General features: G+C 41.2%; 83 protein-coding genes and 3 tRNA genes (2 of these 86 cut by a window edge). 45 read left to right on the top strand and 41 right to left on the bottom strand.

Annotated elements, in window-relative coordinates:
• From FFF34_006800 to FFF34_006745, 12 genes are all read right to left on the bottom strand, one after another.
• Positions 1-360, bottom strand: the beginning of a protein-coding gene (locus tag FFF34_006800) for a polysaccharide deacetylase family protein (GenBank protein ID TSD67096.1). 543 nt of this gene lie to the left of the window's left edge; 360 of the gene's 903 nt are visible here — the first part of the coding sequence; the start codon lies at positions 358-360; the stop codon falls past the left edge of the window.
• A 93-nt stretch (positions 361-453) separates the two neighbouring features.
• Positions 454-1,602, bottom strand: a complete 1,149-nt coding sequence (locus FFF34_006795) for a Gfo/Idh/MocA family oxidoreductase (protein TSD67095.1) — start codon at positions 1,600-1,602, stop codon at positions 454-456.
• 7 nt (positions 1,603-1,609) lie between these two features.
• Positions 1,610-3,889 carry a glycoside hydrolase family 92 protein gene (locus FFF34_006790; GenBank protein ID TSD67094.1) on the bottom strand — a complete coding sequence of 760 codons (2,280 nt, stop codon included), beginning with the start codon at positions 3,887-3,889 and terminating at the stop codon, positions 1,610-1,612.
• A 25-nt stretch (positions 3,890-3,914) separates the two neighbouring features.
• The gene (gene ruvB, locus FFF34_006785) at positions 3,915-4,937 is read right to left on the bottom strand and encodes a Holliday junction branch migration DNA helicase RuvB (protein ID TSD67093.1); all 1,023 of its coding nucleotides are present in this window, start codon (positions 4,935-4,937) and stop codon (positions 3,915-3,917) included.
• A gap of 83 nt (positions 4,938-5,020) precedes the next feature.
• Positions 5,021-5,752 (bottom strand): polyprenol monophosphomannose synthase, encoded by a 732-nt coding sequence (locus tag FFF34_006780; GenBank protein ID TSD67092.1) that lies wholly within the window; start codon positions 5,750-5,752, stop codon positions 5,021-5,023.
• A 118-nt stretch (positions 5,753-5,870) separates the two neighbouring features.
• Positions 5,871-7,364, bottom strand: coding sequence for a POT family MFS transporter (locus tag FFF34_006775; GenBank protein TSD67091.1), 1,494 nt, complete (start codon positions 7,362-7,364; stop codon positions 5,871-5,873).
• A gap of 117 nt (positions 7,365-7,481) precedes the next feature.
• The gene (locus FFF34_006770) at positions 7,482-8,390 is read right to left on the bottom strand and encodes a hypothetical protein (protein ID TSD67090.1); all 909 of its coding nucleotides are present in this window, start codon (positions 8,388-8,390) and stop codon (positions 7,482-7,484) included.
• A 65-nt stretch (positions 8,391-8,455) separates the two neighbouring features.
• Entirely contained in the window at positions 8,456-9,634 is a 1,179-nt protein-coding gene (locus FFF34_006765) for an acetyl-CoA C-acyltransferase (GenBank protein ID TSD67089.1), read from the bottom strand.
• Between the two features lie 98 nt (positions 9,635-9,732).
• Positions 9,733-10,233 carry a hypothetical protein gene (locus FFF34_006760; protein TSD67088.1) on the bottom strand — a complete coding sequence of 167 codons (501 nt, stop codon included), beginning with the start codon at positions 10,231-10,233 and terminating at the stop codon, positions 9,733-9,735.
• Positions 10,234-10,242: 9 nt separating this feature from the next.
• Complete coding sequence (locus FFF34_006755; GenBank protein ID TSD67087.1) at positions 10,243-10,410, bottom strand: Arc family DNA binding domain-containing protein; 168 nt, start codon at positions 10,408-10,410, stop codon at positions 10,243-10,245.
• A 4-nt stretch (positions 10,411-10,414) separates the two neighbouring features.
• Complete coding sequence (locus tag FFF34_006750; GenBank protein TSD67086.1) at positions 10,415-10,948, bottom strand: hypothetical protein; 534 nt, start codon at positions 10,946-10,948, stop codon at positions 10,415-10,417.
• Between the two features lies 1 nt (position 10,949).
• Positions 10,950-11,807: an SPFH domain-containing protein gene (locus tag FFF34_006745; GenBank protein TSD67085.1), complete on the bottom strand. Its 858-nt coding sequence runs from the start codon at positions 11,805-11,807 to the stop codon at positions 10,950-10,952.
• A gap of 113 nt (positions 11,808-11,920) precedes the next feature.
• On the opposite strand from FFF34_006745, the gene FFF34_006740 reads away from it, so the two are divergent.
• The 4 genes from FFF34_006740 (at position 11,921) to FFF34_006725 (ending at position 15,325) form a co-directional block, all read left to right on the top strand.
• Positions 11,921-13,987 (top strand): HDIG domain-containing protein, encoded by a 2,067-nt coding sequence (locus tag FFF34_006740; protein ID TSD67084.1) that lies wholly within the window; start codon positions 11,921-11,923, stop codon positions 13,985-13,987.
• A 77-nt stretch (positions 13,988-14,064) separates the two neighbouring features.
• Positions 14,065-14,151: transfer RNA gene (locus tag FFF34_006735), tRNA-Ser, on the top strand.
• Between the two features lie 258 nt (positions 14,152-14,409).
• Entirely contained in the window at positions 14,410-14,841 is a 432-nt protein-coding gene (locus FFF34_006730; protein TSD67083.1) for a hypothetical protein, read from the top strand.
• A 109-nt stretch (positions 14,842-14,950) separates the two neighbouring features.
• Positions 14,951-15,325, top strand: coding sequence for a hypothetical protein (locus FFF34_006725; GenBank protein ID TSD67082.1), 375 nt, complete (start codon positions 14,951-14,953; stop codon positions 15,323-15,325).
• A gap of 24 nt (positions 15,326-15,349) precedes the next feature.
• Here the strand turns inward: FFF34_006725 and FFF34_006720 are convergent, their stop codons facing one another.
• Together FFF34_006720 and FFF34_006715 are read right to left on the bottom strand one after the other, a co-directional pair.
• On the bottom strand, positions 15,350-15,808 hold the full coding sequence (locus FFF34_006720) for a molybdopterin oxidoreductase (GenBank protein TSD67081.1): 459 nt from the start codon (positions 15,806-15,808) through the stop codon (positions 15,350-15,352).
• A gap of 1 nt (position 15,809) precedes the next feature.
• Positions 15,810-18,188, bottom strand: a complete 2,379-nt coding sequence (locus tag FFF34_006715) for a nitrate reductase (GenBank protein ID TSD67982.1) — start codon at positions 18,186-18,188, stop codon at positions 15,810-15,812.
• Positions 18,189-18,284: 96 nt separating this feature from the next.
• Here FFF34_006715 and FFF34_006710 point away from each other — a divergent pair, with 96 nt between their 5' ends.
• The 3 genes from FFF34_006710 to FFF34_006700 all read left to right on the top strand — a co-directional run bounded on the left by FFF34_006710 (position 18,285) and on the right by FFF34_006700 (position 23,127).
• Complete coding sequence (locus FFF34_006710) at positions 18,285-19,325, top strand: C4-dicarboxylate ABC transporter (GenBank protein TSD67080.1); 1,041 nt, start codon at positions 18,285-18,287, stop codon at positions 19,323-19,325.
• A gap of 141 nt (positions 19,326-19,466) precedes the next feature.
• Positions 19,467-22,388 (top strand): PAS domain S-box protein, encoded by a 2,922-nt coding sequence (locus FFF34_006705; GenBank protein ID TSD67079.1) that lies wholly within the window; start codon positions 19,467-19,469, stop codon positions 22,386-22,388.
• A gap of 121 nt (positions 22,389-22,509) precedes the next feature.
• Positions 22,510-23,127, top strand: a complete 618-nt coding sequence (locus FFF34_006700) for a hypothetical protein (protein ID TSD67981.1) — start codon at positions 22,510-22,512, stop codon at positions 23,125-23,127.
• Here the strand turns inward: FFF34_006700 and FFF34_006695 are convergent.
• Entirely contained in the window at positions 23,068-24,198 is a 1,131-nt protein-coding gene (locus tag FFF34_006695) for a pyridoxal phosphate-dependent aminotransferase family protein (GenBank protein ID TSD67078.1), read from the bottom strand. The two genes, FFF34_006700 and FFF34_006695, sit on opposite strands and share 60 nt — an antisense overlap.
• Before the next feature lie 187 nt (positions 24,199-24,385).
• On the opposite strand from FFF34_006695, the gene FFF34_006690 reads away from it, so the two are divergent.
• The 4 genes from FFF34_006690 (at position 24,386) to FFF34_006675 (ending at position 29,823) form a co-directional block, all read left to right on the top strand.
• A complete protein-coding gene (locus FFF34_006690; protein TSD67980.1) occupies positions 24,386-26,548 on the top strand; it encodes a PQQ-binding-like beta-propeller repeat protein in 2,163 nt (720 codons plus the stop codon).
• A gap of 77 nt (positions 26,549-26,625) precedes the next feature.
• The gene (locus tag FFF34_006685) at positions 26,626-27,687 is read left to right on the top strand and encodes a GHKL domain-containing protein (protein ID TSD67077.1); all 1,062 of its coding nucleotides are present in this window, start codon (positions 26,626-26,628) and stop codon (positions 27,685-27,687) included.
• 5 nt (positions 27,688-27,692) lie between these two features.
• Complete coding sequence (locus tag FFF34_006680) at positions 27,693-28,133, top strand: response regulator (GenBank protein TSD67076.1); 441 nt, start codon at positions 27,693-27,695, stop codon at positions 28,131-28,133.
• Position 28,134: 1 nt separating this feature from the next.
• On the top strand, positions 28,135-29,823 hold the full coding sequence (locus FFF34_006675) for a PAS domain S-box protein (protein ID TSD67075.1): 1,689 nt from the start codon (positions 28,135-28,137) through the stop codon (positions 29,821-29,823).
• 50 nt (positions 29,824-29,873) lie between these two features.
• Here the strand turns inward: FFF34_006675 and FFF34_006670 are convergent, their stop codons facing one another.
• From FFF34_006670 to FFF34_006655, 4 genes are all read right to left on the bottom strand, one after another.
• Positions 29,874-30,020 carry a hypothetical protein gene (locus FFF34_006670; GenBank protein ID TSD67074.1) on the bottom strand — a complete coding sequence of 49 codons (147 nt, stop codon included), beginning with the start codon at positions 30,018-30,020 and terminating at the stop codon, positions 29,874-29,876.
• An 840-nt stretch (positions 30,021-30,860) separates the two neighbouring features.
• Complete coding sequence (locus FFF34_006665; protein ID TSD67073.1) at positions 30,861-31,265, bottom strand: hypothetical protein; 405 nt, start codon at positions 31,263-31,265, stop codon at positions 30,861-30,863.
• Between the two features lie 283 nt (positions 31,266-31,548).
• Positions 31,549-31,911 (bottom strand): response regulator, encoded by a 363-nt coding sequence (locus FFF34_006660; protein ID TSD67072.1) that lies wholly within the window; start codon positions 31,909-31,911, stop codon positions 31,549-31,551.
• A gap of 216 nt (positions 31,912-32,127) precedes the next feature.
• The gene (locus tag FFF34_006655) at positions 32,128-33,450 is read right to left on the bottom strand and encodes a TIGR00341 family protein (protein ID TSD67071.1); all 1,323 of its coding nucleotides are present in this window, start codon (positions 33,448-33,450) and stop codon (positions 32,128-32,130) included.
• A 284-nt stretch (positions 33,451-33,734) separates the two neighbouring features.
• Between FFF34_006655 and FFF34_006650 the strand changes: the two genes are divergently transcribed.
• Complete coding sequence (locus FFF34_006650) at positions 33,735-33,917, top strand: hypothetical protein (GenBank protein ID TSD67070.1); 183 nt, start codon at positions 33,735-33,737, stop codon at positions 33,915-33,917.
• 88 nt (positions 33,918-34,005) lie between these two features.
• Here FFF34_006650 and FFF34_006645 read toward each other — a convergent pair.
• From FFF34_006645 to FFF34_006635, 3 genes are all read right to left on the bottom strand, one after another.
• Positions 34,006-34,082: transfer RNA gene (locus FFF34_006645), tRNA-Pro, on the bottom strand.
• Positions 34,083-34,233: 151 nt separating this feature from the next.
• A complete protein-coding gene (locus tag FFF34_006640; protein TSD67069.1) occupies positions 34,234-34,488 on the bottom strand; it encodes a hypothetical protein in 255 nt (84 codons plus the stop codon).
• A gap of 118 nt (positions 34,489-34,606) precedes the next feature.
• Positions 34,607-37,519 carry a PAS domain S-box protein gene (locus FFF34_006635; protein ID TSD67068.1) on the bottom strand — a complete coding sequence of 971 codons (2,913 nt, stop codon included), beginning with the start codon at positions 37,517-37,519 and terminating at the stop codon, positions 34,607-34,609.
• Positions 37,520-37,880: 361 nt separating this feature from the next.
• Between FFF34_006635 and FFF34_006630 the strand changes: the two genes are divergently transcribed.
• The 10 genes from FFF34_006630 to FFF34_006585 all read left to right on the top strand — a co-directional run bounded on the left by FFF34_006630 (position 37,881) and on the right by FFF34_006585 (position 58,883).
• A complete protein-coding gene (locus tag FFF34_006630) occupies positions 37,881-38,189 on the top strand; it encodes a phosphoribosylpyrophosphate synthetase (protein TSD67067.1) in 309 nt (102 codons plus the stop codon).
• A 176-nt stretch (positions 38,190-38,365) separates the two neighbouring features.
• The gene (locus FFF34_006625) at positions 38,366-39,238 is read left to right on the top strand and encodes a helix-turn-helix transcriptional regulator (GenBank protein ID TSD67979.1); all 873 of its coding nucleotides are present in this window, start codon (positions 38,366-38,368) and stop codon (positions 39,236-39,238) included.
• Positions 39,239-39,454: 216 nt separating this feature from the next.
• Positions 39,455-43,624 carry a response regulator gene (locus tag FFF34_006620; protein ID TSD67066.1) on the top strand — a complete coding sequence of 1,390 codons (4,170 nt, stop codon included), beginning with the start codon at positions 39,455-39,457 and terminating at the stop codon, positions 43,622-43,624.
• Between the two features lie 259 nt (positions 43,625-43,883).
• Positions 43,884-45,257: a glycoside hydrolase family 27 protein gene (locus FFF34_006615; GenBank protein TSD67065.1), complete on the top strand. Its 1,374-nt coding sequence runs from the start codon at positions 43,884-43,886 to the stop codon at positions 45,255-45,257.
• A gap of 303 nt (positions 45,258-45,560) precedes the next feature.
• Positions 45,561-48,740: a TonB-dependent receptor gene (locus tag FFF34_006610; protein TSD67064.1), complete on the top strand. Its 3,180-nt coding sequence runs from the start codon at positions 45,561-45,563 to the stop codon at positions 48,738-48,740.
• Positions 48,741-48,759: 19 nt separating this feature from the next.
• Positions 48,760-50,490, top strand: coding sequence for a RagB/SusD family nutrient uptake outer membrane protein (locus FFF34_006605; protein TSD67063.1), 1,731 nt, complete (start codon positions 48,760-48,762; stop codon positions 50,488-50,490).
• 136 nt (positions 50,491-50,626) lie between these two features.
• The gene (locus tag FFF34_006600; protein ID TSD67062.1) at positions 50,627-54,199 is read left to right on the top strand and encodes an RNA-binding protein; all 3,573 of its coding nucleotides are present in this window, start codon (positions 50,627-50,629) and stop codon (positions 54,197-54,199) included.
• An 84-nt stretch (positions 54,200-54,283) separates the two neighbouring features.
• A complete protein-coding gene (locus FFF34_006595) occupies positions 54,284-56,125 on the top strand; it encodes a DUF1080 domain-containing protein (GenBank protein ID TSD67061.1) in 1,842 nt (613 codons plus the stop codon).
• A 48-nt stretch (positions 56,126-56,173) separates the two neighbouring features.
• Complete coding sequence (locus FFF34_006590; protein TSD67978.1) at positions 56,174-58,090, top strand: hypothetical protein; 1,917 nt, start codon at positions 56,174-56,176, stop codon at positions 58,088-58,090.
• Between the two features lie 19 nt (positions 58,091-58,109).
• Positions 58,110-58,883: a DUF1080 domain-containing protein gene (locus FFF34_006585; protein ID TSD67060.1), complete on the top strand. Its 774-nt coding sequence runs from the start codon at positions 58,110-58,112 to the stop codon at positions 58,881-58,883.
• Between the two features lie 120 nt (positions 58,884-59,003).
• On the opposite strand, the gene FFF34_006580 is transcribed toward FFF34_006585, so the two are convergent.
• Complete coding sequence (locus tag FFF34_006580) at positions 59,004-59,762, bottom strand: SGNH/GDSL hydrolase family protein (GenBank protein ID TSD67059.1); 759 nt, start codon at positions 59,760-59,762, stop codon at positions 59,004-59,006.
• Positions 59,763-59,933: 171 nt separating this feature from the next.
• Between FFF34_006580 and FFF34_006575 the strand changes: the two genes are divergently transcribed.
• From FFF34_006575 to FFF34_006565, 3 genes are all read left to right on the top strand, one after another.
• Positions 59,934-62,393, top strand: a complete 2,460-nt coding sequence (locus FFF34_006575; GenBank protein ID TSD67058.1) for a glycoside hydrolase family 95 protein — start codon at positions 59,934-59,936, stop codon at positions 62,391-62,393.
• Positions 62,394-62,399: 6 nt separating this feature from the next.
• Positions 62,400-63,416, top strand: a complete 1,017-nt coding sequence (locus FFF34_006570) for a zinc-binding alcohol dehydrogenase family protein (GenBank protein ID TSD67057.1) — start codon at positions 62,400-62,402, stop codon at positions 63,414-63,416.
• 64 nt (positions 63,417-63,480) lie between these two features.
• Positions 63,481-64,329, top strand: coding sequence for an esterase family protein (locus FFF34_006565; protein TSD67977.1), 849 nt, complete (start codon positions 63,481-63,483; stop codon positions 64,327-64,329).
• A gap of 25 nt (positions 64,330-64,354) precedes the next feature.
• On the opposite strand, the gene FFF34_006560 is transcribed toward FFF34_006565, so the two are convergent.
• Positions 64,355-66,016, bottom strand: coding sequence for an alpha-L-fucosidase (locus tag FFF34_006560; GenBank protein ID TSD67056.1), 1,662 nt, complete (start codon positions 66,014-66,016; stop codon positions 64,355-64,357).
• Positions 66,017-66,172: 156 nt separating this feature from the next.
• On the opposite strand from FFF34_006560, the gene FFF34_006555 reads away from it, so the two are divergent.
• The 3 genes from FFF34_006555 to FFF34_006545 all read left to right on the top strand — a co-directional run bounded on the left by FFF34_006555 (position 66,173) and on the right by FFF34_006545 (position 71,531).
• On the top strand, positions 66,173-68,926 hold the full coding sequence (locus FFF34_006555; protein ID TSD67055.1) for a glycoside hydrolase family 2: 2,754 nt from the start codon (positions 66,173-66,175) through the stop codon (positions 68,924-68,926).
• 192 nt (positions 68,927-69,118) lie between these two features.
• The gene (locus FFF34_006550) at positions 69,119-70,468 is read left to right on the top strand and encodes a hypothetical protein (protein ID TSD67054.1); all 1,350 of its coding nucleotides are present in this window, start codon (positions 69,119-69,121) and stop codon (positions 70,466-70,468) included.
• A 100-nt stretch (positions 70,469-70,568) separates the two neighbouring features.
• Positions 70,569-71,531, top strand: a complete 963-nt coding sequence (locus FFF34_006545; protein TSD67053.1) for a type IX secretion system membrane protein PorP/SprF — start codon at positions 70,569-70,571, stop codon at positions 71,529-71,531.
• On the opposite strand, the gene FFF34_006540 is transcribed toward FFF34_006545, so the two are convergent.
• Positions 71,526-72,710 (bottom strand): MFS transporter, encoded by a 1,185-nt coding sequence (locus tag FFF34_006540; GenBank protein TSD67052.1) that lies wholly within the window; start codon positions 72,708-72,710, stop codon positions 71,526-71,528. The two genes, FFF34_006545 and FFF34_006540, sit on opposite strands and share 6 nt — an antisense overlap.
• Before the next feature lie 175 nt (positions 72,711-72,885).
• Here FFF34_006540 and FFF34_006535 point away from each other — a divergent pair, with 175 nt between their 5' ends.
• The 5 genes from FFF34_006535 to FFF34_006515 are packed head-to-tail and all read left to right on the top strand — an operon-like array spanning position 72,886 to position 84,098.
• On the top strand, positions 72,886-74,457 hold the full coding sequence (locus tag FFF34_006535; GenBank protein TSD67051.1) for a hypothetical protein: 1,572 nt from the start codon (positions 72,886-72,888) through the stop codon (positions 74,455-74,457).
• Positions 74,458-74,490: 33 nt separating this feature from the next.
• The gene (locus FFF34_006530; protein ID TSD67050.1) at positions 74,491-76,938 is read left to right on the top strand and encodes a TonB-dependent receptor; all 2,448 of its coding nucleotides are present in this window, start codon (positions 74,491-74,493) and stop codon (positions 76,936-76,938) included.
• Positions 76,939-76,957: 19 nt separating this feature from the next.
• Complete coding sequence (locus tag FFF34_006525) at positions 76,958-80,584, top strand: hypothetical protein (protein TSD67049.1); 3,627 nt, start codon at positions 76,958-76,960, stop codon at positions 80,582-80,584.
• A gap of 23 nt (positions 80,585-80,607) precedes the next feature.
• On the top strand, positions 80,608-82,785 hold the full coding sequence (locus FFF34_006520) for a peptidase domain-containing ABC transporter (GenBank protein ID TSD67048.1): 2,178 nt from the start codon (positions 80,608-80,610) through the stop codon (positions 82,783-82,785).
• A 17-nt stretch (positions 82,786-82,802) separates the two neighbouring features.
• Entirely contained in the window at positions 82,803-84,098 is a 1,296-nt protein-coding gene (locus FFF34_006515) for an HlyD family efflux transporter periplasmic adaptor subunit (protein ID TSD67047.1), read from the top strand.
• Between the two features lie 26 nt (positions 84,099-84,124).
• Here the strand turns inward: FFF34_006515 and FFF34_006510 are convergent, their stop codons facing one another.
• Both FFF34_006510 and FFF34_006505 read right to left on the bottom strand, forming a co-directional pair.
• A complete protein-coding gene (locus tag FFF34_006510; protein TSD67046.1) occupies positions 84,125-86,521 on the bottom strand; it encodes a CBS domain-containing protein in 2,397 nt (798 codons plus the stop codon).
• A 24-nt stretch (positions 86,522-86,545) separates the two neighbouring features.
• Complete coding sequence (locus tag FFF34_006505; GenBank protein TSD67045.1) at positions 86,546-87,688, bottom strand: hypothetical protein; 1,143 nt, start codon at positions 87,686-87,688, stop codon at positions 86,546-86,548.
• Between the two features lie 351 nt (positions 87,689-88,039).
• Here FFF34_006505 and FFF34_006500 point away from each other — a divergent pair, with 351 nt between their 5' ends.
• Genes FFF34_006500 through FFF34_006480 form a run of 5 tightly spaced genes read left to right on the top strand, consistent with a single transcriptional unit; the run spans position 88,040 to position 95,078 of the window.
• Positions 88,040-89,260, top strand: a complete 1,221-nt coding sequence (locus FFF34_006500) for an HD domain-containing protein (protein ID TSD67044.1) — start codon at positions 88,040-88,042, stop codon at positions 89,258-89,260.
• 5 nt (positions 89,261-89,265) lie between these two features.
• Positions 89,266-91,314 (top strand): polyphosphate kinase 1, encoded by a 2,049-nt coding sequence (gene ppk1, locus FFF34_006495; protein TSD67043.1) that lies wholly within the window; start codon positions 89,266-89,268, stop codon positions 91,312-91,314.
• A gap of 10 nt (positions 91,315-91,324) precedes the next feature.
• Positions 91,325-92,182, top strand: coding sequence for an SdiA-regulated family protein (locus FFF34_006490; GenBank protein ID TSD67042.1), 858 nt, complete (start codon positions 91,325-91,327; stop codon positions 92,180-92,182).
• A gap of 29 nt (positions 92,183-92,211) precedes the next feature.
• Positions 92,212-94,779, top strand: coding sequence for a BamA/TamA family outer membrane protein (locus FFF34_006485; protein ID TSD67041.1), 2,568 nt, complete (start codon positions 92,212-92,214; stop codon positions 94,777-94,779).
• A gap of 8 nt (positions 94,780-94,787) precedes the next feature.
• On the top strand, positions 94,788-95,078 hold the full coding sequence (locus FFF34_006480; protein ID TSD67040.1) for an N-acetyltransferase: 291 nt from the start codon (positions 94,788-94,790) through the stop codon (positions 95,076-95,078).
• A 58-nt stretch (positions 95,079-95,136) separates the two neighbouring features.
• Here FFF34_006480 and FFF34_006475 read toward each other — a convergent pair whose 3' ends face one another.
• The 3 genes from FFF34_006475 to FFF34_006465 form a co-directional block, all read right to left on the bottom strand.
• A complete protein-coding gene (locus tag FFF34_006475) occupies positions 95,137-96,135 on the bottom strand; it encodes a hypothetical protein (protein ID TSD67039.1) in 999 nt (332 codons plus the stop codon).
• Between the two features lie 18 nt (positions 96,136-96,153).
• Positions 96,154-97,323, bottom strand: a complete 1,170-nt coding sequence (locus FFF34_006470) for a histidinol-phosphate aminotransferase family protein (GenBank protein TSD67038.1) — start codon at positions 97,321-97,323, stop codon at positions 96,154-96,156.
• Positions 97,324-97,418: 95 nt separating this feature from the next.
• Positions 97,419-98,921, bottom strand: coding sequence for a flavin monoamine oxidase family protein (locus tag FFF34_006465; GenBank protein TSD67976.1), 1,503 nt, complete (start codon positions 98,919-98,921; stop codon positions 97,419-97,421).
• Between the two features lie 316 nt (positions 98,922-99,237).
• On the opposite strand from FFF34_006465, the gene FFF34_006460 reads away from it, so the two are divergent.
• Positions 99,238-100,638 (top strand): hypothetical protein, encoded by a 1,401-nt coding sequence (locus FFF34_006460; GenBank protein ID TSD67037.1) that lies wholly within the window; start codon positions 99,238-99,240, stop codon positions 100,636-100,638.
• Here the strand turns inward: FFF34_006460 and FFF34_006455 are convergent, their stop codons facing one another.
• Positions 100,639-102,891: a hypothetical protein gene (locus FFF34_006455; protein TSD67036.1), complete on the bottom strand. Its 2,253-nt coding sequence runs from the start codon at positions 102,889-102,891 to the stop codon at positions 100,639-100,641.
• On the opposite strand from FFF34_006455, the gene FFF34_006450 reads away from it, so the two are divergent.
• From FFF34_006450 to FFF34_006430, 5 genes are all read left to right on the top strand, one after another.
• Positions 102,870-103,349 carry a GyrI-like domain-containing protein gene (locus tag FFF34_006450; GenBank protein TSD67035.1) on the top strand — a complete coding sequence of 160 codons (480 nt, stop codon included), beginning with the start codon at positions 102,870-102,872 and terminating at the stop codon, positions 103,347-103,349. The genes FFF34_006455 and FFF34_006450 overlap by 22 nt on opposite strands.
• 81 nt (positions 103,350-103,430) lie before the next feature.
• Positions 103,431-104,129, top strand: a complete 699-nt coding sequence (locus FFF34_006445; protein ID TSD67034.1) for a response regulator transcription factor — start codon at positions 103,431-103,433, stop codon at positions 104,127-104,129.
• Positions 104,113-105,471, top strand: coding sequence for a HAMP domain-containing histidine kinase (locus FFF34_006440; GenBank protein ID TSD67033.1), 1,359 nt, complete (start codon positions 104,113-104,115; stop codon positions 105,469-105,471). The genes FFF34_006445 and FFF34_006440 overlap by 17 nt, the downstream gene beginning before the upstream one ends.
• 234 nt (positions 105,472-105,705) lie before the next feature.
• Positions 105,706-106,194 (top strand): hypothetical protein, encoded by a 489-nt coding sequence (locus FFF34_006435; GenBank protein TSD67032.1) that lies wholly within the window; start codon positions 105,706-105,708, stop codon positions 106,192-106,194.
• A 19-nt stretch (positions 106,195-106,213) separates the two neighbouring features.
• Entirely contained in the window at positions 106,214-107,143 is a 930-nt protein-coding gene (locus FFF34_006430) for a hypothetical protein (GenBank protein ID TSD67031.1), read from the top strand.
• A 101-nt stretch (positions 107,144-107,244) separates the two neighbouring features.
• Here the strand turns inward: FFF34_006430 and FFF34_006425 are convergent, their stop codons facing one another.
• From FFF34_006425 to FFF34_006400, 6 genes are all read right to left on the bottom strand, one after another.
• Positions 107,245-107,868 (bottom strand): carbonic anhydrase, encoded by a 624-nt coding sequence (locus FFF34_006425; GenBank protein TSD67030.1) that lies wholly within the window; start codon positions 107,866-107,868, stop codon positions 107,245-107,247.
• A gap of 67 nt (positions 107,869-107,935) precedes the next feature.
• Entirely contained in the window at positions 107,936-109,030 is a 1,095-nt protein-coding gene (locus FFF34_006420) for a hypothetical protein (GenBank protein TSD67029.1), read from the bottom strand.
• A gap of 209 nt (positions 109,031-109,239) precedes the next feature.
• Positions 109,240-109,315, bottom strand: a tRNA-Lys gene (locus tag FFF34_006415).
• Between the two features lie 108 nt (positions 109,316-109,423).
• Positions 109,424-111,052: an ATP-binding cassette domain-containing protein gene (locus FFF34_006410; protein ID TSD67028.1), complete on the bottom strand. Its 1,629-nt coding sequence runs from the start codon at positions 111,050-111,052 to the stop codon at positions 109,424-109,426.
• A 340-nt stretch (positions 111,053-111,392) separates the two neighbouring features.
• Positions 111,393-111,791: an SRPBCC family protein gene (locus tag FFF34_006405; GenBank protein TSD67027.1), complete on the bottom strand. Its 399-nt coding sequence runs from the start codon at positions 111,789-111,791 to the stop codon at positions 111,393-111,395.
• A gap of 8 nt (positions 111,792-111,799) precedes the next feature.
• A complete protein-coding gene (locus FFF34_006400; protein TSD67026.1) occupies positions 111,800-112,444 on the bottom strand; it encodes an orotate phosphoribosyltransferase in 645 nt (214 codons plus the stop codon).
• Here FFF34_006400 and FFF34_006395 point away from each other — a divergent pair.
• Entirely contained in the window at positions 112,443-113,078 is a 636-nt protein-coding gene (locus FFF34_006395) for an NUDIX domain-containing protein (protein TSD67025.1), read from the top strand. The genes FFF34_006400 and FFF34_006395 overlap by 2 nt on opposite strands.
• Here the strand turns inward: FFF34_006395 and coaD are convergent.
• From coaD to rsmD, 4 genes are all read right to left on the bottom strand, one after another.
• Positions 113,047-113,508 (bottom strand): pantetheine-phosphate adenylyltransferase, encoded by a 462-nt coding sequence (gene coaD, locus FFF34_006390; protein TSD67024.1) that lies wholly within the window; start codon positions 113,506-113,508, stop codon positions 113,047-113,049. The two genes, FFF34_006395 and coaD, sit on opposite strands and share 32 nt — an antisense overlap.
• Positions 113,509-113,889: 381 nt before the next feature.
• A complete protein-coding gene (locus tag FFF34_006385; GenBank protein ID TSD67975.1) occupies positions 113,890-114,243 on the bottom strand; it encodes a DUF4406 domain-containing protein in 354 nt (117 codons plus the stop codon).
• A gap of 14 nt (positions 114,244-114,257) precedes the next feature.
• Positions 114,258-114,836, bottom strand: coding sequence for a GDP-mannose pyrophosphatase NudK (gene nudK, locus FFF34_006380; GenBank protein TSD67023.1), 579 nt, complete (start codon positions 114,834-114,836; stop codon positions 114,258-114,260).
• Positions 114,829-115,343, bottom strand: partial view of a 16S rRNA (guanine(966)-N(2))-methyltransferase RsmD gene (gene rsmD / locus FFF34_006375; GenBank protein ID TSD67022.1) — the 3' portion only. The gene runs 37 nt beyond the window's last position; 515 of the gene's 552 nt are visible here — the last part of the coding sequence; its start codon lies beyond the right edge, outside the window — the gene reads right to left on this strand; its stop codon occupies positions 114,829-114,831. Before rsmD ends, nudK begins: the two co-directional genes overlap by 8 nt.

Here is a 115,343-nt window from a genome sequence, read left to right as displayed (position 1 = left end):
CAATGGCGCGCCAGTTGTAAGGTAATTGTACAATTGGTCGGGCAGTATGGTGTGGTAACCGCTATCGGCAAGCATTTTTATATGCTCTTTAAAAGCGGCAATTTGTACAATATAATCTTTAGCGTTTTTAGAGTCGGTGGCCTTCCAGTCGCGTATTTGGTGATAGCAAACAATAGGCACCTGTTTACGCGCCATTACAGCTGCCTTATCAATAGGTCCGGTGGATAATTTAGCAACAGGCGAATCGGACGTAGTAGCAACCGAATCGCCCTTTTTTTCCTGGTTAGCGGCTGGTTTTGATTGGCAAGAAACGATGCCCAGGGTGCAAAAGGATAATACTGTAATAAATTGTTTTAACATATTGTGTTTGGATGGATGTATGTATTTAAGGAGGGCTAAAATAGGATTAATTATAGTATATATTAATTAGCGGATAAATTATTGTTGCTGTAATTACAATACAATGCGTTTGCCTTCGGCAACTGATCTTTTAGCGGCATCTAATATCGCCATTACTATCATATTATACTTTAACGACGACCTATCGGTAATACCTAAAAGCCTGTTTTGCATAACAGCTTGCAGGTAGGTTGACGGGTTATCTGATGGTTGTGTTAGCGGTGCCGCTTTAACGGTGGTTGAGCTATCTTTAAGCCTGAACACAACGTTGTCTTTATCCAAAGCATGCAAATAACCTTCATCACCAAAAACTTCCAGATCCTTAATGGAGAATGGCCAGTTCCACGATGCTTCAATAATACCCGTAGCCGTTGGGTATTCAATAATTATGGTTGCGTCATCGTCTACCTTAGGGTAGGTTTGTAGTTTATAATGCCGGGTAACAGCAGTAACGGCAATTGGCTTTTGCCCTTCCATTAACCAGGTCATCAAATCGGCGCCGTAGCAGCCAAAATCCATTATGGCACCACCACCATTCAGGTCGGGGTCGGTTAGCCAGCTAACAAACTCTTTACTGCAGCCTATCTCTTTTGGCCCCTGGTGCCCGTCGTGCACCACCATCTTCCTTATCTGGCCTATGCTATCCTTAGCAGCCACGTTGTATACATGTTCGTATGATGGGTACCAGGTGGTTTCGTAATTGGTAAGCAGTTTTATGTAGTATTTAAGTGCTAAAAACTCCATCCTTTTAGCTTGTGCAAGGGTGGCCGCCAATGGTTTTTCTACCATTACCGATATACCTAAAGGGGCGCAAATTTCTACAATATCAATATGTTTGGCAACCGCGTTGTAACCCAAAACCGCTTGCGGCTTTTTTGCGGTTACCATCTTTTTCAGATCATCAAACAGGATAGAATCGGGCAGGTTATATTGTTTTTGATACCTGTCGCGCAGTTGCTTATCAGGCTCGGCAATACCCACAATAATAACTTTCCCTTCTTTGTAATCGTTAAGGATATTGTGCACATGGTCATGCGATAAACCTGCTACACCCAGCTTTAAAGTGCTTAATTGTACAACGGGCGCTACAGCAACGGTAGCAGCAGCCGGAGCCGCTGTAGCCGGTTTTGCAACAGGTGTAGTTTGCGCAACTAATTTGCCCGAAATCAATAACAGGCATACAATAGCCTTTATATATCTCATTGGTGTGCTATTTCTCGGTTGATAATGAATAAGGAACATCCTGCGGTTTTGTGCCACGTAATTTATTAGGCTGTGCCGACATGTTAAAATTAAGCACGCTACCCTGCAACAGCGCGGTATGGCTTAACCAGTTATAATCGTATGGTTTGCCATTTACTGTTAAAGTATTAACGTATTTATTTGCGGCGCTATTGTTTGGCGCGTTAATTACAACCTGCTTTCCGTTCTCAAGGGTTACGGTAACTTTGCTGAACAGCGGCGCACCTATTACATACTGGTTACTGCCGGGACATACCGGGTAAAAACCCATTGCCGAAAATATATACCAGGCTGATGTTTGGCCGTTATCCTCGTCGCCGCAATAGCCATCAGGTGTAGCTTTGTACAATTTGTTCATTACATCGCGCACATGTAGTTGTGTTTTCCATGGCTGGCCGGCGTAATTATACAGATAGATCATGTGCTGTATAGGCTGGTTGCCATGCGCATACTGGCCCATGCCCGCTATTTGCATTTCTCTAATCTCATGTATCACTTCGCCATAATAGCTATCGTCAAATATTGGCGGTAAGGTCCATATCGAATCCAGTTTGGCTACAAATTTTGGTTTGCCGCCCATCAGATCAATTAAACCCTGTATATCATGAAAAACGCTCCAGGTATAGTGCAGGCTGTTACCCTCGGTAAAGGCATCGCCCCATTTATACGGACTAAAAGGACTTTGAAATTTGCCGTCTTTATTTTTACCACGCATCCAGCCTGTTGATGGGTCGAACAGGTTTTTATAGTTCATGCTGCGTTTTTTATACACATCGGTTTCTGATGCCGGTTTGCCCAAGGCTTTACCTAATTTATATATGCTAAAATCATCAAAGGCATACTCCAGCGTACGTGCGGCGTTCTCGTTTATTTTAACATCGTATGGTACGTAGCCTAAATCGTTATAGTATTGCACACCATCGCGGCCGGTAGCTGCAGGCCCATCGTTATTGGCGCCATGTACCAGTGCTTCGTAAAGCTTATTGATATCATAACCGCGGCCGCCTTTTAGGTAAGCATCGGCCACTACGGATGCGGAGTTGTTACCCACCATTACGTCAGAATAGCCGGGGCTGCTCCACTCGGGCAACCAGCCGCCTTCTTTATAATCGTTTATAAGGCCTTCCTGCATTTCTTTGTTTATAGATGGATAAACCAGGTTAAGGAAGGGGTATAAGGCCCTAAAGGTATCCCAAAATCCTGTGCCGGCAAATTTATAGCCCGGCAGTATCTGTCCGTTTTGGGCACTGTAGTGCATTATTTTACCTTTAGCATCTACCTCGTACATTTTGTTTGGAAAAAACAGCATGCGGTATAAGCATGAGTAAAATGTACGTGTCTGATCTACCGAACCACCCTCAACGGCTAAGCGGCTGAGCGTTTTGTTCCATACCGCTTTGGCTTTTGTTTCGGTGGCATCAAAGCTATCATTGCCTACCTCGCGCTGTAAGCTTACCTCGGCCTGCTCAATACTGATGAAAGATGAGGCTACGCGCAAATGTACACGCTCGCCTTGTTGTGTTTTAAAACCAATAACGGCACTGGCATGCTTAGCCGATAGTTCAAGGCCATCATTTAAAGTGCTGTCGCTGTAAACCTGGGCCAGGGTAATTGGCTTATCTACATAAATAACAAAGTAGTTTTTAAAGTTTTTTAACGGACCTCGCGCGTATTTAGTAGAGTAACCCACTATCTTTTTTTCGCCGGGTATTACCTTAATATACGATCCGCGATCGAACGCATCAATTACAATGTACGAGCTATCTGTTTTTGGATACGTGAATCTAAACTGGGCACTGCGCTCGGTAGGGGTAATCTCGGTTGTAATATCATGGTCGGCCAGGTAAACGCTGTAATAATAAGGTTTAGCCACCTCAGCCTTGTGCGAAAACCAGCTGGCGCGGCCATATTGCGATACCTTTAATTTGCCGGTTATCGGCATTATGGCAAACTGCCCGTAATCGTTCATCCATGGCGATGGCTGGTGGGTTTGTTTAAAGCCGTTTATTTTATAAGCATCGTAGGTGTATTGCCACCCGTCGCCCATTTTACCGGTTTGCGGTGTCCAAAAGTTCATTCCCCAGGGCAGTGCAATGGCCGGGTAGGTATTACCATTACTTAGGTCGTATTTAGATTGCGTGCCCATTAAAGGGTTTATCCATTCCACCGGGTCGGCTATTTTGCCAACCTTTTGTGCAAACGAGTTTAAAGAAAAAGCAAGGGTAATTAATAATAAGAGTTTTTTCATTGGTGTATTTGTAGTAGTGTAGTTTTTAAAACAATGATGGATTGCCGCCTAATTTTATTTTGCCCAAGTGCCTGTAAGCACTTTCGGTAGCTTCGCGGCCGCGGGCGGTACGCATTAAAAAACCTTCCTGTATCAAAAAAGGTTCGTAAACTTCTTCAATTGTACCTTCATCTTCGCCTACGGCAGTAGCAATGGTTTTTAGGCCTACAGGGCCGCCTTTAAACTTATCAATAATGGTAGTGAGTATTTTATTGTCCATCTCGTCCAGGCCGTGTTCATCAACGTTTAATGCGTTAAGGGCATATTGGGCTATAGCGGTATCAATACGGCCATCGCCTTTTATCTGGGCAAAATCGCGTGTGCGGCGCAGCAGTGCGTTGGCTATGCGAGGGGTGCCACGGCTGCGGCGTGCAATTTCATAAGCGCCCTCGTCGCTTATAGGCGTTTTTAATATAGATGCCGAGCGCAGTACAATTGTGGTTAGCAGTTTGGCATCATAATACTCCAGGCGGCTGTTTATACCAAACCTTGCCCTTAAGGGCGCGGTAAGCAGGCCAGACCGTGTGGTAGCGCCTACCAGGGTAAAAGGGTTAAGTGATATTTGCACCGAACGGGCATTTGGGCCGCTCTCCAGCATTATATCTATTTTAAAATCCTCCATTGCCGAGTATAAATACTCTTCAACCAGGGGGCTTAAACGGTGTATTTCATCAATAAAAAGTATGTCGCCTGTTTCCAGGTTGGTTAACAGGCCGGCAAGGTCGCCGGGTTTATCCAAAACAGGGCCCGATGTTATTTTTATGCCAACGCCCATTTCGTTGGCGATGATGTGCGATAGGGTTGTTTTCCCTAAGCCGGGAGGGCCGTGCAGTAGCACATGATCCAGTGCTTCGGCGCGTTGGCGGGCCGCCTGCACAAATACGCGCAGGTTAGCTAAAATTTTATGCTGACCTGTAAAATCTTCAAATGCCTGCGGGCGTAAAACTTTTTCGATGTCCCGTTCGGCAGGAGAGAGGCTTTCGCGTTCCGGATCAAGATTTTCATTCATCAACAGCGAAATTAGTGTTATTTTTTTAAGTGCGGAAGTTTGGCGAAACGAAAGTGCGGGCTACAAATGCAATTAATTTGTTACTATCCTTCGGGGTACTTTCTAAAAATGCTGTTGATCTTCATTTGTATAACCCCAATAAACGCTTCCTTAAAAATACCCGATGACATTTTTGAGGTGCCGGCCGTGCGGTCGGTAAATATAATGGGTATCTCTACCACATTAAAGCCATGCTTAATGGTGGTGTATTTCATCTCTATCTGAAAGGCGTAGCCAACAAATTTTATTTTATTAAGCCGTATAGTCTCCAGCACTTTGCGCTTGTAACACATAAAACCGGCTGTAGAATCCTGTATGTTTATACCCGTTATAAAACGCACGTACACCGATGCAAAGTAGCTCATTAGCACCCTGCTCATAGGCCAGTTAACCACATTAACACCCTTTATATAGCGGGAGCCTACCGCCGCGTCGGCACCGTCGATACAAGCCTGCCTAAGCCTTAAAAGGTCGTCGGGGTTGTGCGAGAAATCGGCATCCATCTCGAAGATGTAGTCGTATTTATGGTCGATAGCCCATTTAAAACCATGTATGTAAGCTGTGCCTAAGCCCTGTTTGCCGCCGCGTTCAACAATAAATAATTTTTCGGAATAATCTTTTTGCAGCGGTTTTACAATGTTTGCTGTGCCATCAGGCGATCCGTCATCTATTACAAGCAGATGAAAATCGTGATTTAAAGAAAATATCTTATGGATCATCCGTTCGATATTCTCTTTTTCGTTATAGGTAGGAATAATAACAATACTATCAGGCACTTATATGCAGTTTGGTTTTTTTAAAGAACGCAGCTAAAATAATTTAATTTTATATGGCTTAAAAATAAAAAGCAGGAAAGTGGTGTGCTTCCCTGCTTATCATATGAATTAGTTTAGCTTAAAGCCTGTTTGTGTCAGAAATAACCTCGTTTTCTATATAAGGGTCGGTAATGTAGTTCCGCTCTTTTAATCGCGGAGAAATAATCATGAACGCAATTATAAACACACCTATAAAGGCTACAAAGAACCATTCGTAATTGGCACCTTTTAAGTTTGTGGCCCACCAGCCGCCACCTTCAATAAGCCCGTTAACAGAGGCTGTTATCAGGTTGCCAAACGATACCACCAGGAACCATATACCGGTCATGGTGCTTTTCATTGATTTTGGCGAATGGGTATAAGCATACTCTAAACCGGTAATAGATACCAAAACTTCGGCTGCTGATAATATCATAAACGCCAGTACCTGCCACCAAATGGATGGCGAACCGCCATGATCAAGACTGGTGTGTATAACGCCAATTACCACAAATGATAAAGCGGTTAACACTAACCCCGTACCAAGCCTGCGCAAGGGTGTTGTTTTTAGTCCCCGTTTATCGAGCCACGGATATATTACATAGTTAAACAGCGGGATAAACAGGAGCAGGAATACGGTGTTAAAGGTTGACAACTGACCAGGATATATGGTGAATTTGGTAAAACCAAGGTTGATGACACGATCCATTTTTTCGGCATACAGCGTCCATTCAGATAAACATTGATCCCAAACAGCCCAAAATGCCAGCGCGAAAAAGAATACCGACATAACCCGGTACACGGCTTTAACACCTTCAACACGCTCAGGGTCGTAACTTTCTTTAGCAACATCAAGTAACGACTGGCCCGGTTGCTTTTTGCCTGAATGGGTTATGGCATACCAGGTTATAAAAACCAGGTTATTACGATTTACGCCCTGCGGAGGCACCTTTACATATTTTTTACGGCCCGAGAAGAAGATGATGGTAGCCAGCGCCATCAATAAGCCGGGGATACCGAACGCCCATTTAGGCCCAAAGTGCTCATAAGTCCATGGGATAGCTACGGTTGAAATCATAGAGCCGGCATTGATACTGAAATAGAACCAGCCGTAAACTTTTGAAAGCAGGTCCTGATTGGTAGCATCAAACTGATCGCCAACGTTAGCAGATACACATGATTTGATACCGCCGGCGCCAATTGCAACCACAAGCAAACCTAATTCAAAACCAGTTAGGCCACCATCAAACGTTGCCAGCATTAAATGCCCGATGCAGTAAATTATAGATACATATAAAATAAGCTTGTATTTGCCGGTAAACCAGTCGGCTATCATGCCGCCTACAAATGGCAAAGCATAGGCCACCATCACAAACAGATGGTGCAGCTTATTAGCATGCGCATTAGCCTGGTCGGTTAACGCAGCATTATCAGTAGGATTAAAAAATTGGTTCACTAAAAACAGCGTGAGTACAGAACGCATTCCATAAAAACTAAAGCGCTCTGCGGCTTCGTTCCCGATAATAAACGGGACACTCTTGGGGAATCTTGATTTTGGCTTTGCCGGAGCGGCTGATGGTATGGTTTCTGACATATAAGTGTGAACTGTTTTTTTGTCTAAAGTACTATAATTAAATTAATCCGAATTTTTATACTGAAATTATTACAATAACTTATAGTAATGCTGGCTTAGGCGGGCATTACCACTTGTTTAATTTTGTGAACTGCCTTTATCAATAAGTGACTGTTTCTTAGGGTCGATATAGGTTGCGTCCCGGTCTTCGGGGATGTTGCGCATATCTAAATTTTCTACATATACCCATTTGCCGTTTTTTAACTGGTAACCATCATAAGTTAAGTCGGGCCCATATGTTTCGGGCTGGTCTTTCATCTTTTTATCGGGCGGTGACAGGTGGTCGAACACAATCAAATGCTGATCCGGCACGTATCTTAACAGCATTGATGCCTGGCGGGTGTACTGGAAAATTACCCTGTTACGGGTTTTGCTGTTCCCGGCAAATACGGGCATGCCTAACACCGGCTTATCATCACGGTTAAAGGATAATGCTTCGATCACTTTTTTGGTAGATTTTACGTTGTTGCCTTTCCAGCCCAGTAATACGTAGTAGGGCTTTGGCGCGTCAACCCTTAATATTTTATAGTACTGTGCACCATACCATTTACGGTTATCGGTTACCGAGTCTTCGGGGTTTTGTAATAGGGGAGAATAATCTTCCAATGGGTACATTAACAGCTTGCCGCCGGTATTCATTTGTATGGTGCCGTAAAAGCGGTAGCTGCCATCCATGTTCATGATGTGCCAGCTAAATACACGAAAACGGTTATCTGGTGCATTAATAATGCTTACGCTTTTTACCGAATCGAAGGGGTAATTAAAGGAGTTAGGCATGCGTAGCGCGCCAACTAATAGCTTTATGAATTTGTAGTTAGCGTTTTTACGCTCCAGGTCGTCGGGGTCGTTAATGAATTTTTTACCTAATGATGCAAGGCTATCCTGGTAGGCGCCAAGGGTTTTTAAATTGTATTCGTCGGCATGCTGTGCAAACGAGGGCACACTATAAACCAACAGACAGAAAAATGCTAAAAGTAAACCCTTCATTAAACGTTTTTGAAAATGTTACGCGGTATCAACGTATTATTTAAGCAGAAATTATAGCCAATTATTTAACCTAAGTTTTCAATAACCATTGCGCTGGCACCACCGCCACCGTTACAGATGCCAGCTGCACCTAATTTACCACTATTTTGCTGTAAAACGTGTATTAGGGTTACAATGATACGGGCACCCGATGCACCCAGCGGATGCCCGATAGCCACTGCGCCACCATTAACATTCACTTTGTTTGCATCCAGTTGCAATAGCTTGTTATTGGCAAGTGCAACTACCGAAAACGCTTCGTTGATCTCGAAGAAATCGATATCTGCTGCTGATAAGCCTGCTTTATGCAAAGCCAGCGGGATAGCCTTAGCGGGTGCTGTAGTAAAATACTCGGGGGCTTGCTGTGCATCAGCAAAGGAAACTATTTTGGCTAAAGGTTTTATGCCCATCGCTTCCGCTTTTTCTTTACTCATTAATATTAAGGCGGCAGCACCATCATTCAGGGTTGATGCATTGGCTGCAGTTACCATTCCATCTTTTTTAAATACCGGTTTAAGCGTAGGTATCTTGTCGAATTTTACGGTGTTGGGTTCCTCGTCATCGGCAAATAAGGTAACCTCACCTTTTTTATCCTTTAATTCAACAGGGGTAATTTCTGCTTTAAATTTGCCATCGGCCTGTGCTTTTTGCGCTCGTTGGTACGATTCTACTGCAAATGCATCCTGTTCTTCACGGGTTACGTTGCAATCTACCGCGCATAGTTCGGCGGCCGATCCCATGTGATAGTCGTTATAAACGTCCCAAAGGCCATCTTTTACAAGGCCATCGGTTATTTGTCCGTTACCTAAGCGGTAACCGTTGCGTGCTTTATCTAAATAATAAGGTACGTTGCTCATGCTTTCCATACCGCCGGCCAATACAATATCGTTATCGCAATTGGCAATGCTTTGTGCAGCCAACATAATGGCTTTCATACCCGATGCGCATACTTTGTTTATGGTAGTTGCAGGTAAGTAGGGTAGGCCGGCAAAAACGGCGGCTTGTGTAGCAGGTGCCTGGCCTAAATTGGCCGATAGCACATTGCCCATATATACTTCCTGTATATCGGTTGTTTTTAGCCCGGCTTTTTCAATAGCCGATTTTATAACAACCGCGCCTAATTGCGTAGCCGATTGTGATGCCAAACTGCCGCCGAAGCTACCGATTGGGGTGCGCGTTGCCGATACAATATATACTTCTTTCATGATGTATGGTGTACTTTATAATGGTGGGGCAAATTTATAAAATTTGCTTAAAGGATAACGCTTTTACAGTAATTTATTATGCATGCATAATAAATTACCTATTCTAACATGCGCTGCCTGTTTATTACACAACGTATCCCTGCAAAAATAATCGCGTCAAAAGCCGGTACATCGGCAGGTTTCCTGTAAATATTTATACTGATCAATGATTGCCCGTTACCATCAAAATCAATTAACTGGTAATTATTACTATCAACTATCACGTAGTACATGGTATTGAATGACGGGTTGTAAAAATCGCCCTCAAAACTATCGTTTAATTTAAAACGGGTTTTATTGCTAAATAATTTCGAATCTGCGTAGCCAAGTATTTTTTCGTCCGTTGTTTTTATAGTAAAATCGCTAAAAGTGGAGCCTGTTGTAATGATACTAACGTTATATGCCTCATAGTTTAACGCTGTGGAGAATATGCCATCCTGATACACCCTGGCATAGCAGTTTTTGTTATCGGTTAATTCGTATTCTTCTTTCCACCAATCTTTTTTAACCAGCCATAACTGATGCCCTTCAAACTGTTCAAAGCTTGTGTAAGTACTCATGCGTTGTAGTTAAACGTCCTTTTTCTTCCTAACCGATTTTTTTCGTGCTCGCAATGCTTCCTGCAGTAAGTATTCTATCTGCCCGTTGGTGCTGCGGAATTCATCGGCACCCCATGCCTCAATCTCTTTAAGCACATCAGGATTTATCCTTAATACAAAAGCTTTTTTTTCTGCCATATATTTAGCTTGCTGCTGCTGCTTGTTCCTGCCGTATTAACATTGCATTTACACCTATCAGCATTAATAAGGGCAGGGGTGGCCTGTCGCTTATCTGCAAAGTTTGATCGAATGTGATGACGTAGGGCTTTTTTATACCGAACGCCTTTTGTTTTATCTGTAGTATGTCGCCATACATCTCGTGCGTTAATACATAAGCCATCGAAAAAAGCTTTTTATAGTTAAAAAACGCCCTAAAGCCATTGTCCATTTGCAGGTCAATATTTCTTTTCCAGGTGGCGGGTATTAAAGTGCCAATGGTTTCATCCTCGCCTTTAACAATCAACGACGATCGTTTGAACAGGCCTTTGCATTTTATAGTCCAGGTGCCTTCAGCAGTTTCAATGGTTGCCCTTCGGCTAAACAAACTTTTACGGTATAGTTTGCCATAGATAAACTGCTCATCCGTAAGTTCGTAATACGGTTTAAACCATTTATGCCTGGTAATAAACAGTTCGTTGGTTTTTAACTGATCGAAATTTCTGAAATCGTTCGTCATCTTAGTGATATAATGTACCTGTGTTTACAATAGGCTGTACGCTATGGTCGCCGCAAAGCACCACCAACAGGTTACTCACCATTGCAGCTTTGCGTTCTTCATCCAATTCGATAATATTCTTTTCTTCCATTTTATTCAGGGCCATTTCTACCATCCCTACCGCACCTTCAACAATAAGCCTGCGGGCTGCTATTATAGCCGATGCTTGCTGGCGTTGTAACATGGCATGCGCAATTTCGGGCGCGTAGGCCAGATGCGATATACGGGCTTCTAATACCTCTATCCCGGCACGGTCTAAACGGTCGTTAAGTTCCTGCTCCAGCATTTGGCTTACCTGCTCGGCACCGCCGCGCAGGGTTATGCTGGCGGTTTCATCCTCAATATGGTCATAAGGGAACGAGTTAGCCAGGTGCCTAACAGCGGCCTCGCTTTGAATGTTCACATATTGCAGGTAGTTTTCTACCGAGAACACGGCTTTGGCGGTATCTTTTATCTGCCAAACAATAACCGCGGCAATTTCAATAGGGTTACCCACACTATCGTTAACTTTTAGTTGCTGGCCGTTAAGGTTAAACGCCTTTAATGATACTTTCTTTTTTACAGTAAAAGGGTTCACCCAGAAAAAGCCGTCCTGCTTAACCGTGCCGGTGTATTTACCAAACAAGGTTAACACTTTACTCTCGTTGGGGTTTACTATGGCCAGCCCCGGTAGTATAAAAACAAAGTTGATAACGCATATTATTGCGCCTATAATGGGCTCTTTGGCCCAAAAACAAAAGGCAGATACGCCGGTAAGCACAAGTACTAAAACAAAGGCCAGGTAGCCTGATGGTGCTGTGATAACTTTTTCGGTATTCATGGTTTTGATTGATTTAAAATGATATCATAAAGATATCAACTTTTTTTTGATAAAAACAAGAAAAAAGTGTTATAACATAAAATGTATTATTTTTGAGTGGATAAACACCGTACATGGCACAACTATCATCCTCCCGGCAAAAGGCATTACTGCGTAAATACGCGCTAAATGTGAAGTATTTTATGATGCTGGCGAGTATCTCGTTAATTGTTTATACACTGCCTAAACAAGCCAAGTTTGGTTACGAGTACGAGAAAGGGCGCATATGGAACCAAAAGGACCTGGTATCGCCGTATAACTTTGCCATACTTAAAACAGATGGCGAGATACTGGCCGATCAAAAGGCAGCACTATCTACCGTAACACCTATTTACCAGTTAAATGATGTTATGGGTAACCAGCAGGTAGATGGCTTTAAAAGCGACCTGGAGATAAAGTGGCATACCGCGGGTATTAACGATAGGTTTAAAAATAAGTATTTGCAAACCGGGGCCGACCTGCTTACTCAGGTATACAACCGAGGTATTTTAAACCCTAACCCTAAATACCAGCAAAACCGGGCCGATTATACCGTAACCATATTAAATAACAATATTGCAAAAGATGTAAACACGGCCGATTTGTTTACCCGCGAGCGCGCAATTGCCTATTGCGATGCGAATATTGCCAAAGTGCCGGGTGTTGATAAAGCTTTTTTACTTGACCTGTTGCAAGACCGCATACAGCCTAATTTAAGCTATGATGCCAAGCTAACCGCAAGGCTGGAGAAAGAGGTGCTCGAAAACCTTTCTATCACACGTGGCATGGTGCAAAAAGGTGAAACCATTGTAGCCAAGGGTTCGGTAATAAACGATGAGGCTTATCAAAAGCTGGCATCTTACAAGAAAGCCTTTGAAGATAACGCCCGTACAAATGGTAACCGTACACTGGTTTTATTAGGGCAATTTTTACTGGTAGGTATCACCATTACCCTATTAATGGTATTCCTGTACCTTTTCCGCAGAGATATTTTTGACGATAACCGCCTGGTAAGTTTAATATTACTGGTAATTACGGCTATGCTGGCCACCCTGTCGCTGGCTATTAAAATACAGTTACCCAACCTATACTATATACCTTATTGTATAGTGCCTATCATTATCCGTATTTTATTTGATACCCGCCTTGCATTAAACATCCACTTGTTGGTAGTATTAATAGCAGGTTTTTTTGTACCCAACAGCTTCGAATTCGCCTTTTTCGAAATCACCGCCGGTATGGTGTCCATTTATAGTATTAAAAATTTAATACGGCGCGAGCAATTTTTAATATCGGCGCTTATCATCACCTTTACTTATTTTGTATCGTTCCTGGGGATATTCCTGATACGCGAAGGGACCTTTACTACCATTGATTGGGTTGATTTTGTACCTTTTGCTGTTAGCGTACTTCTTACCTTATTGGCTTATCCGCTGATATACTTATTTGAAAAGGTTTTTGCCATTACATCAGATATTACCCTTATCGAGCTGACCAATACCAACGCGCCATTATTGCGCGAAATGGCCTTTAGTGCGCCGGGTACTTTCCAGCACTCGTTACAGGTGGCCAACTTGGCCGAAAACGCTATTTATGCCATAGGGGGTAATTCGCTGTTGGTTAGGGCAGGGGCTTTATATCACGATATTGGTAAAATGGAGAACCCCTTGTTCTTTATCGAAAACCAAATCTCGGGCTTTAATCCGCACGATAAGCTCTCATATGAAGAGAGTGCCCAGATCATCATTCGCCACGTAAGCAAGGGTATCGAAATGGCCCGCAAAGCCAACCTGCCCGAGATCGTGATCAACTTTATACGTACCCACCACGGCAATACACGGGTAGATTATTTTTACCAGTCGTTTTTAAAGAATTTCCCCGAAAAGTTCATTAACGAGAACATTTTTAGGTATCCGGGGCCAATTCCTTTCACCAAAGAAACCGGTGTTTTGATGCTTGCCGACTCTATTGAAGCTGCTTCGCGGTCGTTAAAAGAGCCGGATGAAGAGTCGATAGGGATACTGGTTGACAGGATAGTAAAGTACAAGTTAGATCAAAACCAGTTGAATGACAGTAACATAACCTTGAAGGACCTGGAAACTATTAAAGTGATTTTTAAACGAATGCTGATGAGCATTTATCACGTTAGGATAGATTATTAGAAATCTGATTTATTTTTTTGACAGCTTAAGCTAATTACTATATTTGCAGTCCCTGAAAAAAGGGACTGTGAGAACACGGTGAGGTGCCTGAGAGGCCGAAAGGATCAGTTTGCTAAACTGACGTACGGGAAACTGTACCGAGGGTTCGAATCCCTCCCTCACCGCTGATAGTAATGTCAAAAAATACAAAAGTCCTGTAAACAAAAGTTTACAGGACTTTTTTTATTCCAGAATGCAGTGGCGATTTGTTATCGCGCTTTTCCAAATTGCCTTTAATAATCCTTTTCATTTAGACAGTTTGCTTTACAGATGTCGGGAACTTATTTTTCACATTTCATATTAGGCCTGATTTTTGTAATACGAAATTTATGTAATTATAAATTAACATTATTCGTATCAATAATCAACAGCTAATGATTTTTATGAAAAAATTCAAACTTAACCTTAGTCGCAATATCACATTAATTCTTGTTGTATTTACCGTATTAACGTCCTGTTCAAAATCGCTCACGTTCCAAAAGTCAGTGGTTGTACCTTCGGCGGTCGGTTCGGCAAAAGTTGGGAAAGACGACAACGGCAACCGTCAGGTTACCATCAAGGTGGAAAATTTAGTAGACCCGTCTAGATTGACCCCGGCGCGAAAACTTTATATAGTTTGGATGCAAACTAAAAACAATGGCATAATAAGCCTGGGTAAATTGGTGAGTAGCGAGGCTTGGTTTTCTACCGAGCGCAACGCCAAATTTACCTCTGTTCTAAACGACGACCCGGTCAGATTCTTTATCACTGCCGAAAACGATGCCGACGTAACTAACCCAGGCGGCGTAACAGTACTCTCTACAAGCGATTTTTAACACCTCATACCCATCATTTCCGCAACGTTTAGGCCTTGTAACAAAATGGTCATGTCAGTTAAACATTCTTTCTGTTCACTCGTTTTTAATTTGATTGCAAATTGTTCCAATGAAAGTAAGGATAACAGGAAATAAGATAAGATTACGCTTGAAGGAGCCGGAAGTACAGCGGCTTTTTAAGGACGAACCCATAGAAGAGCGCCTGGTGTTTGGCCAAGGTACTGATCAACAGTTGGTATTCAAATTGCAAATAGGTGGCTTGAACCAGTTAAGCATCAGTTATCAACCCGGCGCAATGATCATTAGCATGCCCAAAATGTTTTCGGAGACGCTTGCGATTACAGATAAGGTAGGATATGAAGACAAGATTGATACAGAAAACACAATGCATATACATTTACTAATAGAAAAGGACTTTGAATGCCTGGATGCACCGGAAGAGGCCAATGAAGGTTCCTATCCCAATCCAAAGCAGATTTGTTAACAGTGAAATACTAAGACAGGCCTTTCAGACACCTACAATAAGCGTTTGCGGCGCAGCTTGCTTAACGCGGGTTTGCAGCCAGGCTATCTGCCTTTCTGTGCCTTTTTGCAGCTTTGTACATAAATCTTTCAATTCCTTATCACGTAAGCCATCAGCTGCCTGCCGTATAATAGTCCAGCAGATATCAATTTCAGTTGCCAGTAACCACAGATCATGAAGATCGCGCAACAGCGCGAACGAACCTTTTTCATTATTATCGAACATCACCCTTTCGAGCTTTTCGGCAGTAGTATCGGGCTTGGCCGGGTATAGCTGTAGCTCAGGTTGTATATCCGAAATGTGGGCTTCAGACCAAGAAGCGAGCAGTTGGCAGGTTTGATAAACATCCGGCTCGTCACCATGTTTATCTGCTACCCTGTTAAAGGCTTTCACAGCCTCTTTTTCGGCATCGTAAACCAACTGTAGATAATTACCTAAAAGCATATCAGGCACCCTCCATTTTAAAGTTGTTAGTTATTACTTCTTCCATATGTTTCAAGGCGGCTTGTGCCTCTTCATCATCCTGCGCCACTGCCTTTCTTATTCGCACAGCGGCATATTTAAAATGCGGTTGTTTACTTACAGGATCCCATTCGGTAAGGGTAAGTTCATTAGCGGCCCGGCTACGGCTGTTATTATCCCAGTACCCGTAATGGAAAGGAATAAATATTATACCCGGTTCAATATCACCTACCATAGCCGGCTGGATTACAGAGCCACGGCGGGATGATATCTCTACCATATCTCCGTCTTTGATGCCATACTTGACAGCGTCCTGTGCTGATAGCTGAACATAGGCATCCGGTGCCGCGTTACATAATTCTTTCGATCTACCGGTTTTAGTCCGTGTGTGAAAATGATATACGACCCGGCCGGTGGTTAGCCAAAGGGGATAATCCTGGTCGGGTACCTCATGTGGTAGCTGGTAGTCAACAGCTTTTAAAAACGCCTTCCCTTTCGGATCTATTAGCCGATACTCATCCGGGGTTTGGGCTGCGCCGGTATCCAGGTCGTGTCCATAACTTTCACAATAATCGGCCGCTGTAGGAAAAACGCCGTTGGTGTACAAATGCGGTGTACCATCGGGATATTTTTCATTACAGGGCCATTGTATGCCGCTGCCCCCGGTTAACTTAGCATAACTCATCCCGGTATAGTCGCATGGCCTGCCGCGGGTACATTCCTTCCACGCTTCAAACGCTTCTTCGGGCGTATTCCATTTAATTAAGGGCGCTCCATCCTTATCCTTAAAATCCATCCGGCGGGCGTAGTCGATAAAAATGTCCAAATCAGACCGTGCTTCGCCGGGTGGCTCTACGGCTTTATGGCAAATATGTACCGTACGGTCTACATTGGTAGTGCAACCTGTTTTCTCTCCCCATATTGCTGCGGGTAAAATTACATCGGCCATTTGGGCGGTTTCTGTCATAAAAGCATCTTGTACAATCAGGAACAGCCCATCTCTGGTAAGCAGCTTGCGCATTCGGGCCAGTTCAGGCATGGATACTGCAGGGTTGGTTGCACTCACCCATAGCATTTTGATAGAGCCGGTTTCGGCAAAGCGCATTATTTGCATGGCATGCGTAGGGGGTGACCAATGCGGTATGGTATCCGGCTCTACGTTCCACAATCTTGCGAGTTCATTTATATGTTCTTTGTTTCCCCAGTTGCGAAAACCGGGCAGATCGCCATCGGCGCCTGTTTCGCGGGTATTCTGCGCAGTTGGTTGCCCGTTCATTTGGTAAATTCCACAACCCGGCCTGCCGATCAATCCCCTTATTAGATGAATGTTGTTTACCTGCACGGCGCTAGCCGTAGCCTGCATGGATTGATAGACACCTTGCAGTACCGTAGATACCAGTGTATTGGTTTTGCCCAGTAACATTGCAGCTTCATACAGCAGGTGTTCAGGTACTCCTGAAACTTCTTCTACACGTTGGGGATGCCATGCTGCTACTATATTTTTTAACTCCTCAAAGCCAACCGTATGAGCCGCTATATATCCCGGGTTGATCAGGTTTTCTTTGATCAGGATGTGAAGCAGGCCATTTAAAACAGGAATGTTTGTGCCTAATTTAGGTGCTAAATGCACCGTAGCTTTTTCGGCTGTATAAGTTTTTCTTGGGTCTATCACAATAAGTTTGGGAGGGTTTGGCCCCGCCAGGCGGTCAAGGATACGCATCCAGAGTACCGTATGTTGCGATGCGATGTTATGGCCCACATGCATGATCACATTTGCCGTATCCAGGTCGCTGTACGACCCTGGCTGCCCGTCAGACCCAAAGGACACTTTGAGGGCAGCGGCAGATGTAGCTGTACAAAGCCGGGTATTCCCATCCATATGTGGGGTGCCTAAACCGGCTTTACCAATAACGCCAAGCGTATAGTATTCCTCTAAAAACAATTGCCCGGAAGTGTAAAAGCCAATACCCAAACTGGTGTGTTTATCTATGATCTCTTTGGATTTAGCGACGATCAAATTCATCGCCTCATCCCAACTGGCCTCCTGTAATTCACCATCCCGCCTGATAAGCGGCCGGGTCAACCTGTCTTTGCTGTTATTGGCTATCCAGCCGTGCAGTCCTTTGGGCCCTAAGCGGCCACGATTTACGGCATCTACTGAACGGCCGCGTACACCCACCATTTTACCGTCCTTTACACCAATATCCAATCCGCAGCCAGCCGAACACAACACACAGGCGGCCTGTATCCAATTATCGGGTTCTTCAGTTACCCGCTCGTCTACACGTTCAGGCCATTGCTCATCAAAATAGGGTGTGCGCTCTCCCCAGATATCAGCAATACTATCTCTTGTTTGTTTCATCATGGTAACAATCTGATATATTATATACTTTTTATTTAAACATATGTTTTTCTTAAAGGTTAATTTATTTAATCAATAATAACTATTACAAGCAATATGTCTACTGCTTCATCAATCTCTAAACAACTCAAAGCATTCCCACCGGTTTATTTCGCATTGGTAATGGCTACAGGCATCATTTCAATCGGCTGTCATCTGCTCAAGGCCGAGGTGCCGGCTATGATACTTTTTTGGCTTAATAATGTGAATTACGTTGCATTGCTTACCATATTCATCGGTCGGATGATATGGTACCCGCAACAGGTGATGGCTGATTTATCTGATAGTGCACAGGGTGCGGGCTTCCTTACATTTGTTGCGGGCTCTGGTATGTTAGGCGTTCAATACTGCCTTATAGCTAAGGTGTTTTTACCAGCTATGGTTTTGTGGGTTATAGCATTGGTAGCCTGGGTATACTTTTTATATGGCTTTTTGTTTATCAGGATAACGGGGGCCTACAAGCCCGACCCGGAAAACGGCCTTAACGGAGGGTGGCTGTTAATGGTGGTTTCTACGCAATCCCTTTCTATATTGGGTAGTCAATTGGCCGCCCACCTGCCATTTTCAGCCAATATCACTTTGTTTTTTACCCTATCCGCTTACCTGCTGGGCTTGTTTTTTTATATTATGCTTATTGCGATCATCTTTTTAAGGATGACTTTCGATCCGATGAAGGCGCAGGAATTTATACCACCCTATTGGGTGCTAATGGGTGCAGCAGCTATTACCGCCCTTGGGGGGGCTGTATTTATCCAGTCTGTAAACACATCAGGCGTTTATACTGACTGGATACCTGTAATAAAGGTATTAAGCCTTATGGCCTGGATTATAGCCAGCTGGTGGATACCGCTGTTGGCCATGTTGGAAATTTGGCGACATTTTGCTAAAAAAGTGCCCTTTAAATATCAACCCGCTAACTGGGATACTGTGTTTACTTTAGGTATGTACACAGTTTCTTCTTACCAGTTAGCTAAAGCATTGCAAATTCCATTCCTGGGAATAGTGCCACAATTATTTATTTATGTAGCTGCACTTGCCTGGCTTGTCACTTTTTTATCGATGCTTAAAAGTTGGAGTAAGCATTATTTGATACAATGAACCTTTTGATATCATATAACTTCGATTAAATTTTCCTTCGAGTTTATAGCTAGCAATTAGTTATGTTTAGACAACTACATCTCTTAATGGCACTTTCTGCATTCCTGTAAAACTTTTATATTCAAAATTAGTTTTGTGTAAATGGCGCAGTTTTTTGCTTATCCTCAAGCCTCTGTTTTATTAAATGTACTCGCATCGTCAAATGAGGCAACCGCCGTTTATAGCGGCGACCAAATAATTATCGAATACGCCAACCAGGCAATGCTGGATTTTTGGGGTAAAGATACCAGCATAATAGGGCAGGAGCTTGAAGCAGGCGTACCTGAACTTAAAGGCCAGCCATTTAAGGCCATGTTGCAAAGGGTGTTGCGTACAGGCATTACTAATGAAGGTATCATGCCTGCAGAAACCCGCATTAATGGGGTTTTGCAAACCCGCTATTATGCGTATAGCTATCGTGCGGTCAACTCACAGGATGGCAAATCTACATATGTGCTGCATACCGCTACCGATGTTACATCGCGATTGGAAGGTGAGCGAGCCATACTTGAAGTGCAGAAAAAAGATACAGCCCTAAACCGCGAACAACAATTGAATAAGGAACTGGCATCTGTAAATGAAGAACTTAGTCAAACCCAGGAGGAACTCGCAGCTTTTAATATTGAATTAGAGCACAAGATAAGGCTAAGAACAGCAGACCTGGCCGAAAGCGAATTGGCTTTACAGATGCTGAACGAAGAGCTTTCGTCTATCAATGAGGAATTGTCGGCGACAAACGAAGAGTTGCTGGAAAGCCAGGCACGCTTGCAGCAGTTAGTAACCGACCTTGCCCTAAGCGAACGTATGGTGCGCAGCATAGTAGCCAGCGCGCCTTTTCCCATCGGGGTATATGTAGGCCGCGAAATGCGTATCGAACTTGCCAACCAATCTATTTTAGATGTATGGGGGAAGGGCAATGATGTAATTGGCCAAACCTATCACGATGTACTGCCTGAATTGAAAGGCAGTGGAATTTATGAGCAATTAGACCATGTGTACACCACAGGCAAACCCTTTCATGCGCGCAGCCAACGGGTAGACCTTGTGGTTGACGACCGGCTGCAACCCTTTTACTTTAACTATAGCTTTACGCCTTTATACGACGAGGATGGGCAGATATATGGAGTAATGAACACCGCTGCTGAAGTTACCGATATGGTAACAGCCAGGCTCAAGATAGAGCAAAGCGAACGCAATCTGCAGAATATTATCCTGCAATCTCCCGTGGCTATGTGTATTATGCTTGGCCCCGAACATGTCATCAGTGTAGCAAACCCACTAATGATAGCACTTTGGGGCAAACCTGAGCCACAAGTGATGAACAAGCCCATTTTTAAAGCGCTGCCTGATGCCCGCGGGCAAGGGCTGGAACAGGTGCTTAGCAATGTTTATCATAAAGGCGAAACCTTTCGCGCCAATGAAATGCCGGTAAACCTGTTACGTAACAACGTGCAGGAAACTGTTTACCAAAACTTTGTATATGAGCCTTACAGGGATGCCGATGGTGTTGTGCAGGGCGTTATAGCCATTACCATTGATGTAACCGAGCAGGTGATAGCACGAATGCGCACGGAAGAAAATGAAAAGCGCTTTATGTTTTTACTGAATGCCATGCCGCAACAGGTTTGGACGGCAACAGCTGATGGCTCACTCAATTATGTAAACGATGTAGTAGTTTCAGACTTTGGGCAAACGCCCGAGGCTGTAGTTGGCCAGGGTTGGCAGGCTTTTATTTACCCTGACGACTTGCCCGGTGCTTTAGCAAAATGGCAACGATCCTTACAAAGCAAGCGCGAATACCTTGCCGAATTTAGATTGAGATTCACCGACGGTAATTATTATTGGCACCTGGCACGGGCCTTACCACTCATAGAGGATGGTAAGGTAACTTTCTGGCTCGGAACAAACACCAATATCCATCAGCAAAAAACAAATGAGAATAAGAAGGACGAGTTTATTAGCATTGCCAGCCACGAGCTAAAAACCCCTCTTACCACTATCAAGGCATTTTTCCAGTTAAGCAAGAGGGAAGCAGATATACAGTCGAAACTGCGGCCATTTGTAGATAAAGCCGATAGGCAACTGGATAGGTTGGGACGACTGATAGAGGACCTGCTTGATGTATCAAAGATAAACGCGGGTAAGATGATCTATAATAAAGAAGATTTTAATTTTGATCAATTACTTGCCGATACTGTAGAAAGCATCCAGCAAACTACCAATACGCACCGTATCGAACTGCAAACACATTGCCGTATTACCTATCGCGGCGATCAGCACCGTATCGAGCAGGTGCTCATCAACCTGTTAAATAATGCAATCAAATACTCGCCTGATGCTGATAAGGTTGTTTTGCGCTGTGAACTGGAAAATCAAAATTTGATCATTTCTGTGCAGGATTTTGGGATAGGTATTCCCGAAGAACATTTAAAAGGCTTGTTCGACCGTTTTTACCGTGTAGACAATTCTTCGGCCCGGTTTCAGGGCTTAGGTTTGGGGCTTTTTATATCAAACGAGATAGTTAAACGCCATGGCGGCAGTTTATGGATAGAGAGCCAACCTGATAAAGGATCAACCTTTTATTTTCTGCTACCCCTTAGTGGTAAACTGGAATTTAATGACGTAGCAACCGACCTGAATACTTACTACGAAGGTAGTTATATCAAGATGAATTATGTACCCGAAGGCCACTATATGGATGTAGACTGGCTTGGCTATCAAAACTACGATTCGGTAGTGAAGGGATGCGAAATTATGCTGGACCTAATGAAAAAAAACAATTGCCATTGGGTATTGAATGATAATACCCATGTTAAGGGCAATTGGTCGGAAGCCTCTGACTGGGGAGCCGATGTGTGGTTCCCGGCTATGGCTGAAGCCGGCCTTAAAAAATTCGCCTGGATCTATTCGCCAAGCACGTTTAGCCGCATTGCTGCCAATAAAAGTCTGCCATCAGAATACGACGCTGTACAGGTTGCTTTTTTCGACGATAAAGCGCTGGCCTTAGCATGGTTAAAGGGATAAGGCATAATTTGACCCCAATGCCGCTTATTAAACACCGATAAATCTTTAAAAGATTATACTGCGCTGATATAAAAACGATAGTTTTGAGCCGAAAAACATCTTTCTATCCGCGTATATGCAAATCGAACATCTTTTACCCGCCATAATCTCTAACGATAGTTTACATGCCCGCTGGCTTAATACGCTATCGCTTTTAGAGAACACCGGAGCTCGCAAAATATCTGCAAGCGAGGACACTACGAGCGTTACCGAAATTATTTTAAAGCACGCTGCCGAAGAGCACCGCCATGCATATTATCTAAAAAAACAGATAGCAAAGGTAGCGCCCGGTACTTGCCCTACTTATGCCCCCGAATTTTTGCTTGCACCTACATGGAGCAAATATTACCTTAACGCGCTTGACGTAAAGGTTTGCCGCTATTTAAAACAGGTATTAGGCTTAAAAGGAGCGGAGCTGAAATTTGCCGCCTATTTATTGGTTACTTACGCAATTGAAGTGCGCGCCGACCTGCTTTATCCGGTATATCAGCAATGCCTTGATAATGCCGCAAGCAGGGTGCAGGTAAAATCTATCATACTGGAAGAAGAAGGCCATCTGGAAGAAATGATAGCACAATTAAAAAGCTTTTCGCCCGACTGGCAACAGCGTGCAGACGAGGCTGTAGTTTTTGAAACCTTATTATTTGATAGCTGGGTGAATAGGGTTGCCGGCGAAATAGGCATTCAGCAGCTGGCATAATTGGCTTATTTCAATGGCCGTGTTAAACGAGTGCAGACAAATCCTTATCCGCTCTGTCCCGGAGGCTACTGTGGGGCTTAAAATAGCCCTCACATCAAAGCCTGTTTGTTGCAGGTGTAATGCTGCTGTGCTTGCGGCGGCATTGCTATTAAACAATATACATTGTATCGGCGTATCGCTTGGTAAAAGCGAGTAACCGTTTGCCGGTGTTAGGGTGTGTTTAAATAACCCGATGTTGCTTTTTAGCTTAGTTATTTCTTCAGCCGATCTATACAAAAGTGCATATGTGCTCTTTATGGCCGCTAATTGATGAAAGGGTGCCGCAGTACTGTAAATAAAAGAGCGTGCAAAATTTACCAGGTAATTTTTGAGTAACGCGCTGCCAAGCACTACCGCCCCGTGCGAGCCAAGCGCTTTGCCAAAGGTAACTACCCGGGCAAAAATATGCTGCTCTAAACCAAGGTGTACCGCCAGGCCTTTGGGATAAATGCCTACCGCATGGGCTTCATCTACTATTAATAGGGCGTTATAGCGCTGTGTAAGCTGCAAAATAGCTGCTAATGGTGGTGTATCGCCGTCCATCGAATAAACGCTCTCTACGACGACATAACAAGTGCCTTTAGCCAGCGTAAGTTTAGCCTCAAGGCTGCTAAGATTGTTATGTTTAAATTTTAAACGGGTGGCGTGGCTTAAACGCGCACCATCTATTAAAGATGCATGTATCAGCTCGTCGCATAATATAGTATCTCCTTTTTGTGGTAAGCTTGATAACAGCCCAAGGTTAGCATCGTACCCCGAATTAAACAACAAACCTGCTTCAGCGTTATGGTAAGCCGCCACATTCGTTTCCAAATCTTCGGCATAAGCCGAATTGCCCGATAGCAGCCGCGATCCTGTTGCCCCTGTAAGGTGTTGGGGGTGGCTTTCCAATTCATGGGCAATAGCGCTTTTCAACGCTGCCGACCTGGCGAAACCAAGGTAGTCGTTCGAGCAAAAGTCTACCAGTCCGCTCTCCGCTTTCAATTCGCGGTAATTGCCGGCAAGCTTTCTTGCGTTTAACCTGGCTTGCATAAAATACTCGGGCGTATTCAATTTTTGTTTTTTCGGCTAAATTAAAGTTGAATTTTAATATAATGCGCCTATTTATTTTCTAAATGTTAGTTTTACCATAGGATGAGCCAATATTAATACATCCCTATGCTAACTCGGCATAAAAATAAACCTAAACTAAAAATTCATGAGATCACTATCAGGCTATATGTCGTTTTTACTGATTGTTGGGTTGATGCTATCCTGTAATAGCAACAATAATAAATTAGGATCTGATTATAAAGGCTGGACGAATTATGCCGGTACTAAAGATGGTGCAAGATATTCCGAAAGTGAGGTTATTACTTTAGCTAATGTTAATAAACTAAAAGTTGCCTGGACATATAGTTCCAACGATAAAGACGCCGACAACAGGACCCAAAACCAGTGTAACCCCATAATGGTAAAAGGGGTTTTATATGGTACTACACCCACACTTAAATTGTTTGCCTTAAATGCCGTAACAGGTAAACAGCAATGGTTATTTGACCCCGCAACGGTAGATACCAGTGTTAAACACGACCCATACGCTTTTTACAAAATTAACAGGGGGGTAGTTTATTGGGAGGATGGCGACCAAAAACGTATTTTTTATAATGTTGGAAACAAAGTTTACGGCATAAATGCTGACAACGGCCAACCCGCCATTCAGTTTGGTAACAAGGGGCATATAGATATGACCGAGAATGTTGGCAGGATGGTCCATTCGTTTGTGGCATCAACAACGCCCGGCATAATTTACCGCGATGTATTGATTATGGGTGTTAGGGTTGCCGAAAGCCAGGATGCAGCCCCCGCACCGATACGGGCATACGATGTACACACCGGTAAGTTGCGTTGGAGCTTTAATACCATACCACATCCCGGCGAAAAGGGTTATGATACCTGGGAAGACAAAAACGCCTGGAAAAGCCTTGGAGGCGCCAATAACTGGAGCGGTATGTCGGTAGATGAAAAACGTGGGATAGTATATGTGCCTACCGGGTCGGTTGGTGGCGATTTTTATGGCGGTTATCGTAAAGGCAAAAACCTTTATGCCAACTCCTTAATTGCCTTAGATGCAGCAACCGGCAAATATATATGGCATTTCCAATTTGTACACCACGACCTTTGGGATAGGGACCTGCCGGCAAACCCAAACCTGGTTACGATAAAACACAATGGCAAAACCATCGATGCGGTGGCGCAAATAACCAAACATGGTTACATCTTTATGTTTGACCGTGAAACCGGCGAACCGATATTCCCGATAAAGGAAACACCTGTGCCAACAACAGGCCTTCCAGGCGAGCAACCCTGGCCAACACAACCTATCCCTACGTTGCCCGAGCCCTTTGCGCGTCAAAAATTCGGCCCTGAGGATGTAACGGACATTTCGCCCGAAGTACATAAGGCGATGATGGAGAAGTACCTGAAGGTAAAAAATAGGGTGATGTTTAGTCCGCCAAGTAAAGAGGGTGGGTGGATATTCCCCGGCTTTGATGGGGGAGGCGAATGGGGCGGTGCCGCTGTAGACCAGCAAACCAAAATACTTTACATAAACAGCAGCGAACTACCATGGGCACAGGTGATGATAGATGTGCCGAAGAATGATAATAAAGATCATACGCTTGCAGGCGCAGGGCACGTTTTTTATAACAAATATTGTATATCCTGCCATGGGATAGATCAAAAGGGAAATGACTCAACTATCCCCGGATTAACGGATCTGAACAAAAAATACAACGAAACGCAGGTGCAAACAATTATAAATAACGGCCGTAATATGATGCCGGCCTTTAAAGGTATAGCCGACGAAGAGAAAAAGGCCATTGTAGCGTTTTTATTGAAAACACCCGAAAAAGAAGCTACAGGGCCTGTACGAACCACTAAGCCTTTACCAGCCAAAGCCCAGGGCGGCCTGCCCGACCCGCCATACACTATGGTAGGGTACGATAGGTTTTTAGATAAGGATGGCTACCCGGGAATTAAACCGCCATGGGGTACCTTAAATGCGGTGAACCTTGAAACCGGAAAGCTTTTATGGAAGGTGCCTTTAGGCGAATATGCTGAATTGACCAAAAAGGGAATACCGGTAACCGGTACAGAAACCTATGGAGGCCCTTTAGTAACAAAAGGCGGCCTGGTTTTTATAGCTGCAACCAAAGACGAAAAGATACGCGCCTTTGATAAAAGCACCGGCAAAGTAGTTTGGGAAGCCAAATTGCCAGCCGCCGGTTATGCAACACCTGCATGTTACGAAATAGATGGGAAACAATTTATAGTGATAAGCTGTGGTGGTGGCAAAATAGGCAGCAAGTCTGACGATACTTATGTAGCGTTTTCTTTATAGTTGCAAAAAAATGTTAGCTTTATAGGCATCTTTAAGAGCGACCGCATAAACCGTATCCACCAAACGATGTTTATTACATGAAAAAAAACGATAAAGATCGATCGGAAGTCGTTGCCCCCGAACTTACATATCCTGCTGGCGAAATGCCGTATCAAACTATCGCCCCAATTATTGACAGCACCAACGTTATTTTTACTAACGAGGAAAAGGAGCATTGGGCGGCCGAACTGATCATTGCAAATAAAGAAATGGCTTTTCAAAACGTTGAGAAAGAAAAGCGCGCCGCTGAATTGGTTATCGCTAATAAAGAGCTGGCATTTCAAAATATAGAAAAAGAGAAGCGAGCCCAAGAACTGATTGTAGCCAACGCCGAATTAAAAAAGGCACAAAATGATATCAGGAAACTAAATGAAGAACTGGAGCAAAAGGTGCTTTTACGAACCGCCCAGCTCGAATCTGTAAATAAAGACCTCGAGTCTTTTTCTTATTCGGTATCACACGATTTGCGGGCACCGATACGCGCCATTAATGGGTATACCAAAATATTAAAAGAGGATTACGAAGAAATATTAGATGAAGCTGGTATAAACGTTCTTCAATCCATCATTGATAATTCGAAAAAGATGGGCACCCTTATTGACGACCTGCTTGCATTTTCGAAATTAGGCAGAAAGCAGGTAACCGTCTCTGACATTAATATGGATGAGCTTGTCCAGTCGGTTAAAGACGAGTTGATCAACGAGGTTTCGGATTGTATCCCTGAATTTAAGATAGCACCGTTAATAACCGCCCAGGGGGACAGGTCTTTAATTAAACAAGTATGGATCAACCTGATATCTAACGCTATCAAATACTCCAGATATAAAAACCAAATACTTATTGAGATAGGCGCTTTTGAGAAAGATAAACATGTGGTGTATTATGTGAAGGATTACGGTGCCGGTTTTGATATGCAGTACTATGATAAACTATTTGGCGTGTTTCAGCGGCTGCATTCGCAGGAAGAGTTTGAGGGAACGGGCATTGGGTTGGCCATTGTACAAAAAGTGGTGCATCGCCACTACGGCAAAGTTTGGGCCGAATCAAAATTAAACGAAGGAACAACCTTCTATTTTAGCTTACCTAACAATAACATATAAACTGAATGAATTACGCAAATGTTGACATTTTATTTGCCGAGGATAGTAAGGATGATGCCTTATTAACTATTCGTGCCCTAACCAAAAGTGGTTTTTCTAATAAATTACACCACGTGATTGACGGTGCCGAAGCGCTCGATTTTATTTATTGCCGTGGTAAATACGCTGACCGTAACCCGACCGAGCACCCTAAATTGATTCTGCTTGATGTTAAGATGCCTAAAGTATCCGGTATCGAAGTACTCGAAAAGATCAAATCTGACCCGCTTGTTAAGTCTATCCCGGTAGTAATGCTTACCTCATCAAACGAGGGCCCTGATATTGAAACCTGTTTTGCACTTGGCGCTAACAGCTATATTGTAAAGCCGGTAGACAGTGACAACTTTTTTAAGGCGGTTAAAGAAATAGGTATTTACTGGATGGTGCTTAGCCAGTCGGCGCAATGATATGATAGCTGAAGCAAAGATACTTGTTATTGAAGATAATAAAAGCGATGCCGACCTCCTATGCCGTGAACTAAAAAAATCAGGACTGATTTTCATTGCCGAGGTGGTACAAACCCGTGCAGCTTTCGAAAAAGCATTAGATAATTTTAAGCCTGATATTATCATTTCGGACTATTCGCTACCATCGTTTGATGCAGTTAACGCATTTCGCATCAAACAAAGCAAATATCCGCTTATCCCTTTTATCATCGTATCAGGTATTATTGGCGAAGAGAATGCCGTGGAACTGATAAAGGAAGGGGTAACCGATTATGCCCCAAAAGGCCGGTTATTTACCTTGCCAATAAAAATTGACCGTGCACTTAAAGAGGCAGAAGAGAAAAGAGAGAAAGTAATTACCGATGAAAAGCTGAAAATACAAACGGCCGAACTTATCTCGGCAAACAAAGAACTTGTTGTTCAAAATAAAGAAAATAAAAAGCGTGCTGCCGAACTTTTTATTTTATCTGAAAATTTGCATAAGCAAAAAGAAGAGTTGCGCCTGGCAAACGACTTGCTTGTGGTACAGGAAGTAAAAGTCCAGGCAGTAAATGAAGAACTGATACAACTAAACCATCAACTGGAATTTAGGGTGGCTGATCGTACAAAAGCCCTTAGTGAAAGCGAACACAGGTTTCGTAAAATGATGGAAACTATCCCTCAAATAGCCTGGACGAATACCCTTATCGGAGAATTTGTTTTTTACAACCAACGTTGGTACGATTACACCGGCCTAAGCGTTGAACAAACCAAAGACACCGGCTTTTTACTAATGATCCATCCGGACGAAACGAAGAAAAGTTTGGAATGGTTTGGCATGACCAGGGAAAAAGGCGAGGGAGGCGAATTTCAACTAAGGATAAAAAGAGCCGATGGGTTATTTCGCTGGCACCTGGTGCGCGTTATGCCTATTAAAGATGAGCAAGGTAAAATGCAGCTGTGGGTAGGTACCGCAACCGACATTGAAGAACTTAGGCTATTACAACAGCAAAAGGACGATTTTATAAATATTGCCAGCCACGAACTGAAAACACCGCTGACCAGTTTAAAAGTATCATTGCAGATGCTCGACCGTATGAAGGATAAGCCAGCAGCCAATATGGTGCCAATGATTGTACAGGCAAACAAAAGCCTTGCAAAGGTAAATGTACTGGTTGAAGACCTTTTATATGCCAGCAAACTAAACCAGGGGCAGTTGCATATCGATCCGAGAAAATTTGTGCTTGCAGGGGTTATTATTGATTCTTGCAACTTTATCCGTTCGGAAGGTGTTTATAATATACAAATTGAAGGCGACAAAATATTGGAGGTTTTTGCTGACCCGGTGAGGATAGATCAGATAGTGACCAATTTTGTTACTAATGCCATTAAATACGCTCCGGAATCAAAACTTATCACAATCGATATAAAAAAAATGCCTGGTTTTGTTAAGGTGTCAGTAATAGATAAGGGGCCCGGTATACCCGATGAAAAGCAGCGGTTTTTGTTTGACCGCTATTACAGGGTAGATAACCGGGGTAGCCATTATACAGGCCTGGGCCTGGGGCTTTATATTTGTTCAGAGATCATAAGAGCCCATAATGGCGAAATAGGGGTAACCAGCCAAATAGGAAAAGGTAGCGAATTTTGGTTTACATTACCGTCAGCCTGACAAATCAATAGTTTTTAAGTAAACTGCATCTATTATCCTGACCAAACCATTCACCTACAAACATCTTTCGGAAGGTAAATGGGTTTTGCTTGTATTGCTTTTCTGAATTGTCTGTTAAAGTTGGAAAGGCTATTACAACCGCATTCCAGTCCGATTTGTGAAACACTCTTATGAGTTTCTATTAACAATTTTGACACCTGATTAAGCCTCGCTTCATTTACAAAACCTGTGAAAGATTAAACATATAAAACACAGTGTGTTTAAAAAGGAGACTGACCCAGCTTTAAAGCAAACAGGATGGGAGCGGGGACTGAATAACAGATGAAATTAAGACCAATTGTTTTTTGCCGCGGTATTTTTAACCCAGGCAGCATGCGCCAATGCCATTGGCGCATGCTGTGGTCTGCTAAAGGCTTGCGTTTACCATTATACCGGTAAATTGCCGTTAAAAGCCTTAGATAAAAATGGCAAGGACGCGTTGCTACCTAAAGCCCCCGTTTTTTGTTAGGTAACTATAAAATGGCATTAGCAACGCACACCTTTCCTGGTGGGACAAGTCCACAGGCCAGCGCGAAAAGCAGGCGTTACGATGATGACCATCATGCCGGAATTTGGCCCTTATCCCTACATGGTAAACCTATCAGGCTCGCATGACCCGCTGGTTAATCAATTAAATAGATAGGTGGGTACTTTCCGGAAAGAGTGGCAGCAACGTACTGTTTGTTTAAATTTTTTGATTTTTGTCTATGACAGTCCAGGAATCTGGCAAGTCTTTGTTGAACGACTCGGCTCCAATTTCAGCAAAAAAGGAAAACGTTTTAAAAATAGACCATGTAATGGCAGCGCCAAGCGGCACAAATATCAATAAGTTCATATATATAGGGTTTCCCTTCTTATACGTGACTCATTGATCGAATGTTACGATAATTTTATCTTGCTAATATATATTAGTCCGTTATAATCAGCAAGATTAATTAAAAGATTATCAAACCATTTCTTCTACTTACGGCAATATTAAGTTTTTATACTTAAAACGCTTAAGCAGATTGTTGTAAGGCGAATGCAGAAGGTTGCGCTATCTGATGGTTTGGTTCCCCAGGCCCGAAAGAGGTTATCAGATGGGTGTATTGCTCCAACAGAGTGATATACTTATCTTTCCAATATTCCTCATCAGCAAGTGTGTTTGAAGGTTGATCATTATCTTTTTTGCTACGGATATTTGGTGCAAATTGGTCACTGGTAAAGATGTCAGGAAATTCCTTTGAAAAATCATGTCGCACCAGCAATCCAATTTTATGGATTACATCATATTTCAGGTAAGTGCTTTGAAAGTAATTATAAATGGTTCGTCTGTTAACACCTAAACCATTGGCTAAATCGGTAATGCTGTAACCATTTTTTCTTACTATATATTCAACTGTTTGTCCGTAATGTGTAATCATATGCCTTATATTTTACATATATGACTCAATATTTCAGCCAAATTTTTACTTAACAACCATTAGTTATAAAAGTTCAGAATTTATTCTTTTTAATTAAATCACTTGCCATTTAATTAGATAATCGACTAAAAAAATATCTAGCTTTAATTTAATAGATAATTATTTGTCTTGGATAATAGGCGATAGTTCTGAAAAGTATACAATATATCGTCCGAAGCAAATGGGCTGTCGGCATGATATTGAAAACCCCGGCAAATTGTGATCACTACGCTTAACAGATTCGCTATTCAACAACACTTTTGATAACCTTAATAAAGTGTTTTATATCGAATGGCTTTTTTAGGTAAGCATCATATGGAAAATTACATACACCCACAGCCACCTTAGAATAGGCCGACATTAAAACTACAGGCAGATGCGCCAAATGTTTGGCCTGTTTTATTAAAACACAAATTTGACCACCGGGTAAAAATCCAGGCATAAAAAAATCAGTAAGGATAACATCGGGCGCATGCAGGTTTACTTCTTCGTATATATCATTAGTGCCCGCTATTCCTACAACATCAAAGTTCTCTTTACTTAAAATAAGTTTAACAATTTCTAAAATATCTAAGTCGTCTTCAATAACAAGTATACGTTTCTTCATATGTTTAGTTATTTATTAAATAACAATTACCTACACATTCTGTTTCCAAAAGTGCACAATTTATTGACTAATTTGAGTAATTTAAAGGTTTTGGTTAAAAAAATAAAGCCTAAAGAAAGGCCAACATTCTAAATACTTTAATTTATTGATTATTTATTTTGCCTATTATTAAAGCATTTAATGATTTCCGTACCGAATTATTCAACCTTCTCCTAATTACTGGATGATCAGACTCAGCTTTGGTGATTGGTAACGCTGCCTTAGCCATTGCTGTAATTTAACGGCGTCGTTTTTACCTAATGGCTTTTTAAAGCGGGATAAGGCAATCATTTGCGTATCTGATTTAAGCGAATCAGGGTGGCGTATGGCTATTTTACTTACGCCAAAAGAAGTTACCGTCGGGTATAGCACTTTTAGTTCTGCCAGTACCATACTGTCGGGCATAAGCGCCTTTTTAGGGCTCATCTTAATCGTGTCGGCATTTGGCCGGCTGCCGAATACATCTTCTAAAATACTGGCCTTGATCTGGGAAAGGTCCAACTGTTGTTTGGCGTTCAACCCTTGCCGGATATTCAGTTTCACATTTCGTAACCGATATTTATTCATTTGCTTATGGAGAGAATCAATTACTGGCTTGTCAAGAATGGCACCTATCAGCAGCAGGTCGATTCGTTTGGTACTTTCGGTATACACAAAGGATTTTGATACTACCTGCGTATTATTGAAATGGAACTGCTCTTCGATAAATTTATTGGCATTGTTCTCAAAAATACTTTTGTTAACAATTCGGTAGGCCATAAAAATGCTGGGTATTATAGTGATCACACCAATAATAACTACGTAGCGGGTCACCTTCTTCTCTACGTTCTGATCATCAAATATCTTACGTTGAAGCTTAAGGTAGCGGGCGATGAGGAAAGTAGCGATGGCAATAAATACGCTGTTAATAAAATATAGGTACAGTGCGCCAAGAAAAAATAACCAGTCGCCCATGGCCAGGCCAAAGCCCGCTGTACACAAGGGTGGCATCAAAGCCGTTGCGATGGCAACGCCGGGAATAACATTGTTTTTTTCTTTTCGCGAGGCGGCTACCATGCCTGCCATACCACCGAAGAAAGCGATGAAGACATCCCATATGGATGGTGAGGTACGAGCAAGTAATTCGGATTGTGCCTCGTGTAAGGGTGTAATTGAAAAGTAAATGGTAGAAGTGATGATGGCAATAATGGTAGCCACTAAAAGGTTTTTGCCACCTTTTTTGACCAGGTCAAGGTCATTGATGCCAATACCCAAACCAATACCCATTACCGGCCCCATAATAGGTGATATTAGCATGGCCCCAATGATCACCGCAGTGGAATTGACGTTTAATCCTATAGAAGCAATAAATATCGCAAAAATAAGTGCCCAAAGATTTGCGCCGCGAAAGTCTACATTTCTCCGGATAGAGGAAATGATCTCATTTTCCCCGGCTTTATCCTCCTGAAGGTTAAAACGGTGTGTTAAAAAATATCGGAGCTGCTTAAATAATCTACTCATTCATCAGAATTTAGACCATCCTTTTATTTTAATGATGATTTGCAATCGATCTTTTGTTATAAGAACGAAACAGTTTTATTGTTTGACTCCCACACTGTCGTATGCTTGTCGTGTGTGCTTAACCTTATCGTTTCGAGTCTCTTTTAGGGCGCACATGGCATATGCGCGTTGGTATAGGTGGCCGATTCCTGATTTAAGTAGTGGGGCAATAGCCGGGGATCACCATTTATAAAAGCTTATATCATTATATTTAAGTAAGTTGCAACATACGTTAAATACCCATAATGCTAAACGAATTACAACGCATTTTAAACATCAGATTAGAGTTTGATAATGCTTTAAAACTTAATACATCACTTGCAGCCGCCTATAAACATATTGTTGTGGAAGCGATTAATAGGAGCTCTTTTTTTGAAAAGGAATTACTGATCGCTCAGGAAGCAGCGCTAATAACTGGTAAGATATAAATGGAAACTCAGCTGACTTTTGCATTGGTAAAACAAAAAACCCTGTATATTTAATATACAGGGTTTTGATACTACTTGGTATCGCTTGTTGTCGGGATGGCAGGATTCGAACCTGCGGCCTCCACATCCCAAATGTGGCGCGATACCGGGCTACGCTACATCCCGAAAGGGAACGCAAAGGTAGCTTTTTTAAGCACCGCTGCAAATTTTTTTATAAAGAATTTATAGGGTGGCAGGTAACCAATTCTTTTGCAATAGTTTATAGCTAAATTATTTTTTTTCTTGGGGCAAAACCCGCTTAATTATGCCCGGGTTATTAATTAACCTTAGCTTTTTTTGCCTTGCCTTTAATTTCAAACTCCTCCTGGTGCGAAAAATTGCGCCCTTCGTACTCCCAGTCTAATATCAGTTTCCACCTGCCCGCCGTGCAATTGCTAACCGGCACTTCTAATAAATTATCTGCGGTGCTGGCTACTTGCAGTTGCTGGCATTTAACATTGTTACAGGTTAGTGGTAACAGGCTGGCGCGGCCCTTTACAGGGTGGCTAAAGTTAAACCGGATAGTTTTCATGGCTGTATTTTTTAGGTGAAACTTTATATAGTATAAATTTAGCTATAAATCCATTATATATAACCACATATAAGCATATTAAGTATTTAACTTTTGTTAAATAAATAGGGCAGGCGTGTTAATATTGGTCTTTAACATTATAATCGGCGCTGGTGGTTTTATCAGTTATATTTTTAATTACGTTATCAAGCTCGTGTGCCGATGCCGATAAATATTCCAGCATGGTGCTGCGTTCCTCTGAATTTTCCCTAACATCGTTAGTTAAAGGAATGAGCCCTAATATGCGCGACAGCGGCGCACGCACAACGTGCGATTGTATCCATGATATTTCGCGCAGCTTTTCGTTTTGATCTTCTATCGCTTTAATATATAGTGTGCGCTGTGTAACATCATTAACAACTGCCACTTTAGCTTGCATGCCCTTATACGCTATAGTGTTTGTTGTTACATCAACCTGTATGATGTCGCCATTCTTTTTTTTATGCCTGTAAACGCCTAAATGTGCAAAATTTTCCTTCCTGTTTTTATCAATTACCTCTTCCAGCAGCTCCAGGTCTTCTGCCGGCCTTATGTCTCTCAGCGTCATACTTAAAAAGTCGGTTTGGCTGTAGCCATAGTTTTTAACAGCGGCTTCATTTACATCCAAAAACGCCAGGCTGTACTGGTCAAACAAAAACATGGGCAAGGGGCTTAAGTTAAACAGCTCGCTGTATTTTTTTTTTGACGATTGAAGCATTATTTCAGATAATTTCCGGTCGGTAATGTCTTTAAAATAAACAGATAAGCCCGTGGCAGCCGGGTAGGCACTTATCTCGTACCATTTATTCAGCTGATCATAATAATCTTCAAAATGTGTAGCCTTTTTAGTTTTTATTGCATTATGATACTCGATATAAGATTTGGAATTTATTGTTGTTGGGAATACATCCCATAGGTTTTTGTTCAGTACCTCATTTTTTGTTTTAATTAATACAGACTCTGCTACCTTATTCCAGTAGGTTACCATCCAGTTATTATCTACAGCAAAAAAGGCGTCGCCGATACTTTCTAAAATGGTGTTTCGCTCTTGTAAGGATGCGGTAACGGCTTCGGCCAATTGGGCCTTTTGCAGGGCCTCGTTTTTAATTTCGGTTATATCCCGTTCTATCGAAATATAATGAGTTGTTTTACCCTGTTGGTTTTTTACCGGGCTTACCGAAAAATTTATCCAAAACTCTTCGCCTGTTTTTTTATAATTTACAGTGGTTACTTCGCAATGTTCATTATTACGTATGGCATGGCTTAACCGTTTTAACTCGTTCTCGTCAGATTTTGGACCTTGTAAAATTCTTGGGGTTTCGCCATTTACTTCCTCGAACGAATAATTCGTCATTTTAGTAAAGGCATCGTTAACATACACAATGCGGGGGCCCGGTTCATCTAATGGGTGAGCCTCGGTAATAATAACCGCGTCGTTGGCATGTGTAATAACCGATTCTAATAATTTTAAATGCTGCTCTTCCTGCTTTTTCTTTGTTATGTCGCGTATAAATATAGATAAGCCTTCGCCAGTTGGATATATGCGGTTCTCCTGCCATAAATTTAACGGTTCGTAAAAGTCTTCGTTTGATACATAAACGCGCTCGGTAAACGCTTTTTGAATGGCATTATAGGTAGCCGAGCCTATAGCATCAGGGAAAACATCCCAAATGTACCTGCCGATGAGTGTATCAGGATCTACTCCTAAAATTTTGCCTACCTCCTTGTTTGCATAAGTATAACAAAGGTTTTTGTTAAGCCCTATAAAGCCATCGGTAATACTTTCAAGCAGGTATTCTACCTGTTCGGTTTGTTTTTTTATTTCTAATTCGGCAAGTTTTACTTCGGTGATATCATAAATCACTGAATAGAAACCTTTTACATCGCCATTGGCATCTTTATCGGGCAGGTATTGGGTATGCGTAAATGTTTTTCTGCCGCTTGCCTTAGTAAAAGTGCGTTCGAAACTTTGGCGGCGGCCATGCAAAACATTGGCTATATAAGGCGCATAAGTTTCAAACTCGTTATCGGTCATTAGCGCCTGTTTGTGTATACCCAGCATTTCTTCGGGCCGCATTTCAAACCAATCTAATAATGCTTTATTGGCAAACAAGCAATGCAGGTCTAAGGTCCAATAAGCTATCATCGCCGGTATGTTATCGGTTATCGTGCTGATAAACCGGCTATGCTCCGCTACCTTTTCCTGGTTTAATTTACGCTCGGTAATGTCCGATCGTATGGCGATGTACTCGTACGGTTTACCCTGGTCGTTTAAAAACGGAACAATGGTGGTATCAACCCAGTAATAGCTACCGTCTTTAGCCTTGTTTTTTAATTCGCCTTTCCAGGTTCGGCCATTAGCAATAGTTGTCCAAATGTTTTTTATGAAGTGTTTGTTGTGGTATGACGAGTTGATGATGCGGTGGTCCTGGCCCAAAAGTTCGTTGCGGTCGTATTTCGATATTTTGCAGAAATTATCGTTAACATGCTTAATGATGCCCTTTTGGTCGGTTATGGCCACAATGGCCGATTCGTCGAGCGCGTACTTATAGGCCGATAATTCTTTTACCGATTGTTGCAGCTTTTCTTCGTATATTTTTTGTTGGGTAACATCGTGGTAATTAAATACGATGGCGTTGACGTCTTGTTCATTCAACATATTGGTGAAGCTGCATTCCAGCCAAATATAATGGCCGTTATAATGCTTTGACCGGTAGGTACAATGTATGGCAGCCCCGGGGTTTGCGAGCGACTGCTTTAGGTGCCTGTTAAGCATTTTACGGTCGTCGGGATGGGTAAGGTCTTCCATGGTGGTTTTTAGCCGTTCTTCGTTGCTCCATCCGCTTATCCGTTCTGCAGACCGGCTACGGTATATAACTTTAAAATCCTTACTTAGTAGTGTGATGCCCGCATAGCTGTTTTCGATCAGCTTTCTAAAAAGGGCATCATTATGAAATAAGTGCTGCTCGTCGCCGGGTGAGACAGGCGGAGCTGGTTTGATTTTTTTTTCCATAAAAGATCTGATAAGTATGGAGGAAGTTTGTATCTCGGTTTAGCTTACTGCAATATACACAATCAGTAGTATTAAGTTTCACCTTTTTCGTTTTATTATAAAGCTAATTAACTAATGGTTAGTTAGCCATGGGTAGTATTAATATTTGGTTTTAAACAATTGTTAACTGAAGGAAAAACACAGGCTACTAATAAATTATTTTAAGTAGCGAGCCTCTAAAAAATATTGACATTGGGCGAAAATCACTTGTTTAAGTAGATTTTTATGTTATATTAGTGCAGCTGCACGGTGCAAAAAAATGGAATAATTTATACGTAAGCGTGCAGTTATTTACAAAAATCAACAAAAAATTACAGCTAACATGGAACCAATGGATACTGTTTCGGAAGTGATAGACCACCTCAGGGAAAAAGGGTATACCGTAGATTTTAATTTAAAAGGCGGCTACCTTGAAACCAGCGGCGACTACCTGCAGCTGCATCCCAATGAGTTCGTAATCGACAAACATTACCGCTTTGAAGGCAACTCCGACCCTGAGGATGAGGCTATTGTGTATGCAATCTCATCAGCTAAACATCAAATAAAGGGTGTGTTGGTAAACAGCTACGGCGCCTACAGCGATCCGTTAACCGACGACATGGTTAAAGCGCTTACAGAAAAACACCTTTAGTAGTAACCAAAGGTAGGAATACCTGTAAATATTGCTTTTAACTGCACTAGTTAACATTTTTGATAGTAAATGTTAACTTTTGTTTTATCTGAAAAAGGGCGGAATATATAGTTTTACGGCTAACCAAATAGCCTAAAGTGCTTGCCAAAAACTATACCGATGTATCGCCGCGAATAATGCGCGTAGTAACACCCTTAACACAAGGTGATTGCTTTACTGTGTCATCCAGAGTACATACCGGGTTTGACGGTCCTATACATTATCATGAAGAATATGAGCTTATATTGATACTTAACGCAGCTGGTGCCAGGCGTATAATTGGTAACAGCATCGATATTGTAAAAGGTGCCGAGCTGGTATTTATAGGGCCGAATTTGTACCATGGGTGGGTTAATTATCAATGCCAGTCGGATAGTATACAGGAAGTAATAATCCAGTTTCATAAAGACCTTTTTACCGACGATCTTTTAAACAGAAATGAGTTTTGTCTTATCAAGGCTATGTTTAATAACGCACGCCGAGGAGTGAACTACAGCCAGGAAGCAATAAACGAAGTTGTTGATAAGTGCTTGTTGCTGAGCCAAAAAAGCCAGTTTGACCGGGTTTTAGACTTGTTGTCTGTTCTGCATACCTTATCCAAATCCGAAAAATACACTTTGCTTTCTGATGCCGGTTTTGCTAATGATAGATACACCTACAAAAGCCGCAGGATAGAGAATGTGTATGAATACCTGAAAAATAATTTTGAAAAGGATATTAAGCTAACTGACGTGGCCTACGTAGCTAATATGTCGGTGCCATCATTTTGCCGTTTCTTAAAAAAACGTACCGGTAAAACCTTTGTAGAAACATTGAATGACATAAGGCTCAGCCAGGCGTCGCGTTTGTTAATTGATACCAACCTTAACATAGCCAGGATAGCTTATCTGTGCGGATATAACAACCTGTCAAACTTTAACCGCATATTTAAAAAGAAAAAGTTATATGTCCCCAAAGCATTCAGAGAGATTTACACCTTAAAAAGTAATGTATATAACTTAACGCGCTAATAACAATTATACAAAACCCGCATATTTTGAAGCAATTTACCTATGGTAACAATAACTCCATCTGCATTTTGGCATAACCTGGGTAAATTAATAATGTAACTTTTTTATTAACGATGTTAATAAAAAAGTTACATTATTAATGTTGGTATGACAATTATTATATATTTTTACTAACGGTAATAATCCTCCACTATTACCTACGCCAATTATGATGTTATGAGTTTTAAGGTTTTTTTATGCTTTATACTATCTATTGTGATGCAGCAAACTTTGTTTGCGCAAAACGATATTTATAAGTTTTCTCATTTAGACATAACCAACGGCTTGTCTGATAACCAGGTTAACTGGATATTTAAAGATAAGAAAGGGTTTATGTGGGTAGGTACAACATCGGGCCTTAACCGCTACGATGGTTATAAATTTAAGGTGTTTAAGCACGATATTAAAGATCCTAATTCGTTAACCGAAAACCACGTTCTACGTATTTGTGAAGGCCCCGCAAATAAGTTATGGATATTTACCCATAGCGGTATTAGTGTTTACAACCAGGGCACCGAGAAGTTTTCGAACAATATAAGCGCAGAACTTGCACCCTATAAAATTAAAACCAATCAAATTTTTTCAATAAAAAAGGATAATGATGGTAATTTTTGGTTTGTAACTAACAAAATGGGCTTATATAGTTACAACCCGCGTGATAACACTACAGAATACTATAGCCAATCTTCTGATTCGAACGGCAAACTTCATTCAAACTCCATAATGGATATAGTTGGCGGCCCTAACCATAGCGTATGGTTTGTGTATAATGACGGTGTTATAGATCAATTAAATACGTTTACAAAAAGGATTGTTACAAGGTTTGATGGAATAGCAAAATCCAATGGTTACTCGGTACAGTTTAACAACATCATGATGGATAACAATAATAACCTATGGGTTTATTCTAACGCTGGGCCGTTAGGGGCATATTGTTATAATACAACAACAACAGCGCTACAGCAGTTAAATAAGGCAAATGGCAAACTAAACTCCAATATAATTAATAGCATAGTACAAGCCGATGATAACAAAATATGGATAGGTACAGATCACGGCGGCATCAATATATATGATCCTGCTACAAAAAATGTAACCTATCTGTTAAGTAAAGAGGACGACAATAAATCTTTAAGTGGTAATAGCATTGTATTGTATAAAGACAATACCGGTATTATATGGGCGGGTACATTTAAACAAGGCCTAAATTATTACCATAGTGGTATAATGCAGTTCCCTTTATACAGGCACATCACTACAGATGCTAACAGTTTGCCTTTTACAGATATAAACGGATTTGCCGAAGATATAAAAGGAAATATTTGGATTGGTACTAACGGCGGTGGGCTAATATATTTTAACCGTACCACTAAAACCTACACTCGATACAGGCACGACGCTGCCAACCCCAACAGCCTGTCGAACGATATTATCATAAACCTTTTTATTGATCACGAACATAAATTGTGGATAGGTACTTATTACGGCGGTTTAGACTGCTATGATGGCCAAAAATTCACCCATTATCGCCATAACAATGGTATACCCGGCAGTATAACTGATGACAGGGTTTACAGTATCATGGAAGATTCGGGTAACAACTTATGGGTTGGAACCTTTGCAGGCGGATTAAATATACTCGATCGTAAAACCAACTTGTTTAAGCACCCTAATTATCGCATGAGCTCGGACTATACAGCAATGATATATGAAGATAGGAAACAAAACATTTGGATAGCCCGCGATAAAGGTATTGATGTAATAGAAAATAAAACCAATAAAGTAAGGCATTACGCATCTCAGCCAAATAACGTTAATAGCCTTATAGGTAATGATGTGAATATTGTTACTGAAGACAGCCGTGGATTAATATGGATAGGTACAAAAGATGGCTTAAGCATATTAAATACCCAAACCAATAGATTTTTGAATATAGAGGAGGGCATAAACTTACCCGCCAATAATGTATCTAATATTTTAGAGGACAATACGCACAGGATGTGGGTAAGTACCACAAATGGATTGGCCAACATTCAAGTGAATAAAATTGATGGCAGATATAAGGTCGAGATAATAAATTATAACGAGTTAGATGGTTTGCAGGGCAGGGCCTTTAACCTTAACGGAGCAATTAAATTAAGAAGCGGCGAATTACTATTTGGCGGTATACATGGCTTCAATCTTTTTGACCCGCAAACTGTGGACAGATTTAAGCCATCGCAGCATTTGGTGTTTACAGATTTTCAGTTATTTAATGAAAGTGTAGGAGTAGGGGAAAAAGTAGATGGTAAATTGATACTGGCAAAATCGATATCAGAAACTAAGGAAATTACGTTAGAGCATAACCAAAATGTATTTAATATTGAATTTGCCGCCTGCGATTACTTTAACCCCAATAAAGTTAAGTTTCAATATAAGTTAGATGGATTTGATAAAGACTGGATAACATCGGTAGGGAATAACCGTAAAGCAACATACACCAACCTTGACGGCGGAGATTATACTTTTAAGGTTAGAACACTGGACGCCAGTAACCATAGCGATAATAACATTATAACGCTTAAAATTAAGGTTTTGCCCCCATTCTTTAAATCTACTACAGCGGTTATAAGCTATTTTATATTTGCTTTAAGCTTATTACTATTTATACGCCACAGAGGTATACGCAAATTAAAAATGCAGTTTGAAACCAAGCAAGCAAAGCTGGAGGCAGAGCGTAAAATTGAACAGGAACGCGAAGAGGCCCGTCGCATGCATCAGCTCGATTTGATGAAGATAAAGTTTTTTACAAACGTAAGCCACGAGTTTCGTACACCATTGTCGTTAATATTATCCCCGATTGACGACTTAATAAAGACAACAGAAAAGCCGGCTAATCACCATCATTTAGTCACCATAAAGCGTAATGGTAAACGATTGTTAAACCTGGTTAACCAACTGCTTGATTTTAGGAAGATGGAGTATAATGAGCTTAAACTTGATCTGAAAAAGGGGGATATAGTTCATTTTATCAAGGAAGTATCGGCATCGTTTATGGATGTTGCCAAGCAAAAACATATTCAATTTATAATCGAAAGTGAGATATGTGCTTACATAACCAATTTCGATCATGATAAAATAGAACGTATACTATTTAACCTGTTGTCAAACGCATTTAAATTCACACCATCCGGCGGATACATAAGTGTAATGTTAAGCTTTACGGTAAACGATAGCCTGATTACAGATGGAAAAACCTTAGAAATTAAGGTAATAGATACAGGTATTGGTATTCCGAAAGAAAACCAGGCTAAAGTATTCGATAGATTTTACCAGGATACCCTGCCCGAGAATTTACTAAATCAGGGTAGTGGTATAGGCTTGTCAATCACAAAAGAGTTTGTTAAAATGCAGGGCGGTACAATTGAAATTGAGAGCGAGCCTGATTATGGTAGTTGCTTTACAATAAAATTGCCGGTAGGTGCCCAAATGGATGGTGATGTATTATTAACTGATATTGAAGTAGATGAAGATGACCTGTCGGTTTTGTTTAAAAAGGCGGATACAGTTTTATTACCAGGCAAAAAACAAACTATTTTATTGATCGAGGATAATGATGATTTGAGATTCTATCTGAAAGACAACTTAAAGCAAAATTTTCATATTGTTGAAGCGGTTAACGGTAGAGATGGTTGGCAAAAAGCATTAGCAATACACCCAAAGCTTATTGTAAGCGATATTAGTATGCCCGAGATGAATGGAGTTGAGCTTTGTAAAAAGTTAAAGGAGGATAGCCGTACATCGCATATACCGGTAATACTGCTTACAGCATTAATTACCGAGGAAGATCAATTAGCCGGCTTAGGTAGCGGTGCCAATGATTACATTTTAAAGCCGTTTAACTTCGAAATACTTTTTTCAAAGATCCAAAACCTGTTGCATATGCAACAAACGTTTAAAAATACTTTCCAGAAACAAATAGAGGTACAGGCGCAGGATATTATAGTTGTGTCTGAGGATGAGAAATTTTTGAAAAATGCCTTTGATTATATCGAAAAGAATATCACTAACCTTAATTTTTCTGTAGAGGAACTAAGCAGGCATTTAAACCTAAGCAGGGTGTCGCTTTATAAAAAATTATTAACGCTTACAGGTAAAACACCGGTTGATTGTATTAGAACCGTGCGTTTGAAAAGAGCTGTTCAGCTTTTAGAAAAGAGCAAGCTAAGCATTGCTAATGTTGCTTATGAAGTTGGCTTTAATAACGCAGCTTACTTTGCAAAGGTCTTTCGCGAAGAGTTTGGCATGCTACCGTCTGAGTATATTACCGATTTGAAGAGTAAAGAGAAAGAAAACGAAACGATTTAATACGTTTTGCTTTAGTTAAAACATAAATTGTATACACGTTAACAAAACTGTTATTTGCTTTAATAGCACCTGGTTAAATTCGCAATCATAAGCTTTCCAATCGGTAGTAGATTGAGATCAGTTGGTAATTAATTACAAGCGTTCCGTATATGAGATACGGGGCGCTTTTTTTTCAAAACATCATTTTTATTAAATAAATGTTATTTATACATTTATAAACCCGATCAAACCAAATTATTTAGTTTAAGTACTAACCATTATGAACACTAGAGTAAAATTTGTACTCATTATCACTGCTATTTTATTGAATAATAATATTAAAGCCCAACAAAAGGCTGTAGCCCAAACCCCACCTATGGGGTGGAATAGTTATAATAGTTATGGGTCTGCTGTGCACGAGGATGAGGTAAAAGCAAATGCCGATTACATGGCTAAATACTTAAAAGCTTACGGTTGGCAGTACGTTGTGGTTGATTTTTTATGGTCGTATGATAATCCGCCGGGAAGCAACATAGGTAACCCATTTCAAATGCGTTTGTGGGATGGCTCATATGTGCCATGGTTAACAATGGATAAGTGGGGCAGGTTATTGCCACAGCCCAATAAATTTCCTTCGGCGTACAAGGCTAATGGCTTTAAAGCATTAGGCGATTACATACATAGTAGAGGTTTAAAATTTGGGATACATGTTATGCGTGGCATACCAAGACAGGCAGTTTGGGCTAAAACGCCGGTTAAGGGCACCGATGGCATTACAGCTGATATGATTGCCGATACTAACTCAAAATGCCCGTGGATGAATCATATGTATGGTTTAAATATGCAGAAACCAGGTGCACAAGCATACCTAAATTCGTTGTTGCAGCTTTACGCTTCCTGGGGAGTTGATTTTATTAAAGTAGATGACCTTTCGCGCCCTTATAGCAACGCCGAGGTTGAGGGATATAAAAAGGCAGTAGATAATTGCAAAAGACCAATTGTTTTAAGTTTATCACCGGGAGAAACTCCGGTAAGCCAGGCAGCGCATGCCGCCAAGTATGCCAATATGTGGCGCATGGCCGATGACTTTTGGGATAATTGGAAAGAGGTATTGCACATGTTTGACTATGCTAAAAACTGGGAGGGTGTTGGTGGCCCCGGCCACTGGCCCGATTGCGACATGATACAAATAGGTAAGCTATCTAAACGTGGGCCTGTAGGTGAGGAGCGTTATAGCCGGTTCACTGAAGATGAGCTGTATACGCATATGACGTTTTGGAGCATTTACAAATCGCCGTTAATGCTTGGGGGGAACTTACCCGAAAATCGTGCATTAGAACTTAAGCTATTTACTAATGCCGAAGTGTTGGCAGTAAACCAAAAGGGGGCCAATCCCCGGCAGCTTTATAAAAGGGATGGTGCAATGGTTTGGTATTCGCAGTTACCCGGAACAAAAGCTATTTATGTAGCATTGTTTAATATAGCCGATAAACCACAAATAATATCTGTTGACTTTAACGAAGTAGGTATTAAAGGAAACGTAAGCGTAAGAGACCTCTGGAAGAAGTTGAATATTGGTAAATACCAAAAAAGTTATCAGCACAATATCAATGCACATGGTACCGTTTTACTCAAACTCGAGCCGGTTATTTAATACTTTTTAAACAACGGCCCACCGTTATAGCGAGAATTAACGCATCATTAAAAGCATAGTAAGTGCAATTTAATTGCATTGCTATGATTTTAACCATTAATTAATCTTTCTCATTTATCTATTCTAAATTTATATAAACAGCTGTATATTAGTAGTTTATATATGATTAACATTTGTTATATAAACATTAACATTTGTGGTACTGTATGAATTTATACGGTAATACATTTACGTTGAGAAAATAAGACCCATACTCCAATGGTCTTATTTTTTGAAACCAATTTTAAACTTTAACATAAATGTATGATGAGAAAACTACAAATTAGAAATGTTGTGGTATTAATCGGCTTAACCTTATCGCTCTTTTTGATAGGTACGGCTGCCTATGCCCAAACCAGGCAAATTACTGGTACGGTAACTTCGGCCGATGGGGTAGTCCCCGGAGCCTCTGTTTCCGTAAAGGGGACTACGATAGGCGTGATGACCGATATTAACGGCGCCTTTAGATTATCGGTACCCAATAATGCTACCTTGGTTGTAAGTATTATTGGTTACGCCACGCAAGAGGTTAGCGTGGGTAGTAGTGACACTTACACTGTAAGGTTAACTACAAGCACAAGCGCTTTAAACGAGGTGGTAGTAATTGGTTATGGTACTGCTAAACGACGGGATCTGAACGGTTCTGTAAGTTCTGTTAATGCAGAAACTATTGCAAAATTACCTGTTCCATCTTTAGACCAGGCATTACAGGGCCGTGCGGCCGGTGTTCAGGTTACTGCAAATGACGGTGCCCCGGGCGGTAACACTACAATCCTGATCAGGGGTGTAGGTAGTTTAGCCAGCGGCGGTAACAACCCTTTATATGTAGTTGATGGTTACCCGCTTGATGGTGGTATAAATAACTTTAATCCTAATGATATCGCGTCGATAGATGTATTGAAAGATGCATCAGCAACGGCTATATATGGTATAAGGGGTGCAAATGGTGTTATTATAGTAACCACCAAAAAAGGAAGAAAAGATGGTGTACAGCTTTCTGTAGATGCATACAATTCCTTTCAGATGGAGCCTAAAAAGTATAAGCTATTAAATGCGCAGCAATGGGCCACTTTGGCAAACGAAATTGCAGATGCTGATCCAAACTTCGTTGAATTACCTAACTGGCGCAATCCAAACTCGCTTACCAATGCAGATTGGCAAGACGCCCTTTACAGAACCGGCAAAACACAAAACTATAGCATTGCAATACGTGGTGGTAGTGATAAGGTTCAGTCATCTACATCTATTGGTTATTACGACCAAAAAGGTATCGTGTTGGGATCGTACTTTAAACGCCTTACTTTGGGTTTAAACTTAGATTACCAGGCAACAAAATGGCTTAAATCTACTACAAGTGCTAAATACACTTATCAAACAACTAACAATCCTTATGGTACCGGTGCTTTAGGTAATTTAACACAACTTATACCAACCCTTGATGGTGGTAACGCCGCAACGAGTCAAATAAAAGACGCAAACGGCAACTATGGCTTTTATAACCCAATTAACACGTATACTGCTAAATACAGCAACCCTGTTTATAGCTTAGAAAACAACGAGTACGAAAATATTGGAAACCTTTTCTTAACAAACTCTGCATTAGAAGCTACTCTTTTACCGGGGCTTAAAATTAAAACAAACGCAGGTATCAGGCTTAACACCTACTCAGGTTCTTTCTACCAGCCCGAAGATACCCGTATACAGCAGCAGTATTCGGCAGCGGTACCAACCAACGCTTTATACAGCCAACGCCAAAATAATACATTTGAGTGGCTTTGGGAAAACACGATATCGTACGACAAAACTATCGGCGATCATACCATCAACTTTGTAGGTGGTGTTTCTGAACAAAGCAACACATTTGTAGCCAACGGCGGTAGTGGTATTCCTAAAAATAGCGTTATCCGCGATTTAGCACAGCTTAGCAATTTCCAGTTTGATAATGAAGGTAACGGAAAGTCTGTTTACACCTTAGCATCTCAATTCGCTAGGTTAACTTATAAGTTTATGGATAAATACTCTATAAACGGTACTGTAAGGCGCGATGGTTCATCAAAATTTGATAAAGGCCACCAATACGGTGTATTCCCTGTTGGGGGTGCTACCTGGAGAGCAAAAGAAGAGTCATTCCTGAAAAATGTTAACTGGCTTACCGACTTAAAATTCAGAGGAAGTTATGGTAAAACAGGTAACCAGGGTTCTATTGGCTTGTTCCAATATCAGTCATTGTATTCAACTGGTTTACCGGCTGCCAGCAGCGGCAACTTAGGTTATCCGTTTAATAAGCTATATCAAGGCGGTATTGCACAAACTCAACCAGCTAATGACAAACTTAGGTGGGAAACTGATTACCAAACAGACATAGGTATGGATGCCGCATTTTTAAATGGCGACCTTACCTTAACTGTTGATTTATTTAAAAGATCTTCTAAGGATTTCTTATTAACGCTTGCTGCACCGGCTCAATCAGGATATAACTTCCTGACCCGTAACGTAGGTAGCATGGAAAATAAGGGTATTGAGGTAGCAATAAACTATAACCACAGTACAAAAGACTTCCATTATGGTGTGGGGTTATCTTTGTCTGCTACAAAAAACAAGCTTACAAGCATAACATCAGGTACAAACTTTGTAACCAACTTTGGCGGTTTAGGTTTAACCGGCCCGGGATGGGGTGATAATACCTTTACCAAAACTTATGTTGGCGGTTCGGTTGGCGAGTTTTATGGTTACAAAACTGTAGGCATCTTCCAAACACAGGCACAAATTAATGCATTAAATGCAACTGCTGCGGCTAAACATCCTTCAAACCCATATTACTACCAGGTAGGTACATCGCCGGGCGATCGTTACTTTGCTGATACCAATGGTGATGACCAGGTAACTACAGCAGATCAGGTTAGTTTAGGCAGCCCGTTACCTAAATTTTACGGTGGCTTAAATTTAGATGCATCATATAAATCGTTTGATTTTAATGCTTATTTCTATGGTGTATATGGTAACAAAATATTAAACTATCAGCAAAGCTCGTTACAAAGCTTCCAAAACCGCGGTTTTGTGGGTGTTGAAAACGTTAGTTTAGATTATTACCAAAACCGTTGGACACCATCTAATCCGTCAAATACATATACAAGAGCTACTTATAGTGACGCGCTTATATTAAGCAACGTTCCTTCAAGTACATGGATAGAAAATGGTAGCTTTTTAAAATTGAAAAACGTTACTGTTGGTTATACCCTGCCTAAAACAATAACAGACAAGGTTGCTGTTTCAAAAATAAGGGTATACTTTTCTACCCAAAACCTTTTCACAATTACAAGTTACACCGGGCTTGATCCTGAGATCGGTATACAGGGAAGCAATCCTACACAAAATGGAATTGATAACGGTACCTACCCAGGTTCTAAATTTTACACTGTGGGCTTAAACGTAACTTTTAAATAAGAAGATAAATATTAAGATTATGAAAATGAAGAAAAAAAATATTGCCCTTATAACACTGTTCGCGGCGTTAATGATGCCGTTCGCATGTAAAAAGGACTTTTTGACGCAAACCAATAGGTTTAAATCTACTGCGGATGCAACTTTTCAAAAATCAGGAGATGTTGTTGCGTTAGTAAATAGCATTTATGATGGATACCAAAACAGTGATTTGCTGAAGAAAGCGATATGGTATTACGCTAACTTTCAAACACACGATTTTTACAATTACGGGGCCGATGTAGCCTGGAATAACTATCAGATCAACTCAAGTTTTGGTGCACTTTCGGTATTGTGGAACAATGCTTATGTAGGTATTGCACGTGCAAACTCGGCATTTGATATTATAGAAAAAGCAAAAAAAGAAGGAGTTGTTACATCTGCATTGGCGGACCGCCTTACCGGCGAAGCATACTTTTTACGTGGCATGACTTACTATTACCTTGCAGGTTCATTCGGTGGCGTTCCTTTGGAATTAAAGTCAGCAACCGATGGGTTAACACCTCGTAGCTCACAAGACGAGGTATTTAAGCAAGTAGTTGCCGATATGAAAAAGGCCGAAAGCCTGTTACTATCTAAATCTACTTTAGATCCAAAGGATTTAGGCCGTGCTACAAAAGGTGCTGCATATGCCTATGAAGGCGCAGCGCAAATGTGGTTGAAAGATTATACAGCTGCTTTAGCTGCTTTCAATAATCCTGAATTGACTAACAATTATCATTTATTATCAAATTTTGCCGATGTGCATGAATTTGATCATCAAAACAACGATGAATCAATATTTGAGATTCAGTTTGATGTTCAAGGTTCACAAAGCTGGGATGGCGGCTGGCAAAATGGTGGCGAAGTTGCATGGATAGACGACTTTAGCTGGCCGGAAGAAATATCAGGCTTTGGTTATGATTATGCCAACCCGGGATTATGGTATTCTTACCAGGCTGGTGATAAACGCAGAGCGCTTACGGTTATCGGCCCTGGTGATGAAAACGTGAGCCCTGGTATCATCGCTAAATGGGGTGGTATAAAAGGCTATCCTTCAGTAGTAGGTGGCTTTGCAAGTGGTACAGCTCGTTTCAAGGACGATAACGGAAATATTATAAACACATGCGGGACGCTTACAAGGCCATGGTATGGTGTATCAGATGAATTACGTTCTGGTTACTATAACGCAAAAAAATGGCGCGATCCGCAGCTTACAGGTAGCACAGGTGCACAGGTGATATTTGGATCGCAAAACCAAATATTGATGCGCTATGCCGAAGTATTGTTAAGCAGGGCCGAATGTAAGGTTCGTACAGGTGATGTTGCCGGTGCAATGGCCGACCTGAAAAAGGTTAGAGACAGAGCGTTTGGTGGATCGGCACCTGCTGTTATGAAAGATGGCTTAAGGTACAACGGTACACCGGCTGCCCCAATAACCGACCCATTACAAATGGTATTAAGCGAGTACAGGCACGAACTTACAGCCGAGTATTCTCTGTTCTACAATTTGCGTAGAGCCGGCCCTGGTGTTGCTGCAGCATTTATAAAAGCCAACTATGGTACAGATGCAACTACTACGCCACAGCCTTATCCATATGGCCCAACAGCTGATGGTAAAGCGCATGGTGTTTATCGTACCACTCTACCGGAGGGTCGCGATATATTACCTATTCCGCAGGCTGCAATAGGCTTAAATCCAAACCTTACTCAAAACCCGGCATACGGGAACTAAATAAAGTTTGTCTTTTAAAAAAGGCTTTCTCCAAAAGAGAAAGCCTTTTTTTACTAAATAAAAAATACCCTCAAAATGGATGTAAAGACAAATATTCTACATACATTTTGTGTCAGTAAACCTACCCCTAAATTATATGAAGATCTGTTACAGTATTTGTTGTTTATTGTGTTTGATGTGCTTGTTTGCATGCAAGCAAAAAACAACATTTCAAAAAATATCGTCCTTTCATTCAGGGATTGATTTTGAAAATACAATTACCGAGAATGATTCGATAAACCCGCTCGACGTAGTAAACATTTACAATGGTGGTGGTGTTGGTGTTGGCGATTTTAACAATGATGGCTTACCTGATCTGTATTTCTCAGGTAATATGGTATCAAATAAGCTTTATCTAAACAAAGGGGATTTTAAATTTAAAGACATTACCGAAGAAGCCGGCGTTACAGGGATGGGGCGCTGGGGGCGGGGTGTTAGTGTGGTGGATATTAATAATGATGGGTTAATGGATATATATGTTTGTAATACCATATATCCGGACTCGGCCAGAAGGCGCAACCTGCTTTATATTAACCAGGGTTTGGATAAAGACGGCATTCCGCATTTTAAAAACATGGCCAATGACTACAATTTGCAGGCAGGTATCGAATCTACAATGGCCAGTTTTTTTGATTATGATAATGATGGCGATTTGGATATGTACTTAACGGTAAATAATGCAAGTTCCACTTACAACCCCAATATATTCGGTTCGGCAGTTAGCCGTAACCCGCACATTATTACCGGGAAGCTATTTCGTAATGATTGGGATAGCAAACTAAAGCACCCGGTATTTCATGATGTTACCATTCAGGCGGGGCTTACTATAAGCGGCTTTGGTCACTCTGCTTCAACTGTTGATATGAATGGCGACGGATGGAAAGATATATATGTATCTAACGACTTTATATCCAATAATATACTATACATTAATAACAAGAACGGGACGTTTACCGACCGCTCGAGAGAGTATTTTAAACATACATCGTTAAATTCAATGGGGCAGGATGTGGTCGACATCAATAACGACGGACTTGCTGACGTAGTTGAACTTGACATGAACCCTGAAGATAACTTCAGAAAAAAGATGATGCTTGGCCCTAATAGCTATCAGCTTTTTCAAAATTTCGACATGTTTGGTAACGAATATCAATATGTTCGTAATACACTGCAATTAAATCAGGGTAACAGGCTAATGCAAAACGATAGCATTGGCAGCCCCGTATTTAGCGAAATTGCCTTTTTAAGCGGAGTAGCGCAAACAGACTGGAGCTGGACACCTTTAGTACAGGATTTTAATAACGATGGCTACAGGGACATGATAATTACCAACGGTTTCCCTAAAGATGTATCTGACCGCGATTTTATGACCTACAGGCAGCAAGCCTATGCAGCGGCATCTAAAGAAACCGTGTTAAAACAAATTCCCGAAATTAAGCTGCATAACTATGTGTTCAAAAATAATGGCAACCTAACCTTTCAGGATGTAAGTAACGATTGGGGATTGAGCCAACCGACGTTTTCAAACGGAGCCGTATACGCAGACCTGGATAATGATGGTGCGATGGATATGGTGATAAACAACGTAAATGATAAAGCATTGGTTTACAGAAACACGTCCCGCGACAACGAGAAAACCGTGAACAATGCCCATTTTTTACAGATAAGTTTTAAAGGTGAAAAACAGAATATAAACGGGGTAGGTACGATAGTTAATATCTATTACAACGGTAAACAACAAGTGTATGAAAACACACCATATCGTGGCTATTTGTCAACCGTTCAAAATATAGCTCATTTTGGTTTGGGCGGCACTACCACACTCGATTCGGTAATTATAAAATGGCCCGGCGGTAAAAGCCAAAAAATGTTTAATGTTAAAGCTGATCAGCGACTAAAAGCAGATGTTAAAAATGCAAAAGACGGGTATCAATTATACAAACCAGAAATAGCGTTTAAGGCATTGTTTAAAGAAGTAACCGACTCGTTAGGTATTAACTATAAACACAAGGAATTCGCTTTTGTCGATTTTAATATTCAAAAATTACTACCACACAAATTATCAGAATATAGCCCCGCATTAGCTGCAGGCGATGTTGATAATAACGGCTTGGATGATATTGTTATAGGTGGTAACTCGAATAACCCTGCACAACTATTCTTACAGATGCCAAATGGCAAATTCAAACAAAAAGATATGTTTGCCACCGAGGAAGGTATGGTGAGATATAAAGATGCCGGCCTGTTATTATTTGATGCAAACGGAGATGGTCACCTGGACCTATATGCAGCAAGCGGTGGCTACGAAGCTCCGGCTAATAGCGCCGAATATAAAGATAGGTTTTACATAAACGATGGCAAGGGCAATTTTATACAAGCTACAGGCGCTATACCGGCAAACTTTACAAGTAAAATGTGTGTAAAGGCATGCGATTATAACAAAGATGGCAAACCCGATCTTTTCATATCCGGTAGGGTTGAGCCCTGGAGCTACCCAAAACCTGTATCGAGCATTATTTTGCGAAATGATACCAAAAACGGGCGCGTAAAATTTACCGATGTTACAGCGGAAGTAGCGCCAGCTTTAAAGAACATAGGCCTTGTTTGCGATGCCTTATTTACCGACTTTGATAATGATGGATGGCCCGACCTTATAATGGCTGGCGAATGGATGCCGGTAACTTTCCTGAAGAATGACCATGGAAAATTCACTAATATTACTTCACAAACGGGCGTAAGCAATAAGTTTGGCTGGTGGAATTCAATTGTCGCCGGAGATTTTAGGCACACAGGACGAACCGACTATATTATTGGAAACGTTGGTGAAAATACACTGTTAAAAGGTACAGATAAATATCCTGTTTACATTACCGCCAAAGATTTTGACAAAAGCGGTTACAGTGCTATACCGTCTATTTTTTTAAAGGATAAAAATGGCGACAAAAAGGAGTTTCCGGTGCAGGGAAGGGATGACATGCTAAAGCAGATGATAAGCATGAAAAAGAAGTTTACCAATTACAAATCGTATGCTTTGGCTACCATGGATGATATATTATCGCCTGAACAGAAGAAAGGAGCGTTGCGACTTAAAGCCAATATGATGCAATCGTGCTATTTGCGTAATGACGGTAATAACAAGTTTACGCTTATCCCTTTACCTACAGAAGCACAGGTATCGGTAATTAATGGCATGGAGACAGGCGATTTTGACGGAGACGGTAACCTTGATGTAGTTTTAAATGGAAACGATTATGGTACTGATGTATCTATAGGCCGCTACGACGCCCTAAACGGCTTAATGCTTAAAGGTGATGGCAAGGGTGGTTTTAAACCTTTAGGTATAATGCAAAGCGGTATCTATATCCCTGGGGATGGTAAAGCATTGGTTAAGCTAAGGGACACTAAAGGAAACCTGATATTAGCCGCCAGCCAAAATAAAGATTATATGAAGGTATTTAAGTTGAAAAAGCAAGTTAAAACAGTTCCTGTAGGCCCCTCAATAGCTTATGCATTAATTAAACATCAAAATGGAAAGGTTGATAAACAGGAGTTTTATTATGGGTCGTCTTTTTTATCTCAATCAACAAGGTTTTTAAATATAACTCCCGATGTAGAAAGCATATCGCTTTATGATAATAGCGGAATAAAAAGCAGTATAAAAACACCTTAATATAATTGTATCTTAATAGCACTATAAACACTTAATTATGCTGTATTCATAATACCCCAATACAGTTTCAGCAAAATTTAAAAAATGAATAAAAAAAATTATTATGCGTTAGTTGTTGCCATTGCATCCTTGCCTGGCTTTAATGTGGCCCGGGCGCAGGCTGTAAAAAATCAAGCCAGTGTTGTATCATTATACGATATGTCGGCATTTGCTGCGCCCCCTAAAAACTGGGTGTTGGTGGCAAACGCAACAGCCGATTTGGATAAGGCAAATGAGTTTTCGATTGCTAAAGGTGGTGGGGTATTGGTAAATGTTGTAGATGAGAAAAATCCCGGTCACGATTTGTTTTTTAATCTACAGCATGGCGACATAGACCTTGAAATGGATTATACAATGGCTAAAGGCGCCAACTCGGGAATTTATTTACAGGGGAGGTACGAAATTCAGCTTTTAGATAGTTGGGGTGCAGTAAATCCAAAATCAAGCGATAATGGAGGGATTTATGAACGTTGGGACGATAGTAAACCTGATGGCCAAAAAGGATATGAGGGCCACGCGCCACGCCAAAATGCAAGCCGTGCGCCTGGTTTATGGCAACATATTAAAATTTCTTTTCAGGCCCCACGGTTTAATGATAAAGGAGAAAAAATAGCAAATGCTAAAATACTTTACATTTGGCTAAATGGCGTTTTAATACAGGATAATGTAGAATTATCGGGCCCTACACGTGGGGCTTTTGATAACAAGGAAAGTACTACGGGACCCTTACGTTTGCAGGGCGACCATGGTGCAGTTGCGTTTAGAAACATTAGTTACACTAATTTTGATAAGCCACATCCCGAAATTTCTCAATTAAAATATTCAGTTTACAAAGGAAACTTTGCTGCCGAACCGGATTACAAAACATTAAAAGCCGAAGGAAGCGGTATTACAGCTAACCTTACCTCAAACGAGGTGAAACTGGCTAACGAATTTTTACTGCACTATACCGGCGTTATTCATATTAACGAGGCTGGTGAATATAGTTTCAGGCTGAGTGTGCCCGGCGGTAAAGGCGCTTTAAAAATAGATGGTGTAGCGGCTGTTCCTGCAAGTGAAAATAGGGGAATGGGCAAAATACAATTGCAGGCCGGAGATCACCCCTTTGAATTGTTTTATTCAAAAACAGTAGATTGGGCTAAGGCCGCTTTAGGCTTAACCGTTGCGGGGCCTGGTGTACGCGAATACTTATTAAGCGACGGTAACGTAAGCTCAAACGATGCCGTTGACCCTATACTAATTAATGCCACAGAGAATACCATATTGCGCAGTTTTACCGACTTGCCGGGTGGTACAAGGGTTACGCATGGTGTTAATGTAGGTAGTACGCAACAAGTGCATTATGTATACGATTTAGATAATGGTGTAATACCGCAAGTTTGGCGCGGTGGTTTCTTAGATGCCACCCCAATGTGGCACGAAAGGGGTGATGGTTCATCACGACCTGCCGGCTCTGTTCAGTTTTTAGGTAAGCCGGCACCTGCAATTCAAAAGCTGGTAAGTACCGATGCACCATGGGCAGCAGATACTACAGGTATGGGATATAAACCTAAAGGTTATGTGTTAGATGCTGATGGCAGGCCAACGTTTAGGTATATCACTTACGGTACTTGGGTAAACGATGCCAGCGTGGTAATGGATAACGGACAGGGCATACATCGCGAGGTAACTATTCAAACGCCGTTTACAAACTTGTATATGCGTGTAGTAACTGCCAATAAAATTGTTAGCCTTAAAAATGGCTTGTACGCTATTGATGATCAAGCCTATTATATCCGGTTAGATGATATGGGTGAGGCAAAGCCCATTATTAGGGATGCCGCCCGAGGTACACAGGAATTAATAGTTCCCGTGCAAAAAAAACTAACCTATTCTATCATTTTTTAATTAGCGATCATGAGTTATTTAATAAAGATAATGACGAACAAAGCATTAATGTTTATCTGTTTAATAACAGTTGTGTTATTAAAGCAAACACAGCCCGGCTATGCCCAGGCAGAATCACCAAAAGAGGACGACTTTTTTAAGATAATGAAGGTGCCCGCTCCCGAAGGCACCATATTAGAAGTTGGCGGGCTTTGTACATTGCCAAATGGTACGCTTGCGGTTACAACCCGTCGTGGCGATATCTTTATGGTAGAGAACCCTACCAGTCAGCATCCATTCTTCCGCAAATTTGCATCAGGCTTGCACGAAGTGTTGGGCGCTGCATGGAAAGATGGCGCTTTGTACGTTGTACAGCGCGGCGAGCTAACTAAATTGGTTGATACCAACATGGATGGCAAAGCTGATGTATTTGAAACGATATATGCATGGCCGCTATCGGGCAATTACCATGAGTATAGCTTTGGACCAAAACTGGCGCCTGATGGCTCTTTTTTCGTGACATTAAACCTTGGTTTCCCGCCCGATTGGTGGCACCCAAAAAGCTTTGTGCCTTATCGTGGCTGGGCGCTAAATATTACTGAAGATGGCAAAGTAACCCCATGGGCCGCAGGGATGCGCTCGCCTTGTGGTATAAGTATGATAGATGGTGAATTGTGGTACAGCGATAATCAGGGCGACTGGGTAGGGTCTGGTAGTATTATGCAGGTTAAAAAGGGCGCTTTTATGGGCCACCCTTCAAGCCTGGTTTGGACAGGCTTGCCAAATTCTCCATTAAAATTAACGCAGGAGCAGTTTTTTGCTAATAACAATCCGCGTATCGAGTTTGATAAAAATGGCCAGCCATTTAAACCACAAGACATAGTAAATGAAAAATATAGAACCGAATTTGAGGTAAAAAAAGAAATACCTGAATTACAACTGCCAGCTGTATGGTTGCCACATGGTATATTGGGTATATCTAATTCCGAGATAGTTAAAATACCCGAAGGAGCATTTGGACCTTTTGCCGGCCAACTGTTAGTATGCGACCAGGGACAAAGTATGGTAGACAGGGTTTTCCTTGAAAAGATAAACGGCGAGTACCAGGGTGCTGCCTGGGCTTTTAGAAGCGGTTTCCAGTCAGGGGTTGTTCGTTTAGCATGGTTACCTGACGGGTCTTTGGCTGCGGGCGAGACTAACAGGGGTTGGGGATCGGCAGGAGAGGCCACCATGGGCCTGCAACGCCTTATCTGGAATAATCATATACCATTTGAAATGCGTGCCATACGCGCCATGCCCGACGGTTTTGAGATAGAGTTTACCAAGCCGGTAGATAAAAAAGTGGCTGAAGATATCGCCTCGTATTCTGTAGATAGCTATATATATAAATATCAGGGTGTATACGGCAGCCCGCCTGTAGGTAACCAAAAATGCCCTATTACAGGTGTTAAGGTATCTGAAGATGGTTTAAAAGCCCGTATTGTAGTAAGCAACTTGCGCAGGTATTACATACATACCATTACGTTAAACGGTATACGCGATAAAGAAAATTATTTTAACCTCGTGCACCCAACTGCCTATTACACCTTAAACAATATCCCCGAAGGAGAGAAACTAAAATTTACTGAACTAAGCACTACAAACTCAACTAAAATAGGGGCAGTTAAAACAAGCCCTGTAAAAGGTAGTGCAGCGGCTAAAGCAGCTTTGATAGCTGTAAACAAAGTGCCAACTTACGATGAGGTGAAGCCATTATTGCTAAAAAATACCTGTTTATCTTGCCATAATGCTAATACTAAACAGGTTGGGCCGGCTTTTAAGGATATCGCTAAAAGAAAGTACAGCATTACCCAGATCATCCAATTGATACATAATCCAAAGCCCGAGCATTGGCCTGATTATTCTACGCCTATGCCTCCTATGTCGCAGGTACCAACAGCAGATTGCAGGAAGATCGCACTTTGGATAAATTCATTAGACAAATAATTACATAGCATAAAAAAACATGAAAAAACTGTTTATAGCAACAGCGGTTATACTGGTTTCGGTACTAACATCTAAAGCCCAAAATGCAAAGCCGGAGGATACGGAATTTTGGTCGCCGGTACCCGCTGTTGTTACGCCGGCTAAAACGCCGGGCAATGCTCCATCAGATGCAATTGTTCTATTTGATGGGAAAAACCTCGACGAATGGGTGTTAACTAACGATTCTACATCATCGCATAAATGGAAGGTTGATGACAACATCATCACTGTAGACAAAAAGGCCGGCGACCTTCAAACAAAAAGGAAGTTCACCGATTTTCAGTTACACATAGAATACCGTATTCCTGCCGATATTGCAGGCAGCAGCCAGGCACGCGGTAACAGCGGTATATTTTTAGCGGCCTTGCCTTGGGGGGCGGGTGGTTACGAATTACAGGTATTAGATAATTATAATAACCCTACTTATGTAAATGGCCAGGCCGGTAGTTTATACAAACAGTCGGCACCCTTGGTAAACGCCTGCATGAAACCCGGCGAATGGCAATATTATGATGTGATATGGACTGCGCCACGCTTTAACCAGGACGGTACAGTAAGTACCCCGGCCCGTGCTACCGTTTTACATAATGGTGTATTGGTTCAAAACAATACTGTTTTAAAAGGAGATACGCCCTATATTGGCCAGCCAAGCTATCGTAAGCATGGCCCGGCGCCAATTAAGTTGCAGGCACATGGCGACGATAGCAAACCTATTAGCTACCGTAATATTTGGTTACGTAATTTAAATAATTAGTAATAATAAATAGCGCAGCAACAATAGTTAGGTTAAAATGCTTTAGCTTTACTTGCTTTGGCTGGTTGTATTAACAATAGTACCATAGGGGAGTAAGGGCTTTTAAACCATTAAACTGAATTACGCCAATTTGATGGTTTTATTAACCACCTTTAGCCAGTGCCTTGCCATTAATTCGTGGCCGCCGGGCATAGGGTGTACACCATCCCATATCCAATAATCGGCCGGAGCCTTTGATAGCGCTTTATTAAATTCGTCCTGGAAATCAACAAATATCGCGTCAAATTCTTCTGATAATTTTTTGGCGATGGCCTGGCGTGTAGTTACCACTTCCTTCCATTTATCCCAGTTGTCTTTTACCTTACCCACAGGTAATATAAAAGGTTCGCATATCACCAGCTTAATATTAGGCAACGCTTCTTTGGTTTGTTTTAACAGCGCATGGTAACCACTTTCATAGTTTTCCGGGGTGTAAATAGGGTCGCCCATAATGGCACCTAAAGAATCATTTACACCTATCAGTATGCTTAGTAAATTGGGTTTAATATCAAGCGTATCGGTTTGCCACCTTGCGGTTAGGTCGGGTATTTTGTTTCCGCTAATGCCCCGGTTAAAAAAGTGAAACTTTTTATCAGGATGGTCAAACCATAAACGGCTTGCTATTAAACAAGCATAGCCATGGCCCATTACATGGTTCCAGTCGTTGTCTCGGGTGCGGTTGCCGTCAGTTATCGAGTCGCCCTGAAAAAGTATAACCGCATCATTGCTGATTTTTTCGGCAGATAAATTATCACTTGCCTTAAGTATAGATGGTAACCCGGCAGCTGCACCTACAAGCGCGCTTTGCCTGATAAACGACCGTCGGGAATGTGTTGCCATACTAAATATAATATTGAATTTGCTTGCAATGTACCTGCTAAGATAGTATTTTTATAACTGTATTATAAACATTTATAAACCGTTTAGCTAATGTAATTTAAGGCAAGTAAATAGCGTGGCACACATCGTTGCGCAATATACCCTGCTTATACTTAGCGTAATGTATAACCTATGAAGAAGATATTTTTGTTCCTGTTGAGTTTTACTCCTTTAGTGGCTTTATGTCAGCATCCGTTAAAATTGTGGTACCAGCAACCTGCTAAAAAATGGACACAAGCTTTGCCGGTTGGAAACGGGCGTTTAGGCGCGATGATTTTTGGCAATGTTTCTGATGAACTTATACAGCTAAACGAAGCTACATTATGGTCGGGTGGGCCGGTATCAGCCAGCATGAACCCAAATGCTTACAAATACTTAGCGCAGGTAAGGCAGGCAGTTGCCGATGGTGATTATAAAAAGGCATCAGACCTGAGTAAAAACATGCAGGGCAACTATTCTCAAAGCTACCTGCCTTTAGGCGACCTGAAAATTAAGCAAGACTACGGGTCGGATAACGTAGCTGAATACTATCGCGATCTGAATATCAGCGATGCGGTTGCCACTACAAAGTTTAAAGTAGCAGGGGTTAATTATACCCGCCAAATATTCAGTTCGGCACCAGACCAGGTAATTGTTATACGCCTTACGGCTGATAAACCAGGCAAACTAAATTTAATAATAACAACAACCAGCCAGCTTAAATATACCAAATCGGTAAATAGTGGCAATGTATTAGTGTTGCAAGGTAAAGCACCAACACATGCCAATCCAAGCTACCTGGGCCGTAAAGACCCTATACAGTACGAAGATTCGGTAGCTAAGTGCAAGGGTATGCGGTATGTGTTGTTAACCAAAGCAATTAACAAGGGTGGGAGTATTACTACCGATACAACAGGTATCAATATAAAAAATGCTAACGAGGTTATTTTGTTATTATCTGCCGCGACAAGCTTTAATGGTTACAATAAATGCCCCGAGGCGGATGGTAAAGATGAAATTAAAATAAGCCAAAACTATCTTAAAGCCGCTGCTGCAAAAACTTATCAGCAATTATTAACTGCCCACATAGCCGATTACCAGCATTATTTTAATAGGGTTGATTTGAAACTTAATGGCCTTAAGGCGGATACATCAACTTTACCTACTGATAAGCGTTTATTATCGTACACAAAGGGGAATGAAGATACAGGTTTCGAAAGCCTGTTCTTCCAGTTTGGGCGCTACCTGCTTATTTCAAGTTCGAGGCCCGGCGGGCCGGCAGCAAACCTGCAGGGTATTTGGAATGATAGCGTAAATCCACCCTGGAGTTCGAACTATACCACCAACATTAATGTGCAAATGAATTACTGGCCGGCAGAGGTAACTAACTTGTCAGAAATGCATCAGCCTTTACTGAACCTGATTGATGAATTAGCTGTTAACGGTAAAAATACTGCCAAAGAGTTTTATCATTTAGATGGTTGGGTGGTGCACCATAACAGCGATATATGGGCCATGTCTAATCCTGTTGGTGAAGGCAACGGCGACCCAATGTGGGCCAACTGGGCAATGGGTGCCGATTGGTTATGCCGGCACGAGTGGGATCATTACCTGTTTACAAAAAACAACGAATTTTTAAAGAGTAAGGCATATCCCTTAATGAAAGGGGCGGTCGATTTTACTTTGGGCTGGTTAATAAAAGATAAAGATGGTTTTTGGGTAACCTCTCCATCAGGCTCACCTGAAAATGCTTTTAAAGACGAAAAGGGCGTCCAGGGAACCATTGCAATGGCCAGCACCATGGATATGTCCATTATTCGCGACTTGTTTGATCACTTTATAAAAGCTTCCGAGATTTTAGGCACCGACAAAGTTTTACGTGATACGGTTATAGCCCGCCGGGCGAAGCTTTATCCTTTCCATACAGGTAAAAAAGGTAACCTGGTAGAGTGGTATAAAGACTGGGAAGAAACCGATGTTCACCATCGCCATGTATCACATTTATACGGTCTTTATCCTGCCGAACAGATATCACCTATTACTACGCCTGATTTAGCAATCGCCGCCAAAAAAACGCTCGAACTACGTGGCGATGAAGGCACCGGATGGAGCAAGGCATGGAAAATAAACTTTTGGGCAAGGCTGTTAGATGGTAACCATGCACACAAACTGGTACGCGACCTGCTGCATTTAACCGGCGAGGATGGCACAAACTATGCCAGCGGAGGAGGTTTATATGCCAATTTATTTGATGCGCATCCGCCTTTTCAGATAGATGGAAACTTTGGGGCCACGGCAGGCCTTGCAGAAATGCTTTTGCAAAGCCAAACCAAAGATATATACCTTTTGCCTGCACTGCCTGATGTTTGGGAAACAGGGGAGGTAAAGGGCTTAAAGGCCCGTGGTAATTACGAAGTGAGTATCAGTTGGGGCAATCATAAGTTGGTTAAAGCAACCGTCAAATCCATGGCCGGGGGGGTATGTAGTATTCGCACAAATTCACCGGTAAAGCTTGCCGGTACTAATTCCGCATCTAAACGCGATGGTAATGGTTATGTATTATCCTTTGCCACACAAAAGGGCAGCATTTATCAACTTTTAGCAGGAGAGTAATTTCACATGAAAACGATAATTTGCACCGAACCCGGATTGCTTGACTATGGCTTGGCTGATGAACCTATGCCACAGGAGGGCTATGCTATCATTCGTATTCGGCGTATTGGTGTTTGCGGCACAGATTTGCACGCTTTTGAAGGCACACAGCCTTATTTTTCGTACCCACGCATATTAGGGCACGAACTTTCGGGTGAATTGACTCATACAGGCGGTCAGTATGGTTTTGCTGTTGGTGATGTGGTTACCTTTATACCCTATTATAACTGCGGGCATTGCATAGCTTGCCGCAGCGACAAGCCAAATTGTTGTGTAAACATTCAGGTTTGCGGTGTGCATACCGATGGTGGCATGCGCGAATACCTACAAGTACCATCGCGTTTGCTGGTACACGGCAATGGCTTAAGTATAGATGAGTTAGCTTTAGTAGAGCCCCTTGCTATTGGCGCCCACGGCATCAGGCGTGCTGATGTAAAACCCGGCGAATATGTTTTGGTATTAGGTGCCGGGCCAATAGGCTTAGGTATAATGGAGTTTGCGCGTATTGCCGGGGCTAACGTGATAGCTGTAGATGTTAACCAGCAACGCCTTGATTTTTGCAGAGAGAACCTTAAAGTTGCGCATACCATAAACGCATTACAGGATGATGTAACCACGCGGTTGCAACAAATTACCAACGGCGATATGCCTACCGTAGTAATTGACGCTACCGGCAACCAAAAGGCCATTAATAATGCTTTTTTGTACATGGCTCATGGCGCAAGGTATGTTTTGGTGGGCTTACAAAAAGGAGATATTATGGTAAGTCATCCCGAGTTTCATAAACGCGAGGCGACCTTAATGAGCAGCCGTAACGCTACCCGCGCCGATTTTGAACACGTAATTTTATGCATGAAAAATGGCCTGATAAATCCTAAGACCTATATAACACACCGGGTTGATTTTAGCGCTGTGAAAGATGAGTTTGCAAGCTGGCTTATACCCGAAAGTGGCGTTATAAAGGCCATGATCACGTTAGATTAATTTATAAATAAACATCATGAAAAAGCGATCGCATCCGTATTATTTTACCGCCTGTATTATGTGCATGTTCTTATTATTACTTGGGCATAATTCCGGCGCACAGGGGCCAATACCACCACACCCAATTGAGCTTGGCCCGGATGATAAAGCTGCATTTGCAGCTGCACCCGCTGGTTTTGATGTGTTGAGAGACGACATGCCACATGGTAAAATTGATACGGTACAATACGATTCTAAAACGGTAGGTACCAAACGCCGGATGCTGGTATACACCCCACCCGGGTACTCCTCAAAAAAGAAATACCCGGTGCTGTATCTGTTACATGGCATAGGTGGCGATGAAAAGGAATGGTACAAAAATGCCCCGCCGCAAATAATTTTAGATAACCTTTATGCAGATAAAAAATTGGTGCCTATGATAGTGGTTTTACCAAATGGCCGCGCCGAGGTAAATGATAGGGCAGAGGGCAATGTTTACGCCCATTTTAAAGCATTCGAAAACTTTGAAAATGATTTGCTAAATGACGTGATCCCCTTTGTTGAACACAATTATCCGGTAAAAGCCAAGCGGGAATCAAGGGCATTAGCAGGCTTATCAATGGGCGGCGGGCAATCGCTTAATTTTGGCTTAAATAACTTAGAAACATTTGCCTGGGTTGGTGGTTTTTCTTCCGCACCAAATACTAAGCCGGCAGATAAGTTAGTACCCAACCCGGCCGAAACCTCAAAAAAACTAAAGCTGCTGTGGGTATCGTGCGGCGATAAGGACGGCCTGTTTTTTATAAGTAAAGGTTTGCACCAATACCTGCAAAAAAATAACGTACCCCATATTTGGCATGTCGATTCGGGAGGTCACGGTTTCCCGGTATGGAAAAATGACCTGTACTTGTTTTCGCAGCTGCTTTTTAAATAACGTGGTATTAGGGATAAGCATGAGCTTACCCCGGTATTATTTTCAGTGCATATGCCACCTGTTCGGGGCTGTTGGCCGGCAGCTTTACCTTAAGGCCTTCAGCATCCCTAACCATATCAAGCGTTTGTTGTATCCCGATAAGTTCTACACGGCTTATTTGTTTTGGGTATAGGCCATTGCCCGCCGCCAGGCTTTTAATAGTAATAATGCCATCGGTAGGGGTGCCCAAAGCAATTGCATATAAAATTTCGCCTTTTGTGGTAAAGCGTATATCCTGCGATGTAAATGGTTTACCCTTACCTTCGTTAAAGCCTTGTGCGCTTAAAGGTGCGGCACTTTCTATTGCAGGGCCTTCGCCAAATACTTTCCAGGGGCGTGTAGCGTATATACTCTCTTTATTTAATTGCATCCATGCGGTTATACCTACAACAACGGCTCTCTCCTGTTCGTCAATTGTACCGTCGCCACGCACGGGTACGTTTAGCAATAAATTGCCATTTTTACTCACCACATCTGCCAGCGTATGAATAATGGTTTTAGCACTTTTATAACCCTTACGATCGTATACTCTGCGGTCATAATGCCATTCGCCAATACAGGTATCGGTTTGCCAAACAAAAGGCTCAATTTTATTGCTTTGCCCACGCTCAATATCCCATACCATACATTTTTGCTGCTCTTCATTCAATATTTTGCCATTTAGTACAGCTTCCAGCTTGCCATTATGCCTTTTCATATTTGTATTATATAAGTGGGCGGCTATTTTTAACCCCGCATCGCTTATGGGCCATAGCGGTAATGCGGTATCATCAAAATACAACAGGTCGGGTTCGTATTTATTAATTAATTCAATAGTACGGTTCAAAAACTTATCGCGATAGGCATCGTCAGGTTTAACAGCACCGTTTAACCAGCCCCACTGGTTATGTATCCCATTAGGGTCGGCGCTATTTAAGCTTAACGGATGATTTTGCGCATACAAATCTTGTGGGTCAAGGCCATCCCACCATTTGCCTTTACCATCTGCCTTTGTCAGTTTGCCATCGTAGGGCACCCCGGCTAAAGGCCCGCTTTTATCCGCCAATTGTGCCGATTCGTACCAGCGCCATGCATGCGATGCATGCACACTTACGCCAAAACGTAAACCGTGCTTTTTAGCTGCTTTGGCCCAGCCACCTATCAAATCCTTTTTTGGACCTACTTTGGTCGAGTTCCAGTTTGCCTGATATTTACTATCATATAGGTCCAAATTGTCGTGATGGTTGGCCAACGCGAAAAAGTATTGCGCGCCTGCATTTTTATATAAGCCCACAAGTTCATCAGGGTTCCAGTTCTCTGCTTTCCACTCATTTATAACATCTTTAAACCCAAATTTAGAAGGGTGGCCATATTTTTTTACATGAAAGTTATAGCTGTCAGATCCTTCCTGGTACATTGACCGGGCATACCAATCGCCATGCTCTGGCTGGCATTGCGGGCCCCAGTGTGCCCACATTCCAAACTTGGCATCTCTAAACCAGTCGGGCACATTATATTGCTTTAAAGAGGCCCAATCAGGCTTAAAAACACCATCGGCAATTCTTTCGCCATGTACGTTATTGTTTAAATGTGCTGCCTTTGATATTTTGCTTAACCATAATGCTGCAGCCACGGTCGAGAGACCTTTTATTGCGCTTCTTCTTTTCATAATCTGGTAATTGGTAGGCTTAAGGTAGTACATAATGTTTAAATTCCTTTAATTAATTGTAAAAAATACAGTTAATTAAAGGGTGGTTTTGCTTGCTAAGTTTGTAGCTTTACGTTTAGGGTCGCCAATGCCCTACATCTAAAACACTTATACCTCATGAAAATTTTAAAACACCTGTTACTGATTGGGATTTTTACGATCGCGTTTTCATCACTTTTTGCACAGGATACCCAAATTCAATATCTCTCCGGTACTGATAAAGATCATACGGTTAACTGGGATTTTTTGATAAATACCGGCCAAAAAAGTGGCAGTTGGGGCAAAATTGCAGTACCATCTAACTGGGAGCAGCAAGGGTATGGCTCATATAACTATTATAAAGATGTGCAAAATCCGGAAGAAGCGGGTAACTACAAATACCACTTTACGGTACCAACCGCAAGTTCATCAAAAAATGTTTTTATAGTTTTTGAGGGTAGTATGACAGATACCGAAGTAAAAATTAATGGCCAGCAGGCAGGGCCGGTGCATCAGGGTGGTTTTTACAGGTTTAAGTACGACATTACTAAATTATTGCATTTTGGCGCGGATAATTTATTGGAAGTTAAAGTAAGTAAAAGATCGACCAACGAATCGGTTAATAAGGCCGAGCGCAAAGCTGATTTTTGGTTGTTTGGTGGCATTTACCGCCCCGTATATCTGGAGACTGTGCCTAAGGCTTATATAGACAGAATAGCGTTAGACGCAAAAGCAAATGGAGCATTATCGCTTGAGGTGTTTACCAACGGCATAGCTAACAACAATGTAACTATGCAGGTGCAAAAACTCAACGGCGAGGTTGTTGGCCCGCCGGTTAGCGTAAAGGCAACAACAGGGCAACAAAAAGTGGTATTGCAACAGCAGTTAAAAGGGGTGTTGTTGTGGAACCCCGAAACGCCAAACCTGTATAATTTGATAGTTACTTTGAACGATGCTAAAGGTATGATACATCGTGTTAGACAGCGCTTTGGATTTCGTACGGCCGAATTGCGCTTACAGGATGGATTTTATGTGAATGGAAAAAAGGTAGCTTTTAAAGGTGTTAATCGCCATAGCGAATGGCCTGAATCGGGCAGGGCGCTAAGTAAGCAAATAAGCCTGCTTGATGTAAAGCTGATGAAGGAGATGAATATGAATGCCGTTAGGATGTCGCATTACCCACCTGATCAGCATTTTTTGGATGTATGCGACTCGTTGGGCCTTTTTGTATTGGACGAATTAACCGGCTGGCAAGATAAATACGATACAGAGATAGGTAAAAAGTTGGTAAAAGAATTAGTGGTAAGGGATGTTAACCATCCCTCAATTGTGATATGGGACAATGGCAACGAGGGGGGCTTTAATTACGACCTTGATAACGAATATGCCAAATACGACCCGCAAAACCGCTTGGTGATTCACCCATGGGAAAAATTTAATGGTACTGATACTAAACATTATCCTGATTATAATTACATAGTGAACAGTGTATTATATGGTAAGGAGGTGTTTTTTCCTACAGAGTTTATGCACGGCCTGGAAGATGGCGGGCACGGTGCCGGATTGGATGATTTTTGGAGTATGATGAGCAAGCACCCATATTTTGGCGGAGGTTTCTTATGGTCCTTTCATGATGAAGGGGTAGCGCGTACAGATCGTAACGGGCAAATAGATATACAGGGCAATGCCGCTCCAGATGGCATATTAGGCCCGCACCGCGAAAAGGAAGGCAGCTTTTATACCATTAAAGAAATATGGTCACCGGTGGCTATAGATATGAAGACCATCCCCGAGGCGTTTGACGGTAAATTATTGGTCGAGAATAAATATATCTACACCAATTTAAATAAGTGCACTTTTAAATGGAAGCTGGTATCGTTACCATTGCCCGGAGACGAAAAGCAAATAATAAATGCTGCCGGCACGGCAGCAACCATCAACCTGGAGCCGGGAGCAAAGGGGTACCTCACACTGAATTTACCCCTTAAAATATCCGGTAGCGATGCTTTGTATGTGACCGCATACGATGCGAGTAAAAATGAAATTTTTACCTGGAGCTGGGCACTCAGCCAACCATCAGCAATAGCCCAAAAGGTATCAAAAAGCGACAAAGATTTAGCTGTACTACATGAAAATGATAAAAACTTGTTAGTAAAGCAGGGCAAAATAACGTACTACTTTGATACCACTACAGGTTACTTACAAAAAGTAGTCACCGCAAAAGGCGAGTTAGCGTTATCTGGCGGGCCCGCGCTTGCTGGTGTAAAGCAAAGCCTTAAAACGCTTAAGCATTCTATTGTGGGCGAAGATGTTATCATAGAAGCGGTATACGAAGGCAATTCTTCATTTACGGCCCAATGGGTGTTTAGTCCTGGCAAGCTTGTTAAGCTAAGTTATCAATACAGCCAAAAAGGCGAGTTTGACTTTTCGGGTATTACCTTCAATTTCCCCGAAGACCAAATAACCGGTATGACATGGGAGGGCCGCGGCCCATATCGTGTTTGGAAAAACAGGCTCAAAGGCACCCAATTTGGTGTTTGGCACAACAATTATAACAATACCATAACCGGCGAAAGCTGGAACTTCCCTGAATTTAAAGGTTATTACGACGAGCTTTATTGGGTAACCGTTCAAAACAAGCAAGTGCCATTTACAGTATATACCGGGCAAAAAGGCATTTTTTTACAAATGCTTAAGCCTGCAAAACCTGCTGGGGCTACAAATGAGAACACCAATCCTCCTTTCCCTGATGGTAATATTGGATTTTTAAATACCATTAGTCCAATTGGTACTAAATTTCAATCGGCAGAGAGGCTGGGCCCTCAAAGTCAAAAAAATATGCAGTTAAATTACACCCCGGTAAAAGGCGTTTTATGGTTCGATTTTAATTAGGTCAGTTAAAGGCGTGGTGTTAGGTTAATTTAATAATTAACAATATTTAACTATATATAATACGCGCCCATCCTTTCCGAGCCGGGTTTTTTATTAAATTTGCGTGCTTTAAATGCCTTATAGGCTCTATACATCACTTTATAAATACTATATAGGGTTTAATAGCGTTGGGCTATAATTACATAGATATAAATGAAACACACTTTACAACGATCTTTTCTCCCGGTTTTAATCCTCATAGTATTTGTTACATCATCTTGCCTCAAGGGTACCAAAGTTGATAATGTTGTACCGGTAGTTGTTACTTCGGATGTGGTTATAGATGCCGCCAACAAAATATCATGGAGCGGTGGTACAGTAACTACTGCAGCTGCTATCACAACTTGCGGTATTTGTTACAGCTCTTCGAATAGCAACCCTACAACAGCTGATACAAAAACAGCTGACACCATTACTAATTATACTTATACAAGTAAAATAACGGGCATAACGCCTGGTTCAACCTATTATGTTAGGGCTTATGCTTCAACTGCCGGAACTACCGCGTATGGCGAAACTATAAAGGTTGTTGTACCTGCAGACATATCGGCAACCTATGGCACCGTGAGCACGTTGGCCGGTAGCAGTACAGAAGGTTTTACCGATGGCAGCGGCCCGGCGGCTTTGTTTAATAAGCCCGCGGGTATAACTACTGATGCAGCCGGTAATATTTACATAGCCGATTCTTTTAATAGCGCTATACGTAAAGCGACACCGGCAGGCATTGTAACCACTTATGCCGGTAACGGCCAGGTTGGTTATGTTGATGGCTCGTTAACACAGGCGCAATTTTATGCTGCTTCGAGCCAGGTATTTGATAGTAATGGTAATTTGTTTGTTGCCGATAAAGGTAATAACCTTATACGCAAAATAACCCCGGCCGGGGTTGTAAGCACCTTTGCAGGGAATGGCTCTGCAGGTTATGCAAATGGCACAGGTACAAGCGCTAGTTTTAACACACCTGCCGCAATTGCTATTGACGGAAGTAATAATTTATATGTAGCCGATTATGGTAATAATACTATTCGCAAAATAACATCAGCCGGTGTTGTTACCGCTTATGCGGGTTCGGGTGTTGCGGGTTATATAAATGGCGATGTTTCAACAGCGCAATTTAACAAGCCGAATGGTATTGCTGTTGATGCAGCCGGAAATGTTTATGTAGCAGAACAGGCAAACCACGCTGTACGTAAAATAACCACCGATGGTATTGTTACAACTTATACAGGCGGTGCAAAAAACACAAAATTATTGGGTAGTCCATCTTCGTTAGTTATAAAATCGGGCGTAATGTATATAGCAGATGCAAGTGGTAGGATATTAAGCGTTAATGCCTCTAATATATTACAGGTTTTGGCGGGTAAGTATGCTACAAGTGGTTTTGTTAACGGTAACGGCAGCGTTGCTTTATTTAGCAACCCGCAAGGTATAGCCGTAGGCAACACAGGTATTATATATGTTAGCGACAGCAATAATAACCAGATACGTAAGATAACGCTGTAAATAACTACATAAATTAGCAATGGGCCTTTAGTGTAAGCTAAAGGCCTTTTTTATGCTTTATATTTTGATACCATTAAAATATGCCAAAAATTGAGTAAAATTGGGGGAACTATTGATTAAGCTATCACAATTGAACCCAACAAGTTTTTTTGCTTTATGTAAGCAGCATAAAAAAATACTGTTTTTATTCGCATTACTTATATGCTGCACCGGTGCCATGGCGCAGCAACAAATTTATAGCTACAATCAATATGCCGACAACCTTACGCCAATTAATGCTGCCTATTCGTTATTAGATAAGGCGGGTTCGATAAGTGCTGTTGGGCGTAAACAGTTTGTAGGAATAGAGGGTGCGCCAAGCAGCTTGCTATTTAACGGTAATTTTCCAATAGAATCTGTTGGCGGCGCTGCAGGCGTCTATGTATTGACTGATCAGATTGCCGTAGAGCGTCAATTAGAAGTTAACGCCTTTTTTGCCAAAAGCATACAATTAGCCAGCGATCAATTTCTTGGTGTGTCATTAAACGCGGGTGTGCGTAACTATGTAGGTAATTACTCTACGCTTGATCCTGTAGATCCATCATTTAAAGATGACATCAGGGAAACTAAGCCCAATGTAGGCTTCGGCGTAATGTTTTACAGCGCTAAATATTACATGGGTGTATCAGTGCCCGAGTTAAGTATCCGCAGCCTTGGTACGGCATCTGTACAACAAGCTAACTACTTAAAAAACCACTATTACTTTAATGCTGCTTACCTGGCAGATGCCGGCGACGATATAAAATTTAAACCGGCTACAATGATATCATACGTTAAAGGTTCACCCTTACTGGTAGATGTTTCGGGTACGTTTTATTTAAAAGAGCAGTTGGGTTTAGGGGCAAATTACCGTTCTAATAAAAAGGCAGCCGGCATTATTTCGGTAACTACCGACACTTTTAAAATAGGATATAGCTATCAGTTTGGGGTGTCATCTAACAACTTAGGTGGTATAAATACAGCAATTCACGAGGTAAGCTTAAGCTACCGCTTTGGGGCCACAAGCGAGCGTAAGTTGTTATAAGGCTTCTATATTATTAGCAGCATTCTTATTTCTCAGCATCATATATATCAAAGCAAATGTGCTTACTATGGCTGTTCCGTATAATATATACGGAACCATATTAATTGCATCCTGGTAAAACCAGCCCGAAAATAAAGCACCTAAACCAATACCTGCCTCTAAGGCAATATACATAGTGGCCATTGCTTTACCACGGTGGTCGGGGAGGCTTAGATCCACCGTCCATGCATTTAGCGCCGGCGATAATATACCTGTAGATACACCGTATAGTATACCGCCCAGCATTAGCCCTGCAAAAGTATCGGCGTAACCTATCACCATTAGCGATATAATTAATGATACGAGGCCGGTGTTTATAACATGCACCCTGCCAAATCGGTCCGACGCTTTACCCGCAATAAAGCGTATAACCAGCGATGCAATGGTAAATACCATAAAAAACAAACCCTTATTAACAATTCCCAGGTGCCCGCTCCAGTCGGGGATAAGCGTAAGTATTGCACCGTAGGCTACATACGATAAAAAGGTTACTATGGCAGCGGGTAATACCTCTGTAGCAATGATATCTCTGCGTGATATTTTTAAGCTGGCAAAAGTAAAGCGCTGTTTTACCTTTAGGGTCTCTTTCATGTTCATTAATATCGCTATAGACATTAACGCGAATAGTGATGAAGTATAAAAAAGCGCGTTAAGTGAAAACGCAAGCCTTATAGAACTACCTATTGCCGGCCCAATAGCCAAGCCTGTACTAAAACATAAACCATGAAAGCCTAATGCTTCGCCCCAACGTTCGCGGGGTACTATATCGGCAACGTAAGCTGCGGTAGCAGTGGGTTTAAATCCGGTAGAAAAGCCGTGAAGTAATCTTAAAAAAAGAAAGCCGGCAACTGTACTTAGCACCGGGTATAGAAACCCGCATACAAAACATACAATTGAGCCCACAGCCATTACAGGCACACGGCCAAGGGTATCGGTAAGTCGGCCACTAAAAGGGCGCGATATGCCCGCTGTTAGCGTGAATAAGGCAATAATTAAACCTTTATGTTCGCCACCGCCCAAACTGGTTAAATAGGATGGTAATTCGGGGATCAGCATATTAAAGCTTGCCGAAAATAAAAGCGAACTTAGGCAGACTAAACCAAAATGAAGATTATAAATTGGGTGGACTGGCTTAATCATATATTGGCTGGTAAATATAGCACATAGGCCACAGTTGTGATGTTTTTTTACATCAACTATTAAGTTTTTAGTTTTAAATGCAGTTTATGTTGAATTTTTTTGTTTTTGCTTACCACTATTTGCTCTATTTCTTTTTAATTAATTAGCTTTATAACCATAATGCTATCTGTTACCTATGCCCTTAATTAATAAACTGCCAAATGCCGATGCCGTATTGATAGCATTTATTAAATGTTTTAATCCGTCTATAAGAATTGAGCAAGTAACAAACGAATTAGATATCCATCCCGATTATCCCAATTTGCTGGCTTTAAATGATGTACTTGACAGCCTCGGGATCCATTCGTCTGCGTACCGCATTTCACCCGCAGATATTGCCGCTCTACCTCGCCCCTTCATCGCTCATACTACCCAACGGGGGACTGAGTTTTTATTGGTTCATCAATATAACGATGAACAGGTGATAGTAACCGATCAAAATCAAACGAAATTTATCTTACAAACCAATAGTTTTTTAGACGTGTTTGACGGCGTAGTACTGGTGCCTGATGACGAAACTAAACCCGTTGTTAATATTAAGGCCCGATTTGATCTTAGTGGATTGCGTTACCCACTTGCATACGGTTTATTGCTGCTTGCTTTTGCAGCAATATTGGTATCGTATCCGTTAATATTTACAAGCTGGCAGCTTACATTAATAGGGCTGTGTAAAACCGTGGGTTTGATTGTATCTGTGTTGTTGCTTATACAAGGCATCGATAAAAATAACCCCTTTATACAAACACTTTGTGGCGGTGGCGGCAAAGCCAACTGTAATGCCATATTATCATCAAAGGCGGCAAATGCTTTTAGTTGGTTAAGCTGGAGCGAGGTTGGCTTTTTTTATTTTGCTGGCACCTGGTTAACCTTGCTTTTTACAGGCAGTAATGCAATAGAGGTATTGGCAGTATTGAATATTTTAAGCCTGCCATATACCATTTATTCTATTTATTATCAGGCCAGGGTGGCAAGGCAATGGTGTATAATGTGCTGCGCGGTGCAGGGTTTACTATGGCTCGAGTTTTTTCCGCTGCTTACATTTTTACGGTCTCCCGTGCTTTATCCGAGTACATATGGTTGGTTGGTGCTATTTGCATGTTTTGCTTTATCTATATCACTTTGGCTATTATTGAAACCGCTATTGTTAAAGGCACAACAGTTAAAATCCTTAAAACAACAACTGCGCAGGTTTAAATACAATACCGAAATATTTAACCTGATGCTGAAAGTCCAGCCTAAATATACTAAACCAAATAAGGATTGGAGCATTGTGCTGGGTAACACCGAAGCAGATAATATCATCACAATGGTAAGCAACCCATATTGCGGCCCATGCAGCCAAACGCACAAAGCGCTTGATGAATGGTTGCACGGTAACCCTGGCTTACAGGCTCGTATAATCTTTACAACCGATGACATAGATATTAAAGCCCGGGTTGCTCGTCACCTTATGGCTTTAAATCAATTACAAGATAAAAGTATAGTTAGGCAAGCCTTGCGCGATTGGTATGGTCAAAAGAAAAAAAGTTATGAGGATTGGGCAAATGCCTATCCCGTTCAATTTAATGATAACGATTTTATACTGTTGGATAAACAGAAGGCGTGGTGCCGGTTGGCCGAGGTGAAGTTTACGCCAACGTTATTGATCAATGGTTATCTTTTACCCGATCAATATCAAATAAACGATATAAAATATATGCTTGGTTAAGCCTAATTATAACACGATATTAAAATAACACCTATGTATAAGCTATTTACTTTTTTATTTTTTTGTTTCCCCATAGCCTGTTTTAGCCAAACCAAAGCCGATACGTCAACAAAATCAATCGTTGATAAACTCGAGGCTTACTCAGCAGGTCACCCTGCAGAGAAAGCTTACCTGCATTTTGATAAGCCTTATTATGCCGCGGGTGATACAATTTATTTTAAAGCCTATGTAACCTTGGGTGCGCTGCATGAACTTTCGGCGGCCAGCGGCATACTATATGTAGATTTGATAAACCCTGATAATAGCATAGTTAACCCGCTAAAATTACAGATCAGTAATGGAGTAGCATCCGGCGACTTTGCTTTGCCTGCATCTGCCGTAGCCGGAAACTATCGCATACGAGCATACACTAACTATATGCGCAACGCCGGCGAGGAATATTTTTTTGATAAAACAATACCGATTGGTAGCAAAGCCGCAGCTGTTATAGCTGCAAAACCCAAAAAGAAGGCGGGTGGTAAAGCAATAGAAGTAAAAGCACCGGTTAAAAACTATGATGTACAATTCTTTCCCGAAGGTGGAGCCCTTGTTAATGGTAATTACTCGCGGATAGCATTTAAAGCAGTGGCCGCAAATGGCCTGGGCACTTACGTTAAAGGCACTGTTACCGATGCGCAGGGTGCGGAGGTAGCTACGTTAACATCTTCGCATTTAGGCATGGGTGCTTTTAATTTAGTACCCGAAGCAGACAAAATATACAAAGCCAATATTACATATGCCGATGGTACTACCAGCGTTGAAGCCCTGCCAAAAGCAACAGATGCAGGCTACACGCTTTATTTTAATAATGCCGATGCCGACAATATAAAAGTACGTATTACAGCAGGCGATGGTGCTAATACAGCCCAGCTAAAGTTAGTAGCACAGGTAGGTGGCGTAGTTTATTACGCTGCTAAAAACGAACCTGCCAGTAAGTTTTTTGCTGCTGTAATACCAAAAAGCAAATTTCCCAGTGGTATTGTGCAGTTTACCTTGTTTTCGTCGGCAGGCGAGCCGCTTAATGAAAGGCTGGTATTTGTACAAAACCCTGATGGACTTAAAATGGGAATCAATACGGCTAAAACATATCAAATACGGCAAAAGGTTAAACTTGACGTAAACGCAGCAGACAAAGATGGGAAACCAGTAGTTGGCAATTTTTCTGTAGCGGTAACTGATGAGTCGAAGGTGCCTTTAGATGAAACAAGTGAGAGCACCATTTTGTCGAACCTGTTACTTACGTCTGATTTGAAAGGATATATAGAGAAGCCTAATTACTATTTTACAACTGTAAACGATTCGACAAGGGCCGACCTTGATATGTTAATGCTGACACAGGGCTACAGGCGTTTTGATTGGAAACAGGTTTTAAGTAATACCACGCCGGCCATAGTATACCAGGCCGAAAAATCAATGAAGATAAACGGCACTATTAAAACCTATGGTGGCAAGCCTATACCTAACGCCAAAATTAATTTGTTTACTAAAGCAGGTGGCGGGATATTGGTAGATACATTATCTAATGCAAAAGGCAAGTTTGTTTTTGATGACCTGATGTTTAACGATACAGTTAAATTTGTGGTGCAGGCCAAGTTAAAAAGTAATAAGGAAAACGAAATACTTACTATTGACACCATTGCCCCGCCATTAATAATACCAAAAGCTGCAACTAGCGATTTTAGTACCACTGAGGTGTCTGCCTATCTGGAAAGCAGCGAGCAGTTTCAGCAGGCCCAAATGAAGAATGGGATCAATCCTAAAATAACTCAACTTAACGAGGTGCTGATAAAGGCAAAAAAGGCCTCGCCTTTTGAAAACTCTCAAAATTTGAATGGGGGAGGCCATGCCGATGATTTTATAACCGCCGACAGACTCGAAAAGTTTAACTGTATAAGGATAAGCGATTGTTTATTTGGGGTACTCTCGGGCGTTACATTTAAAATGGGTGTACCATATTCTAATCGTGCAATCCAACCCGGGCCTATGGCCATAGTTGTTGACGGAAATTTTGTTGATGCCGACGTTTTTGGCGATATGCGCCCGGCCGATATTCAAAGCATAGAAGCGTTAACCAGTGTAAGCTTAGCGGCTGTATATGGTTCAAGGGGCTCAAGCGGGGTAATTGTAGTCACTACAAAAAAGGGAAGGTCGTACTCAAGGTTTGAGCGTACTACATCATGGGTGGTTACCTACCGCGCCAACGGTTTTTACAAAGCGCGAGAGTTTTATTCGCCAAAATATGATGTAGCAAAGGCAACTCAGCAAGGCCCTGATCTGAGAAGTACGATATACTGGAAACCAGATGTAATTACCGATAAGGATGGCAAAGCGTCAATTGAGTTTTTTAACGCGGATGGAAAGGGTAATTACCGTGTAGTAATTGAAGGTATTGATGCGGATGGTAATTTAGGCAGGCAGGTGTATAAGTATATTGTGCAATAATCTAAGCTGCATACCTTGTATGAAAAACATCATAGCGTTTATTATCCTGTTGCTTCCAATGAGTTGCCTGGCACAATTTACAGTTTCGGGCCGGGTATTGAACCAGCCGGATACTAAGCCGCTTGCAAATGTGAGTGTATTTATAAGCAATGCTACTATAGGCACTAAAACCGCCGAAGATGGCAGGTTTATACTGCAAAACATTAAGCCTGGTAACTATGAGCTAATTATCTCGGCAATAGGTTATGATATCGAAAAAAAGAATATCGTTATTGAGGGTAACAATATTGTACTCCCTGATATCACTATATTCCCTAAAACAACATCGCTGAATGCTATAACTATTGTAGCTGCAAAAAGCGACCCGGATAGAAAACGCAATCTTGACCTTTTTAAAGACACATTCTTGGGCACTTCGGACTTAGCCAAGGAATGCAAAATATTAAACTCAGAATTGCTTGACCTGAATTACGATGATAAAAGCGGCATACTTACGGCATCGTCTGTTGATTTCCTGATCATAGAAAATAACGCCCTTGGTTACCGTATAAAGTACCTGCTTTCAAATTTTATGCTAAATAACCAGGATGAACGTAGCCGGTCGTTTGCCTATGCAGGGTCGGTTTTATTTGAACAGATGAAAGGTACTGCCGGGCAGCAAAAGGAATGGCAGGCCAGGCGATTGCAGGTGTATGAAGGGTCGCAAATGCACTTTTTGCGTGCCGCCATAAACAACCGTTTAGAGCAGGAAGGTTTTAGGGTATTAATGGTGCCAAACAATATACAAAGGCCGCCGGACACATTGATAAATGAAAAGATTAGGGTATATTCTATATTAAAAAATGACGACAAAAAATATAAAGACTCCTTAGCCTACTGGACAAAAAAAGCGAATTTGCCTAAGGTAACAAACAAAGTTATAGGTTACCCTTTAGGTAAAGACGATATCATAAACGCTACCAATAAACGTGGTTTATTTTCGCTCGGTTGTAGTAATGATGCTTTATATATTACTTATAGCAAAGCGCATAGGTTCTTCCCGGCTACAGTAAATGGCGTATCTGATGCAAGTAATACAGCTAATACATTAGTGCTATTTAATGAACCTTATACCTATTTTGACAGCAATGGAGCTATCCTTAACCCGCTTAGTTTAACCTACGATGGCGTATGGGTGCGTAATCGTTTAGCTGGTCTTTTACCTGTTGATTACGAACCTAAACAAACCAATACTTCAATCACAGATAGCACTCTTGTTAATACCATAATCCACAATTTATCAAGATATAACACGGGCCATTTAAATGAAAAAGTATATTTGCATTTTGATAAACCATACTATACCGCCAGGGATACTATGTACTTTAAAGCCTATGCTACTGTAGGTAGCAGCCATCTGCCTAACCCATTAAACGAGGTGCTGTACGTAGATATAGTGGGGCCAGGTAACAATGTTCAGCAATCTATAAAACTACAACTTTTGGATGGTGTGGCTTGGGGAGACTTTACCCTGCCAGATTCGCTTATACAAGGTAAGTACAGCGTAAGGGCCTATACCAAATTAATGAATGACGAGGATAAAAATGCCGTTTTTAATCAATCGGTAAGCATTGGTTCTGTGCATAACAAATTGATTTCATCTGTTGATAAAACTATAAAGACAGCTAAGCCTGACATACAGTTTTTTCCGGAAGGTGGCAGTTTAACAAATGGAGTTCGGTCAAAAGTGGCATTTAAAGCTGTGGATACAAATGGCTTAAGTATTGGGATAAAGGGTATAATACTTGATAATGATGGCAAACAAATAACCACATTTGAATCAACTCATTCAGGAATGGGCTACTTTTACCTGGAACCTAAAGAGAATAACGCCTACCACGCCAAAGTAGTCTATTTAAACGGGGGCGAGGATGAGGTAAATCTCCCGGTTTCCTCTGTAAGGGGAATCAATTTGGAGGTTAACGGCTTAACAAGGTCATACAGTGTAAAAATAACAGCTAACAAGGCGTTTTTACAGGAAAATAAGAACAAGCTTTATACATTAATAGTATTATCAGCAGACTCTGCACAGAGTTTAACCTGTAAGTTAGATAAATCAGAGATTAGCTTAGATGTTTTAAAAGATGACTTGCATACAGGCATTACTAAGTTTACCCTGTTTGCTTCAACAGGCGAACCTTTATGTGAGCGATTGGTCTTCGTTCAAAATAGTGATCAACTTAAAATCGAGCTCAAAACGTCTAACAGGAACTATGCTCCACGTGGTAAGGTTAGCGTCAATTTAAACGCTGTTGATGCCCGTGGAGCTTTTGCTAAAGCGAATTTTTCCGTGTCAGTAATAGATGAAGATAAGATACATCTAGTTGAAAATAGCGAATCAACGATAGTTAACAACTTGTTGTTTACCTCGGATATTAAAGGATATGTTGAGCAGCCGAATTATTACTTCAGCAATATTAACGACAAAACAGCAGCTGACCTTGATTTAGTGATGCTAACAAATGGTTATAGAAAGTTTGAGTGGAAGGCTATCCTGAACAATAAAGGCATATCAATTGACAATAAACCTGAGATCGGTTTACAAATAACCGGTCATGTTAAAAAGGGAGAAAAGACGGTTAATCTTGCTAAGGTCACTTTATTCACTAAAGATGCCGGGGGATTATTTTACAATACGCTCACCGATATAGATGGCAAATTTGTATTTAATAATTTAGCGTTTAAAGATACAGCCAAATTTGTTGTACGTGCCGTTACCGAAAAAAATGAAGACAATGTTAAAGTAGTATTAGACAAGTATATTGATACAAAAGTTTTTGTTCCTGCAAATAGTAACCCGGTTGCAATTAGTACCGACAGCTTAATAGGGTATACGCAAAGGAGTCAGCGTTTTTTTAATGAGAAGGCCAAATTTGGATTCAACACGGTTAACGAATTAAAAAGTGTAACTGTAAAAGCTAACAGAAATGCCAAAGACGATTTAGTACATTCACAAAACCTTAACGGAGCCGGTAATGCGGATCAGGTAATTGGCCCTAAACAGTTAGCAAAGCTGGACGGATATGCAAGCCTTTTTGATGCTTTGCGGGCTGTAGCTTTGTTTGTTGATTTTAACAATGATGGAAGGCTTGTTTCTAAACGTACTACAAAAAAAGTTGACGGCTCTGCCCCGGACTTAATGGCCATTATCGTAAATGGAACCTATATAGAAGATTTTACCTTTTTAAAAACCATTCAAACATATGATGTAGAGAGTGTGGAAATAATGCTTGGCCCTGCTTATGGGGCAGTGTATGGCAGCAGAGCTTCCGGAGGTGCAATTGTAGTGACCACTAAAGTTGGGCACAAGCAAATTTATAATAATTATTTCCCTAACGTTATTACGTATGCAGCAAATGGGTTTTATAAAGCCCGTGAATTTTACTCACCATTGTACGATAATCCAAAAACTAATACAGCTATTCCAGACTTAAGAAGCACTATTTATTGGAAACCCAATATTATTACCGACGCGAATGGCAATGCTACATTCGAGTACTTTAATGCCGACAGTAAAGGTACTTACCGTATTGTGGTAGAAGGCATAGATATAAATGGTAATTTAGGCAGGCAGGTATATAAGTATACAGTTGGTAATAATTTATAGCTAAACAATACAATTCCTAATAAATGGCATTCCCTCATTATAAACAACCCGACCAAATGGACTGTGGCCCAACGTGTTTACGTATGGTAGCTAAGTTTTACGGGCGCAATTTTAAATTGCAAACTTTAAGGCAACTGTGCGAGATCAATAGGGAAGGGGTATCATTATTAGGCATTAGTGATGCTTCAGAGAAGATCGGCTTTCGTTCGTTGGGAGCAAAGCTTAACCTTCAGGAGTTAAGAGATGCAGAACTGCCTTGTATATTGCATTGGCGGCAAAACCATTTTGTAGTACTTTATAAAATAAACGGAGGTAAATATTACATAGCAGACCCAGCAGATAACCTGATAGTTTTAAGTGAAGCTGAATTTATACGCAATTGGCTGGCTGATACCGACACTGGCGAAGGTATTGCTCTTTTATTAAGCCCAACGCCATCTTTTTATGAGAACGAGGACGAAAAGGGTGTGGCAATAAGCTGGGACTTTTTATTGCATTACCTGGTAATATATCGCAAGTTGGTGATACAATTGCTGTTTGGGTTAGGTATTGGTACGCTATTGCAATTAGTGGTGCCTTTTTTAACACAGTCAATAGTTGATATCGGTATCAATACGCGTAACCTTAACTTTATATATATCGTTATCACTGCCCAGGCACTGTTAATAATAGGCAGGGTAAGCGTGGAGTTTATACGGTCGTGGATATTGCTGCATATTAGTACACGTGTAAACGTATCTATTTTAACAGATTTTTTGATCAAGTTGATGAAACTGCCTATCAGCTTTTTTGATACCAAAATGACCGGGGATATCATGCAGCGTATGAACGATCAGCGCCGTATCGAAAGCTTCCTTACCGGGTCTACATTGAGTACTGCGTTTTCTATGTTTAACCTTATTGTTTTTTCGGTAGTACTAGCATATTATAACACTACTATATTTTTTGTTTACGCCGTTAGCAGTATGTTATACGTTGGCTGGATATTGGCCTTTCAAAGCAGGCGCAGGGCACTTAATTATAAAAGTTTTGAAATAGCATCCAAAAATCAAAGCAGCATTGTACAGCTTGTAAATGGCATGCAGGAAATAAAGCTAAACAACTGCGAACAGCAAAAACGTTGGGAGTGGGAGCACTTACAAGCACGGCTTTTTAAATTTAGTATAAAAGGCTTGGCACTAAATCAGTACCAGCAAGGGGGTTCAACCTTTATTAATGAATCTACTAATTTGCTTATCACTTTTTTAAGCGCTAAAGCGGTTATTGATGGAAATTTGACACTTGGGGCGATGATGGCCGTGCAATATATCATTGGCCAGTTAAATAGCCCTGTGCAACAGTTTTTAGGTTTTATACAAGGCTTTCAGGATGCTAAGATCAGTTTAGAACGTTTAAACGAAATCCACCAGATGACAGATGAAGAACCCGCGGAAAAGGAGTATAATCACACCTTACCTCAAAACCGCAGCATTAGTTTAAGCAATATTATGTTTAGGTATCCTGGTGCTGGTAACGAGCCGGTACTGAGAAATATCAGTTTAGATATTCCGCAAGGTAAAACTACCGCTATTGTAGGCATGAGTGGTAGCGGCAAAACTACTATACTAAAATTGCTATTACGGTTTTATGAACCTGAGAAAGGTGATATTAATGTAGGAGAACAACAACTCAGAAATATAGGGTTTAAAACATGGCGTGCGCATTGTGGCGTAGTTATGCAGGATGGTTTTATATTTTCGGATACTATAGAACATAATATAGCTGTGGGGGATGAATATCCCGATAAAACTAAATTGCAACACGCCATTAAAGTAGCCAACATTGGCGAATTTATAGATAGCCTGCCTTTAGGGTCAAAAACAAAAATAGGGGCCGAGGGTAATGGCATCAGTCAGGGTCAGCGGCAGCGTATGCTGATAGCACGTGCTGTATATAAAAACCCCGATTATATATTTTTTGACGAGGCAACCAATGCCCTTGATGCCAACAATGAATTGGTAATAATGAATAATTTACAGGAGTTTTTTACAGGCCGCACAGTTGTTGTTGTGGCCCACAGGTTAAGTACAGTTAGTAATGCCGATAATATCATAGTGCTTGATAAAGGACATATTACTGAACAGGGCACCCATAAACAGTTAATTGCAAACAAAGGAGATTACTATCGTTTAGTAAAGAACCAGTTAGAACTCGGAAACTGATCATATATTTTATTATAATGCCATCAATTTATACAGATAACAAGCAGAAGATACGCCATACCGACGATATGCAGGATATAATAACAGCAGTACCATCGTGGTTATTACGTTGGGGTATAGCTTTGTTTTTTTGTGTATTAGTGCTAATTGTAAGCATGTCTGCTTTAATACGCTACCCGGATATTATAAAAACACAATTAAAAATTGTATCACCTGATGTAGCAAAGCCTATTGTTCCTAAAGTTTCGGGTAAACTGGTAAAACTATTAGTTAATAATAATGACAATGTAGTGGTTGGACAGCCACTGGCTTATATCGAAAGTACGGCCAATCATTCAAAGGTTTTGCAATTATTAGTTAATTTAAAAAATCTTCAAAAGCAGGCAGTGCTTTCTCAGGAGTTAAGACGGTCGGGTTTTGATATGTATGACGAACTTGGAGAGCTACAAATAGCCTATCAACAATTCTCACAAGCATATATTTCCTATAAAGCGTCTACACAAAATGGCTTTTTAGTAAAAAAGAAATTGTTTTTACAACAGGATATTGCCGATTTAGACAGGCAAACCAAGCAATTACAGCAGGAGAAACAATTGCAGCAACGAGACCTCGCCCTCGCCGAGGATGAATACCGTATGCACAAAAAATTGGAGCAGCAAAAAGTAGAGACCCCTGCTGAGTTGCGGCAACAGGAGAGTAAGTATTTGGCAAAAAAAGCCCCTTTACTACAAACAGATGCCGCATTAATAACTGCAGGTAGTAATTATTTAGCCAAACAAAAAGAAATAATGGAACTTGATAACCAGGTTAATGAAGAAAGGTCTCGGTTTGAGCAAGCATTAAATAGTTTGATAAGCCAGGCCGAGGACTGGAAAAGCAAATATGTTTTAGTAGCCTCGCAACAAGGTAAAGTAACTTTTGCCGGGCTAATACAACAAAATCAGGTTGTTAACCCCGGCCAGGAGGTTTTTTATATTAACGCAGGTAATAACAATTACTTTGGAGAAATGACTATCCCTCAAAATAAGCTTGGTAAGGTAAAGCAAGGGCAGCAGGTATTAATAAAACTCAGGAGTTATCCTTTTGAAGAGTATGGAATGCTTAGAGGTAGCATAAGCGATATTGCTGATGTGCCATATCAGGACAGCGTCTTCATTTCAAAAGTGGCTTTAAGATCAAACAACTCATCAGATATGAAAAAGCCTATTCATTTAAAACAAGGGATGATAGCTGATGCCGAAATTGTTACTGAGGATGCTACTATATTACAAAGGCTAACCCGTAATATAATTAAAGTAATGCATAACAATTAATATGGCTAAAAAAGGGGATAGCTCTGTTATCCTTTTTTAGTTTTCAACGCCTTTGTTTTAATTGCTTTTGTCTCTTTTAACAGGTCATCATAGTTATAACATTTATCAAGCGGCAATGCAGGGTGATATTTAAGAGCAATGCGCATGGCTTTTAAGCCAGATATACCTTGCAGATCTTCTACTTCAAGCATCTCGATTTTTTTGTCAAGGATTTTTTTGGATTGCATAAACTTTACGTAGGTGAGGTACTCGCGTTCTTCATCCTTATTAGAATATACAATAGTGATTTTACCTATAGATGTAATACGCTCACTGGTGTTTTTAATAAAAGCTTTATCGATCCGTTTTTTTACAATTTCAAATCGTGCATTATATGTTCCATCTACATCAAAACGTTTTTCATCCATCCTAAAACGAATAGACATTAGCGTGCTGAACACCAATATCAGCGATGTTACTTCGAGGGGGTAAGGTAATTTTTTCTTTAGATGATGGTGTGCATATTCCATATCGCACAAAACCTGTAGCTGCCATAAGCGCAAGTCATACAAATTATTTATGGTAAAAGCCCGGTTTGGTGCAATAGATGCCCCTATATATAAGTTATGCTCAACGCCGTCTGTTTTAAAACGTTCGTAATAATGCGGAAATATGGCTTGTGCCTTAACCTGCCATTTATCCAGCATTATCGACATCTTATCGTTTATTATGGATACGGTGGTTTCATACATCTTTCGATGCTTATGAAAATCTCCTGTTAACGGTTCGGCATCTTTAAAATACTGGGTAACTGCGGTCTTAAAAGTAGAATCGTCATACTGCTTTAGCAGCGGATGTACCACGCCATCCAGGTAGTTTTGTATGGTTTGTTCTGTGTCGGCCCTCAAAGGGCTAGCTACATCTTTTGCAAACAAGCTAAGCGTTTCTGTTACTTGTTGTATTTCGCTATTTTTTTCTGCCTTTTGTATCTTTTTAATCAACTTTAATAAAGCAGCCACCTGGCTCTGCAAGTCAAGCTGCATACTGTTATTACGGGTTTCCGATGATCCTTTTATATCAATTTGCCCATATAAAGGATAAACATCTTTAAACATTACTTCTTTTAACGCGTACTCTTTATTTTGCTGCTCATACTCAATTGATTTTATTGCCTCACGCTTAAACTTCCAGTATACGCTTGGGTGTATAGTAGTATATTCGTTTTGTATAAGCGCCCTTATGTTATTTTGTGTAGATGTTAGCTGTCTGTCTATTGTATCGGCGATAAATGGCATTACCACATCTAACTGGTTAGCGTTAATGCTGTTTAACTCAGACGGGCGTTTTGATGCCAATTCTATAATCCCCAGTAAATGATCATTCTTTACAACGGGTGATAATATGAAACTCTTTATTTTTTGAGCCTTAAAACGCTGGGCTACTACATTTAGCGGGTCTTTGGCTAGTAGCTTACCCACATCCGAAACCGAGTAGTAAGATTTTCGTTCGACCATCGCTTCTAATGAAACTGAACAAATGGTATCATCGCAAGACTCCTCTATCTTATCAGACAACAGGAAGCTGTTGAATTGCTTGTTGAATGCGGGGATATTAAACTTATTCTCGTCTGCACTGTAAGCTGTAAATCCTATCTGCAAGTCGGGTATCTGGAATATCGACCGGAACACCGACAAAATTTCGTCCTTTATATTAGCTGATTGCTTAGTGCTTAACAAAGTGCCTTTTAAAGCCGAGACCGCATTTTCAATGGTAGCATCATAAAGGCTTACCAGTGCAAATCCCTTCATTATCCAACTCCCCGCCGGAAACATGCGTTTCCATAGTGCAAGGTCATCAAAGTTATCTCTTAACAGGTCAATATCTTCAGGTGTAAGCGCTACAGCCTGCGGAGTTGGCGTTAACTCCATAAAATCGCCATTATATAAAATCCGGTAATGCTTTATAATGCCTTCTTCATCAGGTATATCGTAATATAAAGGCTTCGAGAAATTAAAATGCCTGCCATAAAATTCGCTAAGGATAATACAGCAACTCATAATGTAAAACTGATGGTCACTAAAGTCCCTTATATTGATATCGAAGGACGGGCCCGCGGCCGAAATGATGTTTTTAAAACGCTGTGATTGATTGAACAAGATATCCTGAAAGGGAATGGTAACCGCTTTGATCTCGTTACGCGTAAGGGCATTAGGGAAAAGTTCGGCTAACAGGTTACATATAACATCCTCATTATCTTCTATTTGTTTTACGCTGGTTATACCATCTCTTAACTCGGGAAAGGGTTCTATTTCTTTTAAAACTGATCGAGCCCACTCCGCACGCAAACCGGTTTGGCAGGCAACCACGTTCTCCAAATGTTCTATTAGTAGGTGGAACGATATAACTATCTTGAAAGGATTATCAGAGTATTGCTGTAATTTCATTGATCAGGTTTGCAATATAAATCATTACAAAAGTAACACATCAATTCGATGCGCGTGCACCATGTTTAACTGCTGCGACCATGCAAACACCGTAAATTGCCCGTCTTGTGATGCTACAAGCGCTACGGCATCATGTTGGTCGTTTACAAATTGAGCGGCGGCTAAATGCCTGCTACCACCATTTTGGGCCGGGTGTACTCTTATCGCCTTTCCATCGGCTACAGGTTCGGTAATAATTATCTCTCCAACAGGCGTGCTGTTTTTTGACCGGGCAGCCTTGGCACCAAATGCCAGCAGGTCGTATTTGTCAGTAATAATAGTAGCGCCATCAACCGCTGTAAAGCCGCCAATAAGGTCAATAGCTTGTAACAACGATTCCTGCCACTCTAATTTTTTGCGCTCAGGCTCGCTTAACATTAACAGGTCGGCAATGGCGTTGTAAGGTGGTTTTACCGGGTATTTTACTGGGTTAACTATAGACTCCTGCCATTTTGTTGTGCCTGTAGGTACAATTAAAACCAGGCCACCACGGCCATGTAAACGCATTGATGCAGCCAATTGTACCAGTACGTTAAAAGATTCGCCCATGTAGGATGGCAGGGGCATATTGTTTAGTGAAGTAAGCAAGGCAGGGCAATCGGCCACACCCATAGTTACTTCGTCAAGTACTTTAATATTATCGCCCTGTAAAACAGCTATATTTACAAACTTTCCAAATCCGTCTACACGGCGATGCTTTATCACCAATAGCCCCGGCTCAACTACTTCAAGTACAAAGCAAATAGCGGGTATTGTATGTGTGGTACCCCATATAAAAATGTCATCCCCTTCGGGCCAAACGCCAAGGTGTATACCAGGCTGTTCCACGGCGGGAGCAAGCTTAATAAGATTTTGAGGTGTTAAGCGTAACTTTTGTCCAAGTATTAGGGGTTTTTCTGATTCGGTTGGTTGTAGTAGCGCAAGCGATATAAGCGGCGATTTGCCTTCTTCTCGTCTTAAACTGGCCCAGAATGCAATATCTATTACCGCTTCTATTATTGTACTAACCGGGGCCGAGGCAATGTTATGATCGCGTATTTGTTGCGCTGCCAATTGATGCTTTTTAAAATGCGTTTCAATTGTATGGGCAACCATGCGTGCAGGAAGATAGGTAGGCTCAGATAACATTAACGTTAATTATTATACAATAATACTCAATAACTAAATAGCTGCATCTATCAATATAATTTATGACGTTTAAAGAACTTAAAAAAAGCTATTTTTCAAAATATCTGTCAAACTGTTACTGACCTTGTCATCAGATTGTTGAATTTGATTTTAAGCAGGAATTGATGTGGCATAGCGCCATGCTTTAACGAATTATAAAACAATTAATAAAGCAAATAGGTATGGTTTATTGGCTAACATCACGTATAATCGCTAAAATTAATAATTATATTTATCGCACTGCTGTATTATCGATACATATAGGCAGTATAATGATGGTATTAATAATACATTTTTATCTAAACTACACCTATGAACTATCATAAATTGCTCGAAAAAGTTAACGAGTATACTTTGGCCTATTACAAGATGCACGATGATTCAAGGCTGCATTATCATAATTCAAAGCACACCAAATATGTGGTTGATAAGGCAACACAAATTGCTAATCATTATCAATTAAGCGATGATGACTTTTTTATAGTACTGTCTGCCGCCTGGTTTCATGACCTTGGCTATATGGTCGACCTTCAAAATCACGAAGAGGAAAGCGCGAGCATTGCCGAAAACTTCTTTAAAGACAATAAAGCCAAAGAATCTGAGGTGGCTGCTATTAAGGAATGTATTGTGGCCACAAAAATGCCACAGGCACCGGCAAACTTATTACAGCAAATTATATGTGATGCTGACCTATACCATTTAGGCACAGAAGACTTTTTTGATAAGGATAAACAACTTTTTAAAGAAGTTAGGGTTTTGTATAATCCTGATTTGAGTAAGTTGGACTGGCGCCGCAAAAGCATTAAGTTTTTAGAAGAGCACCATTACCATACAGATTATTGCCGCCTGTTATTAAATAGCGGTAAAACGCAAAATATTACTTTGCTGCAAACTAAAGTAGATACTTCGGTGAATAAAAATGACGAAGAAACCGTTGTTGTTCAACCTGCTTCAGGAAATGATCAGGATATTAAGGCTGAGAAAAAGAAGAAATCGGAGCGCCCCGAAAAAGGTATCGAAACGATGTTCAGGATAAGTTCGAGCAACCATCAAAGGTTAAGCGACATGGCCGATAATAAGGCCCATATCATGATAACGGTCAACTCAATTATTTTATCGGCAATAATTAGTTTGTTGCTGCGCAAGCTAACCGAGTATGAATATCTGTCGATACCTACTTTTATATTTTTGTGTGTGAGTTTGCTGGCCATGACTTTCTCTATACTTGCAACGCGCCCATCTATCCCCGAAGGAACATTTTCAATTGAGGATGTAGATACAAAAAAGGTTAATTTGTTGTTTTTTGGTAATTTCTACCGCATGTCTTTAGAAGATTATAAATACGGTATGGGCAAAATGATGGAAGACCGGGAATTTTTATACGGTAGCTTAATACGCGACGTATACGCCCAGGGTGTTGTTTTGGGAAAAAAATATCGTTTGCTGCGTATAGCGTATAACATTTTTATGTTTGGGCTTATTATCTCGGTATTAGCTTTTATAATTGCATCGGCTACCTACAGACATAAGTAGTATTTATGCATCTACAGTATTTTAATCGTGATATTAGCTGGCTTACCTTTAACGAACGCGTACTTAACGAAGCGGAGAATAAAGAGGTTCCGTTAATTGAGCGCATTAATTTTTTAGCTATCTATTCATCAAATCTTGATGAATTTTACCGTGTGCGTATGCCGGTACTTAGAGCCCTCAAAAAAATAAGCGAAAAGGAAGAAAGCAAGATAAATGCTGACGAGCAAGCAACACTCCTGAACCAGGCCAACGATATCATACTTAAGCAGCAAATAAAGTACGGTAAAATATTAACTACTGAGTTGCTACCGCTGTTAAAAGAAAATAATATTACACTTTTATATAACCAGCCCTTACCTGATAGCATAGCCGGGCAGGTGAGTAATTACTTTCTGTCGGAAGTTTTGGCTTATTTACAACCCGTACAGTTAGACGCCGACAGCAGTTTTTTCCCTGAGAATAATAAGTTGTATTTTATTATACAGCTGATAACTGCCAGTGGTGTTGAAAAGCAAATGCTGCTTAATATTCCATCTGACGAGTTGCCGAGATTTTTATCGGTTAAGCAAGATGCCGAACAGTACATTTTATTTTTAGATGATATTATCCGTTTTAACCTGGATAAGTTATTTGTTGGTTACATAATTAACGGCTGCTATAGTATAAAAGTAACCCGCGATGCAGAACTTGATCTTAAAGATGAATATGCCGGCGACCTGTCTGAACAGATAGAAAAGCAATTAAATAAACGCGATATGGGCTTGGCCACCCGCTTTTTATACTCAGGCGATATGCCGTTGGATGTTCTGCAACTCGCAAGCGCAAACCTGGACCTGCAGAAAGCTACACTGGTAGAGGGAGGCAGGTATCATAATTTAAAAGACTTATCATCATTACCTGTTAATAACCCTGCTTTACAATATGATAAATGGCCGGCTATAAGCCCGCAGCAAATTTTAATAAGCCAACCTCTTGCTGTAACCATTGCGCAGGGAGATATTTTAATAAATACACCTTATCAATCGTATAGCACCATTTTGCGGTTTTTTAATGAAGCCGCTAACAACCCCGATGTAGAAGAAATAAATGTTACACTTTATAGGGTAGCCAGTAACTCACGCATTGTTAATGCCTTAATAAGCGCCGCTAAGAACGGCAAAAAAGTGAGGGTAGTGGTAGAGCTTAAGGCCCGTTTTGATGAAGCCAATAACCTTAAATGGGCTAAAAAAATGAAAAGCGCAGGTGTTGAGATCATTTACAGTGTAACTGCATTAAAGGTGCATGCTAAGATCGCGCTTGTTAAAACGCGCCATGGTAACAGGCTAAGTTACTCGGGCTTGCTTGCTACCGGTAATTTAAACGAAGGCACCGCCCGGTTTTATACCGACCATGTTTTACTTACCACCAATCATGATCTGTTACGCGAGCTTGAATTATTATTTATTTTCTTAGCCAAGCGCGAAAAGCCATCCTCATCTAACCCGATTCAGTTTAACCATATATTGGTAGCACAGTTTAACCTGCAAACAAGGTTTTTAGAGTTGATAGATAGAGAAATAAATTTAGCCAAGCAGGGCCTACCTGCTGTTATAACTATCAAAATGAACAACCTGGAAGAGAAAGTGATGATAAATAAGCTTTACGAGGCATCGCAGGCGGGTGTTAAAATATCGCTTATTATACGTGGTATATGCTGCCTGGTGCCCGGAGTTGTTGGTATGAGCGAAAATATTACCATAAAGCGTATTGTAGACCGTTACCTGGAACATGGCCGCGTATTTATATTCAATAATAACGGCAACCAGGAAGTGTTTTTAGGGTCGGCTGATTGGATGAACCGGAATATATATCATCGTATAGAAGTATGCTTCCCTGTCTATAACGATGCAATTAAACAAGAATTAATAAAGTTGATAGATTATCAATTAAATGATAATGTACAGGCAGTAATGATAGACGAGCATTTTAACCAGGTTAAACCTGTTTTAAAGGGTGAAGCTATACAATCGCAAAAAGCTATTTATCACTATTTAAGCGGTAAATATTCATTATAAATAAACTACCATGAAAAAAACATCTGTGATATTTTGCTTATTGATAGGCATTATTGGCTCATCATGCAGCCAAACAAAAAAGCAATCGGCTAAAAACCCGCCAGGATATGATCTGAATAACCCGGTAAAGTATAACATGCCTGCGGAATTGCTGGAAATATCGGGCATTGCCTTTAACCAGGGTGATAATGCAACTATATATGCCGAGCAGGACGAGGATGGTAACATCTATTCGTTTAAGCCGGGCGATACGCAAGTTAAGCAGGCTAAATTTGGCAAGCATGGCGATTATGAGGATGTAGCAGTAGCTAATAACTACGCCGTTATACTACGAAGCGACGGTACTTTATTTAGTTTCCCTTTAGCGCAGGTTGCAGCGGGCCAAATCACCAGTATAAACGAGCAAAAAAGTTTTTTACCAAAAGGCGAGTACGAAGGCTTGCATGCTGATGTATTTACAGGTAAATTGTATGCTTTATGCAAGCAGTGCCCGGGCGGTAACCATGCTAAAGAGTGTAATGGTTATATTTTAAATTTGGCTGCTGATGGTACTATAACCCAAAGTGGTGAATTTAGTATCGACGTAAAAAAAATAATCGACATTGCGGGTAAAGGCAAAATGAAATTTCATCCATCCGCGTTAGCTAAAAACCCGCTAACAAAGCAATGGTATATTTTATCGTCGGTAAATAAATTACTGGTAGTGGCCGACGAAAACTTTAACGTTCAGCAAGCCTACCCCTTAAATTCCGGCTTTTTACAGCCCGAGGGAATGGCTTTTGATAAACAAGGAAACTTGTATATATCTAATGAGGGCGATACCGCGTCGCCCGGAAACATATCGCTTTTTAAATACGTAAAAAAATAATAAAGGCTTAATCCTAAACCTCTTATCCGATGCTTAAAAGACTTATACCCCTGGCCGCATTATTCACCGGTATATCATCATTAACAGTAGCACAACAATCAACGTCGCCCGAGCCTGTATTTCGCGATAGTGTTGTAGTAAAAGTGCACCCGTCCTATAATAAAGTTAGCGGCACACATAAATGGTTTTTTGGTAAAAACTACCGTAAAGAGTGGGCAACAGCAGTAAAATTGCCTGTTATCAAAATATCCGAAGTTTACGGCGGCCTTACTCCCGAAAAGGAGGGCGGCGGTATGCAGTCAAAATCGTTACGGTTAAAAGATAAAAGCGGCAAAGAGTGGGTGATACGCACAGTAGAGAAAACACCTGATAAGTTATTACCCGAAAATTTACGCGAGACCTTTGTGGTTGACTGGCTGGATGATGCGCTTAGCGGGCAACACCCATTTTCAGCTTTAGTAGTACCGCCCATGGCTAAAGCAGCCGGGGTACCCCACGCCAACCCGGTAATAGGAATAATTGCCGACGATGAAGCATTGGGAGAATACCGAAAGATATTTGCCAACAGAGTGTGCCTGCTTGAAGAGCGTGAGCCGATAGGCGATTCGGATAATACACTTAAGATGCTTGACAACCTGGTAAAAGATAATGATAACCGGTTTGATGGTGAAGCGTTTTTACGCGCACGTATGCTTGATATGCTGCTTGGCGATTGGGACAGACACGAAGACCAGTGGCGGTGGGCGGTTACCAAAAAGGATAAAAGCAAATATTACACAGGAGTGCCGCGAGATCGTGACCAGGTATTTCACCTGGAGCAGGGCCTCTTCCCCGATATTGCTGCGCAGCCATGGATAGACCCCTTATTGGGCGATTTTACAAGGCAGCCATCTATGAAGTATGGTATTTATAAATCGCGCTTTATTAACGCTTACCCCGATTTTCAGATGAGCTACGAGCAATGGATGAAAGTAGTAAATGAATTTGTTGCTGCCGAGACTGATGCCGTACTTGAAGAGGGCTTAAGAAGACTACCTATAGAAACCTATAAAATGGGGCACAAGGAGTTATTTAGCATACTAAAGGCCCGCCGCGATAGTTTGCCAACTGTTATGGCAAACTATTACCGCTTTATTAACGGGGTGGTAGACTTGCGTATTAGCGATAAAAACGAATTAGTTAATATAACCGATGCGCCAAATAATGGCCTTAATATCACCATAAATAAAATTAATAAGGAAGGCGAAGTAAAAGATACTATACTGTCGCATACTTACAATGCCGATATCACAAAGGAGATAAGGCTATTTGCGGGCGGAGGGGACGACCAAATAAAAATTAATACTACCAAATCGCCTATAAGGGTAAGAGTTGTTGGGGGAGAGGGTAAAAAACTGTATGATGTTACAGGGGCTGCAAATAAGGTTAAGGTTTATGATACACCAAATGCAAAATTTACGGGCCAAACAGATCGTGTAAGTAAACATTTATCTGCCGATACCACTAACACGCGCTTCCTTTCTACAAACTTATATAACGTTTGGATGCCTCTTGCAACAGCGGGCTTAAATGCCGATGATGGGTTTTTACTTGGTTTGGGGTTTAAATACACTAAAACGGATGGTTTTAGAAAATTGCCTTATACCAGTGTGCAACAATTAATGCTTACCCATGCCTTTGCAACCGATGCGTTTAGAATACGCTATAACGGCGAATGGATACAAGCTTTAGGCAATGCCGATTTTACATTACAGGGTGTGGTTAATGCCCCTGATAATACGGTGAACTTTTTTGGTTTGGGTAACCAAACACCACTAATTAAAATAGATAATTACCGCCGCTTTTACCGCACAAGGTTTAATACTTACCAGTTAGACCCGGCCGTTCGCTTTCATACCGGTAAAAACGCTACTATAAGTGTTGGTCCGTCATTACAATTTTACCAGTTAAGTTTTGATGATAATAAGGGCCGTTTTATTAATAACTCTTCGCAGATCGGGTCGTATGATAGCTTAACGGTTGATAAGGGAAAAGCGCATGCGGGTGTAGTTATCAACTTAAATAGCAACCAGCGTAATGCAGGCATTTTGCCAACCAAGGGTTATTATATCAATATCAATTTGTCGGCTTACAAAGGCTTAAATGGGTATTCAGAATCATTTGCCCAGCTAAGGCCGGAGGTTACCTTTTATCAAAAAATAAATGCTACAGGCACTATCGTTCTATCTGACAGAATTGGCGGTGGCGTAAGCGTGGGCAAACCGGCTTTTTACCAGTCGATGTTTTTAGGAGGGCAGGGTAATTTATTGGGTTACTTGCAGTATCGTTTTGCAGGTAAACACATGGTATACAACAACCTGCAGGCCCGTATAAAACTGGCCAATATTGCCAGTTATATTGTACCGGGCCAGTTAGGTATAAGCGGATTTTATGATACCGGCCGGGTTTGGATCGAAAATGACAGATCGGATAAATGGCACCAGGGTGTTGGTGGCGGTTTGTACTTTGCGCCAGCAGGTTTAACAATTTTACAGGTATTGGCCGGTCATTCAGAAGAAGGCTGGTACCCCTATGTATCGCTTAACTTTAGAATATAATTATATATATGAAGTATACAGATATAGAGCTTGTAAATAATGAAACAAGCCACAGCTTTGAGATTTTTATAGATGACCACCGGGCGTTTATTGATTATAAACAAAAGGGCGACCATGTTTACCTGATACACACTGAGGTGCCTGTAGAGCTAAGGGGAAGGGGTATAGCCGACGCTTTGGTAGAAAAGACACTCAAGTACCTTGAGCAGCATCAACTTAAATTAATTCCCTTATGCGTGTTTGTTCAGGCCTATTTAAAACGATACCCTGAGTGGGATAAATTGCTTTTGGCCCATTAAAAGCAAAAAAGGTATAGCGTGCACTATACCTTTTTTGTTTTACAAAGAATGTGGTTTATTATTTCTGCATAACCATTACGCCATTCATTAATAGCGTGCTACCGCCATCGGCTACAATGTTGTATACCTTTTGGGTGCCACCAGCTTGTTCGCATTTTATTAAAACGGTGTAAGGTTCATACTTGCCTGTTTGTTCGTTAAGGCATAGTACTTGCTGGCCCTGTGCTATATCACCAATTTTTTGATTACCTTGCTTTGTAAGCATAGGATGGTTTGGTGTAGCCTGTAATACTTTGCTGTTTAACAGCACATTATAGCCGGCTTTTGTAGTTTTAGTTTTTGCAGATACCAATACAAGGCGTGTTAAAGCATAGTTTTTAGCCTCGTGCGTGGTAAGCTCTTTTACTTTAACGGCCGAGGCTATTTTAGTAACCGGGTCTATAGTTATTACGGCATCGCCGCTTTTAACGTCTTTTAATTGCTTTTTAGCGCCGCTTGCCATAGTTACCAACTCCTCGCCGGGGAAACAGATATCATTACCATAGGTAGCCGATTCCTCTTTCATATCCTTGCCACCATTTAAAATCTTATACTGCTGAAAGCTCAACTCCTTTGATAGAATATAAGATAGCTTTAGGATAAAGTTGGTTTCAACCTTATTAATGTCGTCTATATCCTGAAAGTATTGGGCCCAAACTTTGGCATCAGCGGTAAAGTCCGGCACAAGGGCTTTATAAAGCTTTCCTTTTTCATTGGTGTAAAAAACCATCAGGCCAATTTCCTGCATGCCCTCTTTGGCCACCAGTTTGTATAGGTCTATACGTTTTTTTAACCCATCAGCACCGGTAACAAAGTAAGGTTTGCGGCCCTCATAACGGTCAAGCACGTAAGCATTATCAAACTTAACGTAAGTATCTTTGTCTAAATCGGCAATGGTATAGGTTTGAGCTTTTTTGTACTCGTCTATAGTAAGCGGTCGCGGGTTTACCGTTTGGGCTTTGCTTATTAGTATCGATCCTGTTAAAAGTAAAGTAAGTGTTAGTCCTTTGTAGTTCATTCTTTAGTAAATATGCTGTTATGATAATTGTTTAAATGCTTCTGCAAAAGCTTCCATTTCGTCCATGCGGCCAATGCTTACACGGCACCACTCTTTGCCGTTAAATTGCCAGTTACGCACACCTACACTGCGTTTCATCATTTCCATAGTAAACTTTTTGCTATCCATTTTTAGCGGAAACATCACAAAATTAGCAGACGACGGGATGTATTCATACCCTTCTTTTTTTAGTACCGAGTAAAGGTATTCTTTGCTTTCATTTGTCTTTTTAAGCGCTTCTGTTAAAAAGTCTGTCTCGCGGTAGGCGGCAAGTGCTGCGGCTAAGGTTGGCCCGCTAACGTTAAAGCCCTTACTCGAGTATTTTTTTAATGCATCAAGCGTTTGTGGTTGGGCTATTATATATCCTAAACGTAAGCCTGCAAAGCCGTATAGTTTAGAGAAGGTACGCGCAACTATAATATTACTTCCGGTTTTTATTTGGCTGATCATGGTAGTGCCTTGTGGGTCAGGCAGGTAATCAATGTAAGCTTCGTCAACAAAAACCATTGTTTTTTTAGATACACGCTCGCAAAAGGCCTTCAGTTTTGCAGTATCAACAACCGTAGCGGTAGGGTTATTTGGGTTACATACATATACCAAACCGGTATTAGCATCTACTTTAGCCTCCATAGCGTCAAGATCCAGCTTGTAATCGGCTGTAAGGGGTACTTTTACCCATTTACCCTCAAACTCTTCTGCACATGTTGGCAGGTCATCGTAAGATGGGTCGCCAGTTATTACGGTTTTACCGCCTTTTGTATAATACATGGCAGCAGCATGCAACAACGGGGTTGAGCCTGAATCTAAAAGGATGTTTTTTTGCATTATACCCTCATAAGCAGCTATTTTACCACTCAGTTGCGACATTTGCATAAAAGGATATTGGTAGCTTTTGTCTAATGCTTCGGCCATTGCTTTTTTGGCAGCAGGCGATGGACCAAACGGGTTTTCGTTGGCTAAGAGCCTGGCTTTTAAATCGTAAGGGCCGCTTAAAACGGCTTCTTCGTCGGTAATAGCGCGTGGCGATGGTTTAAACACTTTTGTTGGCATTGCCGCCAGCTTACTTATAGTTCCTGAGAAAAATGCCAGTCCCCCGGCCATGAAAGCGCTGGATCTGATCCAGTTTCTGCGGTTAATTGAATTTGCCATTGTGATGCTTTTTTTGATTTAGTTTTTTAGCCTTCTATACTTGAATTTTTTCTTAAAATTTCATGCTTACCTATAATTTATTGCAGCATTTTACACTAACTTTTTGTTACCGGGTAGGCAAACCTTTGGCCGCTTACCCTGGCATGTACTGCCGCTACAGTACTGCGCGCCGACTCAAATGCTCCCGCCATCCAGGCATTTAAATAGGTCATGTGTTCGCCGGCAAAGTAAACCTGCTTATCAGGTTTTAACAGGGCTGGATATTGTGTTTTTCGCGTATCGGTGTTATATACTGCCCATCCACCTAAGTTATATTTTGTTTTATGCCAGCTAACCGAAAACGACCCCTCAAACTCTTTATCGTATTGCGGATGTATCAACCTGCCTTTTTCTAAGGCAAACTTTTCGCGTTCAGCAAAATTTAGGTTACCTATCTTCTGTGCTTTCTCGTTAAAATTGTAATAACCTATCAGGATGCCTTTTTTGCCCAGATAGTCGTACGATGGATAAAATACTTGTGTAAGATCATTATTGGTATGGGTGATGCCGCCGTAGATCTGCTCATCCTCTTCCCAAAACCGCCTTTTAAACTGCAGGCCTATTTTGCCTGTTTGTATATAGCTAATATAGTCAATTGCGCGACTAACATCACCAGAAAAATTATTATTTATATTACTTAATACCGGCAGGGGTAAAGTGCATATACATAGGTCGCCATTTATGCTGTGTTCGCCCGCTGTATCTTTATAAGTCACCTTTATACCTTCAGGTAAATTGATGATGGAAGTAACCTCGGCACCCATTTTTATAGCGGGCGCAACCTTTTTCTCCAGGGCCGACGCTATCTTATCCATACCGCCGATAGCCTGAAACATGGTCATCTGTAATTCGTAGGTGTATTCGGCTACATTATAAAAGTCGGGGTCCATTAAACCCGAACGGATAATATCAGCCAGTTTATGAGCCTCTGCTACTTTTCCCGATCTGTCACCTGCTCCCGGCGATTCGCTGTAACCACGGCGTGCCGATGCTTTATATAGCTTGTCTATATCCAGGCCGCCTTCGGCTTTCAAATACTCTATAATCTTTTCACCATCTTCTTTGGTAAGGGCGGCGTCAAGGCCCCCATGGTCAATGCTTTTAGCCAGCATTTCGGTCATGTAGCCGCGTATGTCGTTGTGTATCTCGCGGGCACGTACCTTTTTGTTCGAAAGCGGGCCTGTGCCTTCGGCAAAGTAATAGGCGCCCTCGTTAACGTTGTTATACACCTGTAAAGGCACACCCAACTCTTTGCAGTAATGCAAAGTAAGCTCGTGGTGGTGCGGTATACGCGATGGGCCGGCATTAAAATACAGGCCATCATCAAATTTTGCTGTTGCGGTTGGTTTATCGGTTTCGGTTTGGGTGCTGCCATTGCGTATGCTCCAGCAACGGCCACCTGCCCTTTGGCGGGCTTCCAGTATGGTGCATTGGTAACCCAGTTTGTTTAACTCGTATGCACAGGTCATACCTGCTAAACCGGCTCCTAAAATTACAATGTGTTTGCCTGTGCCGCTACCTTCTAAATTAAATGCGTGTGCAGGGGCGCTTTTTAACATTCCTAAAGCCAGCATGGCGGGGTAGGTACCTCCGGCCAGCATTGCACCCTTACCTAAAAAATCTCTGCGTGTTATGTTTTTCAACAGTTTGTTAGTTGTATTGCGATATTGATGAGATAAAGATAATTTATTATCTGTTTTATTAAAATAATGTAATGAAAATATTAATAGTGATAAAATCTATGGAATGTATATACATTATTGTTAAAATAAAGAATTGCTTTAAACGCTATTGTAAAATTTTTACTATCTATCCTTTAAATTAGCTTCTGATGCCCACAACAGTTATATTAGGCACAACAAATACCTACGCCATATGACTATCAAGAAACTACTGCTGTTACCTGCTTTGGCTTTAATAAGCTTAAATTCATTTGCCCAAAAATGTGATTGCCAAACCGAGTTTACTTACATAAAAAACTTTATGGAGAAAAATTACGCTGGCTTTAAAGATAAAAAGGCACAAATGGGCGATGCCGCCTATAAAAAGATGACCGATGAATATTTAGCTTATAGTAAAAAGCCTAATGCTAACGAAACCTGCCTGCTGGTAATATCAAGCTACCTTGATAAGTTTAAAGACCACCACGTAAGCATCGGCGTTAAGTTTGATGCCATGAAAACAGATTCGGCGGTAGTGAAGCAAAGGCAGATCATTCAACTAACAGATGCTAAAATAGAAGAGCTGCGTAAATCAAAAACCGAGGAGGGTATTTATATATTCAGGCACGATTCGTCCTACCGAATAGCAGTATATAAAGACTCTACGTTATTGCATGATTATGTGGGCGTTATTATAGATTCCAAACTGCCCGGCTGGAAACGCGGTATGCTAAAGTTTGCCTCAAAAAAAAATGATGAGGGCAATATGAAAGGCATACTGTTTGTGCGTAACCAGCTGCCAAAAGTTGAATACTTTAATTTTTTTGTGAACAATACCCGCATAGGCGGCGATTGGGTGAGGGAGGGTGCTACTTTTCAGCAAGAGAAGTACGACGCTTATGTGCCGGTAGCATCGCGAAAACTGACGGATAAAACGCTATATATTAAAATATCAAACTTTGGTACATCTAACTATAAAAACATCGATTCGGTTTTTAAAGCGAATGATGAGGCTTTAAAAGCAATGCCTTACCTGGTGCTCGATCTGCGTGGCAACGGTGGGGGCGATGATTATTCGTATAGCCCCATATTACCTTATATTTATACTAACCCCATTAAAACCATTGGTGCTGATGTACTATCAACAGCAGCAAATATTGCAGGCTGGAAAAAAGAGTTGGAAGACCCCGATATGGCTGAGGAAACCAAAAACGATATAAAAGGCAAAATAAATAACATGGAAAAAAATGTTGGTAAATTTGTAACCGGTAACGACGATTATACCAACTCGGATATGAAAGTGTTATCCTCGCCTAAAAAAGTAGTTGTTTTGATAGATAAAGGCTGTGCCAGCACCACTGAGCAGTTTTTGTTTGAAGCCATACAAAGCAAAAAGGTTGTATTAATGGGCGAACATACATCCGGTACTTTAGATTATTCGAATGTTCGCGAAGCGCCATTTTCCTGCATGCCTTACATACTACGCTATTCTACCAGTCGTAGTCGCAGGTTAGATGTAGGGCAGGGCATAGACAACATAGGCATAAAACCAAACAAAGCCTTAGATGCTAAAGAAGATTGGCTAAAAGCGGCAATAGCCGAGCTGGAAAAGTAATTAGTTGCTCTGATATACTGGTTGTATGGTAAAGTTTAGAATGCCATAGTCGGCGTATTGTGCCTGCACCACACGTATGGTGTGGCGGCCGTTTAAAGGCATTACAACATCGCGATGGTAATCGGCGTCATAAACTATTTTTGAGGGTTCCCAGTTGTCTATAATTAGCTTATCATCAATATACAGCCTAACTATCTCCGATGCGCTAATGCCTATGCGGTAAATGCCGGTTGGTGCATTAACAGTGGATGCAGATACGGTTGCTATTTTTTCTTTAGCTATACCTTTACCAAAGCCCTGGCCAAAAATAGTGTTGAGGTATTTGCCTGTGGTAGTTTTAACAGGTGTAGTATTTAGCAGTTTGGCAAATTCTGTCGGGTGCTGTATTGGGGAGTTATTGTCATTAAACACAAACCACCTGGTTTCCCAGTTAAGGGACAGGTCAAATTCGCGGTAATGGAAAGTATATGACTGCCCTTTGCCATATTTTTTGCCAAATGGCGATGTAACCGCCTGCCCGGTATATTCCATTTCAACATCAATATCTGTTAACGCGGTGGTGTCTTTTACAAGGGTAATTTGTTCAGATGTTTTACCTGCTATTGCTGAGGGATGAGTTACACCCTTCATCCGGGTTATGCGCCATTTACCGGCCGGGGCTATTACATTTAGTATAAGTGTGCCGGGCGTTTTAGATGGTTCTTTCCATAACACCGGGTAGTTAAAATTATAAGGCCCCCATTCATTCATCATAATATATTTTTTGCCCTGAGGATAGTTTGCCGTCAGCATAGCATTTTTGCCGTTTGACAGCTTTTTTATAGCCGGCATATAAGTGCTATCCATAACGGGGTTTGCCAACTCGCTGTTTTTGTCAGACCTTAAGTCCTTTACAGTACTATCTACCTTATTGGTGTTAATTGCGCCAATTGTATAGTTATTATCAATATCCAGCTGGCTGGTGTGGTTAATGTTAAATACCGTTTTAACATTTTTAAAGCTGTTGTTACCTATGTGGTAATTTACACTGCGGGTGTCGCGGTTTTTAAGGTAACCAATGTCCTTTACCCTTTTAGGGTTCGACCATAGCTCGATACCCATTTTATCGCCGTTAAAGTTGTTTTGATCTATAATGTTGTCCTTGCCATGTTCAATGGCAATGGCTGATAGATTGCCGGCAAAATCGTTATTAGCAATAACGGTATTGTAACTAAAGCCACCCCATATGCCATGCCAGCTATCGTGCAGCTTATTCCCGATGATCTTATTACGGCTAAAGGTTATTTCGACGGCATTGGTGGCCGCGTACGAAAAATCGTTGCCATACACCAGGTTATCGTTACAACCGCCTTCGCCGGTATCCATACTGGTTTGCCCTGCCCATAAAAAGAAACCATCGCCCGAGTGCGTAACCGAATTGTAGGCAAACGCATTATTATTACATTGTTCAAAAACCAATATCCCTGCCGAATCTTGCCCACGGTAATAAACGCCATCACTAAAGCCGCGTATATTCCAATCAATACTATTATTCATGATGCGGTTGCGGCTGCTGCGGTACATACCTATGCCCAAACCTGAATTAAAGGAAAAATTGTTATTATATATCAATGCGTCGTTGCAATTGGTCATCATTAATCCGCATTGGCCATTAGTTACAGTGCTGTTGTGTATATCGGCATTATTGCAATCGCGCAGGTAAATACCGGCTCCAAAGCGCAGCCATTCATCTTTCTCGTTATGGTGGTAGCTTTGCCAATCGGCAAGGTCTTCCCAAAGGCGGTTGCTGTTTAAATGCTGCCTGAAATTGTAGCTGCAATCGGCGTTAATTATTTTTAAGTTGTTTATACCCCTTGCCATTATGCCCACTTTAAAACCCTTTACCACCAGGTTTTTTAAAGTAATGTTTTTGCCGCTTTTTATAATAACGCCCGTGCCTTTAAATAAGTCGGGGTTTTGGTAATCACTGCTGCCTTCAATAACAGCTCCGTTAAAATCAATAGTAATGTTATCGCCCTTAATAACGATGGGAGCAGCGGATAACGAATCTGCTCCATCAAAATGGTAAAGTTGTTTTTTTATGGTGGCAGAATGCGTTAGGGTGATACCCTTATGCAAAACAGTTAGCTTTTGGCTGTAAGATAGCCGCACTATAAATATGAATAAAAATAGAATGATGAGCTTTTTCATTTTAAGATTATAATAGCATATTGAGCCCTTAAAGCTACCGAATGCAACCAAGGATAGAAACATTAGCCGGGAAAAAGTTTATAGGCAAACATATAAGCATGTGTTTTGCCGATAATAAAACGTTTGAATTGTGGCGCAGCTTTATGCCACGGCGAAAGGAGATAGCAGATACTGTGGGTACCAACTTATATTCAATAGAAGTTTACCCGCCCTTGTTCTTTAATGCGTTTAACCCGAAAGCCACATTTGAGAAATGGGCGGCAGTAGAAGTTACAGCCCTTGACAATATCCCCGAAGGTATGGATAGTATTACACTACCCGCGGGTATGTATGCAGTGTTTATACACAAAGGGAGGGCAAGCGATGGCCCAGCAACCTATAGCTATATTTTTAATAACTGGCTGCCACATTCAAACTATGTGCTTGATGACCGGCCGCACTTTGCCGTTATGGGCGATAAATACAAAAACGATGATCCGCTATCGGAAGAAGAATTGTGGATACCTGTGGAAAATAAATAGTACTTTATGTAGTTAACTATAAAGCCCCCGCCAAACATTTTATTTGAATAAACGGTTTAACTGCCTTAAAACATTAAATAAATGAAAGTATTGCTGGTGGAAGACGAACCCGGGCTGGTATCGGTTATAGTACGCGGACTGACCGATGCGGGGATGGAAGTAAGTGTTGCCGCCGATGGCAACACCGGCTTAGAAATGGCCCTTGCACATACCTTTGATATTATTGTACTTGATATTATGCTACCCGGTATAAACGGTATACAGGTATGTAAAGAAATACGTAAGAAGGATGATAGCATAGCTATATTGATGCTTACGGCGCTGTCAAGCACCGAGAATATTGTAACCGGCCTAAACAGCGGCGCCGACGATTATTTGGCCAAGCCCTTTAAATTTGCCGAGCTGGAGGCCCGTATACGCACATTGGTGCGTCGTACTAAGGCTGGTAATACCCCAAAAAGCCTGCTTACCATTGCCGACCTGGAAGTAGATACCTTATCAAAAACGGCCAAACGCGCCAATAAAACCATCGCGCTTACAGCAACCGAATATCATTTATTGGAATATTTTTTAAAGAACCGCAACACGGTGCTATCGCGCATACAGATTTTAGAAAATGTGTGGGATATAGATTTTAACATGGGTACCAATGTGGTTGATGTATATGTTAACTACCTGCGTAAAAAGATTGATAATGGTTATGATGTTAAACTGATACACACAGTGTTTGGCATGGGCTATATTTTAAAGGAACAAATTGCCGATGAAATTACAAACTAAGATAACGCTGCTTTTTGTTGCCATATCTACCGTTGGTTTGTTGTTGCTTAACGCATCCATATTTTACTTTGTATCCGACTTTAGCTTTGAGGATTTTTTTAAACGGTTAGAGGCACGTGTAAACCTTACTGCCGAGATCAGTATCAACCCCGATAAAGAATCGCTTGCTTATAAGCAGGTGAGAATGCAGTACCTGGAAAAGCTGGAGAACGAACAGGAATTTGTTATTAAGTTAGATACTACCCGCAGCCCATCATACCGGCGCATAATAAATTTACCCGATGCCTTTTACCGGCAAATTTTGGAAGATAAAAAGGCCCGATATGTACACAGCAACCACTTTTATGCAGGCTCTTTGTTTAATATCGACGGTAATAAATACATTGTAATTGTTACCGCTACCGACCCTTATGGATTTAAGGAGCTGGAGCAGTTAAAGAAGGTATTGGTAGCAATATTTGTGGTTTTTATAATACTTACTTATGTGGCGGGTAAAATATTCTCGTATTACACTATGCAACCCGTTAGGGGCATAATTAAGAGTGTTAAAAACATTACCGCCAATAACCTGCACTCGCGGTTAAGTGATGTTAAGGGTAAGGATGAGATAGCCGAGCTGGTGCTTACCTTCAATAATATGCTTAACCGCCTGGAGACGGCATTTGAAACCCAAAATAACTTTGTAAGTAATGCATCGCACGAGTTGCGCACACCCTTAACCATTATTACCGGCGAAACCGAACTTTTGCTAAAAAGTAATGAGATAAACGGTAAGGCAAAGGCGGCGATACAAACCATTTTTGCTGAAGCCGAAAAGCTGGCGCAAATATTAGAAAGTTTATTAGGCCTTGCCCAAACCGGGTTTGACGGTAAAAAGCAAAACTGGCAAAAAATACGGGTTGATGAATTGGTGATGGATGTTGCTGATTCGGTAAAAAGGATAGACCCTGATAGTGTTATCAACATTGATTTTTCGGCCTTGCCGGATAATGAAGATTTGATGTATACCGAAGGTAACCTTAACTTGCTGCGCCTTGCAATCAGCAATATTATACTTAATGCCTGCAAATACTCTAATAACAAGCCAGTAAGTGTGCAACTATATGCCGAGGGTGGCCGCATTATCATCAAGGTTACCGACCAGGGTATAGGTATCCCCGAGCAGGATGTATCGCATGTTTTCGAGCCATTCTTCAGGGCATCAAACACAAGCCAGTTTAGCGGGTATGGTATCGGTTTGCCGCTTACGCTAAATATCATACGTCTGCATAAAGGCGCGATAGCCATCCGCTCGCAAGAGCAGGTAGGTACCGAAATGCAAATACTGCTCCCGATAGTATAAATCTAACATAGTTTTAAATTTCTCCTTTGTTGTTCTAATCAGTTTTTAATAAGTAGGATGATACTATTAGTGATAGTGTATGTGTTGTTCATATCTATTTGTAAATCAGTATTTTATTGTAGGTGAAGTATTTTCAGTTTTAATTAAATTCTAATACCTGTCTTAGGTCATTCTAATAAGTGGAGGGTAGTATTGCATAAGTAAATAATTAAACATTAACCTTTAAAAATACTTATGAAAACCATTCTCATCCCAACCGACTACAGCACATCGTCGCTTGATTGTATACATGGCCTATGTAATCAATTCAAAAACGAAGACATTAACCTTGTATTTGTGCATGTGTTTAAACTATCCGACTCTATAACCGACTTGCTGATGCTAAGCAAGCGCAGCCGCGAGTACGAAAAGGTAAGCGATGGATTCCTGGAGCGTTGTAACCTGCTGCGTAAACAGTATACCCAAATTCAGGATATAAAAATTGAGTTTTTGTATGGCAGTACGCTAAGCCTTTTTAAAAACTTTATTGAGGCCAACCAGGCCGATGCAGTGCTAAGTGCCGCCAATTGCAGTTACAGCGCTATACATAAATACAGTATAGACCCTGAGGTGCTGATAAAAAAATGCGGCTTGCCGGTTATAAACACCAGTAAGGTAACACACGCCCGCATCAGGCAGCAGCAAATAGTTGTGGCCTACGAGCAAGAATTAACAGAGGCTTAAACCATCAAAAAATACACTTATGCTTTTAAAAGAAAATATCCCGGTTACCTACATCTTAGGGAAGATAAAGAAGGAAGTTATAATGGTTACGGCCTACTCGGTGTTGATAGCCATTATGTACAACAACTTTCATTTTACCCGTATATCCATACCTATAGCGGTGCCAACTATATTGGGTACCATTATATCGTTATTGCTGGCCTTTAAATCAAACCAGGCGTACGATCGCTGGTGGGAGGCACGTACGCTTTGGGGAGCTATTGTAAACGATTCGCGCACCTTAACAAGGCAACTGCTTACTTTTGTTGATACCCCGTATGCCGAAGATGAACAAAAGGCCTTTTGCGAACGGGTTGCAAAAAGGCAAATCGCGTGGTCGTACAGTCTTAGCAGGCACCTGCGCGGTCAGGACGCATTAACGGGCCTGGACAAGTTTATTAATGCCGATGATATGGAGCATGTAAAAAACTACAGCAACGTTCCAATGGCTTTATTAGAGCTACAGGGGGCCGACTTACGCAGTGCTTACAAGCTGGGTTGGATAACCGAATACCAGCAGGTAGAGATAGACAAAACCTTAACCCGTTTTTCAAATTCAATGGGTGGGTGCGAACGCATCAAGAATACCGTATTCCCGGCTACCTACAGTGTGTACATACACTTTTCGGTATTGCTGTTTATATTGTTGCTGCCGTTTGGTTTAATTGAGTTTTTTGGGGTTGTAGAGGTGCCCTTAGTTATAGCTATTGCTTCCTCATTCTTTTTGATAGAGAACATGGCTATCCACTTACAAGATCCCTTTGAAAACAAACCAACCGATACACCAACAACTACCATATCGCGTACTATTGAGCGCGATATTAAACAAATGCTAAAGGAAAAATACAAACACGAAGAACAGGCCGCAGGCTCGGCCTACAGTAAATCGAAAGTGTTTTATATTCTGTAAGGTTTGTTCATGTAAAAGCCCTTTAGCGTTCGCTAAAGGGCTTTTTTGCGACTGATGTGTTTTGATACGATCAGTCGTTATTTTATATTAGTTAATAGTACTTATTCAAAAAAGGTAACAAAACCGGTTTCTACATCATATATACCGCCTATTATTTTAATACTTCCCTGTTGTTCTAATTCGGCTACTATGGGGCTTTCTTTTCTTATTCTATCAATAGTTAAACCAACATGTATATCGGTAACCTTGTTTACAAATTCGGTATTTGTACCGGTTCTGTTGTCGCTGATGGTTTTTTCACTGCTAATTGCAGGTTGAATTTTGTTGAGCAGTGTAGTTAGGTTACCTAATTCAACATGGTTGCAGGCACCAACTATAGCCCCGCATTTGGTATGGCCCAGCACTACAATAATTTTGGTGCCTACTACTTTGGTGGCAAATTCCATACTGCCTAAAATATCCTCATTTAACACATTACCGGCTATACGTATGCTGAAGATATCGCCAAGCCCCTGGTCAAAAATAAGCTCGGCCGATGTACGGCTGTCAATGCAACTTAGAATAGTAGCAAAAGGAAATTGCCCGGCCGATGTTTCGTTTACCTGCTGCAACAGGTTACGGTTAGCCTTAAGGTTATTAATAAATCGCTGATTGCCTTCTTTTAAAATTTGCAAGGCGGCAGCCGGTGTTAAACTACTTTGGGTTTCTTTTGAATGGGTACGCATAGCTTTAAAATGATGGTTTATAGTGAATAAAAGCTTCCGAAAAGATGAGATACTAAATGGTCGCTATTTATTCTTTGTGGTAAAGAATTAAGTAATTTGTTCCCCCAGCGCCAGCAAAAGCGCCCTGTTTTTCGCTTCGCACTCTTAATCCAATATTAATAGGTTTGTCAGGTATAATGTTGTATAAATTTTTTGATGTCTGTGATTCAGATTCGTCATATGGTTTATTAGATGTAAGCCTGCTATCATTCCAGATAATGTTATCTGTTAAGTTTACCAAATCAATTATAGCATTACTGGCCGAATTGCCTGAATATGGTCTCGCGACAAATACTATCGAATCAAGGCCTGTATAGTTAGCTTTATTAAAATTTGATATAGCTAATCCCGAAACACCTGCAGTACTAGTTGTGTTAGCCGAAAAATCAAGCGGAATACGTATCTCGTTAATTGCGGTATTGTTACAGATATATACCGTTCCGGTTATTTCATTCACATCAAGTATTCCGTTTTTATTAACATCAATACCGGTATTAAAACTGTATCCTCCATAAGTACAATTAGTGCCGGCAGACTCGGATTTTACTGATATTAAATAATTTAAGCCGTTGTTACCGTTACATATGTATGAGGTACTTTGTATTTCTGACTTTTCTAACACACCATTTTTATTGCTATCTGTACCTGAATTTACCTTATAACCGCCATTACTGCAATTTAGCCCGGCAGGTTCGGCAACTAATGCTACTAACGAATTGTTTCCGTTTAAACCACTGCAAATATATTCGGAGTTGACTACCTCATTTGTATCAAGTATATTATTATTGTTAAGGTCGATGCCTGTATTTACTTTGTAACCGCCTGTTGCGCAATTAGGGCCTGCAGGTTCCGGTACAAGCGCAGCGAGCGAATTGTTACCGTTGGCACCATTACATATGTACTTAGTGCTTTGAATTTCCGACTCGCTTAAAATGTCGTCGTTGTTCAGGTCGACCCCGCTTACTATCTTGTAACCACCTGTTGCGCAATTGGCGCCGACGGGCTCATTTATCAGATCTATTAAAGATTTCTTCCCTTCAGGCCCTTGCTTACCACAACCGTATATGGAAAAAATTATTACAATTAGTAGAAGGTATATTGGCTTGAATATATTAACGTACATAAACAAAGATATAAAAACGCATAATACTCAAGCTATCAGTTTAAGTGCTACAGAAAAATAAAATTGTCGAATGACCGAAAAGTCTCAGTGCTTTTGTATGAAGCTTTTTCAAATTACCCAAGCGGAGGACAGATACTATCGTAACATCCGCTGCACAAGGGAACTTTAACAAAAAAGCCTCAAGACTTTCGACTTAAGGCTTTCGTCTTTTGTGACCTGGGAGAGGCTCGAACTCTCGACCCACTGATTAAGAGTCAGTTGCTCTACCGGCTGAGCTACCAAGTCATTTTTTGTTTTACCGGGAGGGCAAAGAAACAAATTATTGTTGAATGTACTAAGGGTGTTTTATCGGCTATAGGTAACCTTTACCTTTCAGCTTTACCTTTCGCCTTATTATGCCATCGCATACATTTCTTCGCGTTGTTTTTGTACTACATCGCTGTTAATGTATTCGTCGTAGGTCATTAGCTTATCAATAACCCCACCAGGCGTAATTTCAATAATACGGTTAGCAACGGTTTCTACCAGCTCATGATCTCGCGAGGTGAATATGATGTTTCCTCTAAAGTCTTTCATGCCATTATTCAACGCCGTTATCGATTCCAAGTCCAGGTGGTTGGTTGGTTCATCTAATATCAGCAGGTTGGCGCTTTGCAGCATCATGCGGCTAAACATACAGCGCATTTTTTCGCCACCGCTTAGTACATTGCTTTTCTTTAATACTTCTTCGCCACTAAAAAGCATACGGCCCAAAAAGCCACGGATAAACTGATCGTCCTTTTCGCCCGGCGAGTATTCGCGCAGCCAGTCTATCAGGTTCATGTCCTTGCCTTTAAAATATTCAGAGTTATCAATAGGTATATCAGCCACATTAATGGTTACACCCCATTTAAAATTGCCTTTGTAATCGGTATCGCGGCCGGTTAAAATATCGTAAAAGGCGGTTGTTGCTAAGCTGTTTTGCGATAGTATGGCTACTTTATCGCCTTTGTTAAGCATAATGTTAACGTTGGCAAATAATACCTCGCCGTTAAGCGATTTACCCAGGTTCTCGGTCTGTAGCACTTGGTCGCCGGCTTCGCGGCCCTGGTTATTAAATATAATGCCCGGGTATTTACGGTTTGATGGTTGTATCTCGTCAAGGTTGATCTTATCCAGCGCTTTTTTACGGCTGGTTGCCTGTTTTGATTTTGACGCGTTGGCGCTAAAGCGGCGTATAAATTCCTGTAGCTCCTTTACACGGTCTTCAGTTTTCTTGTTCTGATCTGATCGTTGTTTCAATGCTAACTGGCTCGATTCGTACCAGAAGGTGTAGTTACCGGTGTAAATGGTCATTTTAGCAAAGTCGATATCTACCACGTGGGTACACACGGTATCTAAAAAGTGCCTGTCGTGCGATACTACCAGTACAATGGCCTCGTACGATGCCAAAAAATCTTCCAGCCAGCTAACGGTGTGTATGTCCAAATCGTTGGTAGGCTCATCCAGTAACAGTATGTCGGGTTTGCCAAACAGGGCCTGCGCTAATAACACACGTACCTTTTGAGTGTTATCCAGATCCTTAACCAGTTTATAATGAAACTCCTCTTTTATACCTAAGTTACTTAGTAGGGTAGCGGCATTGCTTTCGGCATTCCAGCCATCCATTTCGGCAAAAAGGTTTTCCAATTCTCCGGCGCGTTCGCCATCGGCATCGGTAAAATCTTCTTTCAGGTAAATGGCATCCTTTTCCTTCATTACGGCATACATTTCCTTGTGGCCCATCATCACAGTCTCAATAACCGTAAACTCGTCAAAGGCGTAGTGGTTTTGGCTTAAAACCGCCATGCGCTCGCCGGGGGTAAAGCTCACCAAACCGCTGGTAGGGTCTATCTCGCCCGATAATATTTTAAGGAATGTAGATTTACCTGCGCCGTTAGCCCCAATAATACCATAGCAGTTGCCCTGGGTAAACTTTAGGTTAACGTCTTCAAAAAGGGTACGCTTGCCATAGCGTAAGGATAGATTAGATACCGTTATCATGCTGTACTTATATAATGCGCAAAAATACGCTAAAAACTTAATTTATTTACCGGCCATTGCCCTTAACGGGGAATATTTTACCAGAATATTAATATTAGGGGATATCAGATTGTATTTTTTACACTAAGGTAATTTTTTTCGCCTGTAAAATGCGAAATCGGCAAATTGGAATAGTATTTGTTATTTTTTAGTTAACCAATTAAAAAATCTAATACTATGGTACTTATAGCAATAACTTTGGTAATAATTAACGCCCTAATTATGGCGTACGATGTTAAGTTTACTAACGACTACAATGACCAATAATTAATACATTGACTAATAATTAATACATTATTAACTATGTATTAAGCAATGTTGCCAGTCGTTCTGTTTCTTCCTCGGCTAACTTTTTTAAAGGGGCAGAGGCCATCATCTTCATCAACATATTCAATTCGGCATTAATGCTGAACGTTACCTTTGTGTGTGTACCCTCAGGTAATAAAACCCACTTCAGCTCCATCTCAAACGGGGCTTTTTCTGCGGGCACAATCCGTATCATATCGTTTGCTACCCTTTCATCTATTTTTAAAGATAGCTTTGTAATGTTTTGGATATTAAAGCTGGCTTCATCATAGGTTGATGACCAATCGGTAATATTATCGGGCATTAATGCCTTATGGTTGTTCATATCAGCCAAAAAAGCGTATACTTTTTCGGCTGTGTTACTTACGGTAACCGTATGCTCAAAAATACTCATGAAAATTATTATTGCTGGCCCCAGGTATCGGGTTGCTCGCGCCATTGTTTTAAAACATCAACATCGGCCCTTGATATATACTGGTGTTCTTCGGCATACTTTAACATAGCGTTATAGTTTGATAGGGTGAAGAACGGGCATTTAGCTTTTTTAAAGTTTTCGGTAGCAATATCAAACCCATAGCTAAATATGGCGGCAAGGCCTGCTACGGTATAACCAGCATCGCGCAGCGCGTTAACAGCCTGTAAGCTGCTTTTACCGGTAGATATAAGATCCTCAACCACTACTACGCGTTTATCTGTAGATATTTCACCCTCAATTAAGCTGCCGGTGCCGTGCTCTTTTGCTTTTGCACGCACATATATAAAGGGCAGGCCCAATTCCTGGGCAATTAATACACCTTGTGGTATACCCGCGGTGGCTACACCCGCTATGCAACCAACCGAGCCAAATACTTCTGATATGGCCGATGATAGCTGCTGCCTTATATAAGTACGTATGGTAGGGTGCGATAAAGTGATGCGGTTATCACAATAAATTGGCGATTTCCAGCCCGATGCCCATGTAAACGGATTATTAGGTTGTAATTTTATTGCTTTAATTTGCAGCAAAAATTCAGCAACTTGCTGCTCGGTATCACTATTGGTAAACATGGCTCAAAAATACAGAATTTATATTAACGAAAAAGTTATTTTGCTAACAGCATCCCAACCTGCTAATGCTGAGCAATACCAACAGATTGATGATGAGGATTTTGATCTGGAAAACATTTATAACAACATTTTGCAGCATCCGCAGCAATTATATTATGTGCTTTGTACCGACCCCAGGGCAACTATAAAAAAGCTGCAAAGGGTAAACCATTTGGTAGAGGCTGCCGGTGGGCTGGTACAAAACCAGAAGGGCGAATACCTGTTTATTTATCGCAACGGTAAATGGGATTTGCCAAAAGGTAAAATAGAAAAGAAAGAAAAAACCAAGGTTGCCGCCGTGCGCGAAATTGAAGAGGAGTGCGGTATTAAGGTAAAGCTTGGCCAAAAAATATGTAAAACCTACCATACCTATATATGGAAAGGTAAGTTTACCCTTAAAAAAACGCATTGGTTTGCAATGGACTATAAAGGCAACCAAAAGCTGGTGCCGCAGTTAGAAGAGGGTATTACCGATGTGCGCTGGTTTAAAACAAAATATATAAACGATATTTTGGGCAATACTTTCCCGTCGATTATTGATGTGCTGGAAAAATCAGACCTGATTACAAAAAGGGAAGAGCTTCTTTCGGAATAAATTGTGCCACATCGCCGTTGTATCGGATTATCTCGCGCACAATGCTGGAACTGATTGACGAGTATCCGGGTTTGCTTACAATAAATATGCTCTCAATTTCGGGTTCCAAAGCGTGGTTCATTTGTGCTATGGCTTTTTCATACTCAAAATCAGATACGGTGCGTATGCCGCGTATCATATATTCGGCACCAATGCTTTTGCAAAACTCAACGGTTAGGCCTTCGTAAGCAACCACGTGTATTTTGGGTTCGTGCATAAAAACCGCCCTTAACATCTCCTCGCGTTTACCTACCGGTAGCAGGCCTTGTTTGGTGCTGTTTACACCTATGCCTATATAAACCTTATCAAACAAACTTATCGATCGTTTTACAATATCAACGTGTGCTTTGGTAACAGGGTCAAACGATCCGGGAAATAAGGCTATTTTCATGTATATATAGATGACGGCTTATTGCTGTAATCAAAAGTAAGGATAATTATTGCAAAGCAAATGGTCATTTATATGAGGTACGGCAAACAATGCGCTGTGGCCTGTGCGATTCCTTCCCTAGGGAAGGGTAGGAAGGGGTTTAACAAATTTGAAGTTAAGATATTCTTTGGTAAATATAGGGTGTATAAACCCCTCCCTGCACCCTCCCGTTGGGAGGGAATCGCATAGGCCGTTTAAAGGAGATCTGTCATATCGGACAAAGTACGAGGTGAGATCCTGTTCATGATGCAAGCTCGCCGCCTGTCATGTGAACAAGATCCCTCGTCGCTACGCTCGCTCGGGATGACAGGGTGGTTTTTTAGTAAACCACACCAAAAAATGCTAATTATCGTTAAGCAGATCTTGCAGGTTATAATATATCTTTAAACCGGCAGCTTTGGCAAACTCTACATCGCCATCGGCACCTTTTGATGCGCCTTCAATTCTTAAAATGGCGTCGCATTTAGTGATTAAGCGCCTTGCGATAGGGTAGGATATTTCTTCGTAAGCCGCGTCGCCGGGATATTTTGAGCCGGCCTGTTTTAACAGGGGTAATGCAAACCACTCGCCAATAATGGGGATATGCCCGGCCCTAAATAAAGGTAAGGCCATGTCTTCCATGTTTTGCAGGTTACGTGCCATTAGTTCAGGGTCGTCGTTAGTGCCCGACCTGTAAGGGCCTGCAATAAGTACCATTAATGCTTTCTTCATTATATCAGCTTGTTTATTTGCGCGTACTGTAGCAACATTATTGTTTTGGCATCCTTTATCTCGCCGCTTTTAACCATAGCAAGTGCTTGGGTAAAGGGGAGTTCCAATACCTCTACATGCTCGGTTTCTTCGGCAAGGCCGCCGCCTTCGCCTATCTTCATGTCTTTATTGTATTCGGCCACAAAAAAGTATAATATTTCGGTAACCGAGCCCGGTGACATATACGTCTCAAATATCTTTTGCACAGCCGATATTTTATAACCGGTCTCTTCCTCTGTTTCTTTACGGATGCAATCCTCCGGGTTATCCTTATCCAGCAGGCCTGCGCAGGCTTCTATCAGGTAACCGTCGGGGTTACCATTCAAATAAGTAGGCATCCTAAACTGGCGGGTTAAAATTACGGTACCCTGGGCCTTGTTATATAGCAATATTACCGCGCCGTTGCCACGGTCGTATGCCTCGCGGTAATTGGTTTGCCACTCACCGTTGGGGTTTTGCTGCTCGTATTTTACTTTTTTGAGTGTATACCAGTTATCAGACAGGATACTAACCTCTACATTTCTTATTTTATCATTCATTGCCGGCCTCCGGTGCTTTAAAAAACGAAAATGATGAATGCCCATACTTACGCTGCTCAACAAAAGCAGGGTGGTTACTTAGGTTTTGCATGCTTTGATGTTCCACAATAAGCAAGCCGTTGGGTTTAAGCAGGTTTTTGGTAAATACTATTTTTGGTATTTCGGGTATCTTATTCAGGTCGTAGGGTGGGTCGGCAAATACCAGGTCGTATTGTTCGCTTTCCATATCCAGGTATTTAAATACATCGGCCTTAAAAGACTGTATTTGTGTTAAGCCATGCTGGCGCGATGCATCCTTTAAGTAATGCACACAATGTATGCTGCGGTCAACCCCGGTAACGCTTTCGGCTCCGCGCGATGCAAACTCCATAGCAATGTTGCCGGTGCCGCTAAACAGATCGAGCACGGTTATGCCTTCAAACTCTATTTGGTTTTGCAAAATGTTAAACAGTGCCTCTTTGGCAAGGTCGGTAGTGGGGCGTACGGGTAAATTCTTGGGCGGGTTAA

This window comes from Inquilinus sp. KBS0705 (genome assembly GCA_005938025.2).
GTDB lineage: Bacteria > Bacteroidota > Bacteroidia > Sphingobacteriales > Sphingobacteriaceae > Mucilaginibacter.
This window is presented reverse-complemented; position numbering and strand designations above follow the sequence as displayed.

Coding starts and splice junctions, on each gene's coding strand:
- FFF34_006795 (TSD67095.1), bottom strand. CDS start 1,602: ATGAGATATATAAAGGCTATTGTATGCCTGTTATTGATTTCGGGCAAA.
- FFF34_006790 (TSD67094.1), bottom strand. CDS start 3,889: ATGAAAAAACTCTTATTATTAATTACCCTTGCTTTTTCTTTAAACTCG.
- ruvB (TSD67093.1), bottom strand. CDS start 4,937: ATGAATGAAAATCTTGATCCGGAACGCGAAAGCCTCTCTCCTGCCGAA.
- FFF34_006775 (TSD67091.1), bottom strand. CDS start 7,364: ATGTCAGAAACCATACCATCAGCCGCTCCGGCAAAGCCAAAATCAAGA.
- FFF34_006770 (TSD67090.1), bottom strand. CDS start 8,390: ATGAAGGGTTTACTTTTAGCATTTTTCTGTCTGTTGGTTTATAGTGTG.
- FFF34_006765 (TSD67089.1), bottom strand. CDS start 9,634: ATGAAAGAAGTATATATTGTATCGGCAACGCGCACCCCAATCGGTAGC.
- FFF34_006760 (TSD67088.1), bottom strand. CDS start 10,233: ATGAGTACTTACACAAGCTTTGAACAGTTTGAAGGGCATCAGTTATGG.
- FFF34_006755 (TSD67087.1), bottom strand. CDS start 10,410: ATGGCAGAAAAAAAAGCTTTTGTATTAAGGATAAATCCTGATGTGCTT.
- FFF34_006750 (TSD67086.1), bottom strand. CDS start 10,948: ATGACGAACGATTTCAGAAATTTCGATCAGTTAAAAACCAACGAACTG.
- FFF34_006745 (TSD67085.1), bottom strand. CDS start 11,807: ATGAATACCGAAAAAGTTATCACAGCACCATCAGGCTACCTGGCCTTT.
- FFF34_006740 (TSD67084.1), top strand. CDS start 11,921: ATGGCACAACTATCATCCTCCCGGCAAAAGGCATTACTGCGTAAATAC.
- FFF34_006730 (TSD67083.1), top strand. CDS start 14,410: ATGAAAAAATTCAAACTTAACCTTAGTCGCAATATCACATTAATTCTT.
- FFF34_006725 (TSD67082.1), top strand. CDS start 14,951: ATGAAAGTAAGGATAACAGGAAATAAGATAAGATTACGCTTGAAGGAG.
- FFF34_006720 (TSD67081.1), bottom strand. CDS start 15,808: ATGCTTTTAGGTAATTATCTACAGTTGGTTTACGATGCCGAAAAAGAG.
- FFF34_006715 (TSD67982.1), bottom strand. CDS start 18,188: ATGAAACAAACAAGAGATAGTATTGCTGATATCTGGGGAGAGCGCACA.
- FFF34_006710 (TSD67080.1), top strand. CDS start 18,285: ATGTCTACTGCTTCATCAATCTCTAAACAACTCAAAGCATTCCCACCG.
- FFF34_006705 (TSD67079.1), top strand. CDS start 19,467: ATGGCGCAGTTTTTTGCTTATCCTCAAGCCTCTGTTTTATTAAATGTA.
- FFF34_006695 (TSD67078.1), bottom strand. CDS start 24,198: ATGCAAGCCAGGTTAAACGCAAGAAAGCTTGCCGGCAATTACCGCGAA.
- FFF34_006690 (TSD67980.1), top strand. CDS start 24,386: ATGTCGTTTTTACTGATTGTTGGGTTGATGCTATCCTGTAATAGCAAC.
- FFF34_006685 (TSD67077.1), top strand. CDS start 26,626: ATGAAAAAAAACGATAAAGATCGATCGGAAGTCGTTGCCCCCGAACTT.
- FFF34_006680 (TSD67076.1), top strand. CDS start 27,693: ATGAATTACGCAAATGTTGACATTTTATTTGCCGAGGATAGTAAGGAT.
- FFF34_006675 (TSD67075.1), top strand. CDS start 28,135: ATGATAGCTGAAGCAAAGATACTTGTTATTGAAGATAATAAAAGCGAT.
- FFF34_006665 (TSD67073.1), bottom strand. CDS start 31,265: ATGATTACACATTACGGACAAACAGTTGAATATATAGTAAGAAAAAAT.
- FFF34_006660 (TSD67072.1), bottom strand. CDS start 31,911: ATGAAGAAACGTATACTTGTTATTGAAGACGACTTAGATATTTTAGAA.
- FFF34_006655 (TSD67071.1), bottom strand. CDS start 33,450: ATGAGTAGATTATTTAAGCAGCTCCGATATTTTTTAACACACCGTTTT.
- FFF34_006650 (TSD67070.1), top strand. CDS start 33,735: ATGCTAAACGAATTACAACGCATTTTAAACATCAGATTAGAGTTTGAT.
- FFF34_006640 (TSD67069.1), bottom strand. CDS start 34,488: ATGAAAACTATCCGGTTTAACTTTAGCCACCCTGTAAAGGGCCGCGCC.
- FFF34_006635 (TSD67068.1), bottom strand. CDS start 37,519: ATGGAAAAAAAAATCAAACCAGCTCCGCCTGTCTCACCCGGCGACGAG.
- FFF34_006630 (TSD67067.1), top strand. CDS start 37,881: ATGGAACCAATGGATACTGTTTCGGAAGTGATAGACCACCTCAGGGAA.
- FFF34_006625 (TSD67979.1), top strand. CDS start 38,366: ATGCGCGTAGTAACACCCTTAACACAAGGTGATTGCTTTACTGTGTCA.
- FFF34_006620 (TSD67066.1), top strand. CDS start 39,455: ATGAGTTTTAAGGTTTTTTTATGCTTTATACTATCTATTGTGATGCAG.
- FFF34_006615 (TSD67065.1), top strand. CDS start 43,884: ATGAACACTAGAGTAAAATTTGTACTCATTATCACTGCTATTTTATTG.
- FFF34_006610 (TSD67064.1), top strand. CDS start 45,561: ATGATGAGAAAACTACAAATTAGAAATGTTGTGGTATTAATCGGCTTA.
- FFF34_006605 (TSD67063.1), top strand. CDS start 48,760: ATGAAAATGAAGAAAAAAAATATTGCCCTTATAACACTGTTCGCGGCG.
- FFF34_006600 (TSD67062.1), top strand. CDS start 50,627: ATGAAGATCTGTTACAGTATTTGTTGTTTATTGTGTTTGATGTGCTTG.
- FFF34_006595 (TSD67061.1), top strand. CDS start 54,284: ATGAATAAAAAAAATTATTATGCGTTAGTTGTTGCCATTGCATCCTTG.
- FFF34_006590 (TSD67978.1), top strand. CDS start 56,174: ATGTTTATCTGTTTAATAACAGTTGTGTTATTAAAGCAAACACAGCCC.
- FFF34_006585 (TSD67060.1), top strand. CDS start 58,110: ATGAAAAAACTGTTTATAGCAACAGCGGTTATACTGGTTTCGGTACTA.
- FFF34_006580 (TSD67059.1), bottom strand. CDS start 59,762: ATGGCAACACATTCCCGACGGTCGTTTATCAGGCAAAGCGCGCTTGTA.
- FFF34_006575 (TSD67058.1), top strand. CDS start 59,934: ATGAAGAAGATATTTTTGTTCCTGTTGAGTTTTACTCCTTTAGTGGCT.
- FFF34_006570 (TSD67057.1), top strand. CDS start 62,400: ATGAAAACGATAATTTGCACCGAACCCGGATTGCTTGACTATGGCTTG.
- FFF34_006565 (TSD67977.1), top strand. CDS start 63,481: ATGTTCTTATTATTACTTGGGCATAATTCCGGCGCACAGGGGCCAATA.
- FFF34_006560 (TSD67056.1), bottom strand. CDS start 66,016: ATGAAAAGAAGAAGCGCAATAAAAGGTCTCTCGACCGTGGCTGCAGCA.
- FFF34_006555 (TSD67055.1), top strand. CDS start 66,173: ATGAAAATTTTAAAACACCTGTTACTGATTGGGATTTTTACGATCGCG.
- FFF34_006550 (TSD67054.1), top strand. CDS start 69,119: ATGAAACACACTTTACAACGATCTTTTCTCCCGGTTTTAATCCTCATA.
- FFF34_006540 (TSD67052.1), bottom strand. CDS start 72,710: ATGATTAAGCCAGTCCACCCAATTTATAATCTTCATTTTGGTTTAGTC.
- FFF34_006535 (TSD67051.1), top strand. CDS start 72,886: ATGCCCTTAATTAATAAACTGCCAAATGCCGATGCCGTATTGATAGCA.
- FFF34_006530 (TSD67050.1), top strand. CDS start 74,491: ATGTATAAGCTATTTACTTTTTTATTTTTTTGTTTCCCCATAGCCTGT.
- FFF34_006525 (TSD67049.1), top strand. CDS start 76,958: ATGAAAAACATCATAGCGTTTATTATCCTGTTGCTTCCAATGAGTTGC.
- FFF34_006520 (TSD67048.1), top strand. CDS start 80,608: ATGGCATTCCCTCATTATAAACAACCCGACCAAATGGACTGTGGCCCA.
- FFF34_006515 (TSD67047.1), top strand. CDS start 82,803: ATGCCATCAATTTATACAGATAACAAGCAGAAGATACGCCATACCGAC.
- FFF34_006510 (TSD67046.1), bottom strand. CDS start 86,521: ATGAAATTACAGCAATACTCTGATAATCCTTTCAAGATAGTTATATCG.
- FFF34_006505 (TSD67045.1), bottom strand. CDS start 87,688: ATGTTATCTGAGCCTACCTATCTTCCTGCACGCATGGTTGCCCATACA.
- FFF34_006500 (TSD67044.1), top strand. CDS start 88,040: ATGAACTATCATAAATTGCTCGAAAAAGTTAACGAGTATACTTTGGCC.
- ppk1 (TSD67043.1), top strand. CDS start 89,266: ATGCATCTACAGTATTTTAATCGTGATATTAGCTGGCTTACCTTTAAC.
- FFF34_006490 (TSD67042.1), top strand. CDS start 91,325: ATGAAAAAAACATCTGTGATATTTTGCTTATTGATAGGCATTATTGGC.
- FFF34_006485 (TSD67041.1), top strand. CDS start 92,212: ATGCTTAAAAGACTTATACCCCTGGCCGCATTATTCACCGGTATATCA.
- FFF34_006480 (TSD67040.1), top strand. CDS start 94,788: ATGAAGTATACAGATATAGAGCTTGTAAATAATGAAACAAGCCACAGC.
- FFF34_006475 (TSD67039.1), bottom strand. CDS start 96,135: ATGAACTACAAAGGACTAACACTTACTTTACTTTTAACAGGATCGATA.
- FFF34_006470 (TSD67038.1), bottom strand. CDS start 97,323: ATGGCAAATTCAATTAACCGCAGAAACTGGATCAGATCCAGCGCTTTC.
- FFF34_006465 (TSD67976.1), bottom strand. CDS start 98,921: ATGTTAAAAAGCGCCCCTGCACACGCATTTAATTTAGAAGGTAGCGGC.
- FFF34_006460 (TSD67037.1), top strand. CDS start 99,238: ATGACTATCAAGAAACTACTGCTGTTACCTGCTTTGGCTTTAATAAGC.
- FFF34_006450 (TSD67035.1), top strand. CDS start 102,870: ATGCAACCAAGGATAGAAACATTAGCCGGGAAAAAGTTTATAGGCAAA.
- FFF34_006455 (TSD67036.1), bottom strand. CDS start 102,891: ATGTTTCTATCCTTGGTTGCATTCGGTAGCTTTAAGGGCTCAATATGC.
- FFF34_006445 (TSD67034.1), top strand. CDS start 103,431: ATGAAAGTATTGCTGGTGGAAGACGAACCCGGGCTGGTATCGGTTATA.
- FFF34_006440 (TSD67033.1), top strand. CDS start 104,113: ATGAAATTACAAACTAAGATAACGCTGCTTTTTGTTGCCATATCTACC.
- FFF34_006435 (TSD67032.1), top strand. CDS start 105,706: ATGAAAACCATTCTCATCCCAACCGACTACAGCACATCGTCGCTTGAT.
- FFF34_006430 (TSD67031.1), top strand. CDS start 106,214: ATGCTTTTAAAAGAAAATATCCCGGTTACCTACATCTTAGGGAAGATA.
- FFF34_006425 (TSD67030.1), bottom strand. CDS start 107,868: ATGCGTACCCATTCAAAAGAAACCCAAAGTAGTTTAACACCGGCTGCC.
- FFF34_006420 (TSD67029.1), bottom strand. CDS start 109,030: ATGTACGTTAATATATTCAAGCCAATATACCTTCTACTAATTGTAATA.
- FFF34_006410 (TSD67028.1), bottom strand. CDS start 111,052: ATGATAACGGTATCTAATCTATCCTTACGCTATGGCAAGCGTACCCTT.
- FFF34_006405 (TSD67027.1), bottom strand. CDS start 111,791: ATGAGTATTTTTGAGCATACGGTTACCGTAAGTAACACAGCCGAAAAA.
- FFF34_006395 (TSD67025.1), top strand. CDS start 112,443: ATGGCTCAAAAATACAGAATTTATATTAACGAAAAAGTTATTTTGCTA.
- FFF34_006400 (TSD67026.1), bottom strand. CDS start 112,444: ATGTTTACCAATAGTGATACCGAGCAGCAAGTTGCTGAATTTTTGCTG.
- coaD (TSD67024.1), bottom strand. CDS start 113,508: ATGAAAATAGCCTTATTTCCCGGATCGTTTGACCCTGTTACCAAAGCA.
- FFF34_006385 (TSD67975.1), bottom strand. CDS start 114,243: ATGGTACTTATTGCAGGCCCTTACAGGTCGGGCACTAACGACGACCCT.
- nudK (TSD67023.1), bottom strand. CDS start 114,836: ATGAATGATAAAATAAGAAATGTAGAGGTTAGTATCCTGTCTGATAAC.